We start from the raw sequence: 93,406 nt of genomic DNA, 5'->3' as shown, positions 1-93,406 counted from the left end.
ACTGGGGACTGGGGACTGGGGACTGGGGACTGGGGACTGGGGACTGGGGACTGGGTAAAAGGTTTTCCCAATTACCAATTACCAATTACCAATTACCAATTACCAATTACCAATTCTTCAGTTGATTTAATAACGTGCATTCCTGCTTCAGCAAATCTGGAAAATGCTGCATTAGCTGATTCTGTATAGTCAACTACACCCGGAACCACAACAGGAGAAGTGCAATCTTCAAGTATATAGATTTTATTTGTTAGGGTGCTATCTACCTGATTAATTTCAGTTAATAAATCATCAATTGTCCACGCAACACAATGACTTTTAGCTTGTCCACCGATAATCACCGCATCATATTCTAAAAGTTGTTTAATTAAACTTGTATTTTTTTGAGCAATTGGCTTTTCGTCAAATCCAGTTAAAACTTCTGGACGTAAAATAGAATAATTCTCTGTTAAAGGGTTTTCACCTTTTAATTCAAATTGAGTTTGACTTTGACGAGCGATACTATGAAAAAATACCGCTTCTTCTACCGATGAAACCAAAGCATGACCAATTCCCCCTAACATAGAATGATAAGGCCAAACTGTCAGCGGGTATTTCCCATCTTGGCTAAGTTGTTTCACATAATGAAAAGCTTGTTTTTTTAATAACTCATAATCGCCATTTGTCACACTATTAGCAACTGCTGGGTTAACTTGCCAAATTCCCTTTTCTATATCTGCGGGTGCAATGTTTGTTGCTGCTGGTGTCGGGTGTTTTCCATCTGCATTTATCCAAAAAATAGGATGAAATATTTGCATCGCTGAGTGAGTATCCAGCGTAGGAACAATTTTTGTAATTACCCCCAAGTTGCGATAAATGAATTCACACAATCTTTTATTATCATCAACTGCACCAGTTCCAGTTTGTCCACCTACATATAATTCAAAATCAGGGATACAAAATGTGTTTTGGACATCTATTAATAATAGACAAATGCGGTCTTTATCTGTAGAAGCTGGTTGGATATTTTGTTGTTTTGCAAATACTTCTGCTTCATCAGCGCGTTGTTGGTAAGGTACGCGGTATACTTCACAGACTTTTGAGGGGTTGAAATGTGGGGGTATGGAGAGTTGGTTTGGGTTTTGGGTGTTCATGATTTAGTTTTAAGCTTAGTTTTTATAGCTGCGAAAAATTGTAATTTTAAAATGACACTGTTTTTCATTTTCAAAATAGTTGTTTAACAGTTTCCAGAGGTAAAAACATTTCTAAAGGAACATCGACGAGACTAATAAAACCATAACGTTGATAATAAGTTTGAGCTTTTTCGTCTTTAGCATCAACAAATAGACCAATTACTCCTGCATTATCAGCAATTACCAAAGCTCGTTTCATTGCCTCAATCATCAGAATTTCACCTATTCCTTGCCCTTGCACGTCTTGAGAAACAGCTAAACGAGCAAGTTTGACACCAGGAACTTTTGTAGGGTATTTTTTAGCAAGCTGCGGTGGTAACTTTTCGGTTGTTACCTCACAAATAGACAAAGTAAAAAAACCAATAATGGTTTTAGAGTTTTCTGTTTCAACTAAAACAAAAGTTCGAGAAATCCCTTTTTGAATATGCTGACGTGCAGTGCGTATCAGAAATTGGTTTAGTATCTCATTACCACAATTAAAACTTTCGCGGTTATGGGATTTATGCAGAAGCTCAATGATTTTCACGGAAAAATTCTTGATGTTTAACAGCGGCAGCTTTTAAAGCTGAATTAGGTTCAGGAGGATTTTCAATTAGGCTAAAAACTGTATCAGCATCTTGTTCGGATAAGTTAATTACCCGTTCTGCTTCTAGAATTTTGTGAGCTTCTTTGAGGGCTGACTGAACCAAAAATTGGTTTAAAGTCGCTCCAGATAGGGCTGCTGCTTGTTCCAAAGTTTCCTTTACCTGAGAGGAAATCCTTGCTGTCACCCTTGCATCATTAACAGAAGAAGTGGAAGACATAGCTGATTTTGAATGTGTGTGAAATTTAATTTTAACACTATGGTGTCATTTTGTCACCATAGTGTTAAAAGGTGATTTCGATCAGGAGTAATAAGAACTTAATATGCAACAGTGATTTGCTATGTATTTATATTATACTAAGTATAATAGAGAGATCGCAATATAATTGAAAACTATTTCGATCCCTTATAATAGCACTTCACATAAATTTAGAGAAAAGATAATGTTCCCGGATACTCCTATTTTAGATCCTGCATTGGACGAATTTAAGCGGCTCCCATTTTCTCAACGAATTGCTGAAGTAATAGCATCACGACATGACTCAAGCAGCATTGTATTTGGAATCTATGGAACCACCAAGAGTTGCCCAAAGGTATGCTAATATAATCACTTTCTCTATTCCACTTCTTAAAGGAGAAGTAAATATAGTTGATTTGTTACTTATTGAAGGGGTAAAAGCTTTCTATCCTAAGCTGTATAACTCTATAAAAGAAAAATCAAGTTATTTTCTTGGCACAATTTTGGATCAAGGTGCAGACTTTGAACAAATCAAAAAGCTAATAATTGACTTGATAGATCAGAGTATTTCTGATTTAAGTCAAGAATCTCAAATATGTGCCAAGAATTTACTAAAGGAATTATTTCCTCGATTGACCGGGATACTAGGAACTATTCATCATGGGCAAGACTGGCAAAAGACATGGACTGAAGAAAAACGTATAGCATCATCTCGTTATTTCCAAAGATATTTTGCATACAGTATTGCTGAAGACGATATTTCAGATCAAAGCCTGATAAAGTTTCTGAATCAACTAAATACAGCTAGTGTCTCCAACATCATTCTTGAAATTAAGAAGCTCACAAATGAGCAAAATTCAAGTATAGATTCGTTTCTTGCTGAAATGTTTAGAAAACTTGATAAACTATCATCATCAGCCTCTCACAACTTGGCTTTAGCTTTAGCTCAAATGGGAGATTACTTCCCAAAACCTGAAACACTTTATTCTTTTGACACAGTTTTTACTAAAGCTGGAATTTTAGTTAGCAGTTTAATTACAAGACTTGATACATCAGATGAAAAGCTTGAATTATGTAGAGAAGTTCTTCAAGCTGCTAAACCTGTCTCTTTCGCAACTGAATGCTTCAGATGGATACGTGCAACTCAAAAAGATAATCAACAAGAAGATAAGGAAGATTTATTTTCTGAGTCAGTGCGATCGCATTTCTTCTCATCGCTACCCTAAACACTCACCGTAAGTATCGCCAATTTCTCAATTTTTTCCCCGATCAATCCCCCAAAATAGCCCCAACTATGGCAATCTGAGAAGCAGAACCCCTTGCAATCTGATATTTTAGCTACAGAAAATCTACCTATTTAGATTATGCAAACTCTGCCGACTCTGGAAACTATCAACACCACATCCACTGAACCTGCCTTTGATACCACCATCAAACGCCGCAAAACCCGTCCTGTAAAGGTGGGAGATGTCACCATTGGGGGAGGCTACCCCGTTGTGGTGCAGTCTATGATTAATGAAGACACCTTAGATATTGATGGTTCTGTAGCCGGTATTCGTCGTCTCCATGAAATAGGCTGCGAAATTGTCCGCGTTACAGTTCCCAGTCTAGGACACGCCAAAGCGTTGGCGGAAATTAAACAGAAATTAATTAAAACTTACCGTGATGTGCCAATTGTCGCCGACGTACATCACAACGGGATGAAAATCGCCTTGGAAGTCGCCAAACATATCGAAAAGGTGCGAATTAATCCAGGATTGTATGTATTTGAAAAACCTAATACCACTAGAACCGAATATACCCCAACTGAATTTAACGAAATTGGTGAAAAAATCCGCGAAACCTTAGCACCTCTGGTAATTTCCTTGCGAGATCAAGGTAAATCAATGCGAATTGGGGTAAATCACGGTTCTCTAGCTGAAAGAATGCTATTTACCTACGGTGACACCCCCGAAGGAATGGTGGAATCAGCTATAGAATTTATTCGTATTTGTGAATCTTTGGACTTTCATAACTTGGTAATTTCCATGAAAGCCTCACGGGTTCCGGTGATGATAGCTGCTTATCGTTTAATGGCCAAGCGTATGGACGACTTGGGTATGGACTATCCTTTACACCTGGGCGTAACAGAAGCAGGTGATGGGGAATATGGCAGAATTAAATCTACAGCCGGAATTGCCACACTATTAGCTGATGGTATTGGTGATACAATTCGCGTTTCTTTAACAGAAGCACCAGAAAAAGAAATTCCTGTCTGTTACAGCATTCTGCAAGCTTTAGGTTTGCGGAAAACAATGGTTGAGTATGTCGCTTGTCCTTCTTGCGGAAGAACTCTATTTAATCTAGAAGAAGTGCTACACACAGTCAGAGAAGCTACCAAACATTTAACAGGCTTAGATATTGCCGTAATGGGTTGTATTGTCAATGGACCCGGAGAAATGGCTGATGCTGACTATGGCTATGTCGGTAAAACTCCCGGTTACATTTCTTTATATCGTGGCAGAGAAGAAATTAAAAAAGTTCCCGAAAATCAAGGTGTAGAGGAGTTAATCAACCTCATTAAAGCAGATGACCGTTGGGTAGATCCTTAAAAGGACTGGGAACTAGGAAGAGGTTATAGATAATTCTCCCCCTGCTTCCCCTACCTTCTGCCTCCAATTACCAATCCCTGTGTTAGATTGGGCATACTGACTATAAATTTTCCCTCTGACACAGCTGTCATTATGGTGATTACAAAAAGTAGGCTTATTTTAGGTGCTACGGCAGTGACGCTTTCTACAATTGCGGTTACTGGTCTTGGTATTCATTCTCGTGGTCAGGCTTTATTTAAAGCAAGTCCCAAGGAATTGATAGATGAAGTTTGGCAGATTGTTCATCGCCAGTATGTAGACGGCACTTTTAATCAGGTAGATTGGCAGGCTGTTCGTAAGGAATATTTAAGCAAGTCCTACACTAATCAAGAGGAAGCTTATAAGTCCATCCGGGAAATGCTTCAGAAGCTTGAAGACCCTTACACCCGGTTTATGAACCCAGTGGAATTCAAGAGTATGCAGGTTGATACTTCTGGAGAACTCACAGGTATTGGTATCACGATTAGCCAAGATGAAAAAACTAAACAATTGGTTGTGATTGCTCCAATTGAAGATACACCTGCCTTCAAAGCAGGGATTCTGGCTAAGGATATCATTCTGGATATTGATGGCAAAAGCACTACAGGGATGGACACTAACCAGGCTGTATCCTTAATTCGTGGTGAACCAGGAAAGCCTGTTAAGCTAACAATTCAGCGTAATGGCCAGAAAAAACAGTTTAATATCACACGAGCGCGAATTGAAATTCATCCAGTTAAGTATTCTGAGAAGCAAACTCCCGCTGGTAATCTTGGCTACATTCGCCTGAATCAATTCAGCGCCAATGCTGGTAAGGAAATGAAAGAGGCAATTACTAAGTTAGAAGCTAAAAAAGTATCTGGCTATATTTTGGATTTGCGTGGCAACCCTGGCGGTTTATTATTCTCCAGTGTAGACATTGCCCGGATGTGGTTAGATAGGGGAATAATTGTTTCTACTATTGACCGTCAAGGTGAGCAAGAACGGGAAATAGCCAGGGGACGTGCTTTGACAACGAAACCATTGGTGGTTTTGGTGGATAAGGGTTCTGCTAGTGCTAGTGAGATTCTATCAGGCGCGTTGCAGGATAATAAGCGTGCTGTTATTGTGGGTTCACAAACCTTTGGTAAGGGTTTAGTGCAATCTGTACGGCCTTTGGAAGATGGTTCAGGATTAGCAGTCACAATTGCCAAATATCACACCCCCAGCGGTAAAGATATTAACAAGCATGGTATTGATCCAGATGTAGTCATAGATTTAACCGATGCCCAAAAAGAAAATTTATGGTTGCGGGAACGGGATAAATTAGCTACTTTAGAAGACCCTCAATTTGCCAAAGCGGTGGAAATTTTGGGTAAAAAAGCTGCTCAAAATACTACGACAACAAAAAATAATTAAATTCAAAATCTCAAATCTCAAAGAAATCTAAAATTAAACGGGTTGGCATTTTCCAGCCCTAATTAACCCTACACGCCGAGCTAAAGATTCTTCTTCTGAATTAAAAGGTCCCCACTTCTCGATTATTTCTGGGTTATTGTCCTCAAATTGTGGGCTGGGGATGATTTCGCATTTTTCAGATTTGCGCTTGACAATATACCAAGTTTGTGGGTTTTGTTCAGTCATTTGAAAGTTTTGATTTGTATTTGACTTACTATAAATGCAAGATAATAATGCAATTATTATACTGCCAACGGGTGAAATCTGGACTTATGTCATTCTCAGGATTTTGATTAATGTCAGACTCCATTTATTCACAACCAATGTCATGTCGGAGTATTTGTAAAGACTGTGCTTTTTTTATGCAGATGAAATGCACCCACCCTGATGAATTTGAGGTTAATTGTGTTACTGTTATTTTTTGTAATTCCTTTACTCCAGCGGTAGAAGTTGACAGTCCTTGTGTGATTTTTGGTAATGATGATTAATATTAATTATGTCTAAAGAAGATAAAATAACTACTAAACAATACCTTGTCCATTTTCTGTAGGTTGGGTTAAGCGACAGCGCAACCCAACGCATTTGTTGGGTTTCATGCTTCAACCCAACCTACAAATCAAGGTTTTTTCCAATTTGGACAAGGTATTGCTAAAGGTAGAACCTTCCTGATAGCATTCCCAGTCAGAGACTGGGAACGAGGTTTAACTATTTCCGCTATTATTACCATTAGTGAGAATGCGTTCAGCCAGCTTTTCTGGTACTTCTTGGAGATGAATCTTCCAATGGAAAGAACCAACGCCTAATGTGAGCGATCGCAATTCTACAATAAAATTCTGCATTTCCGCTTGAGGTATACCCGTCTGCATTGCTAATCTTGCAGCTTGTTTAAAAGCCGCCGGGATGATATTGATATAATTTGTTTGTCACAATATTTTCTATCTAGTAAATGTATGACATTATCATTAAAACAATATTCTCTAATTGGAATTGTCAGTTTGCTGGTACTAAATGTAAATATTAGTCCAGTTATTTCAACTTCTCCCCCAGTCAATTCAACTCAATTGAATATAAAACCTCTTTCCTACAAGGAGAAAGGTGGCTGGAGGATTAGGTCTTTTTTAGCTCAAACTACCCGTCAAGCGGCGTTAGACTGGTTAAATCGAGGCTTACAGGCGATTCAAGGGGGAAATATGCAAGATGCAATTACCGCTTTTCGTCAAGCAATTCAAGTAGATCCGACGTTAGCACCGGCGCACTATAATTTAGGGTTAGCACTGCGACAAGCTGGACAACTGCAACCAGCAGCAGATGCATTTTATCAAGCGACGCAAGCAGATCCGCAATTTGCTCCGGCTTTTGCTAATCTAGGAGGTGCGTTGTTAGAAGGGAATAATTTACAGTTAGCAGTTGATTATTTGCAACGATCGCTACAGCTAGATCCGCAACTGGGCTTTGCCCATTATAACTTGGGATTGGTGAAAGAACTGCAAAAGGACTGGGTGAGTGCGATCGCATCTTTTCAAAAAGCTATCACATATAGTCAGAATTCTCCAGAACCAGCCTACCATTTAGGGATGTCTTATTTGCAACAGGGTAAAGTTCAATTAGCAAAGGAAGCCTTTAGCAAGGCAATAGCCATAAATCCCAGATATGCAGAGGCTCATTACAATCTTGGTTCAATTTTGTTTAATCAGGGCAAATTTAATGAAGCATTAGCAGCTTTTAGAAAATCAGCCGAAGTAAATTCCAATTATGCAGATCCCTACTATGGTGCAGGATTAGTTTTTATACAATTAAAGCAATATTCAGAAGCAGTGAAAGTATTCCAATATGCCAGAGATTTATATAAAAATCAGAGTAATTCCCAATGGGCGATAAATGCTGAACAATTGTTAATACAAGCACAAAACTTCAATAACAATTTAAATAACAATTTAAATAACAACCCACGCTGAGGCGTAAACCATTAATGTTACGTAAAAATAAGTTAATTGGGTGAACTGGCTGGTGTGGTCTGAATCCCAATAGGAATGAAAATGTATACGCAGAAACGCTTCAAGAGTCGATTTTTATTTTTTGACCGCTGGTTAGATCGTCATGCAATTGTTCGTAACATGGAGGCCTTCCAAGACTTAATTGTCATTTTCCTCTGTTTATCCTTGTTTGCAGTCATGTTAGTACAATTGTGGGGGATATTTGTTTCTCTCAGTCAGTCACTAGACTACAAACTAGTAACAGCTAAAATGTTATTTGTGTTGATTCTAGTTGAGTTATTTCGACTACTCATGGTTTACTTACAAGAGCATAGTATTGCTGTTGGTGTAGCAGTCGAAGTAACAATTGTTTCTGTTCTCAGAGAGGTAGTTGTTCACGGTGCGCTAGAAATTTCTGGAATACAGACAGCAGCAATTTGTGGCTTATTGTTGATGTTGGGTGGACTATTATTAGTGTGCGCGAAAACACCACATATGGATTGCATGAGTGCTAATACAAAGTTTTGCCCGATTGTGCATCAAGGACGTAGAGAACAGGAAAATGAACTAGAATTTCGATATTCACGAACCGGTGACGAAAACCAACCTCCTGCATAAATAAGCCAACAGACATCATTCTCTGGCTAGATAAACCAAGCCATAAAAGTAGCAAGTGGGAATTATAAATGCTTGAGGCTGCAATAGCAGCCTTGATATTTTTCCCTCAGCTTTTAGGTAGATGAATGACTATTGTAGAGTGAGTATAAATTAATTATAAATTTTAAAAAGGGTAAATTTATGACTACTGGTAATAGGCAATCTCAACAACCTATTAGTAATATTTAGATGGGTATAAATCCTGTGTTAGTCTTTGTAAAACCTGTTTTAAAACCATCGCAGTCCAATCAATATCTGCTACTGTTGTTTGTTTTCCTAAAGTTAATCTAATTCCTCCCAAAGCTGCTGTTTGAGAATAACCCATTGCTAATAAAATCGGACTAGGATTTAATTTTCCACTATTGCAAGCAGCACCTGCACTAATCCCAATTCCGGCTAAATTTAACTGACGTACCAATGTTTTACCGCTGATTTTTTTTCCGTCGGCATATTCTAAATAAAAACTGAGATGATGGGGTAGGCGGTGAATTCTGTCACCGGTGGGAATTAGACCGGGAACATCTGCTAAATTAGTGAACAAGCGATCGCGCAAAAGTATCAATCTCCCTGTTTCTGTCTCTAACTCCTGTGCCGCTAACTCCGCAGCCACCCCAAACGCTGCAATAGCGGGTGTTGCTTGAGTCCCTGAACGCATTCCAGCCTCCTGTCCACCTCCACCCAGCAACGGCTTTAATTCCACTCCTGGACGCACATATAACGCCCCCGCACCCAAAGCACCATATAATTTATGACTAGATAAACTCAATAAATCTATAGGTAAAGTCTGCACATCTATAGGTAAACGTCCAGCAACTTGCACTGCATCTGTATGGAACAAAGCACCATGTGTTTTAGTTATTTTCCCCAATTCTGCAATAGGTTGGACAGTTCCAACTTCACTTTGTCCATAAATCACAGATACCAACACGGTGTTATGTCGCAAAGCTGCTTTTAAATCTTCAGGGTTGACTCTTCCTTGATGATTTACACCTAAACGGGTAACTTCCCAACCCCAATTTTCCAACATTTTCGCCGGTTCAGAAATAGCCGAATGTTCTACAGTGGAAATGATGATATGTTGGGGGACTGGATAACATCGCGCTACCCCCATAATCGCTAAATTGTCTGCTTCCGTTCCCCCAGAAGTGAAAATAATAGATTCGGGAACAGCGTTAATTAAACCCGCAACTTGCATTCTGGCTGTTTCTACAACCAATGCAGCCCGGTTGCCCCATTCGTGTAAACTAGAAGGATTACCCCATTCTTGAGTTAAAATTGTTTGGATGAGAGCGATCGCTTCTGGACGAGTGGGAGTAGTAGCACTGTAATCTAGATATATTTGCATAAAATCAACAATTGAGTGGGATAACACACTGGTTAAATATTGCCGAAATGTCAGAAGTCAGGAGTCAGGAGTCAAGGAGTCAGGAGTCAGGAGTCAAGGAGTCAGGAGGAAGAATATTTTTCTCTTCTGTTCCCTGCTATATCAAATATTTTGTATCCTGAATCCTTACGCCGAAATTATTAAGTATGAGTACTTTGTTAGACATACACCCTTTGGGGAATAATAAATAAGTTAACCTTTCATTCACTCTTAACAGCTTACCGTGTCTATTTTCCCTCACCAAAGATATCTATCTTATATCTTTTCATTACTTTTTACTCTTATCGGTTGCCAAAAAGTCCAGTCTTCAAATCAGCTTTTAGCACCACTACCCCAAGATCCTTTAATTCAAGTTTACTTCAATCATTCTCAATCATCTGAATATCCAGAAACTTATCGACAACAAACCCGCTTAGGGGATGATTTAGAAAAACAGATTGTAGATGTTATATCCCAAGCGAAATATACTATAGATATAGCAGTACAAGAATTGCGTTTACCCAAAATTGCCCAAGCATTAGCAGAAAAACAAAAATCTGGGGTGAAAGTCAGGATAATTTTAGAAAATAACTATTCTCGTCCTTGGAGTAGTTTAACAGCAACTGAAGTCCAGAAACTAGAAAAAAGGGAACAAGAACGATATCAAGAATTTCGGAAATTTGCTGATATCAACCAAGACAATCAAATTACACCAGAGGAAATTAATCAACGAGATGCCTTAGCAATTATCCAGAATAATCAAATTCCCTGGATAGATGATACCGCTGATGGTTCAAAAGGTAGCAGTTTAATGCACCATAAATTTGTAGTTGTTGATAATCGGTTTGTGATTATTACTTCCGCAAATTTCACCTTAAGTGACACTTCAGGCGATTTTAGTAATTCTAGCAGTTTAGGTAATGCCAATAACTTCTTGAAAATTGATAGTCCCGAATTAGCAACTTTATTTACAGAAGAGTTTAACATCATGTGGGGTGATGGGGTAGGAGGAAAACCAGATAGTAAATTTGGAATAAAAAAGCCTGTCCGTCTACCCAAAGAAATTACGTTAGGTGATACTAAAATTACCATACATTTTTCCCCTACTTCCTCAAGTCAGATTTGGAGTAATTCTAGTAATGGATTAATTGCTAAAACGTTAGCTGCCAGTACAAAAACTGTGGATATGGCATTATTTGTCTTTTCTGATCAGAAACTTGCCAATATTCTCGAAAATCGTCATGGCAAAAATGTAGAAATCCGCACTTTAATTGAACCTCAATTTGCCTATCGTTCCTATAGTGAAGCTTTAGATATGATGGGTTTATCTTTGAGTGATAACTGTAAATATGAAGTTGATAATCATCCTTGGAAAAATCCTATTTCTACAGTTGGAGTGCCAATTTTAGCAAAAGGCGATTTATTACATCATAAATTTGCACTCATTGATAACAAAACTGTAATTACAGGTTCACATAATTGGTCAGAGGCTGCTAATAACGGTAATGATGAAACTTTAGTAGTAATTGAAAATCCCACAGTTGCAGAGCATTATCAACGTGAATTCAACCGTCTTTATGCCAAAGTAAAACCAGGTTTACCACCAAATATTCAAGCTAAAATTGATGTAGAAGTAAAAAATTGCCCTCAAATTCAAACTCCTTCATCTCTTAAAAATGTAGGAACTACAACAGTCAATCTCAACACAGCAACCCAGTCAGAATTAGAAACCCTGCCAGGAGTAGGTAAGAAATTAGCCCAAAGGATAATTATTGCCCGTCAAAAACAAAAATTTACATCCTTGCAAGATATAGAAAAAGTACCAGGTATTAGTGCTAAAACCTTAGAAAAATGGCAAGAACGTGTAACTTGGTAATCTGAAAAAACAATAAATAAATATGCTAATTACCAAAGACGAAATCAAAATTCGTCCCATGCAAGATGATAAACATGACTATTTATTAATGGAGAAATGGCGTACAGATGAGCAAGTTTTAACATTTTATGGAGGAAGAGATTATCCTTATGATTTAAAAAAAATTATTGCCATATATAAACCCAGAATTTTAGGGAAAGAACGTCTTATCCCTTGTATATTCTCTTATCAAGATATAGATATCGGCTATTTACAATATTATTTAATCAATGATTTACCAGAACATATTCAACAAATGTATTCTCTGGAAGATACCAATAATGTCTATGCAATTGATTTATTTATTGGTGAAAATAAATATTGGAATCAGGGAATTGGGACAAAAGTGCTTGCTGCTGCTAGAGACTATATTTTTAAGGAACTAGAAGCTGTTAAAATTGTCATTGATCCCAATGTTAAAAATCCCCGTGCTGTTCGCTGCTATGAAAAATGTGGGTTTGTGAAGATTAAGCTATTACCCGGTCATGATCTGCATGAGGGCAAATATCAGGATTGTTGGTTGATGGCAATAGACCGCAATAAATCATTACACTAAGAGTAAATTACCTGGCTGGAATTTAGCTGCTTATAAAAACCATGACTGAACCAACTACAAGAATTTGTATACTAGGTGGTGGCTTTGGCGGACTTTACACCGCCCTGCGTTTAAGCCAACTACCTTGGGAAACTACAGCAAAACCTGAGATTATTTTAGTAGATCAGAGCGATCGCTTTCTTTTCTCTCCCTTCCTCTATGAACTCCTCACCGGCGAACTCCAAACCTGGGAAATTGCCCCACCATACCAAGAACTGCTGCAAAACACAGGTGTACGTTTTCATCAAGGAACCGTTTCCGAAATTGACATCGACAAGCAAAGGGTACAGTTACAAGATAGCCCCGGAATTTCCTATGACCGTTTAGTATTGGCTTTAGGTGGCGAAACCCCCCTAGATTTAGTTCCGGGTGCAGAAACCCATGCTTACCCCTTCCGTACCATCACAGATGCTTATCATCTCGAAGAACGCCTCCGAGTTTTAGAAGAATTAGATGCTGAAAAAATTCGTGTTGCGATCGTCGGTGCAGGTTACAGTGGCGTAGAATTAGCTTGTAAACTCGCAGATCGAATTGGCGAAAAAGGACGTTTTCGCCTCATAGAAATTAGCGATCAAATTTTGCGAACTTCCCCAGAATTTAACCGCGAAGCCGCCAAAAAAGCCCTAGATGCCAGAAGCGTTTTTATAGATTTAGAAACCAAAGTGGCATCAATAGGAGAAAAAACCATCTCCCTAGAGTATAAAAATCAAATAGACGAAATTCCCGTAGATTTGGTAATTTGGACAGTAGGCACAAGAGTATCCCCAGTGGTGAAAACCCTGCCCCTCAAGCAAAACCAGCGGGGACAAATCACCACCACCCCAACCCTACAAGTCCTAGAACATCCAGAAATTTTCGCCTTAGGAGATTTAGCAGACTGTCTTGATGCCGAAGGAAAGCAAGTACCCGCTACAGCACAAGTCGCCTTTCAACAAGCTGATTATACCGCTTGGAACATCTGGGCATCTCTAACAAATCGCCCTTTACTTCCCTTCCGCTATCAACAGTTAGGAGAAATGATGGCATTAGGAATAGACAACGCCACCCTCACCGGTTTAGGCATCAAACTAGACGGTTCTCTAGCATACGTAGCCCGTCGTCTAGCTTATCTATATCGTTTACCAACTTTAGATCATCAACTCAAAGTCGGTTTCAACTGGCTAGTACGTCCAATTATCGAAATTCTTTCTTAATAAAAAAGGTGCCAGATAACAGATAAACTGAGATTTTGTTATCTGTTTCCTATTCCTTATACTAAAAATTCTCAACACTCTAGAATTAAATTATACTAAAAACGGGTTAAAAGTGTCATTCTGTAGCTTGCTTCCCGCAGGGTACGAAGTGAAGAATCTCCGAGATACTTCCCTGCACTACGTTACGGTCAGTATGACATAAGTCCAAGTTTGACCCGTTTGCAGTATATCTGAGAGAGGAAACTAAATAAGGCTTGCTGTTCGCGGAGCGTGCCGTTAGGCATATAAAGCTGAAACGTCTATAAATTAAGAGATTTAGGGAGATAGAAGATGAAAAATGTGCAGAGAATAAGTTTGAAAACCATCAAAAACCGATCACTTTCCCAGATTCGAGACTATTCATACCTTCTGACTCCTGACTCCTGACTCCTGACTCCTACTCCTAGCCCTTACAAATAACTTTTATGGGTTACGCCGCGCTATCAGCAAACCCTAAATAATCATAAATCTGTTTTCAACAGTAACACTACCCAGGTTAAAATTCCTGTATGACACTGGTTTAGGGGTAAATGGCATTCTTGAATTATGAAAAAACCGAAAGTTATTTTTTTAGATGCTGTAGGTACACTCTTTGGTGTCAAAGGCAGTGTAGGCATAATTTATAGTCAAATAGCCCAAGACTTTGGCGTTGTGGTTCCCCACGAAACCTTGAATAAACAATTTTTTAAAAGCTTTAAAGCAGCACCACCACCGATATTTCTGGATGCAGATATTAAAGATATTCCCCAAAGAGAGTTTGATTGGTGGCGGACGATCGCCCTGAATACCTTTGAAGGTGCAGGTGTTCTCCAGGAATTTAACGACTTTTCAGCTTTTTTCAGCGAACTTTATATTTACTTTGGTACTGCTGAACCTTGGTTTGTCTATCCAGATGTACCTTTAGCTTTGGTAAATTGGCGACGATTGGGAGTTGAATTGGGTGTATTGTCTAATTTCGATTCCCGTTTGTACTCAGTCCTAGAAAATTTGGGACTCAAAGACTATTTCCAATCTATTACCATTTCAACCCAAGTCCGTACAGCTAAACCAGATCCGCAAATTTTTGACATCGCCTTGCAAAACCATAACTGTTCACCAGAGGAAGCATGGCACATTGGTGATAGTATAATAGATGACTATCATGGTGCTAGAAGTGCTGGTATGAGAGGTATTTGGATTAACCGCCAGTAAGGAAATAGAACAACCTTAAATTCTGGAATTTTTATGAAAAAGAACTTATCACAAATTTGGCAACAGTTTCAGCAATCTTTTTCGGTAGAAGAAAATTTAAATACGACAATAGAAACTGGTAAAACAGTTATAGAAGCAACACAAACCATTCAAAATCAAGATGCTAGTATAGAAACTTTAAAATCTGTACTACAAAATTCATCTTCATTATTAGATGTGCTTTATTTACCTTTAGCACAAATAATAGATTCGGAATTTTCTTTCCTATCTTTGGGTGTTGCTTTACTGAAGTTTTACAGTGAGATATCTTCAGTAAATCTGACGTTAGAAGACTGTGTATCTATAATCAGTCAAGTAGCTTATTTAGAAAGTACCAAAGAAATTTTATCTTTATATCCCGCGATAACTTGGGATACTAATACTGATAATCTGGAAGAAGTTAGCAAAAAACTCCAAAATATTAATCATATTGAATTAGATTCTCAAACTGCTACAGATACAATTTCCTGTTTTCATGAATCCCAATTAGCAACAGCATTCAATCAAATATTATTAGCACGATTAATATCTCCAGATGTTACCAAATATTTAGCTAATCTTTTGACAAAAAGAATTGCTGCTAATACTCAGCGTTACATGATTCAAGCTTGGATTAATTTAGGTGATGTAATTGAAAATGTAATTCCTATAGATTTGATATATTGGCAGCAAGCACAAACAAATATTCACAGTATTGATGAATACTTAGAAAAGTATATTGCCTCCCCAGCTTTAGAAACAGTTTTTCAAGAAAGTTACTCATTTAAAGATATTTATATTCCTCTCCAGGCTAAATCTGGAAATGCAAATTCTGATCCTTTGGATTTAGAAACATGGACTAAGGGAATGCTTCTCAATCCCAATAAAGCAACACAATTAATATTAATTAAAGGTGAAACAGGCAGAGGTAAAAGTATATTTTCTAGAATATTTGCTAATTGGGTAAAAACACATCTTCATCCTCTTTGGACACCCATCGTTATTGATTTAAAAAATCTTAATTTTATTTCTATACAATTAGAGGATACTTTGAAGTTAGCCTTGCCATTTAATTTTAGTCAAGCTGATGATTGGTTAAACAATAATAATCATCGCTTTTTCTTTATTCTAGATGGCTTAGATGAGTTAAATTCTGATATAATCAGTCAAATAAATTTATCACAATTCATACAACAACTTGGCGCATTTCAGCAGAAATGTAAAAATAATGCTTTAATGGGTCATCGGGTGTTAATCACTAGTCATAAAAATGCTTTACAAGCTATTTCTAAGCTACCTGAAAATTTAGAGCAGGTAGAAATAATTGCTCTGAATGAAACCCTACAAGAGAAATGGCTACAAAAATGGGCAGCATTGCCAGTAAATCAAGGTAAAGATACAGATTTTCAGAAATTTTTACAACCAAAAAAACTCCCATCTTCATTACAAATATTAGCCCATGAACCGTTTTTACTGCATTTATTAGCAGCAATGTATAGAGATGGTCAGTTAACTGTTAATAAATTAGAGCGAGCAAAACAAAAAACAGCTAAGGCTTTTATTTATAATGAAGCTATTAATTGGTTTATTACTCAATATTTACATGACGATGATTTAAATTTGCAAAAAGTAATAAATTTTAAAGCTATTTTCACAGCAGTGGCAAATTGTGTTGTGCAGTCAGGAGGTAATTCTACCTCAATGTTAATGTTAGAAACCTATTTACAAGAGGATCAAAAAACTCAAGATATAATTGCCCAACAGGATGACCAATTCCTGAAAACAAGTTTAATTGCTTGTGGTGTTTTTTCAGATGAAGGTCGATTTGAATTTTTTCATAGAAGTTTTAGAGATTTTCTGTTTGCGGAACATTTCAAAGAGATGCTGATAGCTTGGACACAGAAAATAGAAGATACTCAAGAAACGGTTGTTAGTGAAACCGAGATGAATTGGCAAATTTATGATTTGCTAGGTTTTGGTAAAATCACAAGTGAAATTATTGAATTTTTGGGGCAATTGCTGATAGAAGTTCCCAATTTTGATTGGGTGATGCTGTTTAAGCGTTTAGAGAATTTTTATAATAACTGGTGTCAAAAGCAATTCATCAATGATTCAGAAAATAATTTACCTCAAATCAAGCTGCAACAATTACAAAGGTATGGAATTCATCACTTAAACCAAAATCAGGTTGATGTCTATACTGGTTTGAATCTGATGATTTTTTTGTTGGAGTTGCACCGCTATGCTCAAGAGCATGATGTACTGAAGGAAGACATTATTTTTTATCCATCTGGTCAACCGCAGAATGATTTTGACACTACCCAATTACTAGAGATTATTAACTATAGTCATTGCTTGTCAGGAGAAAATTTTAATCAAATAGTTGGGTCATTTCTGAGTGGTGCTAATTTGCGGGGTGCTGACCTTTCTGAGGTAGACTTTAGTGGTGCTAATCTCTCTCATGCAGACCTCAGCCGTGCTAACCTCAACTGTGCTAATTTCAGCCGGACTAACTGTAGTGGTGCGTACATGATTAGTGCTAATTTCAGCGAGGCATTATTTATTCATGCAAATTTGAATGAAGCAAACTTTATCCGTGCTAATTTAACTGGTGCAGACTTGAGTGGTGCTGACCTTAATTACGCAGATTTAAGCCTTGCAGATTTGAGTGGTGCTAATCTCAGCGGTGCTATCTTGGAAGATGCTAATTTGAGTGGTACTAAGTTGAGTAATGGCTTATTAGGTGATATTCGCTGGGATGAAAAAACAAATTGGAAAAATGCGGAAGGTTTAGAAATAGCAAAAAATCTGCCGGTAGAGTTAAAACAGCAATTAAAGATATTTGACTCCTGATTCCTAGCCCTAACTAAAAGACTTTTTCCGCAAACCCTATTTACGAATACTGGTTCGTAAGCGATCGCGTCCTTCCATTTTAGCTTGATAAAGTGCCTGATCTGCCTCTGCAATTAGAGCCGCAGGGGAAGATATCTGATCAGGAATGATACTGGCAACGCCCATGCTGAGAGTGATGTAATCGCTGACAGCAGAATTTTTGTGAGTAATTTTTAAGGCTTTCACTTCGGCACGAATGCGTTCTGCTACTTGCACAGCCCCTTGTGTAGAGGTGTTTGGTAGCACAATTACAAATTCTTCACCGCCATAACGAGCGACTAAATCATCTGGGCGATTTCCGGCTTTTTTGATAGCAGCAGCTACTTGGCGCAAACAATCATCCCCAGCGGGATGGCCATAGGTATCATTGTAAAGCTTGAAAAAGTCGATATCGCACAAAATAATTGACAAAGGTGCTTGATCTTGATTCATCTGTTCCCACATTTGAGACCAGTATTCATCAAATCGACGACGGTTAGAAATTTGGGTTAGGCCGTCTACCGTGGCTTGAAGTTGTACTTGTTGATATAATTCAGATTGTTTAATAGCGATCGCTACTTGAGTTGCTAATTGACTCAACAGACTAATTTCCAATTGTCGCCAATGGCGCGGGCCACTACATTGATGGGCAATCAGCAAACCCCACAATTTTTGTCCTTGAAGAATCGGTACTACTAAATTAGCTCGGACTTGGTGTTCAGCAAGTAAATCCAAGTGGCACTGACTAATCCCCGCAGTATAGATATCCTCAATAGCCCGCACTCTTCCATCTAGATATTGAGGAACATAGATATCTTTAAAACATGGTTCCTCAATCACTGTTTTGAAAATGGGATTAAAGCCATTACCGACGGATTCCATTGCGACTACACCAGACCAATTTGACTTAAAGCGATAAACAATCACTCTGTCTGTTTGCAGAAATTCTCGTACTTCCTTCACCGTGGTATCCATGATTTCGTCAAGATCCAAGGATTGCAAGATACGTTGAGTGATAGTCGCCACCAATTTTTCCCGTTGATTTTGCAACCGCAGTAAATCTTCTGTTTGTTTGTGTTCTACACAACGGGCAATATCTTCAGCAATAACGGCTAATTGAGTCAAAGTACCTTGAGTTAGCGGTTGACGGGTAAATAGCGTCATCACTCCGACTACCGAATGTTCTATTACCAATGGGTAGCCAGCAAAAGCCTGTATTTTTTCTTGCTTTGCCCATTCTTGATCACTTAAATCAAGTTCTTTCCTGACTGTATTCGTCTGGAATGGCTGACAATTTTCAGTAATCCAATCAACTTTAAATGTGCTGATAGCGATGTCTAAGGAGGGCAGAGTGCAAGGCTCACTCGCTTGTAAATCCATGTTTTCGCTAGTTTGATTGAGTGTCCAGATGCCAACGAAGGCAATATCTAGATGTTTAACCAGGGCTTCTGTACATTTTTGCAGCAGCATAGGTAACGGTTCCTGCTGAGAAAGAAGACTAGCAATATGAGATGCCAACTGAGCCAAGTTGACTTGTTCAACTAATAATTTTTCTGTGTCTTGATAGGCTGTGATGGTTTTTTCTAGTTGTTGTTGTAACCCTTCCAAGGCATTAGCGCGGTGCAGTTTCTTTTTTAAAAGTCGTTGCGATATCTGGTTACGGCGTAACTCTAGTTTAGTTAATACCTGACCTGCGAGAATTTTTAATGTTTCTAGTTGTTCTGGACTTAATTCTCTGGGTACATAATCGGCAACGCAGATAGTTCCTAATGCAAAACCCTCATTTGTCACCAGGGGAGCGCCAGCATAAAACCGCAATTTCGGATGAGATGTTACTAGGGGATTAGTGGCAAACCGACTATCAGCTAATGTATCTGGGACGATTAATAAATCATTTTGGCAGATAGTATGGGAGCAGAAAGCGATCACTCTAGGAGTTTCGGTAATGCTTAACCCCAGCTTAGACTTAAACCATTGTCGCTCTTCATCTATCAAGCTGATAAAGGCAATGGGTGTTTGACATAACCGCGCCGCTAAACGGGTGAGATCATCAAAGGCTTCATCGGGAGGCGTATCAATAATTTGATATTTCTTCAGTGCGGCTAATCGCTGCGGTTCCCTGGCCGGGAAGGGGCTAATTTGAGTAGATTCAATACTAGACTGAAGAATATGCTGTGAGTCTGCTTGGGGTAATTTTTCTAGCAGGAATTTGGTAGCAGCTTTCCCACTCAAGGGTTTACTTAAAAAATAGCCTTGGACAGTATCACAATTAGCTAATCTGAGAAATTCTAATTCTTCTAAAGTTTCTACACCCTCAGCTACTAAGGTTAAATTGAGTCCATGTCCCAGAGAAATCACAGATGTGATAATTGCCGCATTGCTGGAATTTTTAGTTAAGTTGCGAATGAATGATTGATCTATTTTTAAACTAGTTAGTGGGAAATACATCAGCAAACTTAAAGAAGAATAACCAGTACCGAAATCATCCATAGAAATGTGAATCCCTAAAGCCTGGAGTTCCCGCAAGGCAGAAACGGTAAAATCTACATCTTGCATCAGCAGACTTTCGGTAATTTCTAATTCTAAATATTCAGGATCTAGCTGGGTTTCCTGTAAAATCTCGGTAATGATTTGCACCAAGTTAGGTTGCTGGAATTGACGAGCAGAAAGATTAACTGCAATTCGCAACGGCGGTAATCCGGCTAACTGCCAAATGCGATTTTGGAAACAAGCAGTGCGTAATACCCACTCACCAATTTCGCAGATTAATCCTGTTTCTTCTGCTAGAGGAATAAATTGGGCAGGTGAAATTAGCCCCATATCTGGATGATGCCAGCGCAGTAATGCCTCCATGCCTTTAACTTGCCCGGTTTTGAGGTCTATTTGGGGCTGGTAGTGCAGTAATAATTCTTGTCTACCTAAAGCTTTGTAGAGGTTATTTCCTAAGATCAATTTTTCAAAGGAAGTGGCATTCATGGTTGCTGTATACAACAAGTAATTATTTTTGCCTTGTTGCTTGGCGCGGTTCAGGGTAGAATCTGCGTGTTTTAGTAGGGTTTCTGCCTCTTCACCATCGTAGGGAGCGAGGGCAATACCAATACTTGCAGTGATATGCAGTTCTTGTTGGTCTACTTGAATAGGTTTAGCGATAACTTCGAGAATCTTCTCAGCAATTTGGGTGGCATCGTTTGCACAATTGATGTGAGTGAGGAGGAGGGTAAATTCGTCATCTCCCCAACGCGCTACGGTGTCTCCTTCTTTCAGACAGCCCTTTAGCCGTTCTGCGACAATTTGTAATAAGCGATCGCCTACAGCATGACCCAAGCTATCATTAATCCGTTTGAATCGATCCAGGTCTAGAAACATAACTGCCAACATTTCTCCCCGTTGGTGAATGTTCACCAATGCCAAAGCCAGGAGTTCATCAAATAACAAACGATTGGGCAACTTGGTGAGTAAATCGCAAGAAGTGTGATGGCGCAGTAAATTCTCGACTCGCTGCTGCATGATAGCGATATACAAATGCATTCCAAAGGATTGCACTAGCTTGATTTCGTTCTGAGTCCAGGGCTTTGCCTGTCCGGTTTTGATTTCTTTCCAAGCTGCAAAAGATTCACGGGGGCGTAAATTGCGTTTGTCCTGATCCCAGCGTCCTGCCCACAAGGTTTCTGTTTCCATTTCTGGACGGAAAAGCGTTAAGCAACCTAAATATTGCTGTTGATATTGCAAGGGAATGATCAGTACTGATCTAATTGAGGTGGCTTCAAAGGCAGCAACTAGCGGTTTCAGGCGGGCATCTTGGTAAAAGTCGGCAATGGTATAGGAATAAACAGCACCTGGTTGATTGACTGAAAATTCTGTTTTTTCCCAGGTTTTCATCACTTCTGAGAACTGACGGGGGCTGACTGCCAGCACACCTTGCCATCCCATTAGTTTCTGCCACACCTTGCTTTCTTCAATGAAGTTTTGATTTGGTTGTTCACCGCAGGTATATATCTGAGCAGGGCGTTCAGCCATATCAGCTGTGATGTAGAGTCTCCCACTGGTTGCGCCTAGTGTGGTGACTATGTGTTCGAGAACTTTCTGCCGCACCTCTTCTGGAACTACGGCAGTACCAAGCCAGTCTTTAATGTGATTAATGGAGGCTTCATGCTGTGCTTGCTGTTGCGCTTGGGTAAATAGGTTTGTTTGAGCGATCGCAATCAACAATTGGTCTACTAGGAGTTGTACTATCTGTAATTCTTGTTCTGTAAAGGGTCTAGGTTGAGTGTGGTGTGCAACCATCAACCCCCATAATTCATTTTGGTATAAAATCGGTACGGCCAGGGAAGCGGCTACACCCATTGTTTTTAGATATTGCAGATGACATGGATCTACAGATTTGTAGCGAATATCTTCTTGATTTTGATTGTTAAGAACCCCGAAAGATTTGATGCGGCTGAGGGTTTTGCGCTGAGAACTCACGTCTACAATGATTCTTTGCCGGGCTGTGATGAAGAGTTCCCGTGATTGCGGTGGAATGTCGCTGGCTGGAAAGTGCAATCCTAGTAATGAAGGTAAGCGTTTGCTCTCAATTGATTCGGCAACTACCTCACCACTGCCATCTTCATGAAATTGATAGATTTTTACACGGTCTACCTTGAGAAATGTGCGAATTTCCGCTGCTGTGGTGGCTAATATTTCTGGCAACTCTAGAGATTGAGAAATGCGATCGGTGATGTAACTGAGCAGGTTGCCTTGATACACCTCTTGCTGAGAAGCCAATTTATTTTTCATACTAGTGATTCCACCCAGTGCAGTCGGTTTAAAGCCTTAACTCTTTCTTAATTATTGAATACTCAGGCGCTTTTGTATTTAATATTACTAAAACTTTATGTTTTCAATATGTTTCCCTTATAAATCAAGGTTGGTTGAAAACCCTGAAATTGAAACCTTAAAACTTTTTGGGTTTTAATATCTTTGTAAGTCGCGGATCTATCTATGGGAGAAGTTCCCGACAGGTAAGCAGTATGGGAATTCTGGATTATGCCTATTTAAATTTTGTTGATATCTCATCAAAGAAAACGAGCGCGGAGGGATTTGAACCCCCGACCCACAGGACCGGAACCTGTTGCTCTATCCACTGAGCCACGCGCCCTCATACAAATTTTAGTATAACACATTTTTTGAATTACAAGTAATTTGCTGGGTCAACGGGTGAACCATTGCGGCGAACTTCAAAATGTAGATGGGGGCCTGTCGATAAACCTGTGGAACCGACAGCAGCGATCGCTTGTCCTTGTTGCACAGATTGCCCTTCTGTCACATATAATTCGCTGCTATGTCCATAAAGTGTGGTGATACCTTTACCGTGATCTATAATCACAGCTTTGCCATATCCACCATACCAACCTGCAAAAATTACTGTTCCTGAATCTGCGGCTCTAATGGTGCTACCATAACCAGCAGCAAAATCTAAACCTGCATGAAAGCGTCGATAACCAAGAACTGGGTGCATTCTCCAACCAAAGGGACTGCTGGTTGGTGCATCACTAGGAAATGCAAAGATACCTGTACCACGAATCCAAATTTTACTATTGGCTTTTGCTTGTGCTTCTCTGGCTATTTGTTCAGCGATCTTTTGTTGAATTAAAACTGTCAAATTTCGGGAATCTTGTTCTAGCTGATTTTGCGCTGCGGCCAAGGCCAAGCGATCGCTATTTAGGCGTTGAATTAATTCAGTTTGTGATTGTGCCTGAGTTTGATAATCAGCTTTTTGTGCGAATAATTGCTCTCTAATCAAAGCAATCTGGTTTTTTTGGCCTTCTACTTCTGTTCTTTGGTCAATTAATAACTTGGCTTCTGCTGCGAGTTTAGCCAAAATTCGCTGGTCTGCTCGATAAACCAACTTTAACTGGTAACGACGACTAATAAAATCACTGATATTTTCACTTTGTAGTAAAACAGCTAATCCTTGAGAAGCGGGAGAACGCTGAAGATATCGCAATCGCGCTACTGTGGCTACCTTTCGTTCTTCATAAGTACTTTCTGCTGTCAGTAAATCAGCTTCTAACTGCTGGAGACGTTCATTTGCTGATTTTAATCTGGCTTCGCTCTCTTGAATATAGCTATTAGTAGTTTGCAGATTTTGATTTAACCCATTTAGGTGTTGTTCGGCTGCATTCTGGACATTAGTTAAGCGATCGCTCTCCTTAACTACATTCTCACGTTCCTGATTAATTTGCTGCTTTTGTTGTTTCAGGTTATCAATTGCAGGTGAAGATGTCGCATATACTGGTAGAAATACTAAAACACAGCACAAAATGCAGCACAATGTCAGCAACCACCATCCAAATCTGATTTTTTGCAAAAATGCTGTGTTCATGCCATTATATTTAGCCAAAAGGTGCAAGCACTAACAGTATTATGCCCAAAACCTGGCAAAATTTAACACCCATCTGAGGGCAGGGGGAAGAAAAGTCACTTTGATTTGGTGAACTTGGATTATCTATGAAGACACGACAAGGAATTTTATTACTGACTTTAGTTTTACCGGGGTTTCTAGTATTGGCAATATCACTGTATTATTTTGGTACAGATTATACCGCATTAATCAAAGCTGAAACCTATGTGACACAATTGGCAGAGGCAGAAAATGCTAATCAAAGAAAGTTAGATCATGCTTATCACCGAGCTTTAGCCCATCGAATTAATGTTTTTGCAGATGGTACTTGGGGATTATTAGGAGGTTTAATTACTTCATTAGGTATACATGGTTTAGTAACATTGAGAGAGAAAGGTTAAAATCATTCGTAATTAAAAATCTTTATCTCCGTCAACTTAAACTGTTAGTATTCAAGATGGAAAATATTCCGAGTCAGGAGAATAAAAGCTTTTCGAGTAAGATGTGATGATTTTGATAAAATCCCATTTCTCTCTAGTCCTGATTTCATAAGTATTCTGAACTCCTGACTCCTGACTCCTGAATTCTTACATTTAAACTGCTAAATTTTCCGTTTTCCAACTTGCCAAATCTGCCAAAGAGCGATCGCGGTAACGTCCATATTTTTCGGGTTTACTCTTGATTCTCACACCTAAATCTGGGACAATGCCAAAATTAGGAGCCATTGGTTGAAAATGCTTTGGTGCAGCGGATCTGATGAACTCAAACAAAGCGCCCATCATTGTTGTCACGGGCAAAATTAGCGGTTCTTTACCAACAGCTAACCGCGCTGCATTTGTTCCTGCTAACCAACCACCAGCGGATGCAGCAGTATAACCTTCTGTACCTATTAATTGTCCCGCAGCTAATAAAGTTGGACGTTGTTTAAATTGCAAACTTGCAGACATCAATTGTGGTGCATTTAAAAAAGTATTCCGGTGCATAACTCCTAATCTGACAAACTCGGCTTTTTCCAAACCAGGTATCATTTGAAATACTCGTTTTTGTTCACCCCAACGCAGATTAGTTTGAAATCCTACCATATTCCAAAGTTGACCGGCTTTATCTTCTTGTCGCAATTGAATTACCGCATAGTTACGTTCTCCATTCCGAGGATCAGTTAAACCCACAGGTTTGAGGGGTCCATAGCGCATGGTATCTTCCCCTCTGCGTGCCATTTCTTCAATTGGTAAACAAGCTTCAAAAAATTTCGCCGTTTCTTTTTCAAAGTTTTTTAATTCTGTTTGTTCAGCTTGACGTAACTCTTCCCAAAATCTTAAATACTGCTCTTTATTCATAGGACAATTAAGATAAGCTGCTTCACCTTTGTCATAACGGGAAGCCATAAAGGCAATATCTTTATTGATAGAATCGCCAACAATAATTGGACTAGCGGCATCAAAAAAGTTGAGATATTCCATGCCGGTAAACCGCTGTAAATCTGCGGCTAAATCGGGACTGGTTAAAGGACCAGAGGCTAAAACCACAATCCCGTCAGGAATGGCGGTAACTTCTCCCCGGCGAAAATCAATTAAAGGATGATTTGCTAAAGTTTGGGTTAAATCTTCACCGAATTGTCCTCTATCTACCGCTAAAGCCCCACCAGCAGGGACGGCGTGTTCATCGGCTTTAGAAATAATAATAGAACCCAGTTGGCGTAATTCTTCATGTAATAGACCCGCTGCGCGATCGCTTGCCATAGCCCCGAAAGAGTTACTACAGACCAATTCTGCTAAATTTTCGCTGTGATGAGCAGGGCTGAAGCGTTTGGGGCGCATCTCATGCAGAATTACAGGAATACCAGCTTGGGCTATTTGCCATGCGGCTTCTGTTCCTGCCAGTCCACCGCCAATTACTTGTATAGGTTGTTGTGTCATAGTGTTTTTTTTATTTGGAAATTTCTAAAGATAAATTTTAGGGATTGTATTCCATACTATTACAGCTTCTATGATTGCGTCTCCTACTTCTGACGACTTCATTCTTGAGGCTTTGACACTAATGACACCACAAAAAATTTTTTTCTACACATAGCCAGAAAAATTTGCTATTGTAAATATGTAAGCACTAACTTACATTAAAATTATGAGTCGAACAAGTCGAGGAACAGCCGCAACCCGAAATTGCCTTTTGAAAGCCGCCATTGAAGTGTTTTCTCAAAAAGGCTACGTTGGCGCGGCCACCCGTGAGATAGCCAATCTTGCAGATGTTAGTGAAGTCACCTTATTCCGGCATTTTCAAAGTAAAGAACAACTTTTGAAAGCCGTGGTTCAACACATTACGGCATTGCGGACAGATATTGCTGACCAAGCCGAGTGGAGTTATGACCTCTACAGGGATATGCTGCATTATGCCCAGGTTTACGATCAAATGCTGGAAGAGAATCAAGCCCTATTTCGGATGTTTATTGGCGAAGCGCAGAGGCATCCCATAGAAGCTGTTGAGGTAGTTCAGCAATCATTTCTCCCATTTCGTGAAAAGCTAATTGCCTATCTGCAAATCTCTATTGAAAAAGGCAGTGTCCGTCCAGAGGTGGATTTGCTTCTAGCTGTAGATCAATTTACCGGCGTACTTCTATCGGGAATGATTCGTCGTCATGTTTCCCTTGTTAGTCGGGGTTATAGCCGCCAGCAATATATCGAAGGCTGTGTGGATTTATTCGTGCGAGGAATCGGTACAACATTTGCTATTCCTAACCATACTTCGTCGGCAACATAAATAAATTTATTGAAATTCCTTCATCACATTGCGATCGCATAAGTTGAGATAAATTATGAAACCACTCACCGATAAAAACTATATCAACAAACTCGATACCATTGATCTTGATGCTCTGCCAAAAATAAAACTGCCAGATTCAGAGTTTCAAGATCAGCAGAATCAACAAGATTCCGCCAATGGTTATGTAACCACCAAAGAAAAAGAGGAAACGGAAAAACCACAAGTAGTCCACAAAAATAAATTTGGTCGAGGACTATTGCTAGTAATTGGTGCGATTACCCTGACAGTGGGATCTATTTTCGGGGCGAGGTGGTGGCAATTTCAAAATACCCACGTTTCTACTGACAATGCTCAAATCAAAGGACACCTCTCTCCTATCTCTGCTAAAATTCCCGCCACAGTCCAGCAGGTGTTGGTCAAAGATGGTGATTATGTAAAAGCTGGTCAATCTTTAGTAATTCTCGAAGACCAAGATTTGAGCTTGAAAGTGCAACAAGCCCAAGCAGCAGTGGCTGCGGCTAAAGCCCAATTAAAAGAGGCTAAAGATACGGTCAATGTTACTAGCCAAACCAATCCGACTCAGGTACAACAAGCACAATCAAATTTAGCCACCAAAGCCTCAGCAGTGAGTGCAGCCCAAGCAAATATCAATCAAGCTTTGGCAAAGGTGGAAACCAATCAGGCAGGTGTTAATCAGGCGCAGACTGCTGTAAATAAGACACAGACAGATTTTCAGCGTTATAAACAGCTATATCAAGAAGGGGCAATTTCCGCACAACAGTTAGATACTACACGAGCAGCTTATGAGAATGCTCAAGCCGAATTGATAGCAGCTAAAAAGACAGTTACTCAAACTCAAGCTGAAGTAAAAAACGCTCAGGCTCAACTACAAAGCGCACAAGCCGGAGTTGCACAGGCTCAAGGACAAGTGGCTGAGAAATTAGTATTTGGGCAGAATATTACTGTGCAGAAGGATCAGCAAGAACGAGCCAAGGCGCAACTTGAGCAAGCAAAAGCAACTTTGCAACTAGCTCAACAACAGTTGAAATATACCACAATCAACGCCCCTATTAATGGATATGTGGGACAATTCACTGCCCAAGTGGGTGAAAAAGTGCAAATTGGACAGCCTTTGCTATCAGTCGTATCTCTGCAAACTGATGCTATTTATGTGGATGCCAACTTTAAGGAGACGGCGTTGGGTAAGCTGCAAATTGGTGAGAAAGCTGAGGTAGAAGTTGATGCCTATCCGGGTCAAGTCTTCGACGCTACCATTGCAGGCATCAGTCCAGCTACCGGCTCTAGTTTTGCTCTAATTCCACCTGATAATGCGACTGGTAACTTTAATAAGGTGGTGCAATGGGTTCCAATTCGACTAATGTTTGCACAAAACACTGACCCACAACACAGGCTCAGACCGGGATTAAGCGTTAAGGTCACGGTGAATACGAGTAATGAGTAATGAGTGCTGAGTGCTGAGTGCTGAGTGCTGAGTAATGAGTGCTGAGTAATGAGTTTTGAGTGTGGGTTGGGGTTGTATTGATCTTCTACTTCCTACCTCTTGCCTCCTGCCTCCTGCCTCCTGCCTCCTGCCTCCTGCCTTCTGCCTCCTGCCTCCTCCCCCCTTATACATTTCTTTCTAAATTTACAATGTCTACAAACCGTAATTCCTCATCAGGATTGAAAAAACCTGCCTACGATGCAGATGGGTATGTGCAGGGTTCACTGAAATGGGCGATCGCTCTGACGGCATCTTTAGGGGCGATTTTGGAGGTAATTGATACTAGTATTGTTAACGTTGCTTTGGTAGATATACAGACAACTTTGGGGGCAACGATTACAGAAATTGGTTGGGTTGTGACTGGTTATGCGATCGCTAATGTGGTCTTGATTCCCCTGTCTGCATGGTTGGGTGATGTCTTTGGCAAGAAAAGCTACTTTGTGTTTTCGATGGTTGGGTTTACGGTTGCCTCGGTGTTGTGTGGTCTATCCATTAACTTACCGATGTTGGTCGTTGCTCGTATTCTTCAAGGCTTGTGTGGCGGTGGACTGCTGGCAAAAGCACAGGCGATTCTGTTTGAAACCTTTCCTCCTTCAGAACAGGGTGTAGCTCAATCTGTGTTTGGAGTTGGAGTGATTGCTGGCCCCGCGATTGGCCCTACTTTAGGCGGCTATCTAACTGATACATTAGGATGGCGCTGGATTTTCTTTATTAATTTGCCTATTGGGATTATCGCTGTAATTATGGCGATCGTGTTCCTGCAACCCGACAAAAAGAAGCATTCCCAAAGCCAGCGGCGAGTTGATTGGGCAGGAATTGCTTTGTTATGTATTGCTGTAGGTGGTTTACAGGCGTTTTTAGAGGAAGGGGAAAAGGAAGGTTGGTTTGAATCAGGTTTTATTACAACTCTAGCTATATCGGGTGGTATTGGGCTAATTCTATTTATCTGGCGAGAATTGAGTACGAAAGCGCCAGCGGTTGACTTGCGGGTACTCCGGCATAAATCTTTAGCAGCGGGAAGTCTTTACTCTGGAATTCTGGGTATGGGACTGTATGGAGCTTTATTTACCGTACCTTTGTTTACTCAGGGAGTACTCCACTTTTCGGCAACACAAACCGGATTTTTACTAGCTCCGGGAGCTTTGGCTTCAGCTATTATGATGGTTCTCTTGGGTAAAATTTCCAGTAAGGTAGATGCTCGGATTTTAATTGGATTAGGGGCAGTTGGTACGGCTGCTGTGATGTTTGATTTAGCAAAAATTACGCCCCAAACTGGCACAGATGATTTATTCTGGCCTCTGGTATGGAGGGGTGCGGCTACAGTTTTGATGTTCTTACCTCTGAGTTTGGCTACCCTGGGTTCTCTTCCTAAAGAAGATATATCTGCGGGTTCTGGTTTTTATAATCTCAGTCGTCAGTTGGGTGGAAGTATTGGGATTGCGATTTTAACTACACTACTCAGTCAACGAGAGTCTTTCCACCGCGCCATTTTATTAGCAAAACTGACTCCCTATGACCCCCAGACAAGTCAACGGCTGAATGCTCTGACAGGATTATTTGCAAATAGGGGTGCTGATGCCACAACTGCTCACCAACAAGCGATCGCTTCCCTGGCACAATTAGTTAATACCCAAGCGGCAATTTTATCCTATGCAGATATTTTCCGTTTTGTCGGTATTGTCTTTCTCTGTTCATTACCTTTATTAATTTTTCTAGGTAAGGGAAAAGTCGGAAAAGCGCCACCTGTTCATTAGTTTGGAGTCAGGAGGCTAAGGCTGTACTGGAAATAGAAGCAAACTGTTACATTCATGCTGATATCGCAGCCGAAGCTATTTACTTACTTATTTAATTTCTGATTGAAAGCCAAAGAATGTACGGCGGCTACTATGTTTGATGCCATGAGTTCACCGTACATTTGTTAATCACTGATTATAAACAGTTAAAGAGCAAACGTCAATATCTATTTTTTGAACATAGCGTCGGAAACTCAAATACCCGACTTCTCTAAGCAGTCAGGTATTTTTTTATTCACAAATTTTCAGGAAAGCTATGGGGAAATACACAGTGGGCAAAAAGTTTGATGCCATGAGTTCACTGTGTATTCTTAAAACTTAGATTATAAGTTTCATGTAATATGTATATATTTGGAATAATTATGATGCCCCTTTCAGGTAGATCAATCCGTTTTAAGCCCTACTCGTCTCTACAAGTTGGTTTTATATACATACTTTATATACTAAATAGTTAGGTAGCAAACGTCAATACCTGTTTTTTATAACGAAAAGGTTCATATCTTCAACTTCTTAGAGAAGTCGAGAATCTGCTTTAATTTGCTAAATCAATTTGGCTCTTCATCACCTGTTATGCTAAATACTCCTACAAAAAACCTTCAAACCCCTACTAAATAAGAAATTACAGCTATTGTCCTTAACGTTTTACGCTTGATTGTAAAATTCAGGATATAACTGCCTGTAAGCCTTGATTTTAAAGGCAAAACCAGGATTTTAATTAAAAATCTAGCATAACAACTACCGAAGAGCCATCAATTTTTTTAGTCCAGCAGCCATAATTTCACCTAAATTATCAGCAAGAATAGATAAACCAGGCTTAAGTTGCCAATCCTGGACTTTTTTGGCCGAAAGAAATCCATGTGCAGAGGCATTTCTGAGAGCTTTAGCTAGTTTCACAGCATCCTCCCAAGACGAAATAGAATTAGCTTGAATAATCCAACGTTCAATGATTTTTTTATCCCCAGCAGTTACTGACAGAAATTCAGCAATTGCATCTTGATCTTTTGCAAGCCATTTATCAAAATTCTCTTTTTTCTTAGGATTTGGTGTATCCAGAGGATTGTAGCTTGGAAGACTGCACTTTTTTATAAGATTAGGAATATCTAGATGTTTTGGTCGTCGTTTTCCTCTCTCGAATCTCTCGAAATTATTCATTAATGCTTTAGTAGTAATTTCAAATCCACTATAAGCAATTACAAGTCGCCATTGAACTCCCCTTATCTTATCTATCTCTCCGCGTTTTAGAGTATCTCCAATAGAAGGTTCATACCAATTAATCGCTTCTTCTGTAAGACGCACTCCTCTAATTACGCATTTAATAACTTTATCAATATGTTCTGGAGCATCAAGATGATCAGGGTTAAAATGTAATAATTTTTGCTGTATCTCACTACATTTAGGGTTATCTTTCCAAGAATTGTCAGGTTTTAAAACGTTATCCCATAGGATTTTTGAGATATTTGTCAAATTATTTTGATTATCTGTAGATGTGTCTGTCATTTTTATTTATTGACTTGTCAAAGAGAATCTAACCAAATAAAGATAAAATTTTAACGTAACCGTTCAGGGGGTGATCAACAAAATGCCCCATATAAGATCAAAGGGAATCAATACGAAAACCACCCTAGATTTGATTTTTTACAGTTTATTTTGAATAAGCAAAAGTCCTATACTGGGATTGAAACTTATTTCTTAGGCATTTTCGGTGCAATTAGGTTATGGCATAAATCACTCCAAACCCTTGCACAATAAGAACCTTGGCGATTTTGGGTAATATTCTACCCCCCTGAACGGTTACAAAATATATAAGCTTGGATTGTTAAAATTGTAACTGTTCATACTCCAGACCAATTAACCTCCGTGTTTCTTTAGGATTTTCTTCAATATGCTTCAGTATATCACTCATGGTTATGTGTCAAAAAACTTCTCTAATGTTCTTTTATCACAGAATGATACTATTTTGGAGATGTCTAATGTGAGAGGTTTTAATATTGCTTGTAGCATTTTGGTTGACTTCTAGAAAATATTGGTCTTTCAATGTTAACTTTAAGGATTTTTCTACTTAAATAAACTATCCACAACACAACTAAATTCAGGCAACAGAGGCGATATTAACTCATCATTAGCAAACAGAGTTTCTACTAATACTAAAATTGCCCTTTCTCTTCGATAAACTTCTATTTGTTGCAACCGCCAATTCATTATCCAATATTCCTGAACACCCCTAGAAGCATAAAGCTTTAATTTCACTTCTTTATCTCGGCGTTCATTTTCCATACCAGCAGAAAGTACTTCAATTACTAATTCTGGCGCACCTGTTAAATGTCCATTATCATCTAATAAAGTTGCTAATCTTTCATTACTTGCCCAAACCACATCAGGAATGACATTATCAGCATCAGTAAAAATAATACCGGGAGCAGTTACAGCTTCTCCTAAACCGGTTTCTCTAGACCAAAGTGTGAGTTCTGTACAAACATTGTTGCAAGCTTTTTGATGTTTCCAATGAGGCGCTCTTGTCACAAATAATTCTCCATTAATTATCTCATAACGGTTACCGTTATCTGGCAAGAGTTCAATGTCTGAGCTTGTCCAGCGTACTCCCTCATATATCTGGGTCATACGGACTCCTGTAGTGGTGATAATTATATTATAGAATTTGTAGCAATATTGTTGTTATCCCAAGTTGAAAAATTTTAGATATTAAAAATTGCTTTGTTATGGGTAGGTATTTTACCTACCCTACAAATTAAATCTCTAAGCGCAAAGAGCTAAAATTTTCTCAACAACTTGCGGGTTAACATCTTTATTTTCCCCCAAAGCTGTCATCCCATGCTTTTCTAAATTCTCGATAACTGCGGGAATGGTTTCTACTCCCACACCATAGTCAGATAAATGAGTGCGAACACCAACTGATTCAAAGAAATCACGAGTTTTAGTAATTGCTGCATCTATCCGTTCATCTTCTGAACCACCGACAATTTCCCAAACTCTATCTGCATATTGTAGAAGTTTTTGTGATTTGCGATCGCGCCTAATAGTCAAAGTGCTAGGTAACACAACCGCCAAAGTTTGAGCATGATCCATACCATGCAACGCTGTCAACTCATGACCAATCATGTGAGTTGTCCAATCTTGAGGTACACCAGCAGCAATTAATCCATTTAACGCCATTGTCGCTGACCAGACTAAATTCGCCCGCGCATCATAATCGGTAGGATTTGCTAAGGTTTTTGGCCCCTCCTCAATCAGGGTTTTCAGAATTGACTCAGCCATGCGGTCTTGTAATGGTGCATTCACCGGATAGGTTAAATACTGTTCCATCACATGAGTAAAAGCATCAACAATACCATTGCTAATTTGCCGAGGAGGGAGGGAGAAAGTCGTTTCTGGGTCAAGAACCGAAAATTTAGGAAACACTAGGGGACTGCTGAAAAATAACTTTTCTTGAGTTTCCCACTTGGTAACAACAGAACTTGTATTCATCTCTGAACCAGTTGCGGGTAAAGTCAAAACCACCCCCATAGGTAAAGCCGCAGTTATCGGTGCGCCTTTTGCTAAAATATCCCAAGGGTCGCCCACAAAAGGAACCGCAGCAGCTATAAATTTAGTCCCGTCAGCAACTGAACCACCACCTACAGCTAACAAAAAATCAATACCTTCTTTGCGTATCAATTCCACTGCTTTCATCAAAGTTTCCAGGTGGGGGTTGGGTTCAATACCACCAAACTCAAATACATTCCTTCCAGCTAATGCCGATTTTACTTGGTCATAAACGCCATTGGCTTTAATGCTACCACCGCCATAGGTGATGAGAATTTTAGCATCTGCGGGAATTTCTGAAGCGATATTAGCAATTTGACCTTTCCCAAATAGGATTTTAACTGGATTGTAAAAAACGAAATTTTCCATGATTAGTCACACAAGGTAATTAAATTTCACCTTGAGTATTGTAATCAGATTAGTGATTTTTTTACCTGTACCCACAGAATACTATTTCCAAAAACAGAGATCCGATTTATTGGCTAATAGGGGGATGTGTAGATGGCATTTTTTATAAATCTAAATAAATAGGGTTTGCTGATAGCGTAGTGTGGCGTAAGTCAGATACCCATTTCTCAATTCAATTGTGAGCATCAATTTGATTCCAAAAAATGGGTACTTTACTCCTGACTTCTGACTTCTGACTCCTGCTATAATTTACCTAACCAACACACTTAGTTGTGTTCAATTCCATTGCATCAGAAATAAAACAAGTCCCACCAAATTTATTTAAAATCTTTCTAATTTGTACCTCCACCAACGGCAATTTTTCAGGAGCAAAGAAAGCAATAATATAAATATTATCTAGCAAGGTCATTGCTAAATCATCACTGTCTGTTCCTCCTCTACCTTTACCGGCGACATTCTTAATAACCGTATGTTCAGGGACACCAGCTTTTTCCAAAGCTTCTAAAATCTTGCCGACTTCAACATAATTAGCAAAAATTTCTAGCCGTTTAACTAACTCCATAATCTCAACTCCAAAAGATATTAATTGCGTATAAATAAAAGGGTATGCCGATGATGATGTTAAAAGGAAATGTCACAGCTAAAGCGGTAGAAACGTATAGACTAGGATTAGCTTCTGGAACAGTTAGTCGCATAGCTGCTGGAACTGCAATGTAAGAAGCACTAGCACACAACACGGAAAATAAGAGAGCATCTCCTTGTGGCATACCGATTAGTTTAGCAATAATTAAACCAACTCCGGCATTGACAATTGGTATGAGTATGGCAAACAAGATTAAGAAAACGCCGGTTTTTTGCAAATCTTTGATTCTTTTCGCCGCTAGAAGTCCCATATCTAATAAGAAGAATGTGAGGACTCCGTAAAACATATCCTGTGTAAAAGGTTTTAATGTCGTCCAACCATGTTCACCTGTGAGTAATCCCATAATCAGGCTACCAACTAGGAGAAATACGGAACTATTTAGAAATGCTTCTTGTAATACTTCCGACCAATTAAACTCTCTGTCACTTTGATCAACAGTAAATAATTTTACTAATATCAAACCAACAACAATAGCCGGAGATTCCATCAAAGCCAAGGCTGCAACCATATAACCATCAAAGCTGATATCTAATTGAGTCAGAAAAGAACTAGCCGTGATAAAGGTTACAGCACTAATTGAACCATAGGTAGCTGCGATCGCAGCGGCGTTGTAAGAGTCCAATTTTACCTTGAGAATAAAAAAAGTATAAATTGGAACAAGGCAAGCCATTAAAATCGCCGCCAGCATAGTTAAAATCACTTCCTGGCTAATACCACTTTTTACCAGTTCCACACCACCCTTAAACCCAATCGCAAATAGCAAATACAGGGAAAACAGCTTAGGAATGGGTGCAGGAATTTCCAAATCTGACTTCAGGAAAACCGCCAACATCCCCATAAAAAAAGCTAACACAGGTGGATTCAAGATGTTGGATACAATCAGGCTCACATCCATTCCCACCACTCCTATAATTTTGTGATTAAGATTCCTTTATAAGTTTGACACGAGAGTGGCAACTATCACAGGTTATAAAAATCCAATTTATTTATAATAGTTTGGTAGCGTAGGTATACTCATCATAAAATAGTGAGTTTACAATACGCTTTTAAGCACAAACCACTTTAGCAATAGACTCCCGTAGTCTTTTTAAGATGTCAACGCAGAAATTTCATTAATAAATGGAGATACAGCCGCTACGAATCCAGCAGTTGATTCATATGGTAAAACATTTCTGCCGCTGATTTTCATGCCTTGACCTTGAGGTAAACAAGCCATATAATCTGCCAAACGTTCATCAGGCGTTTCTTTTTTACCTTCCTTACTAATAGCTGATGCTGTATCTCCTAAAACAACTAATGTCGGTTGTTGAATAGAGGCAATATCAATACTATAATCCCGTTGCCAAAACCTAGCTAAAAAAGAAAATACAGCATAGCGACCACCCATATTTTTAGCATCTGCCATTAAAGTATTTAACCATTCTTCATCAACAGCTTCACTAGATGCAAAAAGTTTTTCAGTTGAGAAAGAAACTAAAAATTTGCGTGTCCGTGCATAGCGGAAAAAAGCATTTCCTAGAGGTGAATTAAAGATAGTCCAAAGCAGACTTTGTTGCCATTTAGGTGCATTTTTGGTAGTTACACTCCAAGCTGTTGGCCCAGAAAGTACAATTCCTTTAATTAGATTTGGCTCTAATTTAACTAATTCAATAGCTACTGTTGATAAAGCACCTTGCACTATTAAAATCACAGGTTGTTGTACTACTGTTTGTAAAAAATGTTGTAATTGTTTTGCCCAATCAATTGGTGTATAAGCTATAGGAGGCATATCACTTTCACCACATCCCAATAAATCAGGATTATAGATGATATTTTGATGATTAGTTTGATACCATGCATGGCAAAATCGTTGCCAAAATTGCCTTGATAATCCTACTCCAATAGGATGAATTAAAAGTAAAGGAGTACTGTCAGCAGATGAATCTATGGGTTGATGTATTTCATAAGCACAGCGATAATTCTGCCAATTATAAAACTTGGTAGGAGATGCAGTAATGCCTGGTGTATTGGCTAGGGTAAAAGGTTGCATAATGCTAAATTCAATATTTCTAGTTAAAAAGTTATTTGAGGATGAATTAACTGGTATCCTGCGTCTTTTATCTTTTGATTAGACACCCACGTATTATATGGACGGTTACTCTTGTTTGATGCATCCCAGATCACATTAGATAAATTATGTTTTGTTAGCACATTATCAATTAGTTCTCGACTGGTAAGATGTGAATCATCTACTAAATTATAAATACCTTGTAAGCGGTGGTTACGCGCAAATTCTATAGCGCCAACAATATCATCTCGGTGAATCCAATTTGTGATTTCTTCGCCATTACCGGCACGAGTTGTACCAGCTGCTCGTCCAAATATTTTCACCAATTCTCTATCAGGCCCATAAATCCCTCCCAAACGTAAGATACAAACACGGAGGTTTTCATTATCTGCTGATAGTAAAACATCTTCGGTTTTGCGAAGAATTTGAGCATTCAAATTAGGTGGTGCTGGTGGTGTTTCTTCATCTACCCAAACACCATTTCTATCTCCGTATACCGAATAACTTCCCGTATATATTAATTGATGAATGCTGGGAGAATGTCGCAGTACAGAAACTAAGGTTTTAGCAGTTTGTAGATAAGTTTCTTCATAGTTATCTGCACTTTTTGCACCTAGACTTAATATGACGACATCTTGATTTTTTAATACTGAGTTTAGAGATTCTAAATCATTACCTTGGGTGACTATAACTTTTTGAGCTACAGCTTTTAAATCAGATACACGCTCAGGAGTAGTTGTGGTTGCAGTAATGATAAAATTTTTATTTTCCTGCCAATATTGAGAAACTGCATAACCAACATAACCACAACCAATTATTGCTATATTCATGACGATCTAAACAAAAAATTAAATTACTTTCCAGATTGCATTTGCAAAAAGCGATATTACAAGAGTTTATAACTAAATGATTGTCGCTATTTTCCAGTTTAAATTTAAAAATTCAAACTTAAGTGGTTTGTTTGGAAAATTTTAGACACCTGTGAAGTAGCTTCTCTCAGAATATTTTCAAGTTTCTGTTACATATGATACCTTTTTTGGGAAATTTATTTTCTCAGGAATATTACGAAGTTTCCCATATTGCAGGTACGTCAACTTAGTTATTTATTTTTTTGATAACTAAGGTTAAGGTCAACCATGAATTGCGCCATCTGGCATAATAGCCCCAGCTAAGTTAGCACCAATCAGTTTCACGAGTAGACGCTCACCAGAACGAATTCTAGCACCTGTCAAGTCTGCACCGCGCAAATCTGCACCGCTGAGATCCGCACCAATCAAATTAGCCGAGCGTAAATTTGCTTCTCTCATATCTGCTAACAGCAGGTTAGCTCTAAACAAATTGGCTTCCGACAAATCTGCACCTCTGAGATTAACTTTGTGCATAAAAGTGTCACTGAGATTAGAACCGCTTAAATTTGCATAGCTTAGGTTTCTACCAGATAAATCTCTATTGCTTAAATTAGCGCGACTAAAATCTTTTCCACTCAAGTCTGGATTTTGATTGGGTTGTTGATAGTTTGTTTGTGGTTGTTGATAATAAGTGGAGGATGGTTTTTTTTGTTGAGTTGGTCTAGAATAATTTGCAGTTTGAGACCTATCGTTTAAAGAACGTAATTTTTCACGAGCTTCATTAAAGGCTTTGAGTTTGTCTTGAGCTTTTTGTTGTAAGCGGTGGTTGTCTTTAGGGAGGCGATCAGGATGCCAAACAAACACTAAATCTTTGTAAGCCTGGTTGATTTCTTCTAGTGTTGCTCCAGGCTCTAATTCTAAGATGTTGTAGTATCGCTCCAGTTCGCTCATACGATGTGTTGATGAAAAATCAAATAATAATTAAATTAATTATGAGTGATGTCGCTATATGTTGAGTATAACGATTCATTGAGTTGGCTTCCGCACTCATACGGGAAATTGCGAACTGACGGCTGAGGTAGAAATTTTCCTGATGGTTAATCCCAATCCCTAATGTCTTGTATTTTATAAATTTTACGTCAGTTATTTCTAAAATTCTACTATAGTTCGCTGAAATCTGGCGGTGATGCCTAGGATTACTAAAAATGTCGCTGCATTTATGATCAAATAGTGAATGAATTTAATTTTTTTGCAGCCACGGTTTTGCTCAAATTTACAAAGAGCAGATGGCAAGCCCATGAAGTATCAAATGTCGATGTCTACGGCTAACAAAGGTATCACAATATAGATGTGAAAATTCATCTTGTGACACTATTTCTCCAGCGATTGATGGCTCGGAAATATGCTCCAATCGGAATCTGATAAACTTCAATAAAAATCCAAACTATAATTGATAAATGTAACGAAAATGTGAGTAATGTCCAGATATATGGTACCCACGAAAGAGGTACATCAGGATTTGGAGGAAAATAATAAGCTCCTATGCCAATTAAGGTGGTTGGTAAAATGACAAAAGCCATTGCTGCTAATACGTAACCCCAACCTAATTCAACACCTTCTAGTTGGGCTTCTGTCCATTTAAAGCCATTCCACTGCCAAACCAGCGGAGGTTGTCTAGAAGGCATTTTGATTTGCTGTATTTCCAAATTGACGGTAAAAATTTCTTGGCAAAAGTTACAAGACATTGCTTCCATTAATGGCATAGGGGAAATTTTACCGACTCTACAAACAGGGCATGGGTAATCTTCTTGAAAATTTAAAGCTGTGGATAAAGTTTTAGAACTAGGCATAATTAAACTAATACTTCTAACAAAATTGATTTTATTCATAATAAATCAACTAAAAATCATAAATTGTCAGATTTTTCACTATTCTTTTGATTGAGTTTCCTATGGGAAATGTCTCGGTGAACTTCAATTACTAGCATCAGGAAATTTATACACAAGATAAAGAGCTTTATGTCAGGGTTTTACAAGGTATTTCAATCCAAAATTCTGCGCCTTTTCCTTCTTGGGATACATACTTCAATATTCCACCATGTTTATCAACTATAATTTGATAACTAATAGATAATCCTAAACCTTGCCCTCTACCTACAGGCTTAGTTGTAAAAAATGGATCAAATATTTGTTTACGAATAGATTCATGTATACCTGTTCCATTATCTGCAATTTTGACGATAGCTAATCCTGGGTGAACATACTTAGTCTGAATGCTTATTTTGAGTTCATTCTTGTGTTCAGGTTGGTTAAAAAATGCCTCTTGTAGAGAATCAATAGCATTACTAATTAAATGCATAAAAACTTGGTTTAAGTGGGCTGGATAGCATTCTATTGATGGAAGTTCACCATATTCTTTAATAACTTCTATTTTCGGAACATCTCCTTTTGCTTCCAGTCTATGCTGTAAAAATAATAACGTGCTATCAATACCTGTGCTTATATTCACTGATTTTTTTTCAGCTTCGTCTATCCGACAAAAGTTCCGCAGCGACAGCACAATTTCACGAATGCGCTGAGTACCAATTTTCATGGAGCTAAGGATTTTAAATAAGTCTTCATTCAAAAAAACAAAATCAATAGCATCGGTTTTCTGCTGGATCTGAGAACTGGGATGGGGATAATTTTCTCGATACAAACTTAATAAATCTAATAAATCTCTAACATTATCATCTACGTGTTTGAGATTGCCATAAATAAAGTTAGCAGGATTATTAATTTCATGGGCAATACCTGTAATCAAAGGAACTAAACTAGACATTTTTTCGGCATGAATCAGTTGTGTTTGAGTTGTTTTCAACTTATTTACAGTACTAAAAAGCTCTTTATTACTGATGCGTAGCTCATCTTCAATTATTTGGCGCTGGGCAATATTTTTTTCTAATTGTATTAAATTAATTCTCAGTTCCATTTGTGTAAGAACTTGACGACCTAATCTTCTGAGTGCTGTAATTTGTTCTGGATTCAGAATGTGTGGTTTTTGGTCAATAGCGCACAAAGTTCCCAAAGCTAAACCATCAGATGTCACTAGAGGTGTACCTGCATAAAACCGAATATTAGGGTCTTCTGTTACTAATGGATTATCATAAAACCGCCCATCTTCTAGGGCATTTGGTACTATTAATATTTCCTCTGGTTGGAGAATAGCATGGGCGCAAAATGATATATCTTTAGGAGTTTCTGTTGCTTCTAAACCAATCTTTGATTTGAACCATTGTCGATGATCATCTATTAAACTGATTAAGGCAATGGGAGTTTTACAAATATATGCGGCTAAAGCAGTTAAATCATCAAAGCCTTGTTCTTCAGCGGTATCAAGAATTTGGTATTTTTTTAGTGCTTTTAGCCTCTCTGCTTCATTGGATGGTAATGGAGCTACTTTCATTGAGTGAATATAATAATGTTGGTATTAAGTTCTGAGATATTAATCTATTGTTGCCAAAGTTATGTAGTTTTTTGGTAAATACTTACGTAGAAATATTTAGCGATTTTTGCACAAGAATGCAATTGCTGTATTTTAAAACATCCTCCTATCTTATCTGCCTGTTAATATTTTTCTTTCCTAACCACATAATTTATTTTACACGACTGTAAGGAAACATGAATTTTCCATACAGAGGATTTTAGGTAAGGCATAATTATTTGTTAGAAATACTTAATGTGGCTTCAGTAAATATAGGTAATGGATGAGAGTAAATAGTTACAATATTTTGTTTGAATGTTCTTGATTCGCCTCTAGACGCAGTTAAAACCAAGTTATCCAAGATATAGCAGTTTGCTCCCGTTAGGAGGTACAACATCTAAATTCAAACCTATACACAAAGCCAGTTTTACTCCTGACTCCTGACTGGTCACTGAGCTTGTCGAAGTGCTGACTTCTGAATTCTGCTGTAATAGTGATGCAATTACATATTGCTGAGTTAAACTTGCAAGCAAGTTAATGCAAAATATTAATTGGCGGATCTTCGGTTTGGGCATTACTCACAATGGAACACTGGCAATTTCTGATACAGAAACAGGGCGATCGCGCTTGGCAACCCCTAGAATCGCCTACTTTGCAAATTTTAGCAGGTAAATACAGGGTTTTGGCTCGTTCACACCTTTTCAATAAAGATGTAGAAGTGCGGGTAACTCACTCCTCAATTCAGGAAGTTCCCCCCAAACGGCGAATTTTTAAACGTTTGCGTCGCACTAATGCAGATGGACTTATGGCTGTAATTCCCTTTACTGAACTGAAACCGGGAATTTGGGAGTTACGATGTTCAGCCGATTTAATGACGGATATGCTTGGTAAATCCTGGCAATATAGTCTGCTGATCAAAGTCTCTCCACAAGAATATAGTAGCCAGCCAAATCTAGATAGTGGTGATGAGTTTGACAATGAACTTGAGGTATTACTGACTCAAGATGATCAAACCGAAGAAGATATAATTATTAATCAGCCTGTCAGCCCGGTTTGGTTCAAAGGTGAGACAGCAGAACAACTTTTACAAAGTTTAATAGATTTAGCTTTACCCAACTCGGAATCCTTGGGGGATGAGCAAATATTTGAGGATAGGCCACCGATATCCCCACTATCTCCACTGAAATTATCTCTGGAAAGGGACACATACATTACTGCTTGGGGAAAAACTCTGACAGTGAATGGGGATGTAGAACTGGCTCCAACGGGTGATCTGGAAGATGAAATATTATCAATAACTAGCCTTAATCAGCTACAGCTATTGATAGAATTGCGATCGCCCTCAGAATCAAAAGTCTTCACTCAAGTCAGACAACCCTTAACCAATAAAATTCTGCCTTTTACATTCAGCACCGCCATTAATATTCCCTCTGAATGTGAATCAAAGTTGATTTTGGCAGATATTAGTTTATACGGCGCAGTTACAGATGGTGGGGAAGTCATATTCTTAGCCAACCAGGCTTTCACAATTACAGCAGATGTCACAGAATTACTGACAGTTTCTTTACCAAAATCTAATCCACTAGACTTGCTATCTGAAAGCACCGAAATACAAACTCAGGCTGAGACAAAGCCAGAACAACCGGTTAGCGTTGGCTTGGAACTTTTCAATCTCGTCAAAACTCCCAATTTAGCTCAGTTTCATAGTTTAAAGTCTTCTGCCAACAAACATCTGCCACCAAAAATTAAACCAGTAATTGTGTTAGGAGGAGTTTCACCAGAATTACCGAATTTGCCTCGCATTCACAAAAATTTAATGGCGGAAGCGCTCAAATCGGAAGGTACTATCAAGACACCTGCTCAGATATCCCCAATTAATCTGGAAAAGTTGGTGATTAAACAGGTTAAAACTACTTTGCCTTTTTTGAAAAAGTTAAAACCTGTTCCAGTTCAGGAAGAAAAACCTCAAGTCCATCCGTCAGATAGCTTAGAACCGCAATTATCTGAAGTTGAAAATACATCGGCATTTTTGCCCAATTATGCAGAATATGAGGATGAATCTGCTGGATTTAGAGAAAATGCTCCTGCTCAATCTCCTACTGTATCCAATGAGGAATTAATCACAGCAAATACTCCAGAAACATCTCCCCTCATTAAAAAATGGATGCATAGCCAAGGGTATTTGGCTGAAAGTATCAATTTTGAAGCAGCAGAAGATGATCCTCATGAGTTGAATGATGAGCCACTTTTAATTCTGAATTCCGAAAATCCCTCGGTGGAGATGGATGCACAGGAAGATGATATGGAGGAAAATCTGGCTATAAATACTAGTGAAACAGGAGAGACACCTGAAGAAATAGTGCGGCCAATTCAGATTTTACCTACTGTGTTGTCCCAAGAAATAGTTTTAGATGATACATATATTAGTTTGAGCCATGAGGATGACAATCAGTTATCTGCCCAACCAGAGCAACCACTGGCAGATTTATCAAGTCCTCGTCAGGAATCTTTACCAACGCCCCAACTGTTTTTACCAAATGGTGAATTGCTGGCGGGAACGTCGATAAAAGTGCGTTTAGAATTGTCTGCGGTGTCGTCTGAGGTGGTGCTGAAGCTGTGGGTTGAAGATTATCAAACTCGCGGTTTACTAGATGGGCCTCATCTGCTGAAAGATTTGCGACCTACCCCTTGGGGAAATTGGGAAGCGATAACTCAATTAATTGTGCCTTTTGGCTGTGTGGAAATCCGTGTAGGTGCGATCGCACTCGACTTGAATACTCAACAGGAAAGTGGTAAAGTCACCGTCGTCAAAACCGTTATTCCTGCCGACTTGCCAAATATAGAACTAGATGACTTACTGGGAATGTAAATGGCTGTGTTAAAAATCTTGATAATTTGCAAAAATAAGCAGAATTTTGCAGTAAGCTCTTTTTGAATTGTAGTGTGACTTCAGAGGACTTTTTACTATGTCAAGTTCATTTTTGCCCTCTATCCTGGCCTATTCTTCATTCTTGCCTTCTATTTTCGTACCTATGACTGGTCTAGTTTTACCAGCTGTAGTCTTCGCATTTTTCTTTTCATATATTGAAAGTGAAGATATAGCCTAGATTAGGTACTGAGAACTGGGGACTGGGGATTAGGGATTAGGGATGAGGAAGATGGGAAATTCATTTTTCCAATTACCAATTACCAATCACCAATTACCAATCACCATTTTTAATTGAAAAACCGCCTATCTCGTTGAGAAGGGCGGTTTTTTTTGATGTCGGTTTTTAACCAAAAATTCGGTTAAGGTTCACATTACAGTGAAGAACCGATTCCAGCGTAGGCTCCATAAAAGAAAATACCTACAACAGTAATGACACCTAAACCTGCAATCGTAGCGACGACCCACAGGGGAATTCTTCCACTTCCTGACACAGTTTTCTCCTCCCTTAAAAATCAACAGAATTTAGCAGTCACGATTCCAGTTAGTTAAAGAAGTAACTGGAAAATAGAATTCCTAGCACGAAAATCAGTAGTAGTCCTAAGTACAGAGAGGTACGGTTTAATTCAACAGGTTGTTGATTAGGATTAGGCTGTCTTTCCATAATTTACTCCTAACGTTGTATGAATTGCATTGCGGCGATCGCTCCTAAAAAGAAGACAGTTGGCACTCCTAGAGTGTGAACTGCAAGCCATCTGACCGTAAAAATTGGATAGGTAACTGGTTGATTATTGATGTTATTGCCGCTAGTCATGATTTCAAATTACTTTCCGATAAATGTTTCTACTTGCTTTTTAGCTTCATAACGGTTGCTGACGATAGGCACTTCTTGACGCACCTGTGTGAAATAATCATTGGGACGGGGTGTGCCAAATACATCATAAGCCAGTCCAGTGCTGACAAATAGCCAACCAGCAACAAATAAAGCTGGAATGGTGATGCTGTGGATTACCCAGTAACGAATGCTGGTGATAATATCCGAAAACGGACGTTCTCCGGTGGTACCTGACATTTAGATCACTACCTTCTCAAAAACTACTATTGAGTTTATTATCCTACAAAGTTTAAAAAGAGTTACAACTTGCAACGTTCTTCTCAGAAATCTTTTTTAGTACTGAGTACTGAGTAGTTAGTACTCAGAACTCAGCACTCGCTACTGTTTAAGCTTCTTTGGGGTTGTATTTTAGCAAAATGCCGTGATCGCCAATAATAAAGCCTTGTTCAGGGTTAAAAAACACTATTTTATACAAGTTAGCGGCGACTCCTTCCACTTCACGGTCTTTTTCCCAGGTTTTGCCACCATCGGTACTGCGTAGTAGATTACCGCTACCACCACCAATCCAAATTTCATTGGGTGTGCGATATGCCAAATCTAGTAAACCCCAGCTAGTGGATAACTCTGGATATTGTACATCTAGCCATTCATCTGATTTGGTCAAATCGCTAAATTGAACTTGACCACCCCGTGCTAATAACCATAGTTGGCCATTATCAGCAAAGCCCATATTTTCTACTCGTCTAGAACTGAGACGGTTATGGGGTTCCCACTCGGCTTGTCCTGGTTCCCAGACTGAGTAAAAACTTCCTTTAGCCGAAACAGCAATATACTTACCATCAGGCGATCGCTCTAAGTTCCGCACCACACCAACTGCTGCTTCGACTTGAGCTTTCCAGTTTTTACCACCATCTGTAGTTTTATAGATAGCACCGACATCAGTAGCCATTTCTGCTGTATTTTCAGCCAAAGCTGCGATCGTAATTGGGCTACCTGGTAACTTCTCGGTTAAGGGAATACGTGACCAAGACTTGCCTTCATCCGTAGTATGCAGCAACAGCGAAGGTTCTCCGGCAATCCAGCCTTCATTGCCACTAAAACTGACTGAAGTAAAGCGATACCTTTCATCATCCAATTCCAGTTTTAGAGGTTGCCAAGTATCTCCACTATCATTAGTTTCCAATAAAGTGGCATTACTACCGACTAAATAACCATGCTGGGGATTACCAGTAAAGCCTATATCAAAGAGTTTTGACTCTGTTGGCACATTAATAACTTGCCAAGGATTATAGCTAATAGAGGGAATTTTGCTACAGCCGATACAAGCGATGACTACTATTAACGCGGCAAATATTCGTTGCCAACTTCTTACAATTGAATGCATCAGTATTTCTTAGTGATTTGTAAATTTTTGTAGAATGTCTATAAAAACCGGGTCTTATTGTAAGCCGTAAAGACTAATAAAAAACAAGAATCCAAGCGCCAAAGCACCGAAAATCAAAATGTTCTTTTGGGTTGGTGTCAGCGTATTAACACCTAGACCGTAACCTAAATTTTCTTTGAAACCAGATGCTGTACCCGCAGGCCCAATGTTAGCGAAAGCTACCTTTTTGGCATTACAAACTGGACAGCGCCAATTTGCCGGTAATTCTGCGAATACTGTGCCAGCATGAATATCACTTTTGTCGTCTCCTTTTTCCGGTTCATAAACATAACCGCAAGAGCGACACTCGTATCTATCTAACACTGGAGTTTCAATAGCTTCTTCAGCTTGTTCGCTCATGGCTATAGCCTCCCAGAAGGAAATCTTAAATATACGTTACAAATTATGACATATTTGTTAGGCTTTTCTATCGCCTACTAATTTGATATGTCTACTCTCATTCACGATCGCGTTGAAGCAGCACCTAAAGCGATAACAAACAGGATAAAATCACCTTGATCTTCAATGGTGAACTGGGGTGGGATGATGGAATTGTTGCGATCGCTCACTATTTCCGATTTAGAACCATTTTTAGCTGACCCGACACAGCTTAATACTCAATCCGTCGCCTTACAACTAGCAGTGGCCAGTTATTCCCAAACGCCACGCCCTTTGCTAGAAGTCTTAGTTAATAGTCCCCATGCGATCGTTTCCGAAGCCGCACAATTGCACATCAACTGGGCAGGAGAAATCAGTGAAAATGGTCAGAATGCCGTTGAAGAAGTCTTAAAGTCGCGCTATTTGGGGCAAAATGACAAATTAGCAGTCGAACTACTCAAAATCGCCCCTGTTCCCCCCTGCTTCCTCAGTGAGTGGGTTCCTAGTCAATATCTGATTCAAGCCCTCAGCAACCCCTATTTACCGCCACGATATTACCTCAAGTGGCTGGAACGCTTGGCACAAGAACCAACTCTAGAACCACGTTTACAAGTCGCAGAAGATCCTCAAACCCCGTTGGTGTTATTAGAATCCTTAGCGGGAGATTTGGAGTTAGCTATTCGTCTCTCTGTGTCATATAATCCCAGTTGTCCGCCGGAGTTAGTGCGCTTAGTGCAAGAACAGCATGAGATAGCGCGTGATTGCGATACAGATGTAGAACAGTTAGCAAATTTAGCGCAAAGTCGTTGGGATTGGATACGTTTAGTGGTGGCACAAAATCCCTCAACGTCTCAAGAAACTCTGTTGGCTTTGGCAGCGGATAAAGTCTTGAAAATTCGGTTGGCTGTGGCGAAAAATTCCGTTACTTCAGCCCAGGTTTTGGCGGTATTAGCAGCATCTGATCAGGAAATTCAAGCTGCGGTGGCGGCACATGAAAATGCTACTGAAGAGATTTTACATCGTTTGTTTGCGACACAACAGGGAATTATTAAAAATCGTTCCTATTTACCAGTAAGTATTTTAGAGCAGATTTTTAATAAAGTGGGAACAAGCAATGATCAGCGCCATTTCTTTTTCAAACAACCGAATACACCCACTTGGATTTTAGAACGATTTGCAGATGTGGATGTGGAAGCTATCAGACAAGAAAAAGCTGCACGCCGTCCTCATAAACCAGAATTAATAGAGAAATGGACGGCAGAGGCTTTAGACTTTCTGGTAGATATTGCTAAACATCCGCAAGTTTCTGAAGAGATTTTAGAAAAGTTCGCACAGTATCCTAATAAAAATGTGCAGTTGGCTGTGGCTCAGAATACCAAAGCACCTGAAGAACTGAGATTGCAATTATTAGCAGATTTAGTAACTAATTCAAGCACTCGCATTAAAGTTAAGATTGCAGAAGATGCTAACACTCCGATCACGATTTTGGAACAATTAGCAGGAGAACTATTTTCGCATCGCCAAAAAATTCTAGAAATCAGTCAAACCATTCCCAATTTTTCTCTTACTCTGCTTGATACAGTTATTGACTTTTTCAACCGTTATCAATCTTCAGAGCAAATTCTATTTTGGCTTAGACAAGATGCAGCATTTCGAGAGCCTATCTTACGAGATTGGGATGAGTTGATCAATGCTCTTGATGAACAACAAAAACAGCAAATTACGGCAATTGGTGGCGCAATGCTACCCGCAATTGGTTTAAATGGTGGTATTCCCTCTCCAGATCGTGTGTGGCTTAAGGGGAGTCCTTTTGATGCAGAGGATAAGATTTCGTCTAATTATCTTCTCTATGGCTTGATACTAATTATTGGAATGTCGGATAACAGTCATCAGTCTACAGAAGTTGTTGTTGGTTTGCTTGGTAATCATTCTACACCTGATGATTTGCGCGATCGCTTATGGCAAAAATATAGAAAAGAACCGGATAGTTTAAATCGCTATTCTGATGATGCTTCACTGCGATTAGCTCTTGGTTATAATTCAGCAGTTCCTGAAATAGAGCGGTTTGAATATTTACAGCAAGCCGTTTCTTCTCCGTGGACAAACATTCAGGAAGCTATTGCTAAACATCCCGATACACCAGTAGCAATTCTAGAACAGATCGCTCAAAAAGGAATCGGCGGATTACAGAAAATTGTTAAAAATCCCAATGCTCCTGTTCATCTTCTTGAGCAAGCTGTTGAGCAAATCGAAACTTCTTCTCGACTGTCTCACACCTTAGTCGATGTTGCAAAAAATCCCAATACACCTATTGATTTATTAAAACAACTGGCTTTCAATAAAGGTAACAATGGAGTCAGTCAAGCTGTTCTAAAAAATCCTCATCTTGATCAATTAACTAAATATAAAATTCAAATAGAGCTAGAAGAAAGAGAAGAAACTTCACAAGCGAATCAACTTCTTGCCAATCGTCCTCACAGTTCCTATGCTTTAGCCCAAGTTCTTGAAACCGGAGATAAAAACGCTAAAATTATCGCAGCCGGTAGCAATAAAACTCCAATTCCCATCTTAGAACGACTAGCAAAAGATAGTGATGCCACAATTCGTCAAGTTGTCTGTCAAAATCCTAACTTACCGCTTCCTATTCTCTTGAATCTCACCCAAGATGAGAATTTGAACGTGCGCTTGATTTTGGTGCGTCATCGTTCCAGTCAAATAGAAATTTTAAAACGATTAGCTCAAGATAAATCAGAATTAGTTAGAGCAGAAGTTGCAGGAAATAAAAATACTCCCCCAGATATTCTGAGAGGGTTTGTTGAAGATAGCGATCGTAACGTTAAAATCAGCGCCCTTAAAAATCCCAACTTACCTGGTGAACTTTTATCACAAGCCATGTCGCAAATTCAAAATGAAAATGCAATAGAGTCGATTCTTCGAGGACAGGCTGTAACGGGTAAGCGCAATTCTCAAATGCCTGCGGATGTTTTAGAACAACTATCCCGCCATCCCAAAGACGCAATTCGTTATTTAGTTGCAACCTATAGCACAGCATCAACTGCAACACTTGAGCGATTAGCCTTCGATAAATACGAATTAGTTCGTAATACCGTTGCAGGAAATCCCAATACACCTCCAAATATACTGATTGAGATGGCGAGGTACGATGCACTCACAACTAGTGTTGGATGTTACCACAGCGTTTCTCACCAAATTGCTGTGCGTCATGATGCGCCGCCAGAATTACTAGAATTTATTGCCCGTATACCGGAATCTCGACTAAGAGCAGTAGTAGCTGCAAATGCAAATACGCCTTCAAGTGCCTTGAAATGGTTAGCAGAAAACGAAGTTGATGAGTCTGTTTTATGCGTTATTGTGCAACATCAAAACATGATACTTAACATCTGGATGGAATTGGCAAGACATGAGTCAGTACGTGTTAGGGAAGCCGTTGCATCTCAAAGCCATTGCCCATCGGAGATTCTGACAATACTTGTAGATGATTCCACACAAGAAGTTCAACAAAAAGTGGCTGCAAATTCTAATACTCCTATTCATATTGTCGAACGTTTTTCACAAGACGATAATCCAGCAATTCGCACTGCTGTGGCTAGTAATCCTCATCTACCTGAAACAATACTGACACAATTGGCAAACGATCAAAAAGTCGAAGTCCGCCGCGCAGTTGCTCAAAACCCCAACACTCCTGCACCCATCCGCAAAACCCTCCGCGATTTAGTTGTCCAACCCATCACCACCCGCCAAGCCAGTCCTACCTTACGCGGTTTGAGCCGCATCTATAACCCCGAAACGGATGATTTAGAGACAGTATTATCGGAGTATGTAGAGTCCGATGTTCCTTTTGTGCGTTTGGTGGCTTTATTGCATCCTCTAACTTCTGCTAATGTCTTGCAACAGGCAGCGCAATCAGCTTCTTGGCTAGAACGTTATGCAGTGGCTGATAATCCCGCCACACCAACAGAAATTAAACAACAGCTTACCGAAGATAGCAATCAAATTGTCAGAGCAGTGGCTAGAGCAAGTTTAAATTAATGATAAAAGGAGAAATAAATGAAACCTGAAACTGAGCAACGACTAGGGACGCTGGAAGTCCTTTTGGAAAAAGAAATACGCTATTCTCTTCCATGTCATGAAGATAGTGCAACTTTACAACCCTATGCTTGGGATGCAACTATAAAAGGTCAATTCACGCCCTTAAATCTAATCAAATCTGAAGGTTGGATCATAGAAACTGACCCAGAAGTTGCTTTTGAAAATTGGCTGTGGCCAGAACAAAATGGTTTAGCATCGAGTCTTATCTATGTTTACCATAAAGATCCAGAAAAATTTCTACTAGATGAACCTAGTAAAAATAAAAGATATCAACAATATTTTAAGTTACTACGTTTATTAAAAGAGAGAATTAAGGATTTACAGGCTTTTACTTTCAGCTATAACTCTCATTATTTCCTATCCGTTATTGTGGGGAGAGTTCCTGATAGTGAACGCTGGATTTGTCTTTCTTCAACTGTTCCCCAAGAAACACCTAAATTTATTAATAACCTTATTTACTGTTCGCCATACAAAGAAGAAAAACAATTTAATTTAGAATTAGAAAAATTGTCAAAGATTGAGAGGAAAATTAATAACATTCTTAAAGAGTTAGGCAATATCAGAATATATGGCTACTATAATGGTGGTTATCATCATATTCATCATCACAGTATCATTTTGGCATCGGGAGATAGTCAAGAAGAAGCAATTAACAATGCTTTGTTAACATCTGGCTTAGTTGAAATTTATAAAGTTAAAAAATTTATGATTCAAGGAAATGGAGGTTGGGGCTTTTCTATTCGTGATAGAGATTTTGATAAAGATAATGTTAACAACTTAATCAAATTCCTACATACTATGTTTCCTAAATTGTTACTTTATCGCTTTTGTTTTTGGGATTACGAACATCTTTATATTTTAGGAGAAACAGACAATTCCCAACAGGATAGTTCCGCGTCCTGGGTTGGAGTTGCTATTCACAGTCAATTTACCTACAATCCTTAACTCTATCGTCTACAAGCAATTTTTATATAACAGGAAGAATATAAAATGAAACCTGAAACAGAACAGACAATTGGAACTTTAAAGCTTTTACTAAAACAACGACCCTATATTCATTTACCAGAACATGAAGGTGATATTTATCCTTTTGTATGGGATAAAAATACCCAAGGAGATTTTAATGCCTTTAATGTTTGTTTGTCTAACAATTGGTTCAAATTAACTGATGCTGATGTGAGCATAACGAGGTTGGAAGGGCTAAAATATGCAAAATGTTTTAATGATTTTTCTTTGAATCAAGAGCAAATTGAGGCTTGGGAAAATAGGATAGAGTTATTATGGCAAGTTATTTCTAATAATTTAGATAATCTAGAAGCTTATGTTTTGAATTTAAATTCTTATTGGGATAAATATCCTGGGATTATAATTGGACAGACAAAAGATAAAAATTGGGTGGCGATCGCACCAACGGTTTATGTAGAAACATATATTCCTCAAGAAGTGATTTCTCGCTCTTCTATTGCTAAAGCACCAGTAATGAAGGTTTCAGGATTTGATAGTTCTAATCTGGAAACACAACTTAAAAAATGCGTTAAAGATTTAGGTTCTATTTCCATGAGTGGCGATTTTGCTGGCGATTACAGTTATTCATATACACATCAAATTGTTTATTCTCTAGCTACAAGTAAGGAGTTAGCGATGGAGCAGGTTTTGCAAAAATCAGGAATGCTAGAGATTGGTAAATTTAGCGGTTTTTATAAAGATCGTGAATACTTTGATGAATGGTTTTGCGATGATTATGTTAATAAACTTAACAAAAAATATAATCAAGTAAATCAAATGAATCAATTTTTTGAACAGAAGTTTGATCAAGCTTTTATGTATCGCATTAGTTCTTGGGAAGAAGAAAATATTTATATTGTTGGTGAGAGTAATGATGGGGACTATGTAGGACTTTATATCAAGAGTTCTTTTGTGTGTAATCCTTGATTACTTCAGGGTATTTTATATTTTAGGAGAGACAGATGATTCCCAATAGGATAGTTCCCATTCACAATTAATTTACTAGGACTAGCCCTTTCAAAGTGACTAATGGAAATACGTCAATTCATTACTATCATTTTGAATCTGCCGCTCATATTTTGGGTTTTTTGAAGATTGAAACAAGCAATCTTCGTTCCAAATTTCAACACCCTAGCCAATATCTGATTCAATCCCTCAGCAACCCCTATTTACTATTATGGACGGATCATTGCATCAACTAGGTGACGCAATCATTGATGCTACAAAGCAGCCTCCTTGTAATCGTTATCGCATTATTAATATATTGGGTGAAGGAAATAGCGGTATCACCTATGCAGCAGAAGACATAACGCAGCCTGGTGTGATCGTAGCAATAAAAGTTATCTCTTTTCAGCAAACACAAGACTGGAAAGTGTTGGAGTTATTTGAGCGCGAGGCTAAGGTACTAGAAAAACTCCAGCATCGAGGAATACCACGTTATCTCAATTATTTTCAGATCGATACTCAAAGCGATCGCCGATTTTACATTGTGCAAGAATTGGCGAAAGGGCAATCTTTGGCTGCATGGATAGAACAGGGATGGCGTACTAATGAAACAGGCATCAAGCAAATTGCTAGGCAAATATTAGCTATTCTGGTTTATCTGCAACGGTTAGATCCGCAGGTGATTCATCGTGATATTAAACCGCAAAATATCATTCGTCATGAAGATGGCTCACTGTATTTAGTAGACTTTGGTGCAGTGCGAGATACTTACTACAGTACTTTAATGCGAGGTAGTACAGTTGTTGGGACCTATGGTTACATGGCTCCTGAACAGTTTCTTGGACAAGCAGTACCAGCAACAGACTTGTACGGATTGGGAGCAACACTACTATTTTTATTGACTCATCGATCGCCAGCAGAATTACCCCAGGACGGTTTATCTATAGATTTCCGCGATCATGTTCAAGTTTCCGATGCTTTTGCCGATTGGTTAGAGAAACTTTTAGAACCTGATGCTAAGGATCGCTTTCCTTCAGCTGAAGCAGCTTTATTAGCCTTAAGACAGCCAACAAAAGTAGTTCAAGAAACAAGCCAACTCTCGTCCCAGGCTGCTGTCATTGCCTTAATTATCGGCACATTTGCGGCAATTGGGCTAGGTAATGCTTTTAAATGGAAAGTCTGGAGTAGTTTTGGTCTAGCACCGGGCGATATTTGTGAAAATATCGGTATTGTCCAAAACTATCTTCAGCAAGGTGGCAACCCTAATCTTCGCATCAAGTATCGCCGCCAAGTGTTGAGTTGGGATGGGGGTAGTCAATGGCCTTTATTATTTTGTGTCTCTTCCCTTGCGAGTGCAGAACTACTGCTTCAGTATGGAGCTGATCCCAATACTGTAGAGTTAGGTGAACCAATTTTATATAAAGCAGCATTTGAGAACAACATTGATTTCATGAAATTGCTATTGAAATACGGTGCAAATCCCAATAGCAAACTTTATACAAAAAACACTAATGGACACTTGTACAAGGAAGAACCGATACTGAATCAAGTCATTTTGAACAGTCAACAGGAAGTTGCCGAATTTTTAATTAACAATGGTGCTGATATCAACGCCAAAGACAGCAAGGGCAATACAGCATTAGATATAGCAACCATGCGTTATGAAGTCAAAATTGCTCTCATGCTGTTAGAAAAAGGTGCGATCGCTAACCGTGAGTCTGATTCTGAGCGCCTTCGTGATTGGCAGCAAGAACTCAACAACCGAAATAATAAATAGGGAGCAAGTATGAACACGTTACACAATTGCGGTGATGTGATTGCAGGACGCTATCAGATTCGCCATGTTTTAGGACATGGTGGGATGGGTATTACTTATGCGGCTTTTGATTTGCAAACTAATCAACTTGTGGCGATCAAAGTGCTTTCCCTACATCGCATCAAAGATTGGAAAGTGCTGGAATTATTTGAACGAGAAGCGAAAATTCTTGCTAATCTCAACCATCCGGGAATTCCGCAATATTTGAATTACTTTGAAATAGAAACAGATGGCGATCGCGCTTTCTATCTGGTGCAAGAACTAGCCGTAGGACAATCTTTGTTTGAGCTAGTTAATCAAGGTTGGAAACCAAGCGTTGATCAAGTCCAGGCGATCGCTGCTCAAGTGCTAGAAATCCTCGTGTATTTGCAGCAGTTAACTCCACCCGTAATTCATCGTGATATTAAACCACAAAATCTTATCCGTCAGGAGAATGGGCAGATTTTTCTGGTAGATTTTGGGGCAGTTCAAGATACCTATCACAATACTGTAACTGGTGGCAGTACAGTAGTGGGAACCTTTGGCTATATGGCTCCCGAACAATTTCGCGGACAGGCAGTGTTATCTACTGATTTGTATGGACTGGGAACAACGTTGTTATTTTTGCTCACAGGTAAATCAAGCGCAGATTTACCACACCATCAACTTACCATTGACTTTCATAGTGTTGTCCAATTGCCCAAAAACTTTGCTGCTTGGTTAGAGCGAATGATTGAACCAATCAGTACAGTAAGATTCCCTTCGGCTTCAGAGGCGTTAGTTGTTTTGCAAGGAAAGCAACCACTCCCTCCGCGTGCAACTACCTACAAAAAACCCAAACAAAGCAAAATTCAATTAATCACCACAACTGACAAAATGATCGTTGATATTCCTTCCTCACTCCTCAATAGTCCTCAGAGTTTGTGGTTAGGTTTATCACCGATGTTTGGATGTGTCTTTATCTTTTGGATTGTTAATGCTTTTATTGTTGAGGTGCTAGAACCCAAATATGATTTTTACTTTGGAGGAGAGCTAATATTCCGCCTTGTTATTTTGATCGGCTTTGTCCCCTTAGCTTTAGGTATTTACCTTAATGCGGCTCAAAGTTTGCTATTTAGCAGTGCCTTTCGCACTCGGATTGAGATTCAGCCTTGCTGGAGGATTCAAAAGATATACTCTTTAGGATTTTTTACTTTGCAACTACTACCAATTAGACGAAATGCAAAACTCCAGGCCAGCTTGATTCCTATGCAGCACCAGTTTTTGATAGTGAAAAATCTCAACTCGTTTTTTACTTTAGCGATCGCCTCAACAAATATCAAGCTTGGACTGTTTTTGAGTGATCACGAGAAAGCATGGTTAGTGAATGAAATTAACGCTTTTGCAGAGCGCCATAATTATGAATGACAATGACAGTATCAGAGGATGGGGCTAATTATCCCTCTTCTTTCATCAGCTAAGGCTGAGATTTTTAACTATAGGCTTCTAGCGATCGCTGGTTGCTCTTGTTACTGAGATAATTTTTTTGCATCAATGCGATCGCTCTCGCAATGCTTTCATAGGTTTCTCTATTGTAACTATTAGTAGCTTCTATCAATGCATTCATATTGTTTATCTATTCCACCCATTCATCAATTTAGGGACTTACGGCACTTCAATACCACCCATTTCTTGCTATTCATAGAAACTGTATGAGCATTTTTAGACAAATTGCCAATTACAGCAGATTGCAGATCAATGGGTACAGAATCTAAATTGAAACCTAAGCACCAAGCCAGTTTTACTCCTGACTCCTGACTCCTGACTCCTGAATTCTGTTGTAAATCAACACCCTACCCTCAGTGTGTCTAATTCCACGATTTCAGAAAGCCGGGAAAGATATAATAATGTAAGAGAAAATTATCCATTTCAATTGCACCATCAGCGGTAGATATCCATTGTGTTTGTCCTTAGCGGTTACGAATACCTTCTAGGCTTCTTCCTCCTTTGTAGCCTAGTACCAGCCCTGGCGCTCTCAGCGTCCAAGCTCCTCAGACCTAGTAGTTTTAGCCCAGAACGGCGCACCACTTATGAATCCGGCATGGAACCCATTGGCGGAGCCTGGATTCAATTCAACATTCGTTACTATATGTTTGCGCTGGTTTTTGTAGTATTCGACGTAGAAACTGTATTCTTGTACCCTTGGGCGGTGGCTTTCCACCGTTTGGGTTTATTAGCGTTTATTGAAGCGTTAGTTTTTATTGCGATTCTCGTAATCGCCTTAGTTTACGCATGGCGTAAAGGAGCATTGGAATGGTCTTGAATTCTAATATAACCACCCAGGACAAAGAGCAAATCATCAACCCGATTCAGCGTCCCACCGTGACGCAAGAACTTTCGGAAAACGTCATCTTAACCACCGTTGATGACCTCTACAACTGGGCGCGGCTTTCTAGTTTGTGGCCTTTGCTATTTGGGACAGCTTGCTGCTTCATTGAATTTGCAGCTTTAATTGGCTCTCGGTTTGACTTTGACCGTTTTGGTCTAATTCCCCGTTCTAGCCCCCGGCAAGCTGATTTAATCATCACTGCTGGTACAATTACCATGAAGATGGCTCCTCAATTGGTGCGTCTTTATGAACAAATGCCCGAACCCAAGTATGTAATTGCTATGGGTGCTTGTACAATTACTGGCGGAATGTTTAGCGTTGACTCTCCTAGTGCTGTACGCGGAGTTGATAAGCTGATTCCAGTGGATGTGTATTTGCCCGGTTGTCCTCCCCGTCCTGAAGCGATTATTGATGCAATTATTAAGTTGCGGAAAAAAATTGCTAATGATTCCATGCAAGAACGGGGTCAAATTAAACAAACTCACCGTTACTACAGCACGACTCATAACTTGAAACCAGTACCGGAAATTTTAACTGGTAAGTATATGCAGTCAGATACCCGCTTTACTCCACCGAAGGAATTGACGGAAGCAATGGGTATGCCTATACCACCTGCGTTATTGACAACAAAGACAAAGGAGGCAGAAAAGCGTGGCTGAAGAAGAATCTAAATTAGTTCCCGCAACGGAAGAGGCTATAGTTCCAGCAGGTCCGGTTTCCCAATGGTTGACAGAAAATGGTTTTGACCATGAATCTTTAGCCCCAGATGTGAATGAGGTAGAGATTATTAAGGTAGCACCTGATTTCTTGCTTCCTACTGCTACAGCTTTATATGCCTACGGGTTTAATTATCTCCAGTTTCAGGGAGGTATTGACTTGGGGCCAGGACAAGATTTAGTCAGTGTCTATCATTTGGTGAAGGTAAGTGATAATGCTGATAAGCCAGCAGAAATCCGGGTGAAAGTGTTCTTACCTAGAGAAAATCCTTCTGTGCCTTCAGTGTACTGGATTTGGAAGACTGCGGACTGGCAAGAGCGTGAGTCTTACGATATGTATGGCATTATCTATGAAGGTCATCCTAATTTGAAGCGAATTTTGATGCCGGAAGATTGGGTAGGTTGGCCTTTGCGTAAGGATTATATCTCGCCTGATTTCTATGAGTTGCAAGATGCTTATTAGGTAGTGCTGAGTTTTAATCTATGATTTACCCCTTTCCGGTGGCGGAGAGGGGTATTGTTTTTAACGCAGAGGAACGCGGAGGTAAGCGCAGAGGTTCGCGGGGGGAGTAAATACTGCTTTTGTGGTGAGAGAATCGAAATATTGATGATTAACTTGAGAGACTTGATAAACTATGGCTGAATTACCCAAAACCCTAGAAGATGCGATCGCACAATCCCGTGAAGCTGTAAAATCGGCTTTAGCTGATGGGATGACTCGCATTCAGGTTGATTTTCTGTTTCCCGAACTCAAATTTATGCCGATTGCGGAACAGTTTATACCCTTGTTTGCTGAATATGAATCCCGGCTGAAAATCTTTTTTGCAGATGCTGGTGCTGCCGCTTTAGCCCGTCGAGATTGGGCAGATTCACCATTTAAAGTTGAAGATATCGGTACGGGTAGGGCTGCATCTTTAGAAACTAAAATTCAGCCAGAAGATGAAATTTTCCTCTTTATCGCTCCCACTTCTGTAGAAGTGCCACAATTAGAAAAACTGTGTGAAATCATCGGCACACGTCCCTTTATTTTATTAAACCCCCGTTTAGAAGATTCCGGTGTGGTGGGTATTGGTTATGCGGCTAGAGAAACCCGCAGACGTTTCATTAGCACCATTGAATCTTGTTATTATCTGCGTCCCGTTGATGATGAATCTGCCCTGTTTCGCTGCTACCCTGGAGATTGGGAAGTGTGGCTAGACACCAACGACGAATATCAAAAAATTGCTGACTTACCTCAACGTCCTTCTGGTGATGAAATAGATATAATTCTCATGAAAGGACAACCGCAAACCACCACCGACGGAACACCCGCAAAAAAACCCAGTGTATTCAAGAGTTTGCAAAGGTTTATTAAAGCGTTGAGTAGTTAGGTAAATTTATCTGATTTAGCGATTGCTTGCCAAAAATATTTCAGACAAGTGATACCTTTGGTAAGCTTCGTTAACGCACAATAGACAAAACAATTGCCAACTGTTAACATGAAATTATCAAATAATTTGTTGAAAATATCATGCTCAGTTTGAGTGACATCTATCCTCTCTCGGAGTTTCAGCGGGGTGCAAAAGCTTTCCTTGCAAAGCTCAAAGAAACTAAAGCACCAATGGTTCTGACTGTTAATGGTAAAGCTACAGCCGTTGTTCAAGATGCTGAAGGTTATCAACAACTTCTTGATAGAATTGAGTTGCTGGAGTCTATTGTGGGTATCCGCAAAAGTATTGACGAATTTGAGCAAGGGGAAGGGATACCTTTAAAGCAAGCATTTGCACAACTTCGGGAAAAATATGGCCTACCAGATTGAAATATCTCCTACTGCGGTAGCTGATATAGAAAGTATTTTTCTGTGGATAAAAGAGGATTCACTGGAAAACGCTTATCGCTGGGTAAGAGGATGTTATGAAATTATGTTGACGCTGGAAAATTTTCCAAAGCGTTGTTCCTTAGCTATCGAAAGTGAATATATGGGAATAGAGGTACGCCAACTTCTCTATAAAAAGCAATTTAATATCTTATTTACTGTTAGTGAAGCAGTTGAGCCAGAAATTGTGCGTATTCATCGTGTGCGTCGTTGTTCTCAACAAACACTTCAAAGTATAGATCAACTTTTAGGGGATAGCCCAGAAACTTAAAAATGCGATCGCATTACTTTTCTAAAGTTCATGATCTATAAATTTATTTTTCAAAATAAAAATCATAACAATACCCACCCCAAAAACCCCAAAATCAACAATAAAGGCATCAACCAATCACCCCAACGCACATATAAAGTCTGCGTCTGACGACGATAAATAGTTTCTGCGTGGGTTTCGTAAGTGTTATATCCCGATTTCCACAAAGTTCTGCCATGAGGATCAACGAAAGCCGAATATCCGGTATTTGTTGCCCTGACAGCCCATCTATCGGTTTCTATTGCCCGCATGATATCCTGGGCATGATGTTGGTCTGACATAGCAGACGTGTAATGGGCATCATTAGAAGAACTGAGGATAAATTGCCCACCCTTTAAAGCTTGACGACGGAAGATTTCTGGAAAGGCTGATTCATAACAAATTCCCACAATTGCCCGTCCAAAGGGAGTATCAAAAACTTGATTTGGTGAACCATGAACTTGATGTTCATCTAATGGTGATAAACGTTGCACAAGCGCCCCTAAAATTTGTTCAAAAGGAATATATTCTCCTAAAGGAACTAACTTAGATTTATCATAGCGGCTGGTAACTTCTCCATTACCAAAAACGGTAAATAAACTGTTTGTATAGCTTTTACCTCGTTTTCCAAAAGCACCTATCCAAGCAACCACAGCTTTTTCTCGTATTGCTGCAACCAAAGGCGTATTACTGAAATTGCTTTCATATATAGGTAACGCACCTTCTGGCGTGAGAACTCCGTTAACACCCTGATTTGCTAATTCTAAATATCCCTCAGTATAACCTGTAATCGCACGATTAAATCCCTCAGGAAGTAATTTAATTTTATTAGGAATATTACCTTGAACAACACCAATTTTTAAAGCTTGTTTTGATAATTTATCAATGGGTTGATTATAAATAATAAAACCGATGAAATGGGTAATCATCAATAGTGAAAAAGCAGCAAATAAATAACGATTAACAAAACCTTCCCTGAAATTCCTTTCCTCCTTTGCGCCTTTGCGCCTTTGCGTGAGCTTTTCATAATAAATCCAAGCCTCCGCAACCAACCCATTAACAGCCACAATAACCGCCGTTACAGTACTAGTACCAGACAATTGACCCAAATGTAAAATTACCAGATTGTGCGGTGACTGAGTATAAGCCAGAGAACTCCACCACAAAGGACTTGCACTCCAAAGGCTTTCTAAGGCGCACCATAAACCCGTACCAACTAACACACGCAACCACGGTTTTTGTTTATCTAACCGCACCATTAAAACTGCCCAGATGGAGACTAATATTCCTCCCCAAAGGCTAATAAATGACCAACAAAAAAGAGTGATTGCTAAAGCTGGTAAAGCGGGAACACCTAGCCAATCCATAGGATAAATGCCGGTGATCCAGGATAGGGCTACTCCATGATATGCGATCGCCCATAAGAAGGCAGGGGGAATTGTATTTTTAGTGTATTTAACAACTAATACCCACAGGGGTGCAAGGGCAACCCAGGCGAGGAACCAAGCGCCGACGGGGGCGACTGTCACCCCCATCAATAGCCCGCTGATCAAGGATAAAGTGTAAAGGTGTAAGGATGAAAACAGCTTTTTTTCCAAAGACTTCATACTTTATCTTTTATCGTTATTCAGCTGCTTCTAACTCGCCAGTTTCGCCAAGTTCCACAGTTTCACCAGTTTCACCAAGTTCACCAGTTTCAACCGTATCTGCTGGGACAATCGCTACTCCGGTAATGGCATCATCCTCGTCTAAACGCTGTACTCTCACCCCAGTAGCTGAACGTGATTGTACGGAAATTGCATTCACCGCCTGACGAATAATGATACCGCGATTTGTGACCATCATGATTTCTTCGTCGTTGTTGACAATATGCAAAGTTGCTAGTTTGTCTTTGGTTTTGCGGTTTTTGAATTTGGTGGCCATTAAACCTTGACCGGCACGATTTTGGAGTCGGAATTGTCCTACTGGGACGCGCTTTCCATATCCTCCTATCGTAATTACTAATACCCAAGGTCCAGTAATGTTGACAGGTACTTCTGTGGTTTCTTCTGTCTCGGTGATTTCTGCGATTTCTTCTGTGGTTTCTTCTGTCTCGATGATTTCTGCGGTTACTTCTATGGTTTCTTCAGCGTCGATGATTTCTTCGATTTCCGCTTCTGTCTCGGTATTCAAAGTCTCTAGAATTGCGGCTGGAAGAATATCCATTCCCACTAATTCGTCACCTTTTTTGAGTTTCATGGATTTGACTCCACGAGTAGCCCTACCTAAGGGACGCAGTTGTGCGTGGGTGCAGCGGAAGTGAATAGCCATGCCGTTACGGGAACCAATTATGACGCTATCTTCTACTTTTGCTCTCCGTACCCAGCGTAGTTGGTCGCCTTCTTCTAAGGATATGGCAATTAAACCGTTGGCGCGAATGTGACTAAATGCTGCCAATGAGGTTTTTTTGATGTTACCGCCTTTGGTGAGCATGACCAAATATTCATCGTCTCTAAATTCGTCTACAGGGACGATGGAGGTGATTTTTTCTTCTTTGGGGATGGGTAACATCTGGACGATGGGTGTACCGCGACTGGTACGGGAACCAAGGGGGATTTGATAGGTTCTCATTGAGTAAACGACACCGCGATCGCTAAAAAATAGTACGCTATCGTGGTCGCAGCACGTGAAGAAATGCTCAATAGTGTCATCTTCTTTGACTTTAGCCCCGGCTTTGCCTCTTGTAGCGCGGCTTTGGGCTTCAAAGGTACTCACGGGCATCCGTTTGATGTAGCCTTGTTTTGTAATCAGAATTAGGACTTTTTCATTAGCAATTAGGTCAAGATCATCTAAATCACCTTCACCGTGGGTAATGAGTGTGCGTCGGGGTGTAGCAAAGCTAGTTTTAATTTGGGCAATTTCGGTTTCAATAATTTCTAACACCCGTTCCCGTCTGTCCAAAATATCTTGCAAGTCAGCAATTATATTTTGTAATTCTTCGTGTTCCAGACGAATTTTATCGGCTTCTAGGGCTGTTAACCGTCGCAATTGCATTTGCAAAATTGCATCTGCTTGTACTTCCGAAAGTCCATAGGTTGTGATTAACTCCCCTTTGGCTGTGGGTGCATCTGGTGCATGGCGAATCAAGACAATAATTGCATCTAAATGAGATAGGGCAATTAATAAACCTTGTAAAAGATGATCTCGTTCTTGGGCTTTCCGCAGTTGGAACCGGGTTCTTCTGTTAATGGTTTCAATGCGGAAATCGAGGAAGACTGTTAAGAAGTCTTTGATGGTGAGGATTTGGGGTTCACCATTCACCAACGCCAACATATTCGCGCCAAAGTTGGCTTGCAGTGGGGTTTGTTTGTAAAGGTTATTTAAAACAACACGGGGATAGGCATCGCGTTTTAATTCTATGACGATTCGCATCCCATCGCGATCGCTCTCATCCCGAATATCAGAAATCCCATCAATGCGCTTATCATTCACCAACTCAGCAATTTTTTCAATCATTGCCGCTTTGTTGGTTTGGTAGGGCAATTCTGTGATGATAATTGCTTCCTTTTCTGGCCTACCCCGTTGTTCAATAGTTTCAATATTGGCAACGCCGCGCATGGTAATGGAACCACGCCCAGTTGTGTAAGCTTCTTTGATTGCAGCTGTTCCTAAAACCAAAGCCCCAGTTGGGAAGTCTGGCCCGTGGATATACTGCATTAACTGGATTTCGGTGATTTCGGGATTGTGAATTAGTGCCACCAATCCATCAATCACTTCTCCTAAATTGTGAGGAGGAATGTTTGTGGCCATCCCCACCGCAATTCCCGAAGAACCATTTAGTAGTAGTTGGGGGATACGTGAGGGTAAAACTGTGGGTTCTTGTTGGGAACCGTCGAAGTTATCGGCAAAATCTACCGTTTCCGACTCAATATCTTGCAATAATGCGGCGCTGGTTAGACCTTGCAAACGACATTCTGTGTACCGCATTGCCGCCGGCGGGTCATTATCTACGGAACCAAAGTTACCATGTCCGTTGATTAAAGGCGATCGCATTGAAAAATCCTGCGCCATCCGCACCAACGCATCATACACAGCCGTGTCACCGTGGGGGTGAAATTTACCTAAAACTTCCCCCACTACACGGGCGCTTTTCCGAAAAGGGCGATCGGGCAGCAAACCCAACTCGTGCATGGCATAGAGAATGCGTCGATGCACAGGTTTTAGACCATCCCTGGCATCTGGCAGCGCCCGACCTACAATTACGCTCATGGCGTATTCCAGATAAGATCGCGACATTTCGTTTCGCAAATCTGTCGGGATAATCCTCTCCTGTGAGGTTGTCATAAACTACAAAACTCCAAAAAATGCAGGTTTTAGCCTTTGTACTTGATAAAATACAAAATTATGTCAAATTAGTCTTGAATAATTGTCATATTTTGCTATAATTTTAACATATTTCAGCCTGGTTTGTCGCCAGAGTAGCTCAACAAAAATCTCATCCAATAGAAACTTCAAATTAAAATCTTATCTCAGATATAAAACACGAATTTAAAAGTTATAATACAAGAATTTAAATATTAATTTAAACGTTTTTTGTTGATAAATTAATCGGTATGAATTTATCATGAAAGCCAATATTTTCAGCTAAAAATAACGGACAGCAATTAATCATATTAACTCAAGTTGCTAGTTATCTAGTTGAGAACGGTAATGGGTCATTGGTCATTGGTCATTAGTGAATAATTTTCTGTTTTAATCCTGTAAATCCTTAAATCCTGGATATCCTGTTCGCGAAGCGTGGCGTTAGCCATATCAGACATTTTCCCTAACTAGCAACTTACGTTATTAGGATTGACGCATTCACAGAAAATACTAAATATCAAGCATAGGTTTCTGTCTCTTGTAGTCTGCATCAGATTCGATTATTTGGCACAATTAGCAGATTTTATGTAAGGAGTCAGGAGGAAGAAGGAGAAAGAAGAAGGAATAATATTTTTCTCTTCTGTTCCCAGCTATATCAAATATTCTGTATCCTGAATCCTTACGATTTTATATATCTGACGCACCTTGCTAATATGCTGTCTTAAAAGTTGGCAATAACCAATTATGGTTGATTTATATTATGTCCAAATTCGATAGTGTGTACATCTTCACGGAGTCATATTCTTCTCAATTCGGCGGTCAGGGATAAGCCACATAACTGCAACCACCGCATACAAGGCACAGGCAAACCAGGAGTTCACAAAACTCACTAAAATTGCTACAGCATAGATTACCAATGATATTTTTCCCTTGAAGTCTTTACCGAGAGCGATCGCTAGAGTGGAATCATTGCCGTGATGATTAATTAGAGATTGAGACAGGATAAAGTAAGCCGTTGCAGCAAACAATAGAACCGTCCCATAAAGGGCAACTGGCAATTGAGTAAAGTGGTTTTCACCCATCCAGGCAGTGACGAAGGGAACGAGGGATAACCAGAATAGAAGATGTAAGTTAGCCCAAAGGATACGACCATTAATATGTCGAACTGCCTGTAGTAGATGATGATGGTTATTCCAATAAATACCGAGATAAATAAAACTCAGCACATAGCTCAAAAATACTGGAATCAACGGACGTAGTGCATCCAAATCATCAGCATGAGGCACTTTCAGTTCTAGCACCATAATGGTGATAATAATAGCTATCACGCCATCACTAAATGCTTCTAACCTCCCTCTCTCCATCTGTATACTCACTCCTGTGATGATGACTTAACCACAATTTCTGACGCAGACTAATCAAAGAGGGGTCAAAAACTGCCAAAATCTATACTGCACAAGTTTTCTAGTAGTTGAAAACATGACCCCAAATCAAACAGATTATATACCAGAACAGTTCAAAAATAAACCCAATCATCACGAGGGTGCATTTTTACTGATCTAGTAAATAACTATAAGTCCCTGCTTGCGATCGCAATTCTTCATGATTTCCCCGTTGCACCACCTTTCCCTTCTCTAAGAGGGTGTTTGAAAAGTCCAACAATTGGTAAAAAAGCTCTCTCTAAGTCTTTTTGTTGATAAATTTTTAGATCACAATTACGTCTATAGATAGGTAAATTTAACCATCAGATTGTTTAGGCTAGATTCATAAAGTTATGAAAAAATTCATGAATCAAGAAACAGTTCCCAATCAATCCAAAAAGCTGAACCCTGAAGAAGACGCATCACAATTAAGTCCAGAGTTACTTGACAAAATTAAACATCCACCAAAAATGGATGATGTTATCCGAGAACAATCAGCAATGGAAAAACGCGGAAATCCAGCTTTAGTTCCTGATATGGTAGATGAACCTGACAATGGCATGACCGGTTTGAGTAAGGATTAGTCAGGTTAGAATTAGATTCAGTGTTTTGACTTTTCTCGTCCATGTTACCAGTCATATATTCTGATGAATTTCTAGAACACCAAACCGGACGCTATCATCCCGAAAAACCGGAACGCTTAACAGCTATTGTCAATGCTTTAAAAACTGCTAACTTTGCTGAAAAACTAGAATGGCTGTCTCCTACCCTCAAATCAGGGTTGATGTCTTGGATAGAAACTGCCCATACTGCAACATACATTAACAAACTACAAGCGATAGCTTCCAGTGGTGGTGGTTATTTAGATGGAGACACCCCAGTCTCCCCCCGCAGTTATGACGTAGCTTTGTTAGCGGTTAGCGCTTGGTTAGAAGGGGTAGATGTGGTTTTAGAACAGGAAAATCCCGCTTTTGTATTAGCGCGTCCACCTGGACATCATGCCGAAAGTGATGTAGGAATGGGCTTTTGTTTATTTTCTAATGCGGCTATTGCGGCTTTATACGCTTTACAACAACCAGGAGTTAACCGCGTCGCTATCTTAGATTGGGATGTTCATCATGGGAATGGTACTCAAGCAATAGTGGAGACTCATTCACAAATTGCATATTGTTCTCTACATCAATACCCAGCTTATCCCGGTACTGGGAAAGCTTCCGAAAAAGGTTTACATCAGAATGTTCTCAATTTACCTTTACGTCCTGGTAGTGATATTACTGACTATCAACCCCTGTGGAAAAGTTTGATTTTACCTTTCTTAAATAACTTTCAGCCAGATTTACTGATCATTAGTGCTGGCTATGATGCTTTAACAGATGATCCTTTAGCAAGTGTCAATTTGCAACCTGAAGATTTTGGTTTATTCACAGAATATTGTTTAGGTGTAACTCGCAAAATCTTATTTGGGTTAGAAGGTGGCTATGATTTATCATCATTATCAAAATCAGTGGTTGCCACTATTGAACGCTGTTTAGCCTAGTGCTGTTTTTTTAGTATAGATATCTGCTGATTTGTGGATTCTATACTCAAGTATATTTAAGGCTTTACCACTTAAATTAGTATGCTGATATTTTCCAAAAATTTGCCCTTCTAGTTTTTCTATAATCCTGCGGCTGGGAGCATTTTCACGATCTACAGGATATCTCAAATACTTGTAATCTAAGTTATCATCAGCCCATTGCTTCAATGATCTAATTGCTTCTGTTGCATAGCCTTGATTATGTACTGATTTTTTCAACCAAATTCCCATTTGCGGAGATTTACTATTAATTTTATATATGCCACTACAGCCTAAAAATTCTTGAGAATCTTTCTTTAAAATTACAATGATTAAATTCTCTCCTTTGTGCATTTCTAGTAAAGATTCATTAATGAAAAATTCAGTATCTTCAATTTTTCTAGGTGGGACAGCATATAAATAAGTTGTAATTTCAGTAGTGAATTCTCGAAAAATATCTTCCTTATATTTGAGTGATATCGGCTGTAATAATAGGCGATTGGTGGATATTGCTAAATGTAAATATTCCATAATCTTCCTCTCGGTAGATGTAATCAATGACACGAAATTATTAAAGGGTTTACGGTACTTATGAGTGGCGTTATTTTTACTTATAGTATTTTTCTGTATTGTTTCTCACTAAATCAAGGCTAAATTCATCAAATCTTTAGAGATAAAAATTTGTCATGATCTCCTGAAAGAGCTAAAGTTTTGTTAAGATGCTATTGCTAGGGATTAATCAGCAAGATCAATCCATCTGGATGCTGAGGCATTAATAGTACTAGCAGCCGCTTAAAGTTCTGAAGGTGAACAAATGACCACCTATATGTTTTTTGACGATGCCCTCCGAATGTTGACCAATGCCTATTTGATATCAGCAATTCTTTTGATTGCAGCTTCGAGTATAGGTTTGGCAGTGATTGAGACGATTGAAAAAACAGGAGAACACTAAGTTCACTTTCAAGGTGTGCTTCGGCAACCAAAAAATTCTCTGTCCGTGTTCCCTTTGTGTTAATCATGGGAACAGCAAGCCCTACAAGTCTCACAGCGTTGCAGGTTTACCTGGAATTGATAAATCCCGCAGGTAACTGTACCGCTATTGGGACGGTTATTTACACCAGGGAGTAGGGGGGAAGAGAAAAAAGCAAGCTTGTTTTTTTCTTCATTGATGACGAATCAGGGGTATGACTCTACACAGGAAATTGGCTGATTAAACGCCATTGATGGAGAGTAGGCAAAATATTTTTTACAGTACATAATTACTACAATCAGAAATATATTTTTTTAATAAAGAAGACCGCTGTATCTTTTGTGTGTTTTCTCTGAATAAATATTCCTTAATGAAGTTTTGTAAATAAATAGTTTTGTGAAGTTTAAAAGTATTGAAACTGATGCGTTATTTCTGACCCTAAGGATTGTAGGATTTGGTTATCTGATTTCAAGACTCTATCGTTTATCAGTATGCCTGTCTCTGCTACTCTATCCCAACTGGTTGAAGTTCTTTTAGCCAATCCTGTTAACATATCTACATCTGCTTTAGCTCAATTAGGCATTGGTATGCAAACAGATACCAGAATTTTGCAGCCTGGTGAAGTGTTTATCGCTTTACGAGGGGAAAAATTTGATGGACATAATTTTGTGGAGATAGCGATCGCTAAAGGTGCGATCGCAGCTATTGTAGATTACGAATATGAAAACCCTGGATTTCCCGTATTGCAGGTAAAAGACACCCTCAAGGCATATCAGCAAATTGCTAGTTGGTGGCGTGATTCCTTTACTATGCCGGTGATTGGGGTAACGGGTTCGGTGGGTAAAACCACAACCAAGGAAATAATCGCCGCAGTTTTAGCCACTCAGGGACGAGTTCACAAAACCTATGGGAATTTCAATAACGAAATTGGTGTCCCGAAAACTTTGTTAGAACTGAGTGCAGAAGATGATTTCGCTGTGATAGAAATGGCAATGCGAGGGAGAGGACAAATTGCCGAACTGACGCAAATCGCGAAACCAACAATTGGAGTAATTACCAATGTGGGAACGGCACATATTGAGTTGCTTGGTTCAGAATTAGCCATAGCTGAGGCGAAATGCGAATTATTGGCAGAAATGCCTAGTCATAGTGTGGCGATTCTGAATTATGATAATCCTTTATTAATGGAGACAGCGGCAAGATTTTGGCAGGGGAAAGTGATTAGTTATGGCTTTTCTGGTGGGGATATTCAAGGGAAGTTAATTGATAACGAAGTGGTAGAAGTGGCAGGAATGCGTTTACCTTTACTCTTACCTGGTCGTCATAATGCTAGTAATTTTTTAGCGGCTTTAGCAGTAGCCCAGGTATTAGAAATTGATTGGAAATCTCTACAAGCTGGGGTAGTGGTGAATATGCCTGATGGGCGATCGCAACGATTTACCTTAGCTAATGATATTTTAATTTTAGATGAAACCTACAATGCTGCCCCAGAAGCGATGTTAGCAGCGTTGCAATTGCTGGCAGATACCCCCGGAAAGCGGAAAATAGCTGTTTTAGGGGCAATGAAGGAATTGGGGGCAAGATCCCCAGAACTGCATCAACAAGTTGGCGAAATGGTGCAGAATTTGCAGTTAGACGGTTTGCTGGTTTTGGTAGATGGACAAGATGCGGAAACTATCGCTAAAAGCGCTTTTGGTATACCTTCTGAGTGTTTTGCTACCCATGCCGATTTGGTAGCGAGATTGAAGAATTATATGCAGGAGGGCGATCGCTTATTATTTAAAGCAGCCCATTCCGTCGGATTAGATCAAGTCGTCAATCAGTTGCGGGTAGATTTTCCTACTTAGAGGTTGTTTGAAAAGTTTTTCGTGTGGTATTTAACACTTGTAGATCCCCCTTAAATCCTCCTTAAAAAAAGGGACTTTGATGAATTTAGCCCACTTTTTAATGGGGTTGGGGGGATCTGAAAATATGTGATACACAATGAGGGACTTTTCAAACTTCCTCTTAAAACTAATTTATGCACCTTCAACAATAGCTATTTCCTCATCAGTTAATTCATAGAGTTCATAAACTAATTGATTGATTTGTCTATCAGTAGATTTAATTTGTTGTTGAATTCTTTTTTTAGCTGGGGGTGTTTGTGCTTCATTTAGTTGTTGATGGAGGGAAAGCATTTGTTCAACAAGTTGATTTATGCGTTCATAATTTTTTATATCTTTTGAATTAGAAAAATCAATTAATCGAATTGGTAATTGTTCAATGAAATGAGTAAAGTAACGAAAAAAACCTCCTCGCATTGTGGTACTAATATTTTTGAGGTAAAAATCCAATAATTTACTATTTAGTAATCCTAAAATATATTGAATTGATTCTTGCACATTACTCTTAAGTGTAATTCCATAACCACTGGTAAAAGCATAATCTCCTTTTTCATCCCAAGCAAAAGAAGATTTATTTGCAATGTCAGGAACTAATATTTTAGGCCTTTTCATAAGTTCAATATTTTTAGGATAAATATAAGCATACCAACTTGAACCAAGCATTTTTCCTTTTTCTCTATTTTCCAAGAATTGTTTATTTTGCATTAGGTAATCAAAAGTTAAAGGAAAGTTAGTCTGCAATTTATCTTCATTAATAAGACAAACACTTCCATTAATTAACTCATAAGGAATAATCAATAATTTACAAGAATATAGCAGTTGATATGGCTTGATTTCCTTACCTTGTAAAAAAAGCGATGTCAAATTAGATTCAATTGTGAACGTTTTACTTAAAGCTTTAGAATATACTTGTAATAACTTATCTTCTTGAGAAATTAAATCTAAAACATATATTTCATTCGCACTAGTTCTGATACCTTGAGAAATATTATTTTTTAGCTGACTTAAATTAACAAATCTAGAAGTTTTAAATTTATCAAATAAAACAGAATTTTTGATTTTACTAAAGTCCCAATTGCTATCAGTAATAGATTCATTGAAAATCCATGTTTCTTCCGTAGTACCATCAATAATCCATTGAAATAAATCCTTCACTTGAATAAAAGTTAATTCTGATTTTTTCGTTTTAGATAAGAAAAACAAACAAGTATAAGTAGAAACTTTTGGAAACACTTGTTGATCTCCAAAGTGGACAATATTTTCAAGATATTTACCTTCAGAAATTAACTTTCTTAAAGATTCTCCATATTGTGCATTAAAAAACTTATGAGGTAAAATAAAACCTAATCGTCCATCTTTTTTTAATAAATCTAATCCTTTCTCTACAAAGACAACATAAATATCATAATTTCCCTTACTAGCAGAAATATATTGATTTTTATAAAACTCAACTTCTAGAGAAGCCCATTCTTTTAAAGCTTGAATTCTAATATAAGGAGGATTACCGATAACCACATCAAATCCCCCTCGTTTCATAATTGTGGAAAAAGCTTCTTCCCAGTCAAAAATATTAATTCGATAAGCTGTATCTTCATCTAATAAATTAAGCTGAATGTTTTGATAAAACTTCCCATCTATCAAAGAATTACCACATTGAATATTATTATCTAAATCCGGTAAAGCCCTTTCTTTTAATAACTCTAACTGCTTCGTGATTGTTTCTCCAGACTCACCTTCTAATACCTTTAATAACAAAGATAACTTCGTTGTTTCCACTGCTTGTTGATCAATATCAACTCCGTAGATATGAGTTAATAAAATTCGTTTTCTTTCAGTTGAAGTTAAACGCCAACTATCACCCGTAATTTGATATACTTTATTTTTATATTTTTTGAGATTTTGCAGATACTGTTGCAAATACCAATCTAATAAAAATTGATAAGCTACAATTAAAAAAGAACCTGAACCACAAGCTGGATCAATAATTGTAATTTCTTGGATTTTTTCTGGTTTCTTACCCTCTAAAATCTTGCCAATAGTTTGTTTAATAATATAATCGACAATATAACTAGGAGTGTAATAAACACCTCCTGCTTTTCTCACTTCTGGTTTCTCTTCGACAACAGCTTGACGACTGGCTGATAAAGTAATAATTTTACCTAAAAATTGCTCATAAACCTGTCCTAGAATTTCTACAGGAATCACAGAAAACTCATAGGGACTTTCAGGAGGATAGAGTTTTCTAATAATTGGTTTTAAAGTAGTATCCTCAATTTTAAGTTTGAGGGTAAAATCGTCTGGATTATCCCGTCCTTTTTCAGTTTGAAAATGAAATAAACCAGAATTATAACGATAGTCTGCATTAATAAATAAACGCCCTAATTCCTGATAAATATTTTCTAATCTTAATAGATTAAATAATTGTTCATAAATTTCAATTCCTCTATCTTCACAAATACGTAAAAAGACGATTCTATTAATTGTCATCTGTACTGCAAAGTTTAACTCTCGTTGTGTAATTTGCAGATTTCGCCAAGCAATATTAGCAGCTAAATTTTCTCGCCAAGTTTCGATTTCCTGTAAAAATGCTTTGTCAACAGTAATTCCAGCTTTAACTTTAGTTTCAGCAAACTTTTCTAAAGAACCATTTAATACAGCTTCCTTAGAAAAAAGACTATAAATTTCTTCCCATTTTTCTATATATTCTGTATATTTAAAATGTTTAATTCTGGCTATTGATGCTGGATCATTTTTATTCGGCATAATTCGACAATCATAAACCGAAAATTCTTCAAAATCTGTTAAAATACTCAAAGATAATTTTGCTGACCATCCATAACGTCTAACTTGAAAAGCAGCACTAATATCTTTACCAACATTGACAGATGGTTTTTTAGCTTCAATAAAAAACTTTCTCACTCCACCTATGCGAAAACTATAATCCGGGGCTTTTGCCTTTTTTGCATCACTAATTTTTAAAGTATCTTCATGAACAACATCTTTATAAATATCAGAAGCTAGTCTTTCATTTCTGATATCCCATCCTAATGCTGCAAAAAATGGATCTATAAATTCAATTCTAGTTTGTGTTTCATTTAAACTACCAGAACGATATAAATCTATTTGTTGGTGAAAATGTTCAACAAGTTGAATAATGCTAGATGGTGCGTTCATAAATTTAAATCCTCTGTATTTTTTTGTAGCAAGTTTCTAGAATAACTCTTCCTTTACCAAATTTGCTAATTTATCCGCAGCACCACCTTCACCTCTCACACTTCGTAATTTATCGCGCATAGCCGCCAATTTTTCGGGATTTTCTAAAAAGTCTAAAACCATTTCTCCAACTTCTTGCGGTTTAAGTTTTCCCAAAAGTTCTGGGACTATTTCTTCCTGCGCCCAAATATTTGGCCAAGATAATAAACCTATGCGTTTGAGGAAAAACCAATTAATCAATTTAGCAAAATTTGTACCCACTCCCGGTAAATTAGCTAACAACCCCGGTAAACCATCCCACGAACGCATAGAATCCATTTGTTGAGTTGGTAATAAAACAATCATTGGCACACCTAAAGCACCAAGTTCAGCGGTATTTGCACCAACTGTAGTTAAGCAAAGAGAACATTGGGATAATAATTGATATGCTGGGTTTTCTTGGTATAATTCAACAGTTAAACCTGTTGCTGTTTTTAATATTGGCTTACCTTGTTCGGGAATAATTAAAGCTGTACTATTAGTACCAAAAATTTCCATAAAAGGGTTTTTTTGAGGGTTTGCAAAACTAGCTAAAGTTTGTAAATCTAAAGTGGGCGCAACAGGAAGTACGAACTTAGTTTGAGGTCTTTTTGTATGGATATATTCAGCAATAGCTAAGGTTAAAGGTATGCCTTGGGTTAATTTTGCAGCTTTTGAACCTGGTAAAAGCCCAATCATTTCAATTTTAGATTCTTGATTTTGGATTTTGGATTTGAGGTGATCTTGTGCCGCTGCTTCTAACATCAAATCACCGACAACGGTAAATTTATGAGCATATTTAGGTGAAACCTTTTCTGCAACTCTCGCTGTCATTATCCCAAAACGGTCGATTAAATTGTGCCAACGGGCTTCCCATTCAGCGTAAACTACTGTTTTATACCCCAACTTTTTACCAATGATAATGGGGAAAATTTGATCACCACCGAGAAATACGACTACACCTTTACCTCTCCAGTCCCAACTTTCTGCGGTTTTTCCCCAAAGTAGAAATTTCCAAAAATGTTCTGCGGCTTGGACTCTATCAACTTCTGGGTAAGAAAGTGCGATCGCTCTCTCTTTTCCACTAGCATGGGGACAAGGTGATAAAATTACAGAAATTCTGACATCATCTCTGTTATCACCCAGTTTTTCTCTTAACGCTTTTACTACCGGACGCACCCAGGTTGTGACTTCCCCTGGACCATTGGAGAGAATAAGGATATCTATTGGTGTATTCATATTTAAGAAGATAATTAATTGATTCTAAAAATAAGATTATACTGATGATCAGGCAAGAAACAAATATGCAATTACGTTATTTTTAAGACTAAAGCGATAATTGATGTATCTATGTAGGAGGTAGTATGACTAAACAGAAAATTCTCCAAGAAGGACAATCTTACACCTTTCGATCTTATTTTGAACTACCTTATGATATAGAAGAAATTCTAGCTGAGTTAGGTTACTCATTTATTAAAAAAGCGATTACTCTACCAAAGACTGCAAACTTATTAAAAAATATTGCAGAACTTAAAGATAAAATTACATCTTTCTTACCATTAGTCAGCTTAAATAATGAAACAGCTAGACGAGAAACTTTAGTTTCACCTCTTCTCTTAGAGGTTATTACTTATTGTCAATGTCAGATGAAAATAGAGTATGCAATTAATGTTAACAATTGGTTAAAAGGAAATCTAGATTACCTATTACGTTCTCACCAAAGTTTATTAGTCATTGAAGCTAAAAATGATGATTTGACAAGAGGATTTACTCAACTTGCAGTGGAATTAATTGCTTTATCAGAGATTGAAGAAAACAAATCTGTATTGTATGGTTCTGTGACTACTGGAGAAATTTGGCGGTTTGGTAAATTAGATCGTCAACAAAAACAAATTACTCAAGATATGACACTTTTGAGAATCCCTGATGATATTGAAGAAATAGGTCACATATTAGTTGGTATTTTGGAAATGGAAGATTAAAAAACCAAAAAAGACTTGTTCTGAGATATCCAGATTAATAACGTTCATGAATTGATTTGCATTCCCAAAATAGTCGAGATCCAAAAGTCAAAAATTGCTCATTTGGCATCAATAATTACCAATAAGCAAGCCCAGAATCATCCTCTAAATCTAGTTTTAAAACCAGTTAGTAATCACCTTTAAACTCCTAGTTATTTATTAAATAAATTTACATAAAACTGGGTTTAGAAAAATGATATTGTAAATTAATATTTTTGGAAAAATATGTATGAAAAGTCAAAATTGGCAAGGTTATCGAGTTATCGCGTGGGTAGGACAAGCTGTATTAGCAATCTTTGTCCTAGCGGCAGCAGTTCAAGGTAAGTGGTTCAATGCCTTAAGTCTATCATTTTTCCTGATTGTAGCCTTTATATTTGTGATCAAAGATGATAAATTGCCTACCTTGTTTGATTTTTTGTTTGTCTTGGCTGCATTGCTAAATGCTACTGGTTGGGTATGGGATTTATTTGGTAAGCCTGGTCCTTATGATGAAATTGTTCATGCTTATACGACTTTTGCAATTACCCTAGCACTAAGTTTTTTAGTCTATAGTTCAATGTTTAGTTTATTTCGGAATCATGTACTCTTGTATCTAATCACAATTACCAGTTTTGGAATTGCTATTGGTGCTTTATGGGAAGTTGTCGAATGGTCTGCTGGTAAAATTCTCGACACTCAAGTAATTGAAAGTTTAGATGACACAATTATTGATTTAATTATGGACTCTCTTGGGGCTGCATTTGCTGCGCTAATTAGTCTTTGGGCATTGAGAAAGCGGATAAATCGAAATCAAGAGGCAAACAATTTTTAACATTTACGCACATCAAAAAATATTACATCATTTTGATGGCGTAACGTAATTCATCAACAAGATCCCCTGCTTTTTTAAGAAGTCGAGGATCTGTTTTTTTTCTATAGAATTTGTTTTAATCAGCACCTTCAATAGGTGCAAAACCTTGACGTTGGATGTTTTCTGTTACCGTTTTCGGTTCTAGAAATTGCAAAAGATAATCAGGTCCTCCAGCTTTTGAACCAACACCAGAAAGTTTAAAACCACCAAACGGTTGACGGGAAACTATCGCCCCGGTAATATTCCGGTTAATGTATAAATTCCCAACTTCAAAATCTGTTTGTGCTTGTTCAATGTGGGAAGGTGTGCGGGAATAAAGTCCACCAGTTAAAGCGTAATTTGTGCCATTCGCAACTTCTAAAGCTTCTGCAAAATCTTTAACCCGAATTACTGCTAACACGGGACCAAATATTTCCTGTTGTGCAATTATCCCATTTGCAGGTACTTCCGAAAAAATCACGGGACCGATAAAATAACCTTGGCTTGGTGCGGGTAATTCCAAAGCGACTTTTGCCTCGTCTTTCCCTTTTTGAATATACTCCAAAATGCGTGATTGCGAATTAGCATCAATCACTGGACCAACTTGGGTACTTGGTAATTCCGTTTCACCGATATTCAAAGATTTCGTTGCTTCCACCAATCTTTCCACAAAAGCATCATAAATTGGTTCAAGCACAATCACCCGTGAACAAGCAGAACATTTTTGGCCACTATAACCAAAAGCAGACTGCACAACTCCCACAACAGCTTGGTCTAAATCAGCACTTTCATCGACAATAATTGCATTTTTCCCTCCCATTTCCGCAATTACTTTCTTCATATGCTTTTGACCAGGTTTGAGAATTGCAGCTTCTGCGTAAATTCTACAGCCTACTTCTTGAGAACCAGTAAAAGCAATTACATGAGTATCAGGATGATTGACTAAATAAGCACCAACTTGAGAACCTTTCCCAGGAACGTATTGAAAAACACCTTTTGGTATTCCCGCTTCTATTAAAATTTCTGTGAATTTCGCAGTAATTACAGAAGAGGTTTCCGCAGGTTTGAGTAAGGTGCAATTCCCGGAAACTAAAGCAGCAACAGTCATTCCGCAAGCAATCGCCAAAGGAAAATTCCAGGGAGAAATCACGACAGCGATGCCTTTCGGCTGGTAAATATAACGATTATTTTCCCCCGAAACGTCATAAATTACACCTTTATCAAGCCGTTCCATTTCCTCAGCGTAATAAAGACAAAAATCAATTGCTTCCGAAACTTCCGCGTCAGCTTCTTTAACAGGTTTTCCTACTTCTAAAACTATCCACGCTGAAAGTTCAGCGCGTCGTTGTTCCATTAATTCCCCAGCTTTTCGCAAAATATCAGCACGTTGTTTAACTGGGGTTTTCTTCCAAGCAGGAAAAGCAGATTTAGCAAACTTCATTGCTTCCTCAGCTTGTTCAACACTCAGAAGTCCAATTTTCCCAACCACCTGACTAAAATTAGAAGGATTAAGAGAATCAACAAACGTCGTCGTATTTACATATTCCCCATTCAAAAAAGGTAAATAAGTTTTCCCCAACTCTTGACGCACACCCTCAAAAGCTAAACTTGATTTACTCCTTTTCTCCTCCTCAGCAAAATCAGTATCCGCAACACCAACAAAACTTGTATTTTCTTCTTTGCGACTTTGCGCCTTTGCGTGAGATAAAATCGGAGGTGCTAACAACTCCTCAACCGGACGATTTTCCAGATTTTGCCGTAAAAACGAACTATTCGCCGTATTTTCCAATAATCGCCGGATTAAATAAGCCATTCCGGGGAGAAGTTCACCGTAGGGACAATAAACCCGCACACGATAACCTTTATCTACTAAGGCTTTGGCTATTTTATCACCCATGCCGTAGAGGACTTGCATTTCAAAGCGACGACGGGGAACTTGGAGAGTTTCTGCTATGGCTATGGCGCGAGATTGCGATCGCACGTTATGACTTCCAATGGCAGAATAGACATACTCGTGATTTTCTAACAATATCTGCGTAATTGTCTCAAAATTCGCATCTGTAGCCGCTTTATCATTATAAACCGGTTGTGGCCAATGCTTTTGAGCAGCTTTGATAGTTTCCTGATCCCAATACGCACCTTTCACCAAACGAACAGTTAGAGGATAACCCCGTTGTTTTAACCAAGCAATGATATCTTTTGCATCTTGTTCACTATCGCGCAGATATGCCTGAATAGTCATGCCAATATCAGTACGTTGGCGAAATTCCTCTTCTAGCAAAAGTTTTTTGAGAATATTGAAAGTAATATCCTTATACGCATACTGTTCCATATCAAAATGGACGGCTGCACCCAACTCCTTCGCCCGACGTAGTAAAATACGAATGCGATCGCTCACCCGTTCCTCACTACCTTCAGCATCCAAAGGATCAAACTGAGAATAAAACGCCGTTAACTTGACAGAAACTTGCACCTTGGGGATACTTTCACCATCAGCTTCATCAATAGCCGGAATTTTCGTCCATTTTTGCGAAGCCTCCACCAATTGCTGCATTAACTCCAAGTATCTTTCTAAATAAGACTGCGCTTCCGCTTCCGTAATTACCGCTTCACCCAGTAAATCAATAGTGAAAGCCATCTTATCCTTCCGCAGTCTTTCAACCGTTTTGATGACTTGTTTAATATTTTCCCCAGAAATATATTTATGTGCCAGAGTTTGCACAGCAGTTCCCACAGTTGTCGCTGCAACCTGTCCCGGCATAGAATCAGGATTAGCAAAATTGAGCATACCCTTCAAAGCTGCGGGTAATTCTACAGACTCATCTCCCAAATATTCTTGCAAATGAGACGCAATTTCTGATTTACTATGTAAAGCAGGTAGAGTGTCGATGAAGCGAAAAAGTTGCACCCGTAAACCACGATTACTCATAGCCCAATCGAGTAACTTATCATCCCAACGCATTTGATCCCGTAAAGCAGCCAAAAAAGAGCGATTTTCCTGAGTAGCCGCAAGAACCTGTTTAGCGATTTCTTGGGTTTTTGCTTCGTAACTACTGTTTTCTACGTGTAATACCACTGAAATTAAACTCCTTATTTAAGATTATCTATGGAAGCCGGTGATAGGTAACAGTTGACGGGTGACAGTTGACAGTTGACAGAAAAAAGATAAATATGCTCGGAATTACCAATCACCCATTACCAATTACCAATTACCCATTCCCCATTGTGACGTTTTCATCATTTAGTAGCCACAAAGGTCACATTTTTGTGGAGAATCTCTAATCATCGTGTAAAAATGTATTACAGTGCTGCCCGTAAAGTAGCCAACCCCAGTTTACAAACCTTCTTAAAGTAGTAGTTTTAGATGTGGTTGTATTGAATGTCTGGAAAAACTTGGCCTTAGCATCTTTAGGGATAGCTATAGTCTGCTTGGTAGGTTGCACAAAAAAGCCGACAAATCAACAATTGGAAGTATGGCGTAAAGAAGCGGTTACGCGCAATAAGCAAATTCTGGCAGATAACGACAAAAATAGCCAACAGAGTGACTGGAATTTAGTTATTCAGGGTGAGACAACAACTGGTAAACCTGTAACCTTAAATTGGCAGCAGATACAAGATTTAGCTCAGTCCAATGTGAATACAGTTGATGCAAATAACATTGTTAACCCAAATCAGGTATTTAAGTTTCGTGGCATAGCTGTAGACACACTATTACAAAAGTTTGGTATTCAACCAGGAGTAACTGAAGTAACTTTCGTCTCTTACGACGCTTATCAAGTCACAATCAAAATAGAAGACTTGCTGACTTACCCAATCATTTTAGCACTTACCAGAAATAATCAACAAATTCAGCGTAGTCAAGGAGGCCCGATTTATTTAGTCTTTCCTTATACCCAGCATCAGGAACTCAAACAAAAATATGATGAAGGTATGTGGGCATTTTACGTCACCGATATCATAGTTGGTACAGAAAAAGCCTTAGTGCGAGTGGGTCAGCGTGAATTTAATTTAGCAGACCTTGATAAATTACCTCAAGTTACCCTGACACAAAAAGTTGGTTATCGAGTCTGGTGGCCAAGTAACAAAGTTACGCTACAAGGTGTCAGAGTGCGCGATGTTTTATCCTTAGCTGGTGTTAACTTAACCCCAAATGGATCTGTTGCTATAAGTGGAAAACCAGCCGTTTACCGTAAAACGACAGAAGCAATAAATTTAACTGCTAGAGAAGTGCGCGACTGTGATATTCTCTTAGCTACCAGATGGGGTAACGACAACAAACCAATTTCATCAAAAATGGGTGGCCCAGTGACTCTAGCTTTCGGTGATAACTGTCAAGCAGAAACCAAGCAACTCAAATGGGTGACTTTTGTAGAAGAGTTGACTGTAAAGCCATGAAATCTTTCGTTTTACGTTCTTCAATTCGTACCCAGATCATGGCTTCTACCACCCTACTGATTGTCGCTTTAATTGGTGCGATAGTTACGGTTTGGGCAAAAAGTGAAAGTACTCTTTACCACCAAGAAAAATTAAATGATGCTAAAAGTCTTTCTAAAGTATTAAGTTCTACCTATGCCAACGAAGTATCAGATGAGAATTGGAGTCAAATTCGTTTAAATATAGATTTGCTGTTGAGGGAAAATGAGGATTTCATCTATGTCTTAGTATCTGATTCCAATCAGAAAAATCAGATTGCTGCTGCTTCCCCTAACGAATTTCAAAACAATTATATTCCTGATATTGTACCCCTCAGTGTCACCAATGCTGCCATAAATTCTTCCGAAAAAACTCACGTTATCGAAACATTTATTCTCCGAGATATTTATTTTGCTGATAAGTTGCGGTCTAAACGTGGTGAAAAGGTGATGGAAGTATCATCAGATATTCAGACACTATCTGGTAGAAAACTTGGCAAATTAAGAATAGGTATATCCTTACGAAAAGTAAATCGTGCTGTTACCAATGCAGTCAATCAGGCTTTGATAGTGGGTTTTGTCGGACTAAACGTAGGCTGGATATGTGCATATTTCTTAGCACAGCATTTAAGTGATCCGGTACGCCGTTTACAAACTAGTGTTGCTAAAATCGCCGGCGGAGATTTACAGCATCGCGCAGATATTCATTCTCGTGCAGATGAAATTGGCGCTTTAGCAACTTCTGTAAATGAAATGTCTGCTGCATTGCAGATATCATTTAGCAAGTTACAAAAAACGTTAGATTCTTTTGAAAGATTTGTTCCCAATAAGTTTATCTCAGTCATTGCTCCCCAAGGAATAGAAAATATTGAAGTAGGTGCAGCTTCAACAAGGAGAATGACGATTTTATTCTGTGATATTCGCGGTTACACCTCAATGTCTGAAGCAATGGAACCTATAGAAATCTTTAGGTTTTTGAACGACTATTTGGCTTGTATGGGAAAAGCCATAGATGAAGCAGGGGGATTTATTGATAAATATATTGGTGATGCTATTATGGCGCTATTTGACGATGGGAATACAGACTGCGCTTTACAAGCCGCAATTTTAATGCAACAGGCTTTAGATAAATTTAATGATGAGCGAAGTATGCAGACAGGACAAACTAGTTTACCAAGAATTAGTGTTGGCATTGGTATTCATCGTGGTACAGTAGTTATGGGTACAGTGGGCTTTACCTCTCGCATTGATTCTACTGTCATCGGTGATGCAGTTAATGTTGCCTCCCGGATTGAGGGGCTAACTAAGCAATATGGATGCAATATTCTCATCACAGAATCAGTAGTTAGAAACTTATCTTGTCCTGAATCTTTTTCTTTGAGACTAATAGATAAATCCGTGAAAGTCAAAGGCAAAGATGAAGCAATATCTATTTATGAAGTAAAAGTGTAATTCGTAATTAAAGGCGCAGGGAAACTAAAATTTTATGGATAGTACACAACTAGCACAATATTTAGAAGCGACGGGCGGAATTTCTAAACCTTGGTTATTGCTGCAACTAAGGATCAAAAAACTACAAGAACGAAGAGATACAATATCAACACAGATATATGAGCAAGAATTAGCAGATATTCTCCAAGATTTGATGAATTTGGGCGAATGGTGGCGCGGCATTGAGGATCAGGTGTTTTAGGGAATAGGTGACAAGTAATACTTCCTTCTCAGTGTAAGATTAGCTATCTTCTTCCTTCTTTACTTCGCGTACTTTGCGTCTTTCTGGTTCATTCAGTATTCTTTTGATGAGAAGGGAGTAGAGGAGATGGGTAGCCGAGAAGAGGTTTCTTATTGCTTTTTCTCCTGAACTTCTGAACTTCTGAACTCCTGAACTTCTTCTATATAGTGCCTAAATTATGTCATGATGATAGCCTATGTGTGTCGCAGATTGAGAACGGTGTAATTAGGCATGGATTATCGGGATGCAGGCGTTGATGTTGAAGCGGGTAGAGCTTTTGTAGATCAAATTCGCAATTTGGTTCACAGCACCTTTCGACCGGAAGTAATTGGGGGATTAGGTGGCTTTGGTGGCTGCTTTCAACTCCCTACAGGTTACAAGGAACCCGTTTTGGTATCTGGGACAGATGGTGTCGGTACAAAGCTAAAAATAGCCCAAATTCTCAACCGCCATGATACAGTAGGGATTGATTTGGTGGGGATGTGTGTTAATGATGTGCTGACATCGGGAGCCGAACCACTGTTTTTCTTAGATTATGTGGCAACTGGTAAGTTAGACAAAGAGCAGTTAACTCAAGTGGTAGCAGGGATAGCTACTGGTTGTAAATTGGCTGGTTCTGCTTTGTTGGGAGGAGAAACGGCAGAAATGCCTGGTTTTTACCAAGTTGGTGAATATGATTTGGCTGGTTTCTGTGTGGGAATTGTGGAAAAAAGCCGGATGCTAGATGGTTCTCAAGTACAAGTTGGGGATGTGGCTATAGGTTTAGCCAGCACTGGGGTTCATAGCAATGGTTTGAGTTTGGTCAGAAAAATTGTCAGCAACGGGGGCTTTTCTTGGGATGACAACCCAGATTTATTAAATGGGGAAACTATCGGTGAGACTTTCCTCACACCTACCCGAATTTATGTTAAACCTGTTTTAGCGGCGTTGAAAGCTGGGTTAGAAGTTCACGCTATGGCTCACATTACTGGTGGGGGTTTACCAGAAAATTTACCTAGATGTCTGGGAACAGGCCAAGCAATTAAAATTAATCCCAATAGTTGGACTATTCCCTCTATGTTTCAGTGGTTAGCGGAGGCTGGCTCTGTGGGCGCTGAAGCTATGTATAATACATTTAATATGGGGATTGGATTTGTGGTGATACTACCACCCCAGCAAGTGGAACAAGCAATTAACCATTTTCAATCACAGGATATTCCTGCTTATGCAATTGGTGAGGTGGTGACTGGAGCCGGAGAGCTAGTAAATCTTTTTGGTTAGGATATAAAAATTACATCTAATATCAAGAATGATTTTAGGCTTGATCTAGCGAATATCTGCCCCCAAACTATGATTTTGGCGAGAATTTGCCTTTGAGTGCATCTCCGTATTTACGAAAACTTAGGCAAATTTTTAGACTCTCTTTATAGAAGTAATCAAAAATACTCATGACCATAAGCGTTGAGATTTGCTAACGTAGTCTTAACAAATCTCAAAAATTAATTGCTGTAGCCAATAAAGTAGCGGCCAACACCAGTGTATATTGATTTTTCATTTAACAGTCTGGCGTGTTGGTGTCTTAAGAATTATATATTGTTGTTCAGAGGGGGTTATGGTTGTAAATTGTGTCAAGACTAGTGCTTCCACAGAACTTTTAAGACAAGTATTCCAGAGTATTGATGCCCAAAGTTGTCCTAATTTATTCAACTTTCATATGCACACGGTAAACTCGGATGGCAGATTGCAGCCGAGTGGATTGATGGAGCAAGCGATCGCAATTGGGTTAAAAGGACTAGCGATTACTGACCATCATACTATTGCTGGTTATCAAGCGGCACAAGCTTGGTTGGAAGACTGGAAGTGGACTCATCCCGATGCACATACTCCTCATCTGTGGAGTGGTGTAGAAATTAATGCCAATTTGTTGGATATAGAAGTTCATATTTTGGCTTATGCTTTTGAGCCAGAAAGCTTTAGTCTCAATCCTTATTTGCAAAAAAAAGCAACTGTAGGTAAACAGTATCAAGCTGCTAATGTGATATCGGCTATTCATGATGCTGGTGGATTAGCTGTACTTGCTCATCCAGCCCGGTATAAGCGATCGCACTTTGACTTGATTCCTGCTGCTGTGGAAAATGGAATTGACGGTGTTGAGGCTTTTTATGCTTACAACAACCCCAATCCTTGGACACCTAGTCCTGTTGTATCCGAAGAAGTGCAACTTTTAGCGGCAGAATTCAGTTTATTTAATACTTGTGGTACTGATACACATGGTTTAAATCTGCTGCAACGTTTATAAAGCTAAACTTATCTTTTTTATACTCCTGGTTAATTTAGCCAGGGGATAAATACTACCTTCATGGTGCTAACGTTGATGAAATTCAACTTGTTTTTCTAGGATTTTGACATCATAGTTCCCAAAAAAATCGTGTCCCAGTAGCCCAATCATAGCTTTGGGTGCGATCGCAACTCTGGCATTCTTCACAACAGCACCACTAACGGCAATTGTTGGGATATTACCAGTTTTGAACTCAACTATACTACCATCGGCAATACTGGCTTTTACTGTTCCTGAAGGTTGAATTTTCAGGGCTGTAGCCATTCCTTGAGTAATCAAAATACCACTCGCACCCGTATCAACAACCATTTCAAAGACTTGATTACCGTTAAAATTAACATCTATAATTGGAGTCTGACCGCTACGACGCTTAATTGGAACTCGAAAAACCTTGGGAGTTGATGGTGGTGTCATCCCACAGAGTTCTCCGAGACTAAGAGTTTTACCTGATGATGTCACCATAAAACAACCACCGGGATCATTAGCTTTGGCTACAGATGGTACTGTTAAAAACATCATCCCCGATAAAGCAGCAATTCCTAACGTTTGAACAGCTTTCATTATTTGTAGTTGCCCTAAATTGTTCGAGAATCTTCTAAGTCTAGAATAATCGACAATCTTGATTATACCTACAGCAAAATCTCTGAGAGGGTGTTTGAAAAGTACATCAAAACAGCGAAAAAACTCAAGGGAAGTAACAGACGACAATTCATGGCAGAAGTCGTCAAAGGTTTGGGAATAGGTGGACAGATTTTAGCAGAACGGGAATTAGGATGGAATTCCACAGGTGTTAAACTCACAACAGAAGCTATGGCAGAAATTGAAACACAGATTCACCGTCTCCCCATTACCCATTACCCATTACCCATTACCCATTACCCATTACCCATTACCCATTACCTATTACCCATTACCCATTACCCATTACCCATTACCCATTACCTATTAAGATTTTCAAAAATAGCTTTGTTTTGCAACCAGTCTTTGCCTATCTGGATACTGATATCAGAGCTAATATTACCAGTGCTTTCTACCCGGACTTCACCAAATCCTAAAGTATTACGAATTGATTCAGCACTGTCACTATCTCCTTGTTGAGCGACAATATGAGTAATGTCTAGAGGTTCACCCCAAGGTTTAGAAATGAAGACATTACGATAACCAGCTTTTTCCAATCCTCTAATTAAGGGACTGATCTGAGAGTAATCGCCACCTGTACTATCTTGAATTGCGATGCGTAAACGAGCTGGTTCAGTTATTTGTGATTCCAGGGATGTAGATTCTAAACCGAAGTTTTGAACCATAACTTTGGTAATAGCAGTTTTATTTGGCAACCAATAACTAGCTTCATACTCACTTCTTTCGCTAAAACGACCAGGCAACATTAACATCTGCATATTAGAACGATTAGTCCGTGAACCAAAACCAACTAATGCTACTAATTCTTCAATTGTTAAATTAGTGTCGATATTATCTTTAACTACATTTAGAATTTGAGGTAATTGAGTGAGTGTGGTGGGATTGAGAGTTTGTTCAATTAAGGCACGCAATACCATCTGCTGGCGCTGAATTCGGCCAATATCTCCTAGTTCATCATGACGAAAACGGAGTAATTGTAATGCTTGATTACCGCCAAGGTGTTGTTTACCCGCTTTTAAATTAATATATAAATGCTGGGAATCATCCTGATATTTCATATCCTTGGGAACATAAACTGTTACCCCACCCAAAGCATCAATCAGTTTGCCAACGCCTAAAACGTTAATGCGGACATAACGATCAATTCCCACTCCACCCAAAAGGTTGCTGACGGTTTTAGCAGTTAAAGCTGGCCCACCATCGACATTAGCGGCGTTAATTTTTTTCACGCCATACCCTTCAACTTCTGTTCGGGTATCTCTGGGAACGGAAAGCATGACTATCTTTTTGCTCTCTGGATCAAATTTGAGCAAAAGCATAACATCAGCAAGACCATCAAAAGAATTTATCTGAGGCAGATACCTGAGTTCTTTGCTTTCACTAGGTGGGTTTTGGACATCTGGGGGTAGTACGCTCATGCCCATAACAAGGATATTGACAGGGCGAGTTAATTGAGAAAATTGGAATCCATCACCAGAAATGCGATCGCCATCAAACACCGCAGCTTCCTTTGCACTTAACTGGGCTTGCTGTAACGGTGTACTCTCCCAAGAAACCGCCAACAATGCCCCTGCCATACCTGACACCAATGCAATTCCACCCATACCCACAGCGAACCATAGCCACCGCCCAGATTTGGATTTACGATGGTTTTTGCCTCTGGATTTGGCTTTGCCTGATCTTTTATCTTCTGCTGATGTTCTTTGACTAGTCACAGATTCCCTCACACTGACTGATAAAATACCGTAAATTTGCCGACTCAATATATGTAAATAAATCAGACTATGACAGATAAATCTTAATTAATAGTGCTGACTTTTTTCCTCAGGTAGATACTACAAGACCTATACCCGGATTTCTATTTATTTGTTGCTAATCCGGAGATGTTTCTGGAAGTATGGCAATAATAAACCACATTTGACCATATGCCTTGTTAGATTAACTGTCAAGAGCAGTAATTTTCGTAAAAACCATGACTAGCTAATCACTTAAGAAAATTAAGAATCTAGTAGAGTATGGCAAAAATAACTTTCCAGTGAAAAAAGTTTAAAAGCTGAATCAGCTTTTTCTCTTCTGCCTTGTTGTACTAGTACTTACGTAGTATTCGCTGGGACAAACTACTCAATCCTGGTAATCGGTAAGATTTCCCTTGGATAATACGTAAAATTAACCAAATACTCAGCAAAAAATAACCGGATGTGAAAAAACTATTAAGTATCAAAAAACGTAGTGTCAAAAAATCAGAAGTTGCCGCCCCAGTTGTGAAAAATAAGTACCCTAACATCCATGTAAAACCTAAGGTAATGGACAGACGACTGACAGCTAGTTGTTCCCGGTTGCCCTGACGGTGATAGAGAGTCCAGAGGGAGGGGAAAAATCCTAGCACTGGAATCAAATATAGAAGTAGTAATTTTTTCGAGGCAACCTTCTCATCAGCCGTGGGGTAATTGTCAATTGGTGGTAGATTGTCCATTGTGGTTGGTCTAATCATAAACTAGAGGAATAAATAAGACTCATTTAGTTAGAGATAATAGTCTGTAAAGAAGAATTTACCTTAGTTCTATACCCAATCATCTGAAAATGCAGACACGCAAGCTAATCGACTGGTGGCAAAAATTTACACCAATAGCTCGAATCGGGGCGATCGCACTATTCGCTCCCCTATTAGTTCTTAATGGTTTGGCTATATTGGCAATTTTCAATTACTTCCACTCTTTAATAGCTATTTTAGTTGGAGCCTCTGTTTTAGCATTTCTGCTCAACTACCCGGTGAGTTGGATGGAACACCACGGCGCAAGACGAGAACAAGTTGCTATTTTAGTATTTTTATTAGCTTTATCCATTTTATTGGCACTGGGTGTCACTCTCTTTCCTCTAGCACTAGCCCAAGCCCAACAGCTAGTAGCCCGCTTACCAGAGTTGATTGACTCCGGGCGATCGCAGTTAATGATTTTAAACGAAAAAGCCGAGACTATGGGCTTACCAATTAATCTTGATGCGATCGTCGTCCAAATTAACGATCGCGTCAAGGGACAATTGCAAGCGATCGCTGGGCAAGTTTTAAATCTAGCCGTAGTCACCTTTACCAGCCTGCTAGACATCCTGCTGACAATGGTTTTAACCTTTTATCTATTGCAGCATGGTGGTGAACTCTGGCAAAGCCTAGTAGAATGGCTACCTGCTAAATTTCGTGAACCTTTTTCCCGAACAGTACGCCTGAGCTTTCAAAACTTCTTTATCACCCAGTTAATTTTATCCACCTGTATGGCTTCGGCCCTCATTCCCATCTTTTTGTGGTTAAAAGTACCTTATGGGTTGTTATTTGGCTTAACTATTGGCATCATGGCTCTCATTCCCTTTGGTGGTTCTGTGGGCATCGCCATGACAACTTTGTTGGTATCCCTGCAAGATTTTTGGATGGGTACGAGAGTCCTATTAGCCGCAGTCATAGTCCAGCAAATTCTCGAAAATATCATTGCACCCCGGATTTTAGGTAGTTTTACAGGTTTAAATCCGGTTTGGATTCTCATTTCTGTCTTGACTGGAGCGAGGATTGGCGGACTTTTGGGCGTAATTGTGGCGGTTCCTTGCGCTGTTGTCATCAAAACAGTAATTAGTGCCGTCCGTCCTCCGATCATCATTCATAATGATACAGAAAACTCCTCTCCTGGGGAAATAGTTGCACCCATGATATCAGAAGAATCTGCAAAAACTGAACCTACAACTCCTCTCAGTATTTCTGATAGTGTAGCGTGGCGTAAACCATAGGAACTCTACCCTAGTCCAAGCAGTTAGAAAACAAGAGGCAGAAACAAAAAAACATCAAAAGGAATTTTTGTCTTTGGTAAATTGAGACTCTGTATCAGTTAAACGAGATTTAGTGATGAAATTGTTATTACTATCAACTTGAGAATAGCCTAATACACTTAACAGTACAACACTGGCTGCTGCTAAAACGTAGCGTCTACCCAAACTAACGGCGTAACGTCTTTGTAAAAAGTTTTCCTGTACAGCATTAAACTTCTGTCTGTTCATCTGCTACCTCATTTATTTTTTCAGCCGTCGATCAACTTAGACGCTCCTGATGTGTCAGATTTTCACTATCGCATCTAATAACAGATAACCAGCTGATGGTTACAGTTTTAGTAACGGATATAGGACTTACGCGAACAAATAGGGGTATGGATTTCAGGGATTTAAATCTGGGTTTTTGACAATTTTTGAGCGATCACCGTAGGCATCGCTATCTATATAAACTTCATCCCCAAAAGCCAGAAACAACCAAATATCGTTCATTCACAAGATGGTTAATTTGTACAGTGCGTAAGTCCTAGGATATTAAGGAAGTTATCAGGATGTAGACAAACTTAAATTTATTAGTAAACTCAGGAAACAGGGAACCAGGGAATAATCTGTGTCACATTATTCTGTATGAGTACTGACAGTAGAGGTTAAAGTATATTAAAATACGCTATAATAACAGAAAAACCCTCTTGACAGATGAAAAGCGTAACCCAGTTGGTTCAAATACGGTCAATTTGCAAACCGCGCTTAATGAGGTGTTTCATGTCCACTGTTAGTCTGAAGAAGATTATTCACAAAAAAGAGTTATCGTCGCTGCTTCATAACTTAGTATACCAACTAAATATTGCCGTTGAGATTGAACTCATAGACGGCACTAAACTGATCAGCATTGGGAAGCAAATTGCCGAAAATAGATATCCAATTGAGGTGTCAGGAAAAATTATTGGTTGGGTTATTGGGGGAGAAAAGACAATCTTAGTGGCAACTTTACTCTCAGTTCTGGCAAAACAGGAAACAGAGAAGAAAGAACTCGCTAAAGAATTGCTGGAAAGATATCAAGAAATTGATTTATTTGAGGATATATCAACTCAACTGACAACAAGTTTAGACACCCAACAGATTGCCCAACTTGTACTTCAGGAAATGAGTCAATTGATTGAATCATCTGCGGGGATGATCTTGCTCCTCAGTTCAGATGCAACTGCATTTGAAATTATTGCTGAATTTGGCGTATTTTTTGTTAACAGTCAGCCGCAACCGGGTCAGGGAATTATTGGTCATGTTGTGCAATCTGGTCGGGCAGAACTCATCAATAATGTGCAAACTGATCCGCGATTAGGAGGGCAGAACAACAACATGAACTCCTTGATTTGTGTGCCATTGAGAGCCAAGGCACGGGTACTGGGAGCGATCGCTATTGGCACCATCAAACCCGACGCATACAAAGCAGAACATCTCAAACTGGTGAGTATCTTTGCCTCACAAAGTGCGATCGCCATTGAAAAAGCTTTACTTTACCAGCAAAGTTGTCAAGCGGCTGTTGCAGCCAAAGCCCAAACACAAAAGCTTCAGCAAGCTCTACATGAGTTGCAAATGGCACAAACCCAGCTAATCCAAAGCGAAAAAATGTCAAGTTTAGGACAACTCGTAGCTGGAGTTGCCCACGAAATCAATAACCCCCTCAACTTCATTTGCGGCAATTTAAGATATGTTGCCGAATACGCCAAAAACTTATTAAATTTGCTACAAGACTATCAGCAATTTTTACCTGTTGCTCCTCTAGAATTGCAATCAAATTTAGAAACTATAGATTTAGAATTTATTATCCAGGATCTACCAAAACTGCTGGATTCGATGAAATTGGGTACTGATCGCATTGTGGAAATTGTCCAATCTCTGAAAAATTTCTCCCGTCATGACGAAGCCCAAATGAAAACCGTCAACATCCATGATGGTATTGATGGGACATTGATGATTCTTCGCCATCGTCTCAAAGCAGCTATTTACAATTCTGAAATTGAAATCGTTAAAAACTATGCAAAACTTCCCCTGATTGAATGTTACCCCGGACAATTAAATCAGGTGTTTATGAACATCCTGTCTAATGCAATAGATGCCCTGGAGACAGGAATGGACAATGGAGAAATAACCACTATTCCTCAAATCAAGATTATGACAGAAGTCCTCGATCAGGAGTCGGTGGTAATTCGCATTGCTGACAACGGCATGGGTATGAAAGAGGAGGTATTGCATCGAATCTATGACCCCTTCTTCACCACAAAAGAAGTAGGCAAAGGAACAGGGTTAGGCATGGCAATCAGCCACCAAATTGTTGTGGATAGACACCGAGGAATTCTCAAATGTCGTTCTCAACCGGGTAAAGGGACAGAATTCTGGATTCAAATTCCGGTGAATTGTGCAATGAATGCTAGTCCTCAAGAGCATGATGGTAATATTTCTGCCCCAGACCCGACAATAGAGACTTCACTACCTATTAGCAATGAATTATCCCCCACTCCTGATGCAAATGGATTCTTTGCTTCAACAACTCCAATACTCAAACCAACGGATTTACTTATACGTCATGCTCAATTAATCCGGCGACTTTTACAGCAAAATACAGATATTAGCACTTCATCACCTGACCAAATTTACCAAATGTTCCAACAGTACCCAATTTCATTAAAGCTTTATGCCACCTTGTTGGCCTATTTGCCTACTGCTAACCCTACCCATATTGACCAATAAATAAATCTCAATATTGAATCGAGTTCACGTTTTCACAACAACATCTATAGAAATCTTTTATGTTAAGAAACTCTCAATTCCTCAAAATCTCTCATCCAGAAATCCTCAGGCGATTCCTGATCACATTTTTGCCGCTGTCTGTCCTGCTTGGGGTTGTATTGCGAATCATTCACCAAGCAGAAAGTAAAGCTGAACGGATTGCAATCTCCATCAATGAAACCCGTAACGTTGACTTGCAAGCGAAAACGGCTGCCAATGACTTCAATTTAATCCAGTCAGACTTGATGTTTCTGGCTACTCAGAATGAGTTACAGTCAATGCTCAATCCAGCTGTAAGTCCAACTGAAATACTGAAATTGAAACAAGCGATCGCTCAAGAGTATCTTTCCATTTCTCAACACAAGCAACTCTACGACCAGATTCGTTTTATGGATGTAACTGGTAAAGAAGTTGTCAGAGTCAACTTTAACAAAGGTCAACCTAGCGTTGTCCCTGAAGAAAAACTGCAAGTCCAGGCAAAACGCTACTACTTCAAAGACACTATTCCCCTCAAATCAGAGGAAGTCTTTGTTTCACCGCTGGATCTCAATATTGAGCGAGGCCAGATTGAACAACCACTTAAGCCAATGATCCGGTTTGGCACACCTGTCTTTGATGCCCAAGGGCAGAAACGAGGAATTGTCATGTTGAATTATCTGGGTGAAAAATTCATCTACAACTTGAAAAAAGAAAACTCAACAACCTTAGGTGAAACGTTGCTACTCAATGCTGATGGTTATTGGCTAAAGGGACCAAAGCCAGAAAATGAGTGGGGCTTCATGTACGCAGACCGTAAAGACCAGACTTTTGCCACAGCATACCCTCATATCTGGGAGCGAATCAACACCCAGGATTCAGGACAATTACACACAACTGATGGGTTATTCACCTTTAAAACCCTATATCCGCTACTGGCAGTACAGGGGGCTAAATCCAGTACAGGGGCGACCCGCGCTTTCGATTCCAGTCAAGGCACGGTGGATGCCAAGTCTTACCGTTGGAAGATTGTCACTTATATTCCTGATACTGTGTTGAATGCGCGATCGCACAGATCCTTTTATCAACTCCTACTTTTATACATTGTTTTGAGTGGGTTAATCGGGGTAGGAGTATGGTTATTAACCTTATCTCGCTTACGAAGGCAACAGACAGACACAGAACTGCAATCAACATTCGCTGACCTGACTGCTATTATTGACAATCTAGCCGATGGGCTACTTGTAACCAACACTACTGGAAATATTACACGCTTCAACCCTGCTTTGCTAAAAATGTTCCAACTGGGAGACATTGACCTCAAAGGAAAAGACTGTCGAGAAATTTCTCAAGCTGAAATTGCTGATTTAGTACAACAGACCTGCAAACAGCAGCAAGAAATATTCACCGCTGAGGTCAATCTAGCAGAAGACAAGGTCGGTCAAGCTCTAGCCACCACAATTTTCAAACAAGCGTCTGGGAATGAGGCAGCGGTGTGGCTAGGCTCAGTCATCCTCATTCGAGATGTAACAGCGGAAAAAGAAATCGACAAGATGAAAACCGACTTCATCTCCACAGTTTCCCACGAATTAAGGACACCACTAACAT

Annotated in this window: 79 protein-coding genes and 1 tRNA gene; 42 read left to right on the top strand and 38 right to left on the bottom strand. The window is 39.1% G+C overall.

Translation table 11 applies throughout. The annotated features are described in order from the left end of the window. Positions 1-92: 92 nt before the first annotated feature. From VB713_RS03745 to VB713_RS03735, 3 genes are all read right to left on the bottom strand, one after another. On the bottom strand, positions 93-1,133 hold the full coding sequence (locus VB713_RS03745) for an isochorismatase (protein WP_323310242.1): 1,041 nt from the start codon (positions 1,131-1,133) through the stop codon (positions 93-95). Between the two features lie 70 nt (positions 1,134-1,203). Next, the gene (locus tag VB713_RS03740) at positions 1,204-1,698 is read right to left on the bottom strand and encodes a GNAT family N-acetyltransferase (RefSeq protein ID WP_323310241.1); all 495 of its coding nucleotides are present in this window, start codon (positions 1,696-1,698) and stop codon (positions 1,204-1,206) included. Then, a complete protein-coding gene (locus VB713_RS03735) occupies positions 1,685-1,975 on the bottom strand; it encodes a DUF1778 domain-containing protein (protein WP_323310240.1) in 291 nt (96 codons plus the stop codon). Before VB713_RS03735 ends, VB713_RS03740 begins: the two co-directional genes overlap by 14 nt. A 317-nt stretch (positions 1,976-2,292) precedes the next feature. Here VB713_RS03735 and VB713_RS03730 point away from each other — a divergent pair, with 317 nt between their 5' ends. The 3 genes from VB713_RS03730 (at position 2,293) to ctpC (ending at position 6,000) form a co-directional block, all read left to right on the top strand. Further along, positions 2,293-3,219, top strand: coding sequence for a hypothetical protein (locus VB713_RS03730; protein ID WP_323310239.1), 927 nt, complete (start codon positions 2,293-2,295; stop codon positions 3,217-3,219). Between the two features lie 138 nt (positions 3,220-3,357). Beyond that, positions 3,358-4,584 (top strand): (E)-4-hydroxy-3-methylbut-2-enyl-diphosphate synthase, encoded by a 1,227-nt coding sequence (ispG, locus tag VB713_RS03725; RefSeq protein WP_323310238.1) that lies wholly within the window; start codon positions 3,358-3,360, stop codon positions 4,582-4,584. A gap of 132 nt (positions 4,585-4,716) precedes the next feature. Beyond that, positions 4,717-6,000 carry a carboxyl-terminal processing protease CtpC gene (gene ctpC, locus VB713_RS03720; RefSeq protein WP_323310237.1) on the top strand — a complete coding sequence of 428 codons (1,284 nt, stop codon included), beginning with the start codon at positions 4,717-4,719 and terminating at the stop codon, positions 5,998-6,000. A 33-nt stretch (positions 6,001-6,033) separates the two neighbouring features. On the opposite strand, the gene VB713_RS03715 is transcribed toward ctpC, so the two are convergent. Then, positions 6,034-6,225 (bottom strand): DDE transposase family protein, encoded by a 192-nt coding sequence (locus tag VB713_RS03715; protein WP_323310236.1) that lies wholly within the window; start codon positions 6,223-6,225, stop codon positions 6,034-6,036. Positions 6,226-6,740: 515 nt separating this feature from the next. Continuing rightward, the gene (locus VB713_RS03710; RefSeq protein ID WP_416242407.1) at positions 6,741-6,905 is read right to left on the bottom strand and encodes a hypothetical protein; all 165 of its coding nucleotides are present in this window, start codon (positions 6,903-6,905) and stop codon (positions 6,741-6,743) included. An 84-nt stretch (positions 6,906-6,989) separates the two neighbouring features. Between VB713_RS03710 and VB713_RS03705 the strand changes: the two genes are divergently transcribed. After that, positions 6,990-7,994 (top strand): tetratricopeptide repeat protein, encoded by a 1,005-nt coding sequence (locus VB713_RS03705; protein ID WP_323310235.1) that lies wholly within the window; start codon positions 6,990-6,992, stop codon positions 7,992-7,994. 81 nt (positions 7,995-8,075) lie between these two features. Continuing rightward, positions 8,076-8,630 carry a phosphate-starvation-inducible PsiE family protein gene (locus VB713_RS03700; RefSeq protein ID WP_323310234.1) on the top strand — a complete coding sequence of 185 codons (555 nt, stop codon included), beginning with the start codon at positions 8,076-8,078 and terminating at the stop codon, positions 8,628-8,630. Positions 8,631-8,844: 214 nt separating this feature from the next. On the opposite strand, the gene VB713_RS03695 is transcribed toward VB713_RS03700, so the two are convergent. Further along, entirely contained in the window at positions 8,845-10,014 is a 1,170-nt protein-coding gene (locus tag VB713_RS03695; RefSeq protein WP_323310233.1) for a cysteine desulfurase family protein, read from the bottom strand. Between the two features lie 262 nt (positions 10,015-10,276). On the opposite strand from VB713_RS03695, the gene VB713_RS03690 reads away from it, so the two are divergent. The 5 genes from VB713_RS03690 to VB713_RS03670 all read left to right on the top strand — a co-directional run bounded on the left by VB713_RS03690 (position 10,277) and on the right by VB713_RS03670 (position 17,836). After that, positions 10,277-11,908, top strand: coding sequence for a DUF655 domain-containing protein (locus VB713_RS03690; RefSeq protein WP_323310232.1), 1,632 nt, complete (start codon positions 10,277-10,279; stop codon positions 11,906-11,908). A gap of 22 nt (positions 11,909-11,930) precedes the next feature. Beyond that, positions 11,931-12,503, top strand: a complete 573-nt coding sequence (locus VB713_RS03685; protein ID WP_323310231.1) for a GNAT family N-acetyltransferase — start codon at positions 11,931-11,933, stop codon at positions 12,501-12,503. A gap of 41 nt (positions 12,504-12,544) precedes the next feature. Further along, the gene (locus VB713_RS03680; protein ID WP_323310230.1) at positions 12,545-13,735 is read left to right on the top strand and encodes an NAD(P)/FAD-dependent oxidoreductase; all 1,191 of its coding nucleotides are present in this window, start codon (positions 12,545-12,547) and stop codon (positions 13,733-13,735) included. Between the two features lie 585 nt (positions 13,736-14,320). Next, entirely contained in the window at positions 14,321-14,965 is a 645-nt protein-coding gene (locus VB713_RS03675; RefSeq protein ID WP_323310229.1) for an HAD family hydrolase, read from the top strand. 33 nt (positions 14,966-14,998) lie between these two features. Then, the gene (locus VB713_RS03670; RefSeq protein WP_323310228.1) at positions 14,999-17,836 is read left to right on the top strand and encodes an NACHT domain-containing protein; all 2,838 of its coding nucleotides are present in this window, start codon (positions 14,999-15,001) and stop codon (positions 17,834-17,836) included. A gap of 36 nt (positions 17,837-17,872) precedes the next feature. On the opposite strand, the gene VB713_RS03665 is transcribed toward VB713_RS03670, so the two are convergent. The 3 genes from VB713_RS03665 to VB713_RS03655 all read right to left on the bottom strand — a co-directional run bounded on the left by VB713_RS03665 (position 17,873) and on the right by VB713_RS03655 (position 24,218). Further along, positions 17,873-22,630 (bottom strand): diguanylate cyclase domain-containing protein, encoded by a 4,758-nt coding sequence (locus tag VB713_RS03665; protein ID WP_323310227.1) that lies wholly within the window; start codon positions 22,628-22,630, stop codon positions 17,873-17,875. 288 nt (positions 22,631-22,918) lie between these two features. Continuing rightward, positions 22,919-22,991: transfer RNA gene (locus VB713_RS03660), tRNA-Arg, on the bottom strand. Between the two features lie 33 nt (positions 22,992-23,024). Further along, the gene (locus VB713_RS03655) at positions 23,025-24,218 is read right to left on the bottom strand and encodes a murein hydrolase activator EnvC family protein (RefSeq protein ID WP_323310226.1); all 1,194 of its coding nucleotides are present in this window, start codon (positions 24,216-24,218) and stop codon (positions 23,025-23,027) included. A 125-nt stretch (positions 24,219-24,343) separates the two neighbouring features. Here VB713_RS03655 and VB713_RS03650 point away from each other — a divergent pair, with 125 nt between their 5' ends. Beyond that, on the top strand, positions 24,344-24,637 hold the full coding sequence (locus VB713_RS03650) for a hypothetical protein (protein ID WP_323310225.1): 294 nt from the start codon (positions 24,344-24,346) through the stop codon (positions 24,635-24,637). Positions 24,638-24,829: 192 nt separating this feature from the next. On the opposite strand, the gene trmFO is transcribed toward VB713_RS03650, so the two are convergent. Further along, the gene (gene trmFO / locus VB713_RS03645; RefSeq protein ID WP_323310224.1) at positions 24,830-26,152 is read right to left on the bottom strand and encodes an FADH(2)-oxidizing methylenetetrahydrofolate--tRNA-(uracil(54)-C(5))-methyltransferase TrmFO; all 1,323 of its coding nucleotides are present in this window, start codon (positions 26,150-26,152) and stop codon (positions 24,830-24,832) included. 205 nt (positions 26,153-26,357) lie between these two features. Between trmFO and VB713_RS03640 the strand changes: the two genes are divergently transcribed. The 3 genes from VB713_RS03640 (at position 26,358) to VB713_RS03630 (ending at position 30,248) form a co-directional block, all read left to right on the top strand. Further along, positions 26,358-26,990: a TetR/AcrR family transcriptional regulator gene (locus VB713_RS03640; RefSeq protein ID WP_323310223.1), complete on the top strand. Its 633-nt coding sequence runs from the start codon at positions 26,358-26,360 to the stop codon at positions 26,988-26,990. Between the two features lie 55 nt (positions 26,991-27,045). Then, on the top strand, positions 27,046-28,455 hold the full coding sequence (locus VB713_RS03635; RefSeq protein ID WP_323310222.1) for an HlyD family secretion protein: 1,410 nt from the start codon (positions 27,046-27,048) through the stop codon (positions 28,453-28,455). Positions 28,456-28,643: 188 nt separating this feature from the next. Next, a complete protein-coding gene (locus VB713_RS03630; protein WP_323310221.1) occupies positions 28,644-30,248 on the top strand; it encodes a DHA2 family efflux MFS transporter permease subunit in 1,605 nt (534 codons plus the stop codon). A gap of 774 nt (positions 30,249-31,022) precedes the next feature. On the opposite strand, the gene VB713_RS03625 is transcribed toward VB713_RS03630, so the two are convergent. The 10 genes from VB713_RS03625 to VB713_RS03580 all read right to left on the bottom strand — a co-directional run bounded on the left by VB713_RS03625 (position 31,023) and on the right by VB713_RS03580 (position 41,217). Further along, a complete protein-coding gene (locus VB713_RS03625; protein WP_323310220.1) occupies positions 31,023-31,784 on the bottom strand; it encodes a hypothetical protein in 762 nt (253 codons plus the stop codon). 558 nt (positions 31,785-32,342) lie between these two features. Further along, positions 32,343-32,906: a Uma2 family endonuclease gene (locus VB713_RS03620; RefSeq protein ID WP_323310219.1), complete on the bottom strand. Its 564-nt coding sequence runs from the start codon at positions 32,904-32,906 to the stop codon at positions 32,343-32,345. 135 nt (positions 32,907-33,041) lie between these two features. Continuing rightward, entirely contained in the window at positions 33,042-34,196 is a 1,155-nt protein-coding gene (locus VB713_RS03615) for an iron-containing alcohol dehydrogenase (RefSeq protein ID WP_323310218.1), read from the bottom strand. 292 nt (positions 34,197-34,488) lie between these two features. Beyond that, complete coding sequence (locus tag VB713_RS03610) at positions 34,489-34,797, bottom strand: P-II family nitrogen regulator (protein WP_323310217.1); 309 nt, start codon at positions 34,795-34,797, stop codon at positions 34,489-34,491. A gap of 4 nt (positions 34,798-34,801) precedes the next feature. Then, positions 34,802-35,773, bottom strand: a complete 972-nt coding sequence (locus VB713_RS03605; protein WP_323310216.1) for a sodium-dependent bicarbonate transport family permease — start codon at positions 35,771-35,773, stop codon at positions 34,802-34,804. Positions 35,774-35,965: 192 nt separating this feature from the next. Next, positions 35,966-36,907, bottom strand: a complete 942-nt coding sequence (locus VB713_RS03600; RefSeq protein ID WP_323310215.1) for an alpha/beta hydrolase — start codon at positions 36,905-36,907, stop codon at positions 35,966-35,968. 23 nt (positions 36,908-36,930) lie between these two features. After that, positions 36,931-37,755: an SDR family oxidoreductase gene (locus VB713_RS03595; protein ID WP_323310214.1), complete on the bottom strand. Its 825-nt coding sequence runs from the start codon at positions 37,753-37,755 to the stop codon at positions 36,931-36,933. 300 nt (positions 37,756-38,055) lie between these two features. Next, positions 38,056-38,724, bottom strand: a complete 669-nt coding sequence (locus tag VB713_RS03590; RefSeq protein ID WP_323310213.1) for a pentapeptide repeat-containing protein — start codon at positions 38,722-38,724, stop codon at positions 38,056-38,058. A gap of 407 nt (positions 38,725-39,131) precedes the next feature. Continuing rightward, positions 39,132-39,623 (bottom strand): hypothetical protein, encoded by a 492-nt coding sequence (locus tag VB713_RS03585; protein WP_323310244.1) that lies wholly within the window; start codon positions 39,621-39,623, stop codon positions 39,132-39,134. 166 nt (positions 39,624-39,789) lie between these two features. Beyond that, positions 39,790-41,217 carry a sensor histidine kinase gene (locus tag VB713_RS03580; protein WP_323310212.1) on the bottom strand — a complete coding sequence of 476 codons (1,428 nt, stop codon included), beginning with the start codon at positions 41,215-41,217 and terminating at the stop codon, positions 39,790-39,792. A 601-nt stretch (positions 41,218-41,818) separates the two neighbouring features. Here VB713_RS03580 and VB713_RS03575 point away from each other — a divergent pair. Together VB713_RS03575 and psaI are read left to right on the top strand one after the other, a co-directional pair. Then, positions 41,819-44,104 (top strand): hypothetical protein, encoded by a 2,286-nt coding sequence (locus VB713_RS03575; protein WP_323310211.1) that lies wholly within the window; start codon positions 41,819-41,821, stop codon positions 44,102-44,104. A 97-nt stretch (positions 44,105-44,201) separates the two neighbouring features. Continuing rightward, positions 44,202-44,342, top strand: a complete 141-nt coding sequence (gene psaI / locus VB713_RS03570; protein WP_323310210.1) for a photosystem I reaction center subunit VIII — start codon at positions 44,202-44,204, stop codon at positions 44,340-44,342. A gap of 193 nt (positions 44,343-44,535) precedes the next feature. Here the strand turns inward: psaI and VB713_RS03565 are convergent, their stop codons facing one another. From VB713_RS03565 to VB713_RS03540, 6 genes are all read right to left on the bottom strand, one after another. Further along, entirely contained in the window at positions 44,536-44,655 is a 120-nt protein-coding gene (locus tag VB713_RS03565) for a photosystem II reaction center protein J (RefSeq protein WP_013190555.1), read from the bottom strand. A 50-nt stretch (positions 44,656-44,705) separates the two neighbouring features. After that, entirely contained in the window at positions 44,706-44,825 is a 120-nt protein-coding gene (locus tag VB713_RS03560) for a photosystem II reaction center protein L (protein ID WP_323310209.1), read from the bottom strand. 9 nt (positions 44,826-44,834) lie between these two features. Then, a complete protein-coding gene (gene psbF, locus VB713_RS03555) occupies positions 44,835-44,975 on the bottom strand; it encodes a cytochrome b559 subunit beta (RefSeq protein WP_162399774.1) in 141 nt (46 codons plus the stop codon). A gap of 9 nt (positions 44,976-44,984) precedes the next feature. Then, positions 44,985-45,233 (bottom strand): cytochrome b559 subunit alpha, encoded by a 249-nt coding sequence (gene psbE, locus VB713_RS03550; protein ID WP_323310208.1) that lies wholly within the window; start codon positions 45,231-45,233, stop codon positions 44,985-44,987. A gap of 148 nt (positions 45,234-45,381) precedes the next feature. After that, positions 45,382-46,380, bottom strand: a complete 999-nt coding sequence (locus VB713_RS03545) for a photosynthesis system II assembly factor Ycf48 (RefSeq protein WP_323310207.1) — start codon at positions 46,378-46,380, stop codon at positions 45,382-45,384. 54 nt (positions 46,381-46,434) lie between these two features. Further along, positions 46,435-46,779, bottom strand: a complete 345-nt coding sequence (locus VB713_RS03540) for a rubredoxin (protein ID WP_323310206.1) — start codon at positions 46,777-46,779, stop codon at positions 46,435-46,437. Positions 46,780-46,944: 165 nt separating this feature from the next. Here VB713_RS03540 and VB713_RS03535 point away from each other — a divergent pair, with 165 nt between their 5' ends. The 5 genes from VB713_RS03535 (at position 46,945) to VB713_RS03515 (ending at position 56,059) form a co-directional block, all read left to right on the top strand. After that, a complete protein-coding gene (locus VB713_RS03535) occupies positions 46,945-50,847 on the top strand; it encodes a hypothetical protein (protein WP_323310205.1) in 3,903 nt (1,300 codons plus the stop codon). An 18-nt stretch (positions 50,848-50,865) separates the two neighbouring features. After that, positions 50,866-51,852 (top strand): hypothetical protein, encoded by a 987-nt coding sequence (locus VB713_RS03530; protein ID WP_323310204.1) that lies wholly within the window; start codon positions 50,866-50,868, stop codon positions 51,850-51,852. Positions 51,853-51,897: 45 nt separating this feature from the next. After that, a complete protein-coding gene (locus VB713_RS03525) occupies positions 51,898-52,839 on the top strand; it encodes a nuclease A inhibitor family protein (protein ID WP_323310203.1) in 942 nt (313 codons plus the stop codon). A 250-nt stretch (positions 52,840-53,089) separates the two neighbouring features. Beyond that, the gene (locus tag VB713_RS03520; protein WP_323310202.1) at positions 53,090-54,634 is read left to right on the top strand and encodes a protein kinase domain-containing protein; all 1,545 of its coding nucleotides are present in this window, start codon (positions 53,090-53,092) and stop codon (positions 54,632-54,634) included. Between the two features lie 9 nt (positions 54,635-54,643). Then, positions 54,644-56,059 carry a serine/threonine-protein kinase gene (locus VB713_RS03515; RefSeq protein ID WP_323310201.1) on the top strand — a complete coding sequence of 472 codons (1,416 nt, stop codon included), beginning with the start codon at positions 54,644-54,646 and terminating at the stop codon, positions 56,057-56,059. A 64-nt stretch (positions 56,060-56,123) separates the two neighbouring features. On the opposite strand, the gene VB713_RS03510 is transcribed toward VB713_RS03515, so the two are convergent. After that, positions 56,124-56,258 carry a hypothetical protein gene (locus VB713_RS03510; protein WP_323310200.1) on the bottom strand — a complete coding sequence of 45 codons (135 nt, stop codon included), beginning with the start codon at positions 56,256-56,258 and terminating at the stop codon, positions 56,124-56,126. A gap of 333 nt (positions 56,259-56,591) precedes the next feature. Here VB713_RS03510 and ndhC point away from each other — a divergent pair, with 333 nt between their 5' ends. The 6 genes from ndhC (at position 56,592) to VB713_RS03480 (ending at position 59,862) form a co-directional block, all read left to right on the top strand. After that, the gene (gene ndhC / locus VB713_RS03505; protein ID WP_015214106.1) at positions 56,592-56,954 is read left to right on the top strand and encodes a photosynthetic/respiratory NAD(P)H-quinone oxidoreductase subunit C; all 363 of its coding nucleotides are present in this window, start codon (positions 56,592-56,594) and stop codon (positions 56,952-56,954) included. Next, positions 56,945-57,679, top strand: a complete 735-nt coding sequence (ndhK, locus tag VB713_RS03500) for a photosynthetic/respiratory NAD(P)H-quinone oxidoreductase subunit K (RefSeq protein ID WP_323310199.1) — start codon at positions 56,945-56,947, stop codon at positions 57,677-57,679. The genes ndhC and ndhK overlap by 10 nt, the downstream gene beginning before the upstream one ends. Continuing rightward, complete coding sequence (locus tag VB713_RS03495; RefSeq protein WP_323310198.1) at positions 57,672-58,199, top strand: NAD(P)H-quinone oxidoreductase subunit J; 528 nt, start codon at positions 57,672-57,674, stop codon at positions 58,197-58,199. Before ndhK ends, VB713_RS03495 begins: the two co-directional genes overlap by 8 nt. A 172-nt stretch (positions 58,200-58,371) precedes the next feature. Continuing rightward, on the top strand, positions 58,372-59,106 hold the full coding sequence (locus tag VB713_RS03490) for a DUF1995 family protein (protein ID WP_323310197.1): 735 nt from the start codon (positions 58,372-58,374) through the stop codon (positions 59,104-59,106). Positions 59,107-59,246: 140 nt separating this feature from the next. Beyond that, on the top strand, positions 59,247-59,534 hold the full coding sequence (locus VB713_RS03485; RefSeq protein WP_323310196.1) for a type II toxin-antitoxin system Phd/YefM family antitoxin: 288 nt from the start codon (positions 59,247-59,249) through the stop codon (positions 59,532-59,534). After that, entirely contained in the window at positions 59,518-59,862 is a 345-nt protein-coding gene (locus VB713_RS03480; protein ID WP_323310195.1) for a type II toxin-antitoxin system RelE/ParE family toxin, read from the top strand. Before VB713_RS03485 ends, VB713_RS03480 begins: the two co-directional genes overlap by 17 nt. A 62-nt stretch (positions 59,863-59,924) precedes the next feature. Here VB713_RS03480 and lnt read toward each other — a convergent pair whose 3' ends face one another. The 3 genes from lnt to VB713_RS03465 all read right to left on the bottom strand — a co-directional run bounded on the left by lnt (position 59,925) and on the right by VB713_RS03465 (position 65,585). Continuing rightward, entirely contained in the window at positions 59,925-61,487 is a 1,563-nt protein-coding gene (gene lnt / locus VB713_RS03475) for an apolipoprotein N-acyltransferase (protein WP_323310194.1), read from the bottom strand. Positions 61,488-61,503: 16 nt separating this feature from the next. Next, on the bottom strand, positions 61,504-64,203 hold the full coding sequence (gyrA, locus tag VB713_RS03470) for a DNA gyrase subunit A (RefSeq protein ID WP_323310193.1): 2,700 nt from the start codon (positions 64,201-64,203) through the stop codon (positions 61,504-61,506). 806 nt (positions 64,204-65,009) lie between these two features. Next, positions 65,010-65,585, bottom strand: a complete 576-nt coding sequence (locus VB713_RS03465) for a TMEM175 family protein (RefSeq protein WP_323310192.1) — start codon at positions 65,583-65,585, stop codon at positions 65,010-65,012. A 422-nt stretch (positions 65,586-66,007) separates the two neighbouring features. Between VB713_RS03465 and VB713_RS03460 the strand changes: the two genes are divergently transcribed. Then, positions 66,008-66,226, top strand: coding sequence for a hypothetical protein (locus tag VB713_RS03460; protein ID WP_323310191.1), 219 nt, complete (start codon positions 66,008-66,010; stop codon positions 66,224-66,226). Between the two features lie 41 nt (positions 66,227-66,267). Beyond that, the gene (locus tag VB713_RS03455; RefSeq protein ID WP_323310190.1) at positions 66,268-67,179 is read left to right on the top strand and encodes a histone deacetylase; all 912 of its coding nucleotides are present in this window, start codon (positions 66,268-66,270) and stop codon (positions 67,177-67,179) included. On the opposite strand, the gene VB713_RS03450 is transcribed toward VB713_RS03455, so the two are convergent. Then, a complete protein-coding gene (locus tag VB713_RS03450; RefSeq protein ID WP_323310189.1) occupies positions 67,171-67,728 on the bottom strand; it encodes a GNAT family N-acetyltransferase in 558 nt (185 codons plus the stop codon). The two genes, VB713_RS03455 and VB713_RS03450, sit on opposite strands and share 9 nt — an antisense overlap. 283 nt (positions 67,729-68,011) lie before the next feature. On the opposite strand from VB713_RS03450, the gene VB713_RS03445 reads away from it, so the two are divergent. Together VB713_RS03445 and VB713_RS03440 are read left to right on the top strand one after the other, a co-directional pair. Then, positions 68,012-68,149 (top strand): hypothetical protein, encoded by a 138-nt coding sequence (locus VB713_RS03445; RefSeq protein ID WP_323310188.1) that lies wholly within the window; start codon positions 68,012-68,014, stop codon positions 68,147-68,149. Positions 68,150-68,658: 509 nt separating this feature from the next. Beyond that, the gene (locus VB713_RS03440; protein WP_323310187.1) at positions 68,659-70,014 is read left to right on the top strand and encodes a UDP-N-acetylmuramoyl-tripeptide--D-alanyl-D-alanine ligase; all 1,356 of its coding nucleotides are present in this window, start codon (positions 68,659-68,661) and stop codon (positions 70,012-70,014) included. A 171-nt stretch (positions 70,015-70,185) separates the two neighbouring features. Here VB713_RS03440 and VB713_RS03435 read toward each other — a convergent pair whose 3' ends face one another. Together VB713_RS03435 and VB713_RS03430 are read right to left on the bottom strand one after the other, a co-directional pair. Next, positions 70,186-73,224 (bottom strand): Eco57I restriction-modification methylase domain-containing protein, encoded by a 3,039-nt coding sequence (locus VB713_RS03435; RefSeq protein ID WP_323310186.1) that lies wholly within the window; start codon positions 73,222-73,224, stop codon positions 70,186-70,188. A 36-nt stretch (positions 73,225-73,260) separates the two neighbouring features. After that, on the bottom strand, positions 73,261-74,520 hold the full coding sequence (locus VB713_RS03430; protein ID WP_323310185.1) for a lipid-A-disaccharide synthase: 1,260 nt from the start codon (positions 74,518-74,520) through the stop codon (positions 73,261-73,263). A gap of 125 nt (positions 74,521-74,645) precedes the next feature. Here VB713_RS03430 and VB713_RS03425 point away from each other — a divergent pair, with 125 nt between their 5' ends. Continuing rightward, the gene (locus tag VB713_RS03425) at positions 74,646-75,263 is read left to right on the top strand and encodes a hypothetical protein (RefSeq protein WP_323310184.1); all 618 of its coding nucleotides are present in this window, start codon (positions 74,646-74,648) and stop codon (positions 75,261-75,263) included. Positions 75,264-75,531: 268 nt separating this feature from the next. Beyond that, positions 75,532-76,113 (top strand): hypothetical protein, encoded by a 582-nt coding sequence (locus VB713_RS03420; protein ID WP_323310183.1) that lies wholly within the window; start codon positions 75,532-75,534, stop codon positions 76,111-76,113. 115 nt (positions 76,114-76,228) lie between these two features. Here VB713_RS03420 and pruA read toward each other — a convergent pair whose 3' ends face one another. Continuing rightward, on the bottom strand, positions 76,229-79,207 hold the full coding sequence (gene pruA, locus VB713_RS03415; protein ID WP_323310182.1) for an L-glutamate gamma-semialdehyde dehydrogenase: 2,979 nt from the start codon (positions 79,205-79,207) through the stop codon (positions 76,229-76,231). A gap of 290 nt (positions 79,208-79,497) precedes the next feature. On the opposite strand from pruA, the gene VB713_RS03410 reads away from it, so the two are divergent. From VB713_RS03410 to VB713_RS03390, 5 genes are all read left to right on the top strand, one after another. Then, positions 79,498-80,526: a molybdopterin-dependent oxidoreductase gene (locus VB713_RS03410; protein WP_323310181.1), complete on the top strand. Its 1,029-nt coding sequence runs from the start codon at positions 79,498-79,500 to the stop codon at positions 80,524-80,526. Continuing rightward, a complete protein-coding gene (locus VB713_RS03405; protein WP_323310180.1) occupies positions 80,523-81,995 on the top strand; it encodes an adenylate/guanylate cyclase domain-containing protein in 1,473 nt (490 codons plus the stop codon). Before VB713_RS03410 ends, VB713_RS03405 begins: the two co-directional genes overlap by 4 nt. A gap of 34 nt (positions 81,996-82,029) precedes the next feature. After that, entirely contained in the window at positions 82,030-82,236 is a 207-nt protein-coding gene (locus tag VB713_RS03400; protein ID WP_323310179.1) for a hypothetical protein, read from the top strand. A gap of 270 nt (positions 82,237-82,506) precedes the next feature. Continuing rightward, positions 82,507-83,535: a phosphoribosylformylglycinamidine cyclo-ligase gene (gene purM, locus VB713_RS03395; protein ID WP_323310178.1), complete on the top strand. Its 1,029-nt coding sequence runs from the start codon at positions 82,507-82,509 to the stop codon at positions 83,533-83,535. 331 nt (positions 83,536-83,866) lie between these two features. Then, positions 83,867-84,553, top strand: a complete 687-nt coding sequence (locus VB713_RS03390; RefSeq protein WP_323310177.1) for a PHP domain-containing protein — start codon at positions 83,867-83,869, stop codon at positions 84,551-84,553. A gap of 66 nt (positions 84,554-84,619) precedes the next feature. On the opposite strand, the gene VB713_RS03385 is transcribed toward VB713_RS03390, so the two are convergent. Further along, entirely contained in the window at positions 84,620-85,153 is a 534-nt protein-coding gene (locus VB713_RS03385) for a retropepsin-like aspartic protease (protein WP_323310176.1), read from the bottom strand. Between the two features lie 226 nt (positions 85,154-85,379). Between VB713_RS03385 and VB713_RS03380 the strand changes: the two genes are divergently transcribed. Further along, entirely contained in the window at positions 85,380-85,541 is a 162-nt protein-coding gene (locus VB713_RS03380) for a hypothetical protein (RefSeq protein WP_323310175.1), read from the top strand. On the opposite strand, the gene VB713_RS03375 is transcribed toward VB713_RS03380, so the two are convergent. Both VB713_RS03375 and VB713_RS03370 read right to left on the bottom strand, forming a co-directional pair. Then, positions 85,531-86,946 carry an LCP family protein gene (locus VB713_RS03375; protein ID WP_323310174.1) on the bottom strand — a complete coding sequence of 472 codons (1,416 nt, stop codon included), beginning with the start codon at positions 86,944-86,946 and terminating at the stop codon, positions 85,531-85,533. The two genes, VB713_RS03380 and VB713_RS03375, sit on opposite strands and share 11 nt — an antisense overlap. Positions 86,947-87,317: 371 nt before the next feature. Next, positions 87,318-87,704 carry a hypothetical protein gene (locus tag VB713_RS03370; RefSeq protein WP_323310243.1) on the bottom strand — a complete coding sequence of 129 codons (387 nt, stop codon included), beginning with the start codon at positions 87,702-87,704 and terminating at the stop codon, positions 87,318-87,320. A gap of 107 nt (positions 87,705-87,811) precedes the next feature. Here VB713_RS03370 and VB713_RS03365 point away from each other — a divergent pair, with 107 nt between their 5' ends. After that, positions 87,812-88,999, top strand: a complete 1,188-nt coding sequence (locus VB713_RS03365; protein ID WP_323310173.1) for an AI-2E family transporter — start codon at positions 87,812-87,814, stop codon at positions 88,997-88,999. 54 nt (positions 89,000-89,053) lie between these two features. On the opposite strand, the gene VB713_RS03360 is transcribed toward VB713_RS03365, so the two are convergent. Then, entirely contained in the window at positions 89,054-89,266 is a 213-nt protein-coding gene (locus tag VB713_RS03360; RefSeq protein WP_323310172.1) for a proteinase inhibitor I4 serpin, read from the bottom strand. A 531-nt stretch (positions 89,267-89,797) separates the two neighbouring features. On the opposite strand from VB713_RS03360, the gene VB713_RS03355 reads away from it, so the two are divergent. Together VB713_RS03355 and VB713_RS03350 are read left to right on the top strand one after the other, a co-directional pair. Beyond that, entirely contained in the window at positions 89,798-91,783 is a 1,986-nt protein-coding gene (locus tag VB713_RS03355) for an ATP-binding protein (protein ID WP_323310171.1), read from the top strand. A gap of 59 nt (positions 91,784-91,842) precedes the next feature. Continuing rightward, positions 91,843-93,406 (top strand): PAS domain-containing protein (locus VB713_RS03350; RefSeq protein WP_323310170.1); only part of this gene is annotated, 1,564 nt, incomplete at its 3' end.

Source organism: Anabaena cylindrica UHCC 0172 (assembly GCF_034931625.1).
Taxonomy (GTDB): domain Bacteria; phylum Cyanobacteriota; class Cyanobacteriia; order Cyanobacteriales; family Nostocaceae; genus Anabaena; species Anabaena cylindrica_A.
The sequence above is the reverse complement of the archived record's forward strand: the minus strand, read 5'-3'. Positions and strand labels throughout refer to the sequence as shown.

Excerpts from the sequence above, each read along its gene's own strand:
- VB713_RS03390 (WP_323310177.1), top strand. The coding sequence starts at position 83,867 with ATGGTTGTAAATTGTGTCAAGACTAGTGCTTCCACAGAACTTTTAAGA.
- VB713_RS03425 (WP_323310184.1), top strand. The coding sequence starts at position 74,646 with ATGACTAAACAGAAAATTCTCCAAGAAGGACAATCTTACACCTTTCGA.
- VB713_RS03530 (WP_323310204.1), top strand. The coding sequence starts at position 50,866 with ATGAAACCTGAAACTGAGCAACGACTAGGGACGCTGGAAGTCCTTTTG.
- VB713_RS03595 (WP_323310214.1), bottom strand. The coding sequence starts at position 37,755 with ATGAATATAGCAATAATTGGTTGTGGTTATGTTGGTTATGCAGTTTCT.
- VB713_RS03655 (WP_323310226.1), bottom strand. The coding sequence starts at position 24,218 with ATGAACACAGCATTTTTGCAAAAAATCAGATTTGGATGGTGGTTGCTG.
- VB713_RS03700 (WP_323310234.1), top strand. The coding sequence starts at position 8,076 with ATGTATACGCAGAAACGCTTCAAGAGTCGATTTTTATTTTTTGACCGC.
- VB713_RS03370 (WP_323310243.1), bottom strand. The coding sequence starts at position 87,704 with ATGGACAATCTACCACCAATTGACAATTACCCCACGGCTGATGAGAAG.
- VB713_RS03405 (WP_323310180.1), top strand. The coding sequence starts at position 80,523 with ATGAAATCTTTCGTTTTACGTTCTTCAATTCGTACCCAGATCATGGCT.
- VB713_RS03575 (WP_323310211.1), top strand. The coding sequence starts at position 41,819 with ATGGAACACTGGCAATTTCTGATACAGAAACAGGGCGATCGCGCTTGG.
- VB713_RS03440 (WP_323310187.1), top strand. The coding sequence starts at position 68,659 with ATGCCTGTCTCTGCTACTCTATCCCAACTGGTTGAAGTTCTTTTAGCC.
- lnt (WP_323310194.1), bottom strand. The coding sequence starts at position 61,487 with ATGAAGTCTTTGGAAAAAAAGCTGTTTTCATCCTTACACCTTTACACT.
- VB713_RS03735 (WP_323310240.1), bottom strand. The coding sequence starts at position 1,975 with ATGTCTTCCACTTCTTCTGTTAATGATGCAAGGGTGACAGCAAGGATT.
- VB713_RS03640 (WP_323310223.1), top strand. The coding sequence starts at position 26,358 with ATGAGTCGAACAAGTCGAGGAACAGCCGCAACCCGAAATTGCCTTTTG.
- VB713_RS03605 (WP_323310216.1), bottom strand. The coding sequence starts at position 35,773 with ATGGATGTGAGCCTGATTGTATCCAACATCTTGAATCCACCTGTGTTA.
- VB713_RS03615 (WP_323310218.1), bottom strand. The coding sequence starts at position 34,196 with ATGGAAAATTTCGTTTTTTACAATCCAGTTAAAATCCTATTTGGGAAA.
- trmFO (WP_323310224.1), bottom strand. The coding sequence starts at position 26,152 with ATGACACAACAACCTATACAAGTAATTGGCGGTGGACTGGCAGGAACA.
- VB713_RS03435 (WP_323310186.1), bottom strand. The coding sequence starts at position 73,224 with ATGAACGCACCATCTAGCATTATTCAACTTGTTGAACATTTTCACCAA.
- VB713_RS03445 (WP_323310188.1), top strand. The coding sequence starts at position 68,012 with ATGACCACCTATATGTTTTTTGACGATGCCCTCCGAATGTTGACCAAT.
- VB713_RS03365 (WP_323310173.1), top strand. The coding sequence starts at position 87,812 with ATGCAGACACGCAAGCTAATCGACTGGTGGCAAAAATTTACACCAATA.
- VB713_RS03360 (WP_323310172.1), bottom strand. The coding sequence starts at position 89,266 with ATGAACAGACAGAAGTTTAATGCTGTACAGGAAAACTTTTTACAAAGA.
- VB713_RS03355 (WP_323310171.1), top strand. The coding sequence starts at position 89,798 with ATGTCCACTGTTAGTCTGAAGAAGATTATTCACAAAAAAGAGTTATCG.
- VB713_RS03430 (WP_323310185.1), bottom strand. The coding sequence starts at position 74,520 with ATGAATACACCAATAGATATCCTTATTCTCTCCAATGGTCCAGGGGAA.
- VB713_RS03455 (WP_323310190.1), top strand. The coding sequence starts at position 66,268 with ATGTTACCAGTCATATATTCTGATGAATTTCTAGAACACCAAACCGGA.
- VB713_RS03540 (WP_323310206.1), bottom strand. The coding sequence starts at position 46,779 with ATGAGCGAACAAGCTGAAGAAGCTATTGAAACTCCAGTGTTAGATAGA.
- VB713_RS03745 (WP_323310242.1), bottom strand. The coding sequence starts at position 1,133 with ATGAACACCCAAAACCCAAACCAACTCTCCATACCCCCACATTTCAAC.
- ctpC (WP_323310237.1), top strand. The coding sequence starts at position 4,717 with ATGGTGATTACAAAAAGTAGGCTTATTTTAGGTGCTACGGCAGTGACG.
- VB713_RS03610 (WP_323310217.1), bottom strand. The coding sequence starts at position 34,797 with ATGGAGTTAGTTAAACGGCTAGAAATTTTTGCTAATTATGTTGAAGTC.
- VB713_RS03695 (WP_323310233.1), bottom strand. The coding sequence starts at position 10,014 with ATGCAAATATATCTAGATTACAGTGCTACTACTCCCACTCGTCCAGAA.
- VB713_RS03485 (WP_323310196.1), top strand. The coding sequence starts at position 59,247 with ATGCTCAGTTTGAGTGACATCTATCCTCTCTCGGAGTTTCAGCGGGGT.
- VB713_RS03545 (WP_323310207.1), bottom strand. The coding sequence starts at position 46,380 with ATGCATTCAATTGTAAGAAGTTGGCAACGAATATTTGCCGCGTTAATA.
- VB713_RS03630 (WP_323310221.1), top strand. The coding sequence starts at position 28,644 with ATGTCTACAAACCGTAATTCCTCATCAGGATTGAAAAAACCTGCCTAC.
- psbF (WP_162399774.1), bottom strand. The coding sequence starts at position 44,975 with ATGACTAGCGGCAATAACATCAATAATCAACCAGTTACCTATCCAATT.
- psaI (WP_323310210.1), top strand. The coding sequence starts at position 44,202 with ATGTCAAGTTCATTTTTGCCCTCTATCCTGGCCTATTCTTCATTCTTG.
- gyrA (WP_323310193.1), bottom strand. The coding sequence starts at position 64,203 with ATGACAACCTCACAGGAGAGGATTATCCCGACAGATTTGCGAAACGAA.
- VB713_RS03490 (WP_323310197.1), top strand. The coding sequence starts at position 58,372 with ATGGCTGAATTACCCAAAACCCTAGAAGATGCGATCGCACAATCCCGT.
- VB713_RS03580 (WP_323310212.1), bottom strand. The coding sequence starts at position 41,217 with ATGAAAGTAGCTCCATTACCATCCAATGAAGCAGAGAGGCTAAAAGCA.
- VB713_RS03590 (WP_323310213.1), bottom strand. The coding sequence starts at position 38,724 with ATGAGCGAACTGGAGCGATACTACAACATCTTAGAATTAGAGCCTGGA.
- VB713_RS03680 (WP_323310230.1), top strand. The coding sequence starts at position 12,545 with ATGACTGAACCAACTACAAGAATTTGTATACTAGGTGGTGGCTTTGGC.
- VB713_RS03715 (WP_323310236.1), bottom strand. The coding sequence starts at position 6,225 with ATGACTGAACAAAACCCACAAACTTGGTATATTGTCAAGCGCAAATCT.
- VB713_RS03600 (WP_323310215.1), bottom strand. The coding sequence starts at position 36,907 with ATGCAACCTTTTACCCTAGCCAATACACCAGGCATTACTGCATCTCCT.
- VB713_RS03465 (WP_323310192.1), bottom strand. The coding sequence starts at position 65,585 with ATGGAGAGAGGGAGGTTAGAAGCATTTAGTGATGGCGTGATAGCTATT.
- VB713_RS03525 (WP_323310203.1), top strand. The coding sequence starts at position 51,898 with ATGAAACCTGAAACAGAACAGACAATTGGAACTTTAAAGCTTTTACTA.
- VB713_RS03535 (WP_323310205.1), top strand. The coding sequence starts at position 46,945 with ATGGTGAACTGGGGTGGGATGATGGAATTGTTGCGATCGCTCACTATT.
- VB713_RS03460 (WP_323310191.1), top strand. The coding sequence starts at position 66,008 with ATGAATCAAGAAACAGTTCCCAATCAATCCAAAAAGCTGAACCCTGAA.
- VB713_RS03665 (WP_323310227.1), bottom strand. The coding sequence starts at position 22,630 with ATGAAAAATAAATTGGCTTCTCAGCAAGAGGTGTATCAAGGCAACCTG.
- VB713_RS03560 (WP_323310209.1), bottom strand. The coding sequence starts at position 44,825 with ATGGAAAGACAGCCTAATCCTAATCAACAACCTGTTGAATTAAACCGT.
- VB713_RS03385 (WP_323310176.1), bottom strand. The coding sequence starts at position 85,153 with ATGAAAGCTGTTCAAACGTTAGGAATTGCTGCTTTATCGGGGATGATG.
- VB713_RS03450 (WP_323310189.1), bottom strand. The coding sequence starts at position 67,728 with ATGGAATATTTACATTTAGCAATATCCACCAATCGCCTATTATTACAG.
- VB713_RS03650 (WP_323310225.1), top strand. The coding sequence starts at position 24,344 with ATGAAGACACGACAAGGAATTTTATTACTGACTTTAGTTTTACCGGGG.
- VB713_RS03685 (WP_323310231.1), top strand. The coding sequence starts at position 11,931 with ATGCTAATTACCAAAGACGAAATCAAAATTCGTCCCATGCAAGATGAT.
- VB713_RS03515 (WP_323310201.1), top strand. The coding sequence starts at position 54,644 with ATGAACACGTTACACAATTGCGGTGATGTGATTGCAGGACGCTATCAG.
- VB713_RS03625 (WP_323310220.1), bottom strand. The coding sequence starts at position 31,784 with ATGACAGACACATCTACAGATAATCAAAATAATTTGACAAATATCTCA.
- VB713_RS03510 (WP_323310200.1), bottom strand. The coding sequence starts at position 56,258 with ATGAATGCATTGATAGAAGCTACTAATAGTTACAATAGAGAAACCTAT.
- ndhK (WP_323310199.1), top strand. The coding sequence starts at position 56,945 with ATGGTCTTGAATTCTAATATAACCACCCAGGACAAAGAGCAAATCATC.
- VB713_RS03635 (WP_323310222.1), top strand. The coding sequence starts at position 27,046 with ATGAAACCACTCACCGATAAAAACTATATCAACAAACTCGATACCATT.
- VB713_RS03730 (WP_323310239.1), top strand. The coding sequence starts at position 2,293 with ATGACTCAAGCAGCATTGTATTTGGAATCTATGGAACCACCAAGAGTT.
- purM (WP_323310178.1), top strand. The coding sequence starts at position 82,507 with ATGGATTATCGGGATGCAGGCGTTGATGTTGAAGCGGGTAGAGCTTTT.
- VB713_RS03480 (WP_323310195.1), top strand. The coding sequence starts at position 59,518 with ATGGCCTACCAGATTGAAATATCTCCTACTGCGGTAGCTGATATAGAA.
- psbE (WP_323310208.1), bottom strand. The coding sequence starts at position 45,233 with ATGTCAGGTACCACCGGAGAACGTCCGTTTTCGGATATTATCACCAGC.
- VB713_RS03710 (WP_416242407.1), bottom strand. The coding sequence starts at position 6,905 with ATGCAGACGGGTATACCTCAAGCGGAAATGCAGAATTTTATTGTAGAA.
- VB713_RS03620 (WP_323310219.1), bottom strand. The coding sequence starts at position 32,906 with ATGACCCAGATATATGAGGGAGTACGCTGGACAAGCTCAGACATTGAA.
- VB713_RS03585 (WP_323310244.1), bottom strand. The coding sequence starts at position 39,623 with ATGCCTAGTTCTAAAACTTTATCCACAGCTTTAAATTTTCAAGAAGAT.
- VB713_RS03705 (WP_323310235.1), top strand. The coding sequence starts at position 6,990 with ATGACATTATCATTAAAACAATATTCTCTAATTGGAATTGTCAGTTTG.
- VB713_RS03675 (WP_323310229.1), top strand. The coding sequence starts at position 14,321 with ATGAAAAAACCGAAAGTTATTTTTTTAGATGCTGTAGGTACACTCTTT.
- VB713_RS03420 (WP_323310183.1), top strand. The coding sequence starts at position 75,532 with ATGAAAAGTCAAAATTGGCAAGGTTATCGAGTTATCGCGTGGGTAGGA.
- VB713_RS03520 (WP_323310202.1), top strand. The coding sequence starts at position 53,090 with ATGGACGGATCATTGCATCAACTAGGTGACGCAATCATTGATGCTACA.
- VB713_RS03400 (WP_323310179.1), top strand. The coding sequence starts at position 82,030 with ATGGATAGTACACAACTAGCACAATATTTAGAAGCGACGGGCGGAATT.
- VB713_RS03670 (WP_323310228.1), top strand. The coding sequence starts at position 14,999 with ATGAAAAAGAACTTATCACAAATTTGGCAACAGTTTCAGCAATCTTTT.
- ispG (WP_323310238.1), top strand. The coding sequence starts at position 3,358 with ATGCAAACTCTGCCGACTCTGGAAACTATCAACACCACATCCACTGAA.